Origin of the sequence: Duganella sp. (genome assembly GCF_039595735.1) — a bacterium.
Lineage (GTDB): Bacteria > Pseudomonadota > Gammaproteobacteria > Burkholderiales > Burkholderiaceae_D > Rugamonas.
On the sequence record NZ_JBCNLB010000020.1, the window covers coordinates 1 to 109,758 of the forward strand.

The following is a 109,758-nucleotide window of genomic DNA, read 5'->3' on the forward strand; positions in this document are numbered from 1 at the left end:
TCAAAGCTTGATGACCATAGTAAGTCGGTCCCACCCCTTCCCATCCCGAACAGGACCGTGAAACGACTCTACGCCGATGATAGTGCTGCAACCAGTGTGAAAGTAGGTTATCGTCAAGCTAGTTATTAGAAAAAAGCCCCGTCTGGATCGATTCCGGCGGGGTTTTTTGCTTTTGTGCATTAAAATGGGTTGATATCGGAGATGCAACCTTATGCGTGCTGTTTTCCTGCTCTTATTGGCGCTGTCCACGGCGCAAGCTGCCCCGCTGACACTGCGGTTTGAACGCTTGGGCGTCGAGCAGGGCCTCACTCAGGAATCCGTGGCCAGCATCCTGCAGGACCGGCATGGCTATATGTGGCTGGGTACGCAAGCTGGACTGAACCGTTATGACGGTTATCGCGTCACCGCCTTCAAGAACGATCCCGCCAATCCACGCAGCCTGCAGGATAACTATGTGCAGGCGCTGTATCAGGACGCTGCCGGCCAGCTGTGGGTTGGCAACAAGGGCGGCCTGGACCGCTACGATCCGGTTGCCCAAGCCTTTACCCATGTGCTGTCCAAACTGGCCGTGACCAGCATCATTGGCGACGGCCGGCAGGGCTTGTGGCTGGCCACCAGCGAAGGTTTGCAGCATTTCGACCCCGCCAGCGGCAAGGTCCGCACCCTGCGCCACGCCGATGCCGACCGCAATACGATCAATGACGACCATGTTGGCGCGCTGGTGCTCGATAAGCATGGCAATTTATGGGTGGGCACGGCGCGCGGCCTGGAGTTGCTGCCTGCCGGCAGTACACAATTCCGCCATTTCGGCACACAGGAAAAAACGCTGGCGAACGACATCATGTCCTTGTCGCTTGGCCCGGACGGCGTGCTGTGGGCAGGCACCATGCGCGGCGTGCAGGCGTGGCGTCTGGAAGGCTTCGCGGCGGAACGGCTGGCAATCGATGTGCCGGATGACCTGGCCGAGGTGCGCGTGCCCAAGCTGCTGCACGATCGCGACGGCACGCTGTGGTTCGGCACCTTTACCGACGGCTTGAAACGGCGCGATCCCAAAAGCGGGCGCTACTACAATTACGAGCGCGACAACCTGGACCGGCACGGCATCAGCGATAACCAGATCAGTTCCTTGTACCAGGACCGCACCGGCACGCTATGGGTGGGCAACTGGTACACCGGCGTCGATCGCGTGGATTTGAACAGCGGCGGTTTTGAACGCTACACCGAACATGCCGGTGTGTTGCCGAGCATCGGCAGCAGCAAGGTGCGGGCGATCACCGCCGCTTCCGGCGGCAAGGTATGGCTGGGGACCGCCACCGGCCTGGCCTTGCTGGATCCGGCGCAAGGCAAGGTCAGCTTCAGCTCCAATGAAGAGGAAGGCCCGAGTTCGCCGCCCGCCGACCAGTTGATGGCACTGGCGACCGACCAGCAAGGGCGCCTGTGGGTGGGCACCATTACTGGCTTGTCGTGGCGTGATCCGGTCAGCGGCCGCTATACGCCGGTGTCGCTGGGCGACGAGGCGCCTGCGCGTTCGGTGCAGCGGCTGCTGGTGGATCGCGCTGGCGCCATCTGGGTCGGCACGCGCATGGCGCTGCATCGCATTGATCCGCACACGCTGGAGATGCAGGTGTATCGCGTCGACGCATCCTCAGCCGGCGGTTTGTCCGGCCGCGTGTATTCGCTGCTGGAGGACAAGCGCGGCAATCTGTGGGCCGGCACTGAAAACGGTTTAGATCGTTTTGACCGCACCACCGGCAAATTCCAGCATCACCGCCACGACCCCGCCAACCGCGACAGCCTTAGCCACAACCGCGTGCACTACCTGTACCAGGATGAACAGGAGCGCATCTGGATCGGCACGGCCGCCGGCCTGTGCATGGCGCGTACCGGCGAGGATGGCAAGCTGCATTTCCGCTTTTATGCGCCCGGCGGTGGACGTTCGCCGGACCCGGTCGGCGCCATCCTAGGTGACGCGCAAGGGCGTTTATGGATCAGCACCACGGCCGGCATTTCGCTGTTTAACCCGCAGACCGGCCTGTTCAAGGATTACACCTCCAAGGATGGCTTGATCGACGGCTCCTACTTCATCGGCTCCGGCTACCGTGCGCCGGACGGCACGCTGTACTTCGGCGGACTGGAGGGCGTGACCGTGTTCCAGCCTGCGCACATTCATGACAATCCTGATGCGCCGGCGGTGTCCATCACCGATATTTCGATCTTCAATCAATCAATTCAGAGCGAGGCCGGACGTGGCAAGGTGCTGGACCAGGGGCCGCTGTATCAGGCGCGGCGGCTGGCGTTGTCGTATCGGGATGCGGTATTTTCGTTCGAGTTCGCCGGACTGCATTACGCCGATCCGCAGCGCAATCGCTATGCGTATCAGCTGGAGGGCTTCGATCCGGACTGGGTGACGACGGACGCCGGCAAACGCTTTGCCACCTATACCAATCTCGACCCCGGCCACTATGTGTTCCGCGTGCAGGCGGCCAACAAGGATGGCGTATGGAGCAGCGAGCCGGTATCGTTGGAGGTGAATATTGCGCCGCCGCTGTGGAAGACCTGGTGGTTCCGCCTGCTGCTGGCAGGTATGGCAGCGGGCGGCGCCTATCTGTTGTTCCGCATCCGCATCCGCCTGCTGCTGTTGCAGAAGCAGGAGCTTGAGCAGGAAGTCGGCAGCCGCACGCGCGAGCTGGTGCGGCAGAAGGAATCGATTCAGCGCGAGAAGGAAAACGTCGAGGCGGCGCACCGCAATATTTCGCTGCTGTCCGATATCGGCCGGCGCATCACGGCCAATCTGGATAGCGAAGCCATCATGTCGCTGTTGTACCAGCAGGTGCATGCGCTGATGGACGCCAGTGTGTTTGGCATCGGCATTTACCGGCCGGAGCGCGAGCTGATCGAGTACCCGTTTGCGATGGAGCGCGGCAAGCGCTACACGCCGTACACGCGCAGCATGCGTGAGCCGAACCAGTTGGCCGTGTGGTGCATCAATCATGCGCAGGAAGTGTTCATCAACGATCTGGAGCAGGAATATCACCACTACATCGGCAGCCTGGATCTGGTGTCCGGCGCCGAGAACATGGGCACGCTGGAAGATGGTACGCTGCCGACCGAGCCGCGTTCGCTGATCTATGTGCCGATTTCGGTGAGCGGGCATGTGCGCGGCGTGATCACGGTGCACAGCTACCGCAAGCATGCGTACCAGCGCATCGATCTGGACATGCTGACCACCCTGGCTTCCTACGTGGCGGTGGCGTTCGCCAACGCCGACTCGTATCGTCAGCTGCAGGATACGCAGCAGCAGCTGGTGGAACGCGAGAAACTGGCGGCGCTGGGATCGCTGGTGGCTGGCGTGGCGCACGAGTTGAACACGCCGATCGGCAACAGCCTGGTGATCGCCAGCACGCTGGAAGACAAGACCACGGAAATCGAGGTGCTCAACAACGCCAGCACCATGCGCCGCTCCGACTTGCGCAACTTCCTCGATGCGGCGCGCGAGGCGTCGACCTTGCTGATGCGCAGCCTGCGCAATGCGGCCGAGCTGGTGAACAGCTTCAAGCAGGTGGCGGTGGACCAGGCCAGCGCCAAGCGGCGCCAGTTCAATCTGCACCAGGCCAGCAATGAGATCGTGATGACGATGAAAAACCAGGTGCGCAAGGCCGGCCACCAGGTCGTGGTGGAGATGCCGGAAGATATCGTGATGGACAGCTTCCCCGGCCCGTATGGCCAGGTCATCATCAACCTGATCAACAACGCGCTGCTGCACGCGTTTGATGCGCGCGAGGATGGCGTGATCCGCATGTGGGCCATGCAGCTGGGCGCCGAGCGCGTGCGCATCGTGTTCGAGGACAATGGCAAAGGCATCCCGGTGGAACACCAGGCGCGGATTTTCGATCCTTTCTTTACCACCAAGCTGGGGCAGGGCGGCAATGGCCTTGGCCTGAGCATCACCTACAACATCGTGACGTCGCTGCTGGATGGTTCGATACGCGTGGACAGCGCGCTCGGCGTCGGGACGCGCTTCACCATGGATTTACCACTGAAGGCATCCCTGCGCGGCGACTAGATGCCCCAGATGATGTGCTCGTTTTCCGCCTTGGCGGTGCGCAGCATTTCCAGCAGCGGGAAGGCGCGGGCCGAGAAGCCGACGCGCTGTGCCTGCGCATGTTCCCTGGTTTCGCCTTCTTCCTGTTCGTGCGCGTGAATGTCGTGTTCGACGTCGGTTTCCGGATGCAGCTTGCTTTCTGCCACTTCATGCTCCAGGATGGACAGCGCTTGCGCCGCCTCGGCCGCGGTGATGACGCCGCGGGTGGGATTCTTGTGCAGCAGGTCCAGGATGCGCTGCGCATGCTCCTGGTACATCAGGACTTCCGGGCTGGATTTGGATTTGAATGCGATTAACATAAGCGTTCTTTCTTAGTTCCGTTGGATAAACTTTATGCCCATGGCCGCCACTTTACAAGCCACAGAAGGGCTTGTCTGAGCGCTGACGCACATCAATTAAGCATGTTTTAAGCCAGCACGCCCGTTTTAATTCTGTTTAAAGGAAGTCAGGAAGGTCTCCACGCTGTCGGCCTCGATGTTTTGCGCCGGGCCAATCACCACCACCTGGTAGATTCTTTTTTCTTTGGCAATAAAACGCCCGATCAGGCGCATGCTTCGCCCTTTTTCAGTGCCGCTGGCGTCCACTTCCAGTGCGCCGTTGGCCAGCGTCTTGCTGCTGGTGATGCTGGCGTTGATGTTGTTCACCATGGCGGTTTTCATCGCCTCGACCGCGGCCGGCGCTTGGGCCGCGTCGGCCAGCTGGGCGCTGCCGACCGCAAAGATCACGCCATCGATGTCGGCCGCGCTCATGGTCATGCTCACGTCCAGCTGGTCGAGCTTGATGCTGCGGGTTTGGGTCGCCGGCTTGCTGGGGAACAGCACGGCATACGGCGCATCGTTGCTGCGGTAATCGCGCCAGTCGTACTTGGGGCTGCAGGCGGACAGCAGCAGGGCCAGGAGCAGGGGCATGGTGTGTTTCATTTCTTGTCTTTCTTTTTCTTGTCTTCGATGGCTTTCCATTCATCGATGTGGTTTTGCTGGCGCAGCACGCGCGACATCGGATCGATGGTGACCAGCGCATTGGGCGGCAGCGTGAGTTCGCCTTGGCCGTCGCTCATCGCCAGCTTTTCAATACGGTCGTTGACGCGTACTTCCAGCGGCATCGGGAAGGTGCCGCCGTCTTTCAATTTCCAGGTGAGCTTGAGCTTGTCGGCGCTGCGTTCCTCCAGCAGTTCCGGCAGGGCGGCGTGGTAGAGGTAGGCATCGAAGAACCAGTCCAGGTTCTTGCCGCTGGCTTCGCTGGCGAACTGGATGAATTCCTTGCTGCTGCTCCAGCGCGGCTGGAAGTTGCCGGGTGCTGGCGTGTTGGTGCCGTACACCATGCGGCGCGTGGCGGTGAAGAAGGGTTCGTCGCCGATCAGGTTGCGCAGCGTGTGCAGGATCAGCGCGCCTTTGACGTAGATGTCGAGACCGGGGCCGCCGCGTTCTTCCTTGTAGATGTCTTCAATGCGCTGGGACTTGCCGCTGACCACCGGCGCCTTGTTGCTGACTTGCTTGCGAAAATCAAACAGCACGTTTTGGAATTCCATTTCGCCGCGCAGCGATTCCATGTACAGCGGCTGCATGTAGGAGCCGAAGCCTTCGTGCAGCCACATGTCGTCCCAGTCGGCGTTGGTCATCTGATTGCCGAACCATTCGTGCGACAGCTCGTGGTGCAGCAGCCAGTCATAGCCAAGCGGCGACTTGAGGTAGCCGTTGCCGTAGGCATTGATGGTCTGATGCTCCATGCCGAGATGCGGAGTCTCGACCACGCCCATTTTCTCGTCGCCGAACGGATACGGACCGATGCGGTTTTCAAAGAAATCCAGCATGGGCTTGAACTCGCTGAACAAGCCTTTTGCTTCCTGTTCGTGGCCTTTCACATACCACATGCGCAGCGGAATGGTGTTGCCGTACTTGCTGGCGTAGTCGGCCGACAGGGTTTCGTAAGGACCGATGTTGAGGGCGACGCCATAAGTGCTGGGATGCTTTGCGCGCCAGTTGTAGGTGCGCCAGCCGTCTTTTTCTTCCATGCCGGTGGCGACGCCATTCCCGGCCACCACCAGCGGCGCGGGCACGCTGATGTGCAGATCGATCAGCCTGGGCTTGCCGGTTGGATGATCGATGCAGGGCCAGAACAAATCGCAGCCTTCGCCTTCCACGGTGGTGGTGATCCATGGCTGGCCGTCCTTGGACTGGCTCCAGGTAAAGCCGCCATCCCATGGGGCTTTCCTGGCCACGATGGGCACACCGTGGTACTGGATGCGTACGGTGGTGCGGGCGCCGGCGGGCAAAGGCGTTGGCAAGGTCAGGTAGAGGCGGCCGTCCGGATTGCTGATCGCGGACGGGGCGAGTGCGACGCCGTCCACGCTGGCGCTGTCGATCGGCAGGTTGCGGTCCAGTTCAACCGCGATGCGGGTCAGCGGTTCTTTCAGCAGGAAGGTCAGGGCGGCGTCGCCGCGGATGCTTTTCGATGCCGGATCAACGCGCAAGGCCAGGTCGACCTTTTCAAACGTCACCGCCAACTGCTCCGGGGCGCGCGGGCTGCCGGAATTGATGGTGAAATCAGTCGGCGCCTTGGGCGTGGCGCAGCCAGCCAGCACTGCGCTGGCGGCAAGATACAGAGGCAAGCGGGTCATGATGGTCCTGGCGAATTAAGCTGCGAGCAATATAGCAGCTCGCCGGCAGAATAGGATTTGTTTATTCGCTCAGCGCACGGCGGTATTGGATGGCTTCCTTGATGTGCTTGAGCTGAATGTTGGCGGCGCGGTCGAGGTCGGCAATGGTGCGGGCCACGCGCAGGATGCGGTGGTAGGCGCGGCCGGACCATTTGAATTGCTCCATGCTTTCGCGCAGCTGCGCTTTGCCTGGCCGGTCCAGCCTGCAGTAGTGGTCGATCTCGCGCGGGTTGAGCAATTGGTTGCGCTTGCCCTGGCGCTCAAGCTGCAGGTTGACCGCCGCCTGCACGCGGGCGGCGATGACGGCAGACGGCTCGCCATCGGCGGCGGCAGCGAGGATGTCGGCGTGCACGGAGCCGACTTCGAACTGAATGTCGATGCGGTCCAGCAGCGGGCCGGAAACGCGGTTCTGGTAGCGCAGCCGCACATCCGGCGAGCAGCGGCAGGCCACGCTGGCATGCCCATGGTAGCCGCATGGGCAGGGGTTCATGGCGGCGATCAGCTGGAACTGCGCGGGGAAGTCGGCTTGCCGCGCCGCGCGCGAGATGGTGATGCGGCCGGATTCCATCGGCTCGCGCAGCACGTCCAGCACGCGGCGGTCGAACTCGGGCAGCTCGTCCAGGAATAGCACGCCGTGGTGGGCCAGCGATATCTCGCCCGGACGCGGCACACTGCCGCCGCCCACCAGCGCGGCGCCGGACGCGGTGTGGTGCGGCGCGCGGAACGGCCGCTGTTTCCACTGTTCGATGCGGAAGGCGCCGGTCAGCGATTGCACGGCGGCGGCCTCCAGCGCTTCTTCGTCGCTCATGGCCGGCAGCAGGCCGGGAAAGCGTGACGCCAGCATGGTCTTGCCCGAGCCCGGCGGGCCGACCAGCAACACCGAATGGTTGCCGGCGGCCGCCACCTCCAGCGCGCGCTTGGCCAGGCGCTGCCCTTTGACGTCGGCAAAGTCCGGATATTCGGGCGCGGCCGCCAGCGGCGCCGCGTCGTGGCGCGACAGCATGTTGTCCACCGACTTGCCGGCGAAGTGGCCGCATACCTGCAGCAGCGAGGTGGCCGGGTAGATGGCGGCGGCGGCGACCAGCGCCGCTTCGTCGGCGTTGGCCATCGGCAGGATGAAGGCGAGGCTGCCGCCATCGCGGCGGGTGGCCAGTGACATCGCCAGGGCGCCGCGGATCGGCCGCAATTCGCCCGACAGCGACAGCTCGCCGGCAAACTCATACTGGTGCAGGCGGCGCGCCGGGATCTGTTTGGAGGCGGCCAGGATGCCCAGCGCGATCGGCAGGTCGAAGCGCCCGGATTCCTTGGGCAGGTCGGCCGGCGCCAGGTTGACGGTGATGCGTTGGGCGGGAAATTCAAAGCCGCCATTCTGGATGGCGGCGCGGACGCGGTCTTTCGCTTCCTTGACCTCGGTATCGGCCAGGCCGACGATGGTAAAGGCCGGCAGGCCGTTGGCCAGATGCACTTCGACGCTGACTTCCTGCGCCTCCATGCCGGCCAGGGCGCGGCTTTTGAGTACGGCAAGTGACATGGCTGGACGGGCTGGCAAAAGGGACCAGCCGCCAGCGTAGCTCGCGCCCGCCGCGTCACTTTGCGCTAGCCCAAACGGACCAGCACAAATCAGCGCTTATTGATTGATCTTGCTTTCCAGCTCGGCCAGGCGGGTTTCCAGCGCTTCCAGCTTGGCGCGGGTCTTGGCCAGCACCTGGGTCTGGATGTCGAACTCTTCCCGGGTGACCAGGTCCAGTTTGGCGAATCCCTGCGTCATCATGGACTTGACGTTTTTTTCAATGTCCTTTGCTGGTGAATTTTCGATGGCCTGGCTGATCTTGTTTTGCAAGTCGTTAAAAAAATTGTTCTTATCCATAAGATTCCTTGATCTGGTTAGTCCATCATTGCACCATCGTGGTGCGTAGCGGCGTTAACGTGGTGCGAAACCGCCGAATTCCCTCTTTTAGCGCGTGACAATTCTCACTTTGGGGCGCCCGGGCCGTTGTCAATGTTAGCTGGCACACATTCTGCTAAGAAGGCAATGAATGCTTTTCATTGCTTCGCTTGACAAGATTTTAAACCGCAACTGCTAATGACGTTCAACTCACTAGGAAAAACAACTATGAAAATGACCAAGAACCTGACTTTGATCGCTGCGTTGACCTTAGCATTCGCATCCATGGCGCACGCGCAAGAGGCGGCACCCGCCCCTGAAGCGAAACCAGACAACGAAGTCACCTATAACGCTGCCGTTGTCAGCGACTACCGTTACCGCGGTATTTCGCAAACCCGCCTCAAGCCAGCCGTGCAGGTTGGCGCGGATTACGTGAACAACCCGACCGGCTTCTACGTCGGCACCTGGGCCACCAACATCAAATGGGTCAAAGATGGCGGCGGCGACGGCTCGGTCGAATGGGATATCTACGGCGGCAAACGCGGCGCCATCAATGATACCTTCAGCTATGACGTCGGCGGCCTGTACTATGCCTACCCATCGAACAAGCTGAGCCCGAGCGCCAATACCTTCGAATTGTACGGCCAGATCAGCGCCGGCCCGTTCTCGGTCAAGTATTCGCATTCGACCACCAACCTGTTCGGCTTTGCCGACAGCAAGAACTCGGGCTACCTGGACGCCCAGTTCAACAACGAAGTGTATGACGGCTATGTGTTGAACCTGCACGTCGGCCACCAGAACGTGAAGAACAACGGCGCCGCCAGCTACACCGATTACAAGGTCGGCGTCACCAAAGATTTCGGCGTAGTGAGTGTGGCACTGGCGGCGGTCTATGCCGACACCGATGCCTACGTCGGAAAAGGGAAGAACCTGGGTAAAACCGGTGCAGTCCTGACCATTTCCAAAACCTTCTAAGCGAGGCCCGTATGAAACTGATTACCGCCATTATCAAGCCGTTCAAGCTTGACGAGGTGCGTGAAGCCCTGTCGGCCATTAACGTGCAGGGTATTACCGTGACTGAAGTAAAAGGCTTCGGCCGCCAGAAAGGCCACACCGAGCTGTACCGTGGCGCCGAGTACGTGGTGGACTTCCTGCCGAAGACCAAGATCGAAGCGGCGGTGGACGATGCCGTGGTCGAGCAGGCCATCGAGGCGATCGAAGGCGCTGCCCGCACCGGCAAGATCGGCGATGGCAAAATCTTCGTGTACAACCTGGAACAAGTGATCCGTATTCGTACCGGCGAGACCGGCAACGAAGCTCTCTAAGAGGATGATGAGAATGAAAAAAACCATAACGAGCTTGCTGGCTGGGGTATCCATCCTGTTTGCGCTGGCAGCCCCAGTCCACGCCCAGGACGCCAAGCCGGCCGAGGCCCCGGTCGCTGCCGCCTCGGCCCCGGCCGCCGCCGCGCCTGAAGCGGCCCCAGCCGCCGCGCCTGCTGCTGCGGCCCCAGCCGCTGCCGCCCCGGCCGAAGCGGCCGCGCCAGCGGCGCCGACCCCGCAAAAAGGCGACACCGCCTGGATGATGGTGTCGACCCTGCTGGTGATCCTGATGACCATTCCTGGCCTGGCCCTGTTCTACGGCGGCCTGGTGCGTTCCAAGAATATGCTGTCGATCCTGATGCAGGTGTTCATGGTGTTTGCCCTGATCGTGGTGCTGTGGTGCATCTACGGTTACTCGCTGGCGTTCACCGAGGGTAACGCCTTCTTCGGCAAGTTCGACCGTGCCTTCCTGAGCGGCATCTGGGACCCGGCCAAGGGCGCCTTCTCCTACGCTGCCACCTTCAGCAAGGGCGTGGTGATTCCTGAGTTCGTGTACGTTGCGTTCCAGGCCACTTTTGCCGCCATTACCTGCGGCCTGATCGTCGGCGCCTTCGCTGAGCGCGCCAAGTTCACCGCCGTGCTGGCCTTCGTGGTGATCTGGTTCACTTTCGCCTACCTGCCGATCGCCCACATGGTCTGGTTCTGGACCGGTCCGGACGCGATCAAGGACGCCGCCACCCTGGCATCGGAAACCGCCAAAGCCGGCTTCCTGTTCCAGAAAGGTGCGCTGGACTTCGCCGGCGGCACCGTGGTGCACATCAATGCCGCAGTGGCCGGCCTGGTCGGCGCCTACATGATCGGCAAGCGCGTCGGCTACGGCCGCGAATCGATGGCGCCGCACTCGGTCACCATGACCATGATTGGTGCATCGCTGCTGTGGGTGGGCTGGTTCGGTTTCAACGCCGGTTCGGCACTGGAAGCGGCCGACATCGCCGGCCTGGCCTTCATCAACACTCTGCTGGCCACCGCTGCCGCGACCGTGTCGTGGGTCTTCGCCGAGTGGATCTTCAAGGGCAAGCCATCCATGCTGGGCGGCGCCTCGGGCGCAGTGGCTGGTCTGGTGGCCATCACCCCGGCCTGCGGTTTCGTCGGGCCGATGGGCGCACTGGTGATCGGCCTGTCGGCTGGCGTGGTCTGCCTGTGGGGCGTGAACGGCCTGAAACGCCTGCTGGGCGCGGATGACTCGCTGGACGTGTTCGGCGTGCACGGCGTCGGCGGTATCCTGGGCGCGCTGCTGACCGGTGTGTTCGCCGCACCATCGCTGGGCGGCCAGGGCGTGTTTGACTATGTTGCCAACAAGGCATCGGCTGACTACTCGATCATCGGTCAGGTCACCACCCAGGCCACCGGCGTGGGCGTGACCATCATCTGGTCGGCGGTGGTGTCCGTGATCGCCTACAAGCTGGTGGACATCGTCATTGGCCTGCGCGTGCCGGAAGAAGAAGAGCGCGAAGGCTTGGATATCACCACCCACGGTGAATCCGCCTACCATGCTTAATTAGCAACGTTGCATCCCAAAAGCGCCCTGCGGGGCGCTTTTTTTATTGCCTGCCTTTAAAATAGGATTTTTGCCCTCATTTGGCATAGTCCGCACGGTAAGAAGGATGTAAACATGGTTCCCCACCTCGTCACGGCCCTGAGCGGACCCCTGCTCGACCTGGAAGAAAAAATCCTGGCCGCCACCCCCGCAATCGAACGCTGGTTCCGCCTCGAATGGCAGGAGCATACGCCGCCGTTTTATTGCTCGGTTGACATGCGTAATGCCGGCTACAAGCTGGCGCCGGTGGATACCAACCTGTTCCCGGGTGGCTTCAATATGCTGGCCACCGAGATGCTGCCGCTGTCGGTGCAGGCCGCCATGGCCGCGATCGACAAGTATTGCCCGGACGCGCGCAACCTGCTGCTGATTCCGGAAATCACCCAGCGCCACCCGACGTACTGGCAAAACGTGGCCCGGCTGATGCAGATTTTCCGCCAGACCGGCCTGCACGTGCGGCTCGGTTCGCTGTCGCCGGAAGTCACCCAGCCGACCCCGCTGCCTCTGCCGGACGGCAATATGCTGGTGGTGGAGCCGCTGGTGCGCTCGCCGAATGGCCGCCGCGTCGGCCTCAAGGATTTCGATCCGTGCACCATTTTGCTGAACAACGACCTGTCGGCCGGCATTCCGGACATCCTGCAAAACATCCACGAGCAAAGCCTGCTGCCGCCGCTGCACGCCGGCTGGGCGCTGCGCCGCAAGAGCAACCACATGAACGCCTACGACGAGGTGGTCAAGAAGTTCGGCAAGCTGATCGGCGTTGATCCGTGGATGCTGAACCCGTTCCACGCCAGGTGCGATGCGGTCAATTTCCGCACCGGCGAGGGCTATGAATGCCTGGCTGCCAATGTCGATGCGCTGCTGGCCAAGATCAAGAAGAAGTACAAGGAATACGGCATCAAGGACCAGAAGCCGTTCGTGATCGTCAAGCCGGACGCCGGCACCTATGGCACCAGCATTCTGACCATCAAGGATTCGGCCGAGATCAAGGACCTGACCCAGGCCCAGCGCGACAAGATGACCGTCATCAAGGATGGCAAGGAAGTGACCGACTTCATCATCCAGGAAGGCGTGCCGACCTTTGAGAGCATCGAAAGCGCGGTGGCCGAGCCGGTGGTGTACATGATCGACCGCTACGTGGTGGGCGGCTTCTACCGCATCCACGCCGAGAAAGGCATCGACCAGAACCTGAACGCGCCCGGTTCGCAATATGTGCCGCTGGCGTTTGCCCAGCAGCACGCGGTGCCGGATCTCAAGGCCAAGCCGGGCACGGCCGCGCCGAACCGCTTCTACGTGTATGGCGTGGTGGCGCGCCTGGCGCTGCTGGCGGCGTCGCTGGAAATGGAGCGCACGGATCCGAATCCGGAAGTGTACTAAAATCAGTTATTACCTCAACTGGACGTTTCATGAAAATCGCCTTCCTCGCTGACCCGCTGTCGACCTTCAAGACCTACAAGGATTCCACTTACGCCATGATGGTGGAAGCCGGCAAGCGCGGCCACACCGTGTATGCCTTCGAGCAAAAGGACATGGCGGTGGAGCAGGGCGTAGTCAGCGCCAGGGTGGCGCAGATCACCCTGACCGGCGACAGCCAGGACTGGTATCGCGCGGCCGATCCGGTGGAAACCAATCTGGGCGAGTTTGACGCCATCATCCAGCGCAAGGACCCGCCGTTCGACATGGAGTACGTGTACGGCACCTACCTGCTGGAGCTGGCCGAAAAGCAGGGCGCGATGGTGTTCAACAAGCCGTCCGCCATCCGCGACCACAATGAAAAGCTGGCCATCGCCCAGTTCAGCCAGTTCACCTCGCCAACGCTGGTGACCGCGGACGAGGCGCGCATCCGTGCTTTCCAGAAGCAGCATGGCGACATCATCCTCAAGCCGCTGGACGGCATGGGCGGCGCCGGCATCTTCCGCGTGACCGCCGACGGCATGAACCTCGGCTCCATCATCGAGACCCTGACCCACCACGGCCAGCAAACCATCATGGCCCAGCGCTACATCCCGGACATCGTCAAGGGCGACAAGCGCATCCTGGTCATCGGCGGCAAGCCGGTGCCGTACTCGCTGGCGCGCATCCCGCAAAACGGCGAAGTGCGCGGCAACCTGGCGGCCGGCGGCATCGGCGTGGCGCAGCCGCTGACCGAGCGCGACTTTGAAATCGCCAACGCCCTCGGGCCGATATTGGCCGCCCGCGGCCTGTTGCTGGTAGGATTAGATGTGATCGGCGACTTCCTGACCGAAGTCAACGTCACCAGCCCGACCTGTTTCCAGGAGATCACCCAGCAAGCCGGCTTCCCGGTGGCGGCGACTTTCATCGATGCGGTCGAGGCGGCGGTGGCGCTGGGCCGATGAAATCTTCAATACTCACTGGCGGTTTAACAATATGGTAGGCATACTGCTTATGACGCACGCACCACTGGGACAGGCCTTTCTTGCTGCCTGCGCCCACGTGTTTCGTGGTCCGACCGAGCACCTGGAAGCGATCGACGTGATTGCCGACCAGGATCTGGGCGAAGTCCAGAACCTGGCGTCGGCGGCGATCAAGCGTCTCGACGATGGCGACGGCGTGCTGGTCATCACCGACGTCAAAGGCGGCACGCCCGCCAACTGCTGCAACCGGCTGGCCGATGCGGGCCGGGTGGAGGTGATCGCGGGCATCAGTTTGCCGATGCTGCTGCGCGCCATCACCTACCGCCGCGACACGCTGGATGTGGTGGTCGAGATGGCCCTGGCCGGCGCGCAAAGTGGAGCAGTGCGCGTCGACAACCGGACACGCGTCGGCTGATGCCGGCGTTTTTTTAGCAATGCGCACTCTGATTGAGACAAAAGAAAAATGATTCAGCAAGAACTCGAAATTATCAACAAGCTTGGTTTGCATGCGCGCGCTTCCGCCAAATTTACCCAACTGGCAGCAAAGTACAAAAGCGATGTCTGGCTGACGCGTAACGCGCGCCGCATCAACGCCAAATCCATCATGGGCGTGATGATGCTGGCGGCCGGCAAGGGCGCCAAAGTCCTGCTGGAAGCCGATGGCGATGATGAAGGCGATTGCGTCGCCGCCCTGACCGCCCTGGTCAACGACAAGTTCGGCGAAGGCGAGTAATGGCGGCGGAACGCAGCCGTCCCCGCTTTCCCGCAGGCCCGCCGATGGCCTCGTTCACCCTGCACGGCATTCCGGTTTCGCGCGGCATTGCGATCGGCCGCGCCCACCTGCTGGCGCCGGCGGCGCTGGACGTCAAGCACTACCTGGTGGCGGAAGAGCAGGTCGAGGCCGAGGTCACGCGCCTGCAGCAGGCGCTGGCCGCCGTGCACAAGGAACTGCAGACGCTGTGGAACGAGCTGCCCAAGGATGCGCCGACCGAGCTGGGCGCGTTCATTGACGTGCATGCGCTGATCCTGTCCGATCCGATGATTTCGGAAGCGCCGCTCGACATCATCCGCACCCGCCACTACAACGCCGAATGGGCGCTGCTGACCCAGATCGATGAGCTGTCGGCGCAGTTTGACGAAATCGAAGACCCTTACCTGCGCGAGCGCAAGGCCGATATCCAGCAAGTGGCCGAACGCGTGCTCAAGGTCCTGATGGGCACCGAGCAGATGCTGCCCAAGGCCGAAGGCGGCGAGGACGAGGCGCAGCCGCAGATGATCATCGTCGCGCACGATATCTCGCCAGCCGACATGCTGCAGTTCCGCGACCGCTCCTTCATCGGCTTTGTGACCGATGTCGGCGGCCAGAACTCGCACACCGCCATCGTCGCGCGTTCGCTGGATATTCCGGCGGTGGTCGGCATGTCCGGCGCCTCCACCCTGATCGAGCAGGACGACTGGCTGATCATCGACGGCGACGCCGGCGTGGTGATCGCCAACCCGAGCGCGCTGGTGCTGGAGCAGTACCGCGAACGCCAGGGCGCCGCCGCACGCGCGCGCAAAAAACTGCAGAAGCTGAAGAAAACGCCGGCCATCACCAAGGACGGCACCGAGATCACCCTGCTGGCCAATATCGAGCTGCCGGACGACTGCCCGGCCGCGCTGGAGGCGGGCGCCAATGGCGTCGGGCTGTTCCGTTCCGAGTTCCTGTTCATGGGCCGCAACAGCAAGATCCCGTCCGAGGACGAGCAGTTCGAGCAGTACAAGAAAGCCGTGGTGGCCATGAAGGGCCGCCCGGTCACCATCCGCACCCTGGACATCGGCGCCGACAAGCCGCTCGATCAGAGCGAGCAGACCGCGCTCAATCCGGCGCTGGGCCTGCGCGCCATCCGTTACTGCCTGGCGGAGCCGCAGATCTTCCTGACGCAGCTGCGCGCCATCCTGCGCGCCTCCGCCTTTGGCAAGGTGCGCATCCTGATTCCGATGCTGGCGCATGCCTTCGAAATCGACCAGTCGCTGGCCATGGTGGCGCAGGCCAAGGCTGAACTGCGTGAGCAGAATGTCAAGTTTGACGAACATGTCGATGTCGGTGCCATGATCGAGATTCCGGCGGCGGCGCTGGCGCTGCCGATGTTCGTCAAGCGCATGGACTTCCTGTCGATCGGCACCAATGACCTGATCCAGTACACGCTGGCCATCGACCGGGTTGATTATGAGGTCGCACACCTTTACAATCCGCTGCATCCGGCTGTGCTGCAATTGATCTCGATGACGATTGCGGCCGGGCATAAAGCCGGGATCGACGTCGCCGTGTGCGGCGAAATGGCGGGAGATGTCAAACTGACACGCCTCCTGCTGGGCATGGGATTGCGGGAATTCTCGATGCATCCGGCCCAACTGCTCTCGGTCAAGCAGGAAATCCTGAACAGCGACCTTGCGCGCATCATGCCGCAAACCCGCAAGATCATGCGCTCGATGGAACCCAACGTGATTGCAGACGCGGTCGAACAATTACAGTTGATGTGAGTCGGCGGGACCCTTCATACGCGGTCCCGCCTTGATTGATGGCCCGTGGGGCCGCCCCTCGAATAACAACTAGAGCCAATGTCATCCCTGGGATACGTTAAGCCGCAAACCATGCATTTTGCCGAGCCCCTGCTCCTGCAAAGCGGCGCGTCGCTGCGCGACTATATGCTGATGTACGAAACCTACGGCACCCTCAACGCCGACAAGTCCAACGCGGTGCTGGTCTGTCACGCACTGAACGCCTCGCACCACGTGGCCGGCGAATACGAGGGCAAGCCGAAAAGCACCGGCTGGTGGGACAATATGGTCGGTCCGGGCAAGCCGCTGGACACCGACAAATTCTTTGTCATCGGGATTAACAACCTCGGTTCCTGCTTCGGCTCCACCGGTCCGATGCATACCAACCCGGCCACCGGCAAGCCCTATGGCGCCGCCTTCCCGGTGGTGACGGTGGAAGACTGGGTGGCTGCGCAGGCGCGCCTGGCCGACGCGCTGGGCATCCAGCAGTTCGCCGCCGTCATGGGCGGTTCGCTGGGCGGCATGCAGGCGCTGTCGTGGTCCATCATGTACCCGGACCGCCTGCGCCACTGCGTGGTGATCGCTTCCACGCCCAGGCTGTCGGCGCAGAACATCGCCTTCAACGACGTGGCGCGCCAGGCCATCCTGTCCGATCCCGATTACCACGGCGGCGATTTCTACGAACACGGCGTGGTGCCGAAGAACGGCCTGCGCGTGGCGCGCATGGTCGGCCACATCACCTACCTGTCGGACGACGACATGGCGGAGAAGTTCGGCCGCAAGCTGCGCGACTTTGCCGAGAGCGGCGACTACAAGTTCGACTTCGGCGTCGACTTTGAAATCGAATCCTACCTGCGCTACCAGGGCGACAAGTTCAGCGAGTACTTTGACGCCAACACCTACCTGCTGATCACCAAGGCGCTGGACTACTTTGATCCGGCGCGTCTGCATGGCGGCGACCTGGCCAAAACCCTGGCCGGCACCAAGGCGAAGTTCTTCCTGGCGTCCTTCACCACCGACTGGCGTTTCTCGCCGGAGCGCAGCCGCGAAATCGTGCAGGCCCTGGTCAGCAACCGCCGCCAGGTGACTTACGCGGAAATCGATGCGCCGCACGGCCATGATGCCTTCCTGCTGGAGGACCAGCGCTATATGAACATGGTGCGCGCCTATTACGGCCAGGTGTGGAACGAGATCGAGGGCAAGGTATGAACTTCAACGAATTGAGCGCGGCACGGCCGGATCTGGCCTTCATCGCCCACTGGATCGGCGACAGATCGCATGTGCTGGACCTGGGCTGCGGCGACGGCGTGATGATGGACTATCTGCAGAGCGACAAGCAATGCAGCGGCTACGGCATCGAACTGGCCGACGACAAGGTACTGGCCAGCACCCAGCGCGGCGTGCGCGTGATCCAGCAGGACATGGAAAAGGGCTTGGCCCTGTTTGGCAACAACAGCTTCGACACGGTGCTGTGCCTGTCCTCGCTGCAGATGATGAAGCACGTGGAAGCGCTGTTGCGCGACATCGTCCGCGTCGGCAAGGAGGCCATCGTGTCCTTCCCCAATTTTGCCTACTGGCCGCACCGCGTGGCCCTGCTGAAGGGCCGCATGCCGGTGTCGGAATCGCTGCCGTACGAATGGTACGACACGCCCAACCTGCGCTGCGCCACCATCAACGACTTCCGCGACCTGGCGGCGGAGTGCGGGCTGGAAGTGATCGAATGTGTAGCGCTGGCCGAGGGGAAGCGTGTATCCTTCCTGCCTAACCTGCGCGGCGATCTGGCCGTGTTCCGACTACGAAAAAAATAATGACCCAAACCCGGCCCTGGCATAGCTACCTCAACGGACGCACTGTTTCCATCCTGTTCCTGGGATTCAGTTCAGGGCTGCCGCTCTATACCCTGATCTACCTGATGCAGGCGTGGCTGGCCAAGTCCGGGCTGGACGTCAAGGCGCTGGGCCTGTTCGGCCTGGCCATGTTCCCCTACACCTTCAAGTTTCTGTGGGCGCCGTTCATGGACCGCTACACCGTGCTGCCGCTGGGCCGCCGGCGCGGCTGGATGGCGCTGACCCAGCTGGCGCTGTTCGCCTTCATCGGCGGCCTCGGCATGCTGGACCCGAAGCTGGAGCTGTCGCTGATCGCCGGCATGGTGTTCCTGATCGCCTTCCTGTCGGCCAGCCAGGACGTGGTGATCGACGCTTACCGGCGCGAGATTCTGGCGGAGGAAGAGCAGGGCCTGGGCGCGGCCATCATCGTCAACGCCTACAAGGCGGCCAGCCTGATTCCCAGCGCGCTGGGCCTGGTGATGGCGGACAGCCAGCCGTGGCAAGTCGTGTTCTGGACCGTGGCGGCCTTCATGCTGCCGGGCTTTGTGTGCACGCTGCTGAGCAAGGAGCCGACGCTGTACGGCGAGCCGCCGAAGAACCTGCAGGAAGCGGTGGTGCTGCCGTTCCTGGAATTCGTGCGGCGCGATGGCTGGAAACAGGCGTTGTTCATCATCGCCTTCGTCCTGCTGTACAAGATCGGCGACACCATGTCGACCGCGCTGTCGACCAAATTCTTCCTCGATATCGGCTTCTCCACCAAGGACATCGGCCTGGCGGCCAACGCCACCGGCTGGTGGGCCAGCCTGGCCGGCGGCGCCGTGGGCGGCATCTGGATGATCAAGCTGGGCATCAATCGCGCGCTGTGGGTGTTTGGCGTGCTGCAGGCGATTGCCATCCTCGGCTTTGCCTGGCTGGCGCAGGTCGGCCCGGACAAGCTGCTGCTGAGCGCCGTGTTTGGCTTTGAGGCATTCGCCAGCCTGGGGCTTGGCTCGGCGGCGCTGGTGGCCTTCATGTCGCGCGCGACCGATCCGCGCTACACGGCCACGCAATATGCGCTGTTTTCCAGCCTGGCTGCGGTCCCGCGCACATTCATCAATTCTTCGGTAGGGTATATTGTTGCCGAAACCGGATGGTTCTGGTTCTTTATCGTCTGCTTTATCCTTGCATTCCCTGCAATGATGATGCTGCCCAAAATCGCTCCGTGGAATAGTGGACATGAAAAAGTTTAAATTGAAGAGCGCCGTGCTGGCGCTGCTGCTCTGTACCAGCGCGATGTCGCTGTACGCGCAGGATGACGGTATTCCGGTTTCCAAGCTGTCGCGCATGCGTGGCCTGGCCGGCGCCGACGCCGCGCAGTTCGATCAACAGTCGAAACTGCAGTACAACCAGATGCTGTCCGAGGCGCACAAGAAGGATGCGGTGGCCACCGACACCAATCCGCAGCTGATCCGCCTGCGCGCCATCGCCAAGCGCATCATTCCGTTCACCACGCGCTGGAACCCGGATGCGGCCAAGTGGGACTGGCAGGTCAACCTGCTGCGTTCCGACACCGTTAACGCCTTCTGCATGCCGGGCGGCCGCATCGCCTTCTATAACGGCATCCTGACCAAGCTGAATCTGACCGACGATGAAGTGGCGATGGTGATGGGCCACGAGATCGCCCACGCGCTGCGCGAGCACGCGCGCGAGCAGGCTGGCAAGAACAACGTCACCTCGCTGCTGGGCCGCGTGGCCGGCGCCGCCGGCGCGGCGTACTTTGGCCTTGACCCGCGCCTGGGCGACGCGGTCGGCAGCGGCGCCGCCAAGGTGGCTTCGCTGAGCTTCTCGCGCAGCGACGAGACCGAGGCCGATCTGGTCGGCATGGACCTGGCCGCGCGCGCCGGTTTCGATCCGCGCGCCGGCATCGCGCTGTGGGAGAAGATGGGCGCGATCAACAAGAACCAGCCGATCAGCTTCCTGTCGACCCACCCGGCCGGCAAGGACCGCATCCGCGAGATGAACGCCAATATGCATCTGGTGCTGCCGGTGTACGCGCGCGCCAAGGGCCTGGACCCGAACAAGCTGCAGCCATACCGCTCGCTGGCGCTGCCCAAGTCCTGACATGTCGCGCCACCCGCTGCCCATGCGCGACGGTGTCGCGCCCAGCTATCTGTATCTGCCGCAGGGCGACTGGCCGGACATGATCAGCTTTCTGGTGGCGCGTTTTCCGGACGTGAGCGAGGCGGCGTGGCGCGAGCGCATGGCGCGCGGCGATGTGGTCGATGGCGACGGCAAGCCGCTGACGCCATCCAGCCGCTTCAGGCGCGGTCTGCGCATGTTTTACTACCGCGAGCTGGAACACGCCGAAACGCCGATCCCGTTCCGGGAAGAGATCCTGCACCTGGATGAACATTTGGTGGTGGTGGACAAGCCGCACTTCCTGCCGGTGATACCGTCCGGCCGTTTCCTGCACGAGACGCTGCTGGTACGGCTGCGCAAAACCCTGGGCGAAGAAGACCTGGTGCCGATCCACCGGCTGGACCGCGAGACGGCCGGCGTGGTGATCTTCTCCCGCAGTGCCGCCAGCCGCGGCGTGTATCAGTCGATGTTCCAGAAGCGCGTGATCGACAAGGAGTACGAGGCGCTGGCGCCACGCCTGCACGATGTGCAGTTCCCGTTTACCTATCGCAGCCGCATGGTGGAGGGCGATAAATTCTTCGTGATGAAGGAAGTGGCGGGCGAACCGAATTCGGAAACGCTGATCGATGTGATCGAGCATCGCGGCGAACTGACTTTGTACCGCCTGTATCCGCATACCGGCCGCCAGCACCAGTTGCGCGTGCACCTGTCGTCGCTGGGCATCCCGATCGTCAACGACGCCTTCTATCCGGTGGCGCTGCCGTGCAAGCAGGACGACGTCTCGCAGCCCTTGCAGCTGCTGGCGCGCGCCATCAGCTTCATCGATCCGCTCAGCGGCGAATGGCGCGAGTTCCGCTCGCGCCGCACCCTGTGACGGTCAGGCCGAAATTGGCGACAGCTCGACGGTGACGCCGACGATCACCGCCACGGTGACAGTCGAACCCGTGTTGTGATAGATGTTATACCCGCCCGAGGTGCCGTCGGCTTGCCAGGTCGTGCTGTCCAGCGTGATGGTGGTGGCGCCGCCGCCGGTGTTGGTGATGTTCAGGCGGCTGTTGTCGGTGAACGCCGTCACGCTGGCGGTGCCGTAGATCGACAGATGGTTGGTGCCGTCGGACGCAAAGTTCAGCGTGTCGATGCCGGTGAAGTTGAACAGGCTGGACAACGAAGCGGTGGTGTCATTGGCCAGGTTGAGCGTATCCGCGCCGGCGCCGGCGTGAATGACCGCGCTGGCGAAGCCGTCCAGCGAAATCACATCGGCGCCGCTGCCGGTGGTGACGCTGGCCGCAAAACCGGCGACAACCACGTTGCTGCCGTTGCCGGTCTGCACGCTGGCGTTGTCGCCGACGCCAACGATGGCGTTCGCGCCCACCACAACGGTGTCGTTGTCGCCGCCAATCACCAGAGCGTGACTGCCGAGGGTAATGGTGTCGCCGCCATCGCCGCCGATCACCGAAGTGTAATTGTCCGACGCGTGGCTGAACGTCACGCCGCCGTCGGCCAGGTAGTAAGCCACGCCGGCGGCGGACTGGCCGGGGAACGGAGTGATGTTGCCGGCGCCGTCGCTCAGGCGCAGCGCATAGTTGTCGCCCAACTGGCTGGCGATGCCGTTCAGCTGCCAGGTCGACACGCCCGCGCCTTGATATGTTGTGGTGGCTTCCACCCAGGTGGCGCCGTGGTCGAAGCTGACTTCCACCAGCTCGTTCGAGGTGTCGGTGCTGCCGCTGATACCGCCATCGATGCTGCTGGCGCCGCTGGTGAACGACTGGCCCACCACCAGTGCGGTGGATGCCACCGTGTCCACTGTCAGCGCGGTGCTGAGGCTGGTAATCGAGCTGTCCACGCCGTCGACCACCTGCTTGATCTGGATGCTGTCCATCGCGTAGTTGCCGTCGGCCAGATTGAAGCCATCGCCGCTGCCCAGGTGCCAGCTGTCGGTCGAGCCGAGACGGTAGTACCACGCGCCGCCGCTGTCCACGCCGCTGATGCTGATGCGGCTGTTGCTGGTGATGCCGTCCGTGTGCAGTGCCGAGCCGGAGTCGGTGTCCCAGGCCGGTGCGGTGTCTTCGTAGCCGATGCTCAGCGCGCCGGGCACCGAGCCGCCGCTGTAGGTGCCGGCGGTGGTGAAGTGCAGCATCGGGTTGTCGCCGGTGATGCCATAGTTGCCGGCCAGGTCGCTGATGGCGGCGCCCTGCACCGTGTAATGGGTGCCGGAGGTCAGGGGGCTGGTCAGGTTGATGGTCAGGGTCTTGCCGCTGGCTGCGCTGCTCGACAAAGTGACTTCCTGCATATTGTCCGGATTCTGGTCATCCCGGATCTGGACCACCGTGCCGTTTTCCACCGCAATGTTTTCGTTGAAGGTAAAAGTCAGCTTGGTGATGCCGGTGCTGACGCCGGTGGCGTCTTCCTCCGGCGCCGAGGTCGAGATGACCGGTGCGGTCCTGTCGAGGGTGACGGCGCTGGTGCTGCTGGCGGTGCCGGTGTTGCCGGCGATGTCGACAATGCGCGCGGCCAGCGTGTGGGCGCCTTCGCTCAGCGAGCCGAGCGCGATGTTGATCGTGCTGCGCGCGGTTGGGTCGTACTGGTCAACGCTGAAGTAGTCCTGGCCGTAGTACAGGTCGGAGGCCTGGATCTCGTAGCTGGCCACTAGCGCCGAGCTGTGGCTGGTGTCGACGATTTCGATGACGTCGCCGGCGTGGAAGCCGTGCAGGCCGGCCACATTCAGCTGGATCAATTCCGCCGAGTAGGTGATGCCGTCGCTGTGCGACACGCCGCTGTCGAAATCACTGGTCAGCGTCAGCGCATGGCCGGCCAGCGACACGGCGCTGGTCAGCAAGGTGTATTCGGACGAGGCCACGCCGCTGGTGTTGCCGGCGGCGTCGGTCACGCGCGCCAGCACCTCATGGGTGCCGCTGAGCAGGGTGAGCTTGGTATTGCTGGTCCAGGTGCCGGCGCTGGCGCTGGCGTTCACCCAGCTAGTGCCGCCATCGACCGACACCTGCACCGTCTGGCCGGCCAACAGCGAACCCGCGTAGGTGCCGCTGATGGTCTGGCTCGCGGTTTTGGTGATCAGGTCCGAGGTGCTGACGCCGGTGTCGGCGGAAAACGTGAAGTTGCTGCTGACGTCGATCTCGATCGGATGGTTGTTGTAGCTGTAGGTATGGCTGGCCTGGGCGCTGCTGCCGCCGGCGATATTGCTCACGCGTGCCAGCAGATTGCCATCCAGGGCGCCGCCGCTGCCGGCGGTCAGATTGTCGAGGTCGATCTGGCCGCTGTAGCTCCAGGTCTTGGCGCTGGTGTTGACGGTGGCCTTGTGCCAACTGGCGCCGTTGTCCAGCGATACCTGGACAAACTCATTCGCGCCGAGGGTGCCGCTGTAGGTGCCGGTCACCACCTGGTCTTGCGAGGCGGTGATGTAGTCGCTGCTGTTGGTGCCAGTGTCGGTGAAGTGTATGGTGGTGCCGACCGCGGCCGATGGCGTGGCCACCGAGGCTGCCGTGCCGGTGGCGGCAAAGTTGAACAGCCGCGGCGAGCTGATGGCCGCGTTGCCGCTGCCGCCGTCGCTTTCTTCCACCGCGCCGGCGTTCATGGTGACGCTGTAAGTCAAGCCGTTCTTGAGCGCGCTGCTGAGGTGGATCGTGACATCCTTGCCGTAGCTGATCTGCGGATCGCCGGCCGATAGCGTGCGCGCGTCGGTGGCGCCGACGATACGTTCTTTCAGACCCCCGGCGCCATAGTAGGACTGGGCATAGCCATCGCTGATCACAATATTGCCATCGCCGCGGGCGACCACGCGGTCAAAGTGCAGCACGATGGTGGAGTTGTCGGTGATGGTGACGGACTGCAGGACAGGGGTAGTCATGACGCTCAAGGTTATCTTTGGGAAAGCCCTAATGATAACAATGAAACATGGATATTTCTAATTAGTAAATTTCATAAGGCTGAAATTTGTGCCGCGATACAACGAAGTTGCTGCACTCCAAGTGCGGAACGCAGCAAGTGAGCACTTACACAGCGTCGTAGATAATGGTCAGCGGCGCGTGGTCGGAGAATTTCTCATCTTTATAGATGGCCACGCTGGTGGCCTTGGCGGCAATGCCCGGGGTGGCCACGTGATAATCGATGCGCCAGCCGACGTTCTTGGCGTAAGCCTGGCCGCGGTTGCTCCACCAGGTGTATTGCTCTTCGCGCGGATCGAGGCCGCGGTGCACATCGACGTAGCCGACTTCGTCGAAGATGCGGGTCATCCATGCGCGCTCCTCCGGCAGGAAGCCGGAATTCTTCTTGTTGCCCTTCCAGTTCTTGAGGTCGATTTCCTTGTGGGCGATGTTCCAGTCGCCGCAGATCACCACTTCGCGGCCCTCGGCGTGCAGCTGCTGCAGGTGCGGCAGGAACAGGTCCATGAAGCGGAACTTGGCTTCCTGGCGCTCCGGCCCGGACGAGCCGGACGGGCAGTAGACCGAGATCACGGTCAATTGGCCGAAATCGCAGCGCACGTAGCGGCCCTCGGCGTCAAACTCAGGCGAGCCGAAGCCGATTACCACGCGGTCCGGTTCGATCTTGCTGTAGACGCCGGTACCGGAATAACCTTTTTTCTCGGCGTAGTGGAAGTGGCCGTGGTAGCCGCCGGGATTGAGGAATTCCGGCGTCATGTCCGGCGCTTGCGCCTTGAGTTCCTGCACGCAGACGAAGTCGGCGTCCTGCTTGGCCAGCCAGGTGAAAAAGCCTTTGGAGGCGGCGGAGCGGATGCCGTTCAGGTTGGCGGAAATGATTTTTGGCATAGAAGATTCAGGGCAGAAAATACGGAATGCGCTAGTGTAGCGGTAAAATACCGGCACTTTAAAGAAATGAGGCATCATGAACAATTTACGCCAAGAATTCATCCAGTTTTCGGTCAACACCGGTGTGCTGCGCTTCGGCGAATTCACCACCAAGGCTGGCCGCCAGTCGCCGTACTTCTTCAACGCCGGCCTGTTCCATGACGGCGCCACCCTGGCCCAGCTGGCGCAGTTCTACGCGCAAACCCTGCTCGATTCCGGCGTCCAGTTCGACATGCTGTTCGGCCCGGCCTACAAGGGCATCACGCTGGCCTCGGCCACGGCCGTCGCGCTGGCCGGCAAGGGCAGCAACACTTCGTTCGCCTTCAACCGCAAGGAAGCCAAGGACCATGGCGAGGGCGGCACCATCGTTGGCGCCAAGCTGCAAGGCAAGGTGGTCATCATCGACGACGTGATCTCGGCCGGCACCTCGGTGCGTGAATCGGTGGAGATGATCCGCGCCGCCGGCGCCGAGCCGTGCGCCGTGCTGATCGCGCTGGACCGCATGGAGCGCGCCGGCAAAGACGGACAACTGTCAGAATTGTCGGCAGTGCAGGAAGTGACCGAGAAGTATGGCATTCCGGTGATTTCGATCGGCAATCTGGACGATCTGTTCGGTTTCCTGAACGGCGCCGGCGCCGATCCGCAACTGGCCCGGTACAAGGACGCGGTGGCGGCTTACCGCAGCCGTTACGGCATTGCCTAATTAGCTATATTGCTAGACTTTGATATTTCTATGGTGTAACCTCCTCGCGGTAGGAGACCACTCAGAGGCAGACCAATGAATATCGCAACACTCAAGGTACACGGCGACGACGAAGGCCTGGCAGACATCCGTGATGGTCTGCCAACTGAGCCGCACGGCGACTGGCAAAAGGGCGACGTCAAGCCCGACGGCCGGGTGCGCATCGACTCCGGTTTTTATGTGGCCATCGGTACCGAGCAGAATCCGGACGAGCTGCTCAAGCAGATCCGTTTTTACCTGGGCGAGTGCCAGGCGCGCGGCATCCACTTCGAACGTTCCGACGTCGCGGCCGAGCTGCGCGTGTCTTTCCCGACCGACCAGGGCGCGTCGACGCCCAGCCTGGATTTCTCGCTGGCCGACATGACCACACTGGTTGAAATGGGCATCAATCTGAGCATCACCGCTTGATGCGGTTTTCCGAAGACAGGCTGACCACATTCGCCGCAGGGCAGGGCGTGCAGCGCCGCGTCCACCTGTGGCAACCGGATGTGCCGCGCGCGGTTATCCTCGCCATCCACGGCGGCATGGCGCATGGCGGCGACTACGTCACCCCGGCGCTGTACTTCCGCCAGCACGGCATTGCCACCGTGGCCTACGACCTGTGCGGCCACCAGGACGCGCGCCGCGTCGATATCCCCGGCTTTGATGTCTTCCTCGACGACAGCCTGCTGTTTCTGCACTGGGTCAAGCAGCAGTATCCGGGCTTGCCGATTTACGTGATGGGCCACTCGATGGGCGCGCTGATTGCGACCCACCTCGCGCTCGGCCACTTTGCCGGTGAGGCCGCGATCAAGGGCTACATCCTGTCTTCGCCGTACTACGTGAACGCGATCAAGGTGTCGCCGCTGCTGCTGGCGCTGGCCGGCGTGCTGGAAGCGCTGGCGCCGCGCATGAAAGTGCCACTGGAGTCGCTCACCCATCAGCTCACGCACGACAGCAGCATCACCGCGCGCCATTACGCTGATGAACGCGACGGCATCCGCGCCACCGAAATCACGGTCCGCTTCGGTAATGCGCTGACCAAGGCGCAGCAGGGGCTGGCCGCGCGCATGCCGTCATGGACGCAGCCATTGTTCGCGGTGGTGGCCGGCGACGACAAGCTGGCCGACGCCAATGCCGCCGAGGCGATGCTGAAGTCCGTGCCGCCGGCGCTGCTGACTTACCAGCGCTATCCGCAAAACTTCCACGAAAACTTCAACGAACTCAATCGCGAACAGATCTTCGCCGACATCCTCGACTGGATGGCGCGGTAATCCAGCGTTCGCTGCGCTTATCCGCCCCGGCCAGCGTCTGTCGCATCGTTCCCACGGCTGGTGCTCAGCAATGCACAGTAGCGCTCATGACAATCCGTCATCCACCTGGAGAAATGATGAACAACAAAATCGTAAGCATGGTCCTGCTGGCGTGCCTGAGCGCCACGGCGGGCGCAGCCCCGGTCGAAGGCTGGACACTGGCCGGCGGCAGCCCCAAGTCCTATGAAATCGGTATCGACAGCAAGGAAGCCGTCAGCGACAAGGGCGCGCGTTTCATCCGCTACGTCGAGGGCGACGATACGGCTTTCGGCACGCTGATGCAGCAGATCTCGGCCAGGAACTACCAGGGCAAGCGCGTGCGCTTCCAGGCGATGGTCAAGACGCGTGAGGTCAGTCAGTGGGCCGGTTTGTGGATGAGCGCCTTGCGGCACGGCGAACAGTATCCTGCGGCCTTTTACAACAGCCAGGATAAACCGATCAACGGCAGCGCCGACTGGCAGCTGCGCAGCGTCACGCTCGACATTCCTGCCGATGCCGCGACGCTGAACTTTGGCGTTATCGATGCCGGCCGCGGGCAGGTCTGGATAGACCGTTTGTCGCTGGAAGTGGTGGGCAAGGAGGTGCCGGTGGATGTGATGCCGCCCCGTCAAATGCCTGCGGAGACGCCTTCGCTATGAAGACCTTGCACGTCATCGCAGCAGCTGCCGCCGCCACTTCGCTGTGGGTGGTGGCGGCGGAATCGGTCGGCAAGCTGCCGCCGCCGTGGTTTATCTCGGGCGACCATGCCACCTCCTATCAGGCCGGCATCGACAACGTCGAAACCATCAGCGGCAAGGGCGCCAAGTTCCTGCGTTATGCGCAGGGCGAGGACAAAGGCTTCGGTTCGCTGGTGCAGGTGATCTCGGCGCAGCGCTATCTTGGCCAGCGTGTGCGCTTCCGCGCCATGATCAAGACGCGAGATGTCAGCAACTGGGCCGGCTTGTGGATGCAGGTGCAGGCGCAGCAGCGCCAGAACGCGGCCTTCTACAACAGCAGCGACCAGCCGATCAAGGGCACGGCGGCGTGGCAGGCGCGCAGCGTGACGCTGGATGTGCCGGAGGATGGCACTACCATTTCCTTCGGCGTGATCAACGCCGGCAGCGGCCAGGTATGGATCGATCAGCTGTCGTTCGAGGTGGTGGGCAAGATCGTGCCGGTGGATGTGATGCCGGCTGCGCGTCTGCCGGAGAAGCCGGTCCTATGACGGCGGCAACGGCATGGCGCGGCTCCGGGGTGGATGGCCCGCCGCAGGCCTTGCGGCGCGTGGCAGCGTGCTCGTTGCGCGAGTGCGCGTTGAGCACGCTGCTGGCCGGCGCCGGCACGGTGGCCGCGATCGAACTGCGCGCATACACCTGGCTGGCGTTGTTTGCCGCCTTGGTGCTGCCGCTGGGGATATCCGCCGGCTTGATGCTGCTGATGCAGCGCCGCACTGCCGGGCGCAGTTGGACGGCATTGTGGGCGGCCTTGCTGGTACTGGGTTGCGCCGACACTGCGGGCGCGGGCTGGATTTACGCGGTGGGCCTGTCCTGGATCGGCATCAATCCGCTGAACGAAGCGCAGGTGATGGCGGTGCAGGCGCTGTTGTTCATGCTGTTGTTCGTGCTGCCTTTATGGATGGCGCAGCACCGCGCGCGCACCTTGCATATCGCCCAGCTGTCGCAGGCGGCGATGGCGGCCGACCTGAAGGCCTTGCAGGCGCAAATCGAGCCGCACTTCCTGTACAACACGCTGGCCAACACGCGCTATCTGGTGCGGCACCAGCCGGAACGGGCGGTCGGCATGCTGGATCACCTGATCGCCTACCTGCGCAGCGCCTTGCCCGACCTGCGTAGCCCGATGTCCACGCTGGGCCGCGAGTGCGAGCTGGCTGGCCACTATCTGGAGCTGATGGCGATACGTTATGGCGAACGTCTCAACGTGGACGTCGACTGTGCCGACGATGTGCGCGAGCTGGCGTTGCCGCCGCTGATGCTGATGCCTCTGGTGGAAAACGCTGTGCAGCATGGCGTCGAGCCGCACGCCGGCGCGGTCACCGTCACCGTGCGCGCGCAGCGCGCGGATGGCGGCGTGCTGGTGGCGGTGCGCGACAACGGCGCTGGCCTGGGCGACGCAGTGCTGGGTAGCGGCGTTGGCCTGCGCAATGTGCGCCAACGGTTGGAAGCCCTGTATGGCAGCGCGGCCAGCCTGCGCCTGAGCATCGGCGCCGACGGCTGGACCGTCGCTGAAATGAGTCTCCCCTTATCCCGCCCGGAGCCTGCATGAACAACGCCCCTCGCATCCTGATCGCGGACGATGAGCCGCTGCTGCGTGCCGAACTGGCCGCGGCGTTGGCCGCGCTGTGGCCAGAGGCGCAACTGGTGGCCTCCGCCGGCGACGGCATCGAAGCGCTGCGGCTTGCGCGCGAGCTGGTGCCGGACATCGCCTTTCTGGATATCCGCATGCCGGGCCTGAGCGGACTGGAAGTGGCGCGCACCTTCGGCTCACGCACGCACGTCGTGTTCGTGACGGCCTATCAGGAACACGCCCTGGCAGCGTTCGACGAAGGCGCGGTGGATTACCTGCTTAAACCTTTTGATACCGCGCGGTTGGCGCGCGCTGTCGAGCGTCTGCGCAGCCGCCTCGGTACGCCGCCGCCCGATCTCACGCGGCTGGTGCAACAACTGGCGCCGAAAAAGCCGCCCGCGTGGCTGCAGGCCAGCGTGGGCAACACTATTCATTTCATCGACCTGAACGAAGTGATCTACTTCGGTTCGGAACTCAAGTACACGCGGGTGGTCACTGATCAACTGGAAGCCCACATCCGCACACCCTTGAAGGATCTGGCCGGGCAACTGGAGGAGGCGGGCTTTTGGCAAATTCACCGTGGCTACCTGGTGGCCGTCAAGCGCATCGCCGCCGTCAACCGGGATGCCGACGGCGCCGTGTGGCTGACCCTGCGCGGCCACCCTCTGCGCCTGCCAGTCAGCCAACGTTTCCAGCACCGCTTCAAGGGCATGTAATGCCCCCGGTGCAGGAATCTATACGTTTACTCCAACGTCCAGACGTACTGCATTTTCTGTTTGGTCTCGATCGGCTTGCCGGTTTTGGTGGCGGGCTTGAATTGGCACTTGCTGATGCCGATGCGCGCCGCTTCGTCGAGGTCCGGGTGGCCGCTGCTGTGGTCCACGCTGGACTCTTTGACCTTGCCGTCCTTGCCGACCTTGAATTCCAATTGAACCGTGCCGGTACGCTGGGCGGCGATGGCGCCGTCGGGCCAGACCGGTTTGGCGCAGCTGTTGAAGTCGATCAGCGCGGGCTTGAAGCCAGACGCGCTTTTGTCGGCGGCGCTGGCCTGGGCGTACACCGACAGGCAGGCCACGGCCACGCCCAGCATGGCGACTGCGGCTTTCCAGTTCAGGGCTTGCGGCGCGGGGCGCAGCAGGTGTTGGATGCGTTGCATGAGATTTCCTCCATTGGCCGCTTGGGCCAGTTGATGATGAGAGAACCGGAGCCGCTCCAGTTCAGATAAGGCAAGCGCCAGGCGCCGCGGTTCGCCAAGCTGACTTGCTGCGATATCGTCTGCGATCAATTCCCGTTCGAGGCGGATGCGGTTCGACAGCCACCACACGGCGGGGTGGTAGAACAGCAGCGTCTCAATCAGGTTTTGCAGCAGGTTGACCAGGTAATCGTGACGCTTGATGTGCGCCATTTCGTGTGCGAGCAAGGCTTGCAGCAGCTCGGGCGGCATCCCGCCGACGAGCGCTGCCGGCACCAGTACCACCGGCTGCCACCAGCCTGCGGTGACGGGACTGGCCAGCGCGTCGATCACCCGCAAGCGCACGGTGCGCGTGATACCGAGGCGGCGTGCCAGCTGCTCCAGGTCGCGCTCCCAGCGCAAGTGATCCGGGTGGCTGGCCGGCTGGCGGCTGACGCGATCGATCCACAGCAGTCCGGCCACCACGCGCAGCGCCAGCATGGCGGCGCACAGCGCCCACAGGCTGACCACATAGCGCAGCGCGTCGCGCAGGTTGAACCCTGTTATGTTGTCACTGAATGCATCGCCCATCCAGGGCAGGACAGGGGAGCTGGCGCTGGCGGCCGCGGCATCACTGGCGAGGCGCTGCCATAGTTCCAGCGCCGGCCAGCACAGGCAAGCCAGCAGGCCGGCGCAGGCGACCACGTAGCGATATTCGGCGCGGCTGTTGCGCAGCAGGGTGAGGGCGACAGCAGTGGCGCAACCAAGCAGCAGGCCTTGCCACAGGAAGTGCATCAGCGTCAGTCCGAGCGCGAAGATGAAGGCGCTCATTTGTCTTCTTCCTTGAGCAGTTTTTCGATTTCTGCGCGTTCCTTTTTGGAGATGCCGGAGCGCAGCGCGGCCAGCACCAGCGCCTTGGCCGAGCCGGCGAAGGCCTTCTGCATCAGATCTTTGAGCAGGCTCGATTGCATGCTGTCCTGCGCCTGCGCCGGCGCGTAGATGTGCGAGCGCTGGCTTTCGTCGCGCGTCAGAATGCCCTTGGTGTGCATGATCTGCATCAGGCGCAGCACGGTGCCGTAGGCCAGCTCCGGTTTATCGGCCAGCATGGCTTCGTGCACCTGCTTGGCGGTGGCTGAACCGAGCGGCCACAATGCCTGCAGCAGTTCGAGTTCGGCGGCGGTCGGTTTCGGAATACTCATGACGTCTCCCTGAAGGCGGTAGACGTAGAATATTCTGTCTAGACAAAAATGTATACTTTAATTTTGTCGTGCGATGATCCAGCCGTGCGGCGCCAGTGTGGCGTCTTCGGCGCGCCAGCCGGCGGCGTAGAGCGGTTCAATCCGCGCCAGTTCGGGGGAGAAGGTTTGCGCACTGGATGACAGGTTGGCCAGCACCGTAAGGCGGTGGCTGGCGTCGCTGCGGGTGAAGCCGATGGCGCCGGACGGCAGGCCGTCCAGGAAAGCTGTGGCGCCGGTACGCAGCGTGGCGTGGCGGCGGCGCAGAGCGATCAGCGTCTGGTAGTGGGCGTACATATCGCTGTCGAAGGCTGTCCAGTCCAGCCGCCAGCCGTCGAACAGTACCTGCCAGCCGGTCCATGCAGGTTCGTTGAATTCCTGTCCCATCAGGATGTGCGGCACGCCGTCCATGCATAGCATCACGGCGGCGGCGGGGCGATGGGCTTCAGTGCCGAGGAAGGTGGAGATGCGGCCTTGTTCCTTGTCTTCCAGCCAGCGCATGCGCAAGGCGCCGCGCGGGAAGCTGTAGGTGGATTCATTCCAGTAGCGGGCGAAGGCGCTGTTGTCGGCTTGGCGCAGCATTTCGCGCGTGCCGCCTTCGTAGGTCAGGTCGCAGGCGGCCAGGTGGTGGAATTCGTCGTAGGACTGCGAGATGAGGGCGATGTCCGGACGCAGCGCGCTGAGCTCCGCGCGGATTTCGTCGAGGAAGTCGCATGGCGTGATGTCGGAGTCGTCGAAGCGCAGCCCATCGAAGCCGAAGCGTTCGATCCAGCAGCGCATGCTGGCGATCAGGTACTGCCGCAACTCGCTGTTGGCAAAGTTAAAGCCGGCGAAGTAGTCGCGATTTGGCACGGCGTAGTAGATGCTGCCGTCGGCACGCTGCGTGTACCAGTGCGGATACTCGCGCGTGAACGGATGGTCCACGCTGCTGCGGTTGAGCGTCCAGTCCATGATGACGCGCATGCCGCGATCGTGCGCTGCCGCCACCAGCGCGCGCAGGGCCGCCGCATCGCCCAGCGCAGGATCGATGCTGTTGAAATCGCGCACAGCGTAGGGATCGCCCAGCGCGCCGCGCCGTCCTTCGATGCCGATCGGGTGGAAGGGCATGATCCACAACACATCGACACCCAATTCGTCCAGGTAGGAGAGCCTGGCGCGCACGCCATCGAAGTCGCCGCCGAAGGCCGGCACCGACAGCTGGTAGATCACGCCGTCGCGCAGCCACGCCGGGCTGGCCAGCGCGGCGCGCGCATGCAGCGGGCCGGGCGCGGCGGCACTCATGCCGTGCTGGCGCATCAGCACCGCACCGGTTTCATCGACGGTCAGGCAGGAGTTGTTCTGGCCATCCTCGGAGATCCATGGATTGGCGGGATCGGGTATCCAGTCCCGGTCGTCGATGACGAATTTGTAGAGATGGCGGCCGGCCGCTATCGGCAGCGTCACCTGCCAGCGCACGCCAGCGACGCGCTCCATCATGCAGACGTCGCCCGCCCAGCAGTTGAACGTGCCCGCCAGCGCGACGCTGCGCGCATCTGCCGGGGCATCGAAGAAGAAGCGCACACCGCCGGGAACGGCGTGGGGCAGCAGGGCCGGGGCGGCGCGGAATTGCAGGTCCATGTCTCTCCTTTGTAATTTAACTACTTATAGTGCGTAAATATATAGTAATTTGACTACATTTCCAATAAAAAAACGCCCCGCGGGCGTCAGCCGGCGGGGCGTTTTCTGCGGGACGGGGATCAGCCGGCCAGCTTGGCTTTCAGCAGTTCGGTCAGCTGCGCCGGGTTGGCTTTGCCGCGCGAGGCTTTCATGGCCTGGCCGATCAGGGCGTTGATCGCAGCTTCCTTACCGGCGCGATACTGCTCCACCGACTTGGCGTTGTTGGCAATGACTTCGTTGACGATCGCTTCCAGCGCGCCGGTGTCCGAAATCTGTTTCAGGCCTTTCGATTCGATCAGCGCATCGACCAGATTGTCGTCGTCCGACCTGGCGGCCCACATGTCGCCAAACAGTTCCTTGGCGGTCTTGTTGTTGATGGTGCCGTCAGCGATACGCTTCAGCATCAGCGCCAGTTGCGCCGGCTTGACCGGCGCGTCGGCGATGTCCACGCCTTCGCGGTTCAGGGTCGACGACACGTCGCCCATCAGCCAGTTGGCGGCGGCCTTGGCGTTTTCCTTGCCCGCCGCATCCACCACGGCCACGAAGTAAGTCGCCATGGCTTTCGAGGCGGTCAGCACCAGCGAGTCATATTCCGGCAGGGCGTATTCGCTGACGAAGCGTGCGCGCATGGCGGCCGGCAGTTCCGGCATCGAGCCTTTCACCTGATCGATCCAGGCGTTGGAGATGACCAGCGGCGGCAGGTCCGGGTCCGGGAAGTAGCGGTAGTCCTGCGCGTCTTCCTTGCTGCGCATTTCGCGGGTTTCTTTTTTGTCCGGATCGTACAGGCGGGTGGCCTGCACCACTTTGCCGCCGTCTTCAATCAGCTCGATCTGGCGGCGCACTTCCACGTGCACGGCTTCTTCGATGAAGCGGAACGAGTTCAGGTTCTTGATCTCGCAGCGGGTGCCGAATTCCTTCTGGCCTTTCGGACGCACGGAGACGTTGATATCGCAGCGGAACGAGCCTTCCTGCATATTGCCGTCGCAGACGCCCAGCCACATCACCAGCGAGTGCAGGGCTTTGCAGTATGCGACCGCTTCAGCGGCGCTGCGGATTTCCGGCTCGGAGACGATTTCCAGCAGCGGCGTGCCGGCGCGATTCAGGTCGATGCCCGACATGCCGGCATAGTCTTCGTGCAGCGATTTGCCGGCGTCTTCTTCCAGGTGGGCGCGGGTCAGATTGACGGTCTTGGTGACGAATTCGCCGTCCTTGTCGTAGCCGAAGGTGATGGCGCCGCCCTGTACCACCGGGTCTTCGAACTGGCTGATCTGGTAGCCCTTCGGCAGATCCGGGTAGAAGTAGTTTTTGCGGGCGAAGATCGAGGCCGGCGCGATCTTCGCGCCCACGGCCAGGCCGAAGCGGATCGCACGATCCACCGCCTGTTTGTTCATCACCGGCAGCACGCCCGGCAGCGCCAGGTCAACCGGGCTGGCTTGCGTGTTTGGCTCGGCGCCAAAGGTGGTCGGCGAGCCGCTGAAGATTTTAGATGCGGTAGTGAGCTGTACGTGGTTCTCAATACCGATGACGACTTCCCATTCCATATGATTCTCGCTGTATTCGTTGTTCTTAGATGCCGGCCGGAGCGCGGGTGTGCCAGTCGGTGGCTTGCTGGTAGGCGTGCGCCACGTTCAGCAGTTTGGCTTCACCAAAGTGCTTGCCGATGATCTGCAGGCCGACCGGGCGATTCTTCGCGCCGAAGCCGACCGGGATCGACATGCCAGGCAGGCCGGCCAGGCTGGTGGACAGGGTGTAGATGTCGGCCAGGTAGGCGGCCACCGGATCGTCCGACTTGTCGCCCAGGTCCCAGGCCACGGTTGGCGCCACAGGACCCATGATGACGTCGCACACGGCATGCGGACCGTTCAGCACCTTCTCGAAGTCCTGCGCGATCAGGCGGCGGATCTTTTGCGCTTTCAGGTAGTAGGCGTCGTAGTAGCCATGGCACAGCACATAGGTGCCGACCATGATGCGGCGCTTGACTTCCGGACCGAAGCCCTGGTCGCGCGTCTTGCGGTACATGTCCTGCAGATCCTTGTAGCCTTCGGCGCGGAAGCCGTAGCGCACGCCGTCAAAGCGCGACAGGTTGGACGAGGCTTCGGCTGGCGCAATCATGTAGTAGGCCGGGATCGACAGCGCGGTATTCGGCAGCGAGATATCGACCAGCGTCGCGCCCAGTTCCACGTACTTGGCCAGCGCGGCGCGCACGGCGTCTTCCACGTCTTTCGCCAGGCCTTCACCGAAGTATTCCTTCGGCACGCCGATGCGCAGGCCGGTCAGCGGCTGGCCCAGTTCGCGGGTGTAGTCTTCGTCCACGCCGCCCAGTTCCGGCGTCAGCGAGGTCGAGTCGCGTTCGTCGAAGCCGGCCATGGCGTTCAGCAGCAGGGCGCAATCCTCGGCGGTTTGCGCCATCGGGCCGCCCTGGTCCAGCGACGAGGCAAACGCGATCATGCCGAAGCGCGAGACGCGGCCGTAGGTCGGCTTGATGCCGGTGATGCCGCAGAAGGCGGCCGGCTGGCGGATCGAGCCGCCGGTGTCGGTGCCGGTGACGGCCGGCGACAGGCGCGCGGCAATCGCCGCTGCCGAGCCGCCCGACGACCCGCCCGGCACGGCGCTCTTGTCCCACGGGTTTTTCACCGCGCCGAAGGCCGAGTTCTCGTTGGCCGAGCCCATGGCGAATTCGTCGCAGTTCAGTTTGCCCAGGGTGACCATGCCGGCTTTGCGGAACTTCTCGACCACGGTGGCGTCGAATGGGCTGACGTAGTTGGCCAGCATTTTGGAGCCGGCGGTGGAGCGCCAGCCCTGGGTGACGAAGATGTCCTTGTGGGCGATCGGCACGCCAGTCAGCGGAGTGGCGGTGCCGGCGGCGATGCGCGCGTCGGCTTCGGCGGCTTGTGCCAGGGTCAGTGCGCGGTCCACGTGCAGGAAGGCGTTCAGATCGCTTTTCTCGATACGGTCGAGGAAGTGCGTGGCCAGTTCGGTGGCGGAAATCGCTTTGCTTTGCAGGAGTGCGGACAGCTCTTTAATGGTTTTGGTGTGCATGGCGTTTCAATTGAATTCGTTGCGTCGTCCGTCATTCCGGCTTCCGCCGGAATGACGGCGGTGGTCTGTTTAGTCGATCACTTTCGGCACCAGGTACAGGCCGTCCTGGGTCTTCGGCGCCACGGTTTGATAGTCGTCGCGGCGATCTGGTTCGCTGGCCACGTCTTCACGCAGGCGCAGGGCGATGTTGTTCATGTGCGCCGCCAGCGGATGGCTCAGCGGAGCAACGCCTTCGGTGTCGACCGCCTGCATCTGCCCGGCCAGCGCAAAAATGCCATTCAGCTGGTCCAGCGCCGTCGCGGCCTGCTGCTCGCTCATCTCAAGTTGGGCCAGTTTGGCAATGCGGGTTACGTCGGATAAGGTCAGGGACATGGCGCGGTTAATTGTAATATTGATAAAGATCTTGAATTTCTGCCTATTCGTCTGCAACTACCGACGAATGCCGCTTAAATCGCGGGCTCAGGCACTGCACTTTTGGGTGGATTTTCGATAAATCGCAGTCAAATTATAAGGTAGAATGGCGGGTTGATGCGTTGTCGGCGCTGAATCATTGCTGCCGCCGCATTCGGACAGAATTTTCACTCAACGGTTTACGCGCACACTGGTAGCGCCACAGGACACTTTAATGTTTGGTTTTTTACGTCGTTACATTTCCTCCGACCTGGCCATTGACTTGGGCACGGCCAATACCCTGATCTACGTTCGCGGCCAAGGCATCGTTCTGGATGAACCTTCGGTGGTGGCGATCCGCCAGGAAGGCGGCCCGAATGGCAAGAAGACCATTCAAGCGGTTGGTAAGGAAGCAAAGCAGATGCTGGGTAAAGTACCTGGCAACATCGAGGCGATCCGCCCGATGAAAGACGGCGTGATTGCCGACTTCACCGTCACCGAGCAAATGCTGAAGCAGTTCATCCGCATGGTGCACGACTCCAAATTCTTCCGCCCATCGCCGCGCATCATCATTTGCGTGCCGTGCGGCTCGACCCAGGTGGAACGCCGCGCGATCCGCGAATCGGCGCTGGGCGCCGGCGCCTCGCAGGTGTACCTGATCGAAGAGCCGATGGCAGCGGCGATCGGCGCCGGCCTGCCGGTGTCGGACGCGACCGGCTCGATGGTGGTCGACATTGGCGGCGGCACCACCGAAGTGGGCATCATCTCGCTGGGCGGCATGGTGTACAAGGGCTCCGTGCGCGTGGGCGGCGACAAGTTCGATGAAGCCATCGTCAACTACATCCGCCGCAACTACGGCATGCTGATTGGCGAGCAGACTGCGGAAGCGATCAAGAAAGCCATCGGTTCGGCCTTCCCGGGTTCCGAAGTCAAGGAGATGGAAGTCAAGGGCCGCAACCTGTCGGAAGGTATTCCGCGCTCGTTCACCATCTCGTCCAACGAGATCCTGGAAGCGCTGACCGACCCGCTGAACAACATCGTCTCGGCGGTGAAGAACGCGCTGGAACAAACCCCGCCAGAGCTGGGCGCGGACATCGCGGAAAAAGGCATGATGCTGACCGGCGGCGGCGCGCTGCTGCGCGACCTGGATCGCCTGCTGATGGAAGAAACCGGCCTGCCGGTGCTGGTGGCGGAAGACCCGCTGACCTGCGTGGTGCGCGGCTCCGGCATGGCGCTGGAGCGGATGGACCAACTGGGTTCGATCTTCTCCTACGAATGATCTGACTAAAACGGGGCCGCGAAACAGCGGCCCCGATGCTTATTGGAAGTCATGGAATACAGTCCTCCGCCACTTTTCAAGCAAGGCGCCTCGGCGCGGGTCAAGATGACGGTGTTCGCGTGCATATCGATTGCACTGCTGTTGGTCGATTCGCATATGCGAACCCTGACCACGGTGCGCCAGGTGGCCGGCACCGTGCTGTATCCGCTGCAAATGGCGGCCTTGCTGCCGCGCGACGCCATTTACGGCGTCGGCAATTATTTCTCTACCTTGTCATCGATGGAAAAGCAGGTGCGCGAGTTGCGCCGCCAGCAGATCCTCAGCTCGCAGGCGTTGCAGCAGGCGCAGTTGCAGGCTGCCGAGAACGCGCAGTTGCGCCGTTTGCTGGAGGCGCGCCAGCATCTGCCGGTGAAGTCGATGCTGGCCGATGTGCTGTACGATGCACGCGATGTCAACAGCCGCAAGATCATTCTGGACCGCGGCACGCGCCATGACGTGGCGCTGGGGTTGCCGGTGATCGACAACCAGGGCGTGGTCGGGCAGGTGACGCGGGTGTTCCCGTTTACGTCCGAAGTGACGCTGCTGTCCGATAAGGAGCAGGCGATTCCGGTGCAGCTGCTGCGCAATGGCTTGCGGTCCGTGGCCTATGGGCGCGGCAAGGCCGGTAATCTGGAGCTGCGCTTCACGGCGCCGAATGCGGATATTCAGGTCGGCGATATCGTGGTCACTTCGGGTCTGGACGGTGTGTATCCGGCCGGCCTGGCGGTGGCGCGCGTGTCACAGGTGGAGAACAGCGCCGGCGGTTCGTTCGGCGGCGTGATCTGCCAGCCGCTGGCCGGCATCATGAACAATACACAGTTGCTGATTCTGATGTCGACGCCGGACATGCCGCCGCGTCCAGCCGATGAGGAGCCGCGCGCAGTGCGCAAGCACAATAACAAGATGGCGCCGATCAAGGATGTGCCGAAAGAGGGGACGGAAGCGCAGCCTGCCGCCGCCGGCGCCACGCCAGCCGCCGCCGCAACGGCAACCAACGGCGCACCTGGCCTGATGCCGGTGATGCCGTCGCCTGCGCCGAAGCCTGCCGCCACCGATGCCGCCGGCGCCAAATCAGCCACGCCAGCCGCCGCCGGCCAGGCAACCGCCGGCGCCAAGCCCGCCGCGACGCCCGCCAACCAATCGAAGGAGCCGGCACGATGAATCGTCCGCACTATATCCTGCTGCCGGTCAGCCCGCTGTTCATCGCTTTCAGCCTGTTCTGCGCTTTCCTGCTCAATCTCCTGCCCTGGGGCCAGTTCATCGGCGTGCCCGATTTCGTGGCGCTGGTGCTGGTATTCTGGGGCGTGCATCAGCCGCGCAAGGTCGGCATCGGCACCGCCTTCTTCCTCGGCCTGCTGATGGACGTGCACGACGCCACGCTGCTGGGCGAGAACGCGCTGTCCTACACGCTGCTGTCCTACTTCGCCATCATGCTGCACCGCCGGGTGCTGTGGTTCCCGATCTGGACCCAGGCCATGCACGTGTTCCCGCTGCTGTTGATGGCGCAGTCAGTACAACTGGTGGTGCGCTTCTTCGTCTCCGGTAAATTCCCCGGCTGGTTCTACTTCATCGAAAGCGTGGTGGCATCGGCCCTGTGGCCGTTGACGACCTGGCTGCTGCTGGCGCCGCAGCGCCGCGCAGTGGACCGCGATCACACCCGCCCGATCTGAGCGCACAAACAGTATGACTGAAATTAAGGACAACCAGCGCGAACTGCAGCAGTTCCGCCTGCGCCTGACGGTGCTGGGCGGACTGGTATTCTTCTGCTTCGCCCTGCTGCTGCTGCGCTTCATCTGGCTGCAGATCGTGAAGTACAGCGACTTCGCGGTGAAAGCGGAAGAGAACCGCATTGCCATCGTGCCCATCGTGCCGAACCGCGGCCTGATTTTGGACCGCAACGGCGTGGTCCTGGCGCGTAACTACTCCGCCTTTACGCTGGAGATCACGCCGTCCAAGCTGCACACCACCCTGGACGAAGCCATCGACGAGCTGTCCAAGCTGGTGACGGTGGACGTGAAAGACCGCAAGCGCTTCAAGAAATTGCTGGATGAATCCAAGGGTTTTGAGAGCGTGCCGCTGCGCACCCGCCTGACCGACGAGGAAGTGGCGCGTTTCACCGCGCAGCGCTTCCGCTTTCCCGGCGTGGAAGTGCAGGCGCGCCTGTTCCGCCAGTACCCGCTGGGTGAAACCGCCTCGCACGTGATCGGCTACATTGGCCGCATCAACCAGAACGAAGTCAAGGCCATCGAAGCCACCGACGACGGCCCGAATTACAAGGGCACCGACCATATCGGCAAAGAGGGCCTGGAGAAGAGCTACGAGAAGCAGCTGCACGGCCAGACCGGCTACGAGGAAGTGGAAGTATCGGCCGGCGGCCGCGCCATTCGCACCTTGTCGCGCACGCCAGCCACGCCGGGCAATAACCTGATCCTGTCGATCGACATCGAACTGCAAAAGGTGGTGGAAGAAGCGTTTGGCGAATGGCGCGGCGCCTTCGTCGCCATCGAACCGGAGACCGGCGACATCCTGGCCTACGTCTCGCGTCCCGGCTATGATCCCAACCTGTTCGTCGACGGCATCGACTCGCAAAGCTGGAACGAGCTGAATACCTCGCTCGACCGGCCGATGGTCAACCGGCCGCTGTCCGGCACCTACGCGCCGGGGTCCACCTTCAAGCCCTTCATGGCGCTGGCCGCGCTGGAGCTGGGCAAGCGCAACCCGGCTACCGCGTATCCGGACCCTGGCTACTTCTACCTCGGCGGCCACAAATTCCGCGACGATAAAGTGGGCGGCCACGGCAACGTCGATCTGCGCCGCTCGGTCATCGTGTCCTGCAATACCTACTACTACCAGCTCGGTAACGACATGGGCATCGACGCCATCACCACCTTCATGAAGCCGTTCGGCTTCGGTGAAAAAACCGGCATCGACCTCGATAACGAAAAGACCGGCGTGCTGCCGTCGAAAGAATGGAAGCGCAAGCGCTTCAAGGGCAATGCCGGCAAATGGGTCGGCGGCGACACCATCTCGGTCTCCAACGGTTCGGGCTACAACTCCTACACCCCGTTGCAGATCGCGCACGCCATGGCCAACCTGGCCAACAACGGCATTGTGATGAAGCCGCACCTGGTGAAGATCCTGGAAGACGGCGGCACGCGCGCGCGCAAGCTCACCGTGCCAAGCGAAAGCTACCGCATCCCGCTCAAGCAGGAAAACATCGACATCATCAAGAGCGCCATGGTGGGCGTGAACAGTGAACCGGGCGGCACCGCCTACCGCGCCTTCGCCAACGCCGGCTACACCTCGGGCGGCAAGACCGGTACGGCGCAGGTGGTGGGCATCAAGGCCAACGAGAAGTACAACGCCGCCGCACTGGCCGAGCGCCTGCGCGACAACGCGCTGTACACCGCGTTTGCGCCAGCCGACAAGCCGAAGATCGTGGTTGCCATGGTGGTGGAAAACGCCGGCTGGGGCGCGGAGATTGCCGCGCCGATCGCGCGCAAGGCGCTCGACTTCTACCTGCTGGGCAAGCGTCCGACCGACAAGGAGACCACCAAGGTGCCGAAGGAAGACGCGGCCGAATTCGTGCCGATCGAAGATCCCGAGGCCGCCGAAGCCGCAGCAGCAGCGGCTGAAGCGCGCCGCGAACCGGCGCCGCCGCCCGCACCGCCGCCTGCGCCCGCCGCCACGCCGGCAGCGCAGCCAACGGCGCCGGTACGGAAGAAACAATAAGGATTACCGACCATGCGCATACACGAAAGACGTTCGCTGTGGCGTCGCATGCGACCCTACTTCACTGTGTTCGATGGGCCGCTGACGCTCATCATCATCATGCTGCTGACGGTCAGCATGATCACGCTGTACTCGGCCAGCATCGGCATTCCCGGCAAGATGGAAGACCAGATACGCAATATCCTGCTGGCCTTCGGCGTCATGTGGCTGGTGGCGAACATCTCGCCGCAGATGATGATGCGCATCGCAGTCCCCGCTTACGCCTTCGGGGTGTTCCTGCTGGTGTGCGTGGCGCTGTTCGGCACCATCAAGCTGGGCGCGCGGCGCTGGCTGCACATTGGGGTGGTCGATATCCAGCCGTCGGAATTCATGAAGATCGTCACGCCGCTGATGCTGGCGTGGTTCTTCCAGAGCCGCGCCGGCCACCTGACGTGGCAATCGTATGGCATTGCGGCCGTGCTGCTGGCAGTGCCGGTGGGCCTGATCGTGCGCCAGCCGGACCTGGGCACGGCGCTGCTGGTGGTGGCCGCCGGTTTCTGCGTGATCTTCCTGGCTGGCCTGGCGTGGAAAGCATTGATCGGATTATTTGCGGCCGGCGCCGCGGCGCTGCCGATTATCTGGTCGGTGCTGCACGATTACCAGCGCGAGCGCGTGATGACGCTGATCGATCCAACCACCGACCCGCTGGGCAAAGGCTTCCACATCATCCAGTCCACCATCGCGGTGGGCTCGGGCGGCATCACCGGCAAAGGCTGGACCCACGGCACCCAGGCCCACCTGGAATTCATTCCCGAGCGCACCACCGACTTTATTTTTGCCGTGTACTCGGAAGAATTTGGCCTGATCGGTAACCTGATTCTGATGTTGTTGTACCTGATGCTGATCGGCCGCGGCCTGATGATCGCCGGGAATGCGCCCAACTTCTTCACCCGCCTGCTGGCCGGCGCGGTCACCATGATTTACTTCACCTATGCTTTCGTCAACATGGGCATGGTGAGCGGCATCCTGCCGGTGGTGGGCGTGCCGTTGCCGTTCATGAGCTACGGCGGCACCGCGCTCCTGACGCTGGGTCTGGGCGCCGGCATCCTGATGAGCATCCAGCGCCATCGTAAACTGGTGCAGACCTGATGGCGATTGTGGATGGACGTACGCTGTGGCAGCGTGTGCAGCCTTACGTGCTGGTGTTCGATGTGCCGCTGGCGCTGATCATCGGCGCGCTGCTGTCGGTCGGCCTGATCACCTTGTACTCGGCCGGCATCGCCATCCCCGGCAAGGTGTGGGACCAGTTGCGCAATATCGCGGCGGCCGTGCTGGTGATGTGGCTGGTGGCGAACGTTCCGCCGCAGACCATGATGCGGATGGCGGTGCCGGTGTACGCGCTGGGCGTGGCGCTGCTGGTGGCGGTGGCGCTGTTTGGCGTGATCAAGGGCGGCTCGCGCCGCTGGCTGTATGTCGGCACGCAGATCCAGCCTTCGGAGCTGATGAAGATCGCCATGCCGCTGATGCTGGCCTGGTTCTTCCAGCGCGAGCAGGGGCACGTGCGCTGGCAGACTTACGCCATCGCCGCGCTGCTGCTGGCGATACCGGCCGGCCTGATTGCGCGCCAGCCGGACCTCGGCACCGCGCTGCTGGTGACGGCGGCCGGCGCTTACGTGATCTTCCTCGGCGGCCTGTCGTGGCGCGCGCTGGGCGTGCTGGCCGGCCTGGCCGCCGCCGCATTGCCGCTGTTGTGGGCCGTGATGCACGACTATCAGCGCGACCGCGTGCTGACGCTGATCGATCCGTATCACGATCCGCTGGGTAAAGGCTTCCACATCATCCAGTCGATGATTGCCATCGGCTCCGGCGGCGTGACCGGCAAGGGCTGGACCCACGGCACCCAGGCCCACCTTGAATTCATCCCCGAGCGCACCACCGACTTTATCTTTGCCGTGTTCTCGGAGGAGTTTGGCCTGCTTGGCAACGTGGTGCTGATGGTACTGTACATGCTGCTGATCTGGCGCGGCCTGACCATCGCCATGAATGCGCTGACCTTGTTTACGCGCCTGCTGGCCGGCGCCGTCACCATGATTTACTTCACCTACGCCTTCGTCAACATGGGCATGGTGAGCGGCATTATTCCGGTGGTGGGCGTGCCGCTGCCGTTCATGAGCTATGGCGGCACGGCCTTGATGACCCTCGGTCTCGGCGGCGGTATCCTGATGAGTGTGCAGCGTCATCGGTGATACTATCTCGGCCTATGCGCTTACAACGTCTTCATCTTATCAATCTGACCACCATGGCCACGGCGCTGGCACTGGTGGGTTGCGGCAGCGCGCCAGTGGCCACGCAGCCGGCGCCACGTCCCGTGCAGACCTCCGGCCCGGTGATCAAATCGCCGTCCGCCACCAGGCCTGAAACGGCGCTGCCGGTGCTGCCGCCCGCGAACTCGGGGCGCGGCGGCTATTATCAGGACGATGGCCCCGGCGATGCGCCGCCGCCCAACCTGGCCGACACGCCGGATGCCGACGTGCGCAACGATCCGCTGCTGCCGCGCTCCAACCGCCCCTACGTCGTGTTTGGCAAGACCTACACGCCCATCACCGACGACCAGCCATTCACCCAGATTGGCGTCGGCAGCTGGTACGGCAAGAAATTCCACGGCCAGCGCACCTCGTCCGGTGAGCTGTACGACATGTACAAGATGACGGCCGCGCATCCGACCTTGCCGATTCCGTCCTACGCGCGCCTGACCAATATGCTGAGCGGCGCCACCGTGATCGTGCGCATCAACGACCGCGGGCCGTTCCACGCCAACCGCGCCATCGACGTGTCCTACACGGCGGCGCTGAAACTGGGCCTGCTGGGCAAGGGCAGCCACGAACTGAAAATCGAGCGCATCCTGCCGGAAGAAATCGACCGCATGCTGGCCACGCGTGAAGGTGTGTCGGGCAGCAGCAAGGCGCGCCTGACGCCGCAGCCGAAAGACCGTCTGGCGCAAGCCTCCAACGTGCCGACGCCGACCGTGACCGCCACTGTGATCAATCAACCGCTGGTGCTGACGCCATCGGCGCCGGGCGCCGCGCCAAAAGATATCGAAACGCTGATGCTGGCAGACCGCGCGCCGACCGACTACGCGGCGCCAGCCGCCGCCACGGCGGGCGGCTTCTACCTGCAGCTGGGCGCCTACTCGCGCGCGGAAAACGCGGATGCGGTGCGCGCCAGACTGTCGGGCAAACTGAATGGGCTGGAAGTGGTGCAGGGCGGTTCGGTGTTCCGCCTGTTTGGCGGCCCGTTTGCCACGCGCCAGGAAGCGCAGCAGGCGGCGCAAGGGCTGCCGTCATCGCTGGGTCTCAAACCCATCGTGGTGCAGCGCTGATTATTTGCAGACGCGCAGTTCCGCGTTAGGGAAGCCGGCGCGGATTTTTTCCAGTTTGGTTCTGAGGTCGGGGTCGACGTCGCGGAACTGGAAGGCCAGCAGCTTGCTGCCGCTCATGCGCGGCGCCACGCGGGCGGTGCGCACGCCTTGCTTCATCAGCGCGGCCAGCTGATTCTGCGCGGCCCCCTCGGTCTTGAACACGCCCAGTGAAATGCCCCAGCGCAGCGGCGAATTGTCGGACATGACGAAGTAGTTGGTGATGCCCAGCGCACGCAGCTCGCCGGCTTTTTTATCCGCGCCTTCCTTGCTGCCTTGCGGCGGAATATAAACGATATAGCTCGATACTTCGGTGCCCGGCACGTTGTGACGCGACTGGCGGTCGCCCAGCTTCAGCGCCTCCAGCTGATTTTCGAAACGGCGCGCGTCGGCCAGCACAAAGCTGCCGATTTCCAGGCAGGCTTCCGGCTTGACGTCCGGTGCGGCCGGCGCTACGGCGGCGGCGCCGGCCGCGGCGGCTTTTTCGGCCGGGATGATGGCCAGCTTGTCGGCGTTCAGTTGGTTGAGCAGCCGCTCCGGCTCATGCTCGTTGCCGCTGAAGTGGCCCAGATAGCCGCGCCCATACGCGAACAGCGCGGTGTTCACAGCGAGCAGGGACCAGAAAATAAACTTCAGCACAGGTGTTCCTCTATCCGGCGCTGCAGGCGGCAGCGTGTAATCCGATCAGCACAATATTTTCAACGATACGGTACGGTACTTTCAGCATCGGCGCAATGTAGGGCGCGGCACCGCCCGAGATAATGCATTCGGCGGCTTGATGCTGGACGCAGGCATGCTCGATGGCGCCGCTCTGCGCGGCCAGGATGCCGCTCAGGATGGCGTCGTCGGTATTGTCCGCAAATCCATCCGGCAGCTTACCGTCTTGGGCGATCTGCGGCAACTGCGCGGTGTTGCGCGCCAGCGAGCTGGCCATCAGGCCCAGCCCCGGCAGGATCATCCCGCCCAGGAACACGCCGTCCGGGGTCATGGCGTCGATGGTGGTGGCGGTGCCGCAGTTGACCACGATGGCGCGCACGCCCGGCGCCAGCGCGTGGCCGGCGATGGCGGCGGCAAAACGGTCGCAGCCCAGTTGCGCCGGATTGCGGTAGCCATTGGTGACGCCGGCCAGCGCCGGCAGCGAGGCAAACCATGTGACGGGCGTATCGGGCATGCAGCGTTGCAGCACGTATTCCAGCTGCACGCGCAGGGCGTTGCCGGCGACATTGGCGATCAGCACGCGGCTGATGCCGTGGGTGGCGGCGGCTTCGCACCAGACCAGCTCCAGTTGCGGCATGTCGGCGTGGCTGGCGGCACCCGCCGTAGTCCACTGGCCCAGCTGCGCATCCGGCGCGGCCAGCGCCCATTTGACGCGGGTGTTGCCGGCGTCGATCAGTAACATCATGTTGGTGCTCCCGAGAGTCGCAGCGAGACGTCGCCGGACAGGATTTCTACGCGGCCGGCATCGGTGTCCAGCAGCAGGCGGCCTATGTCATCGACACCGGCGGCGCGGCCCTGCTGCACGATGGCGCCGTTGTCCAGCAGGACCACGTCCTTGCCCTGCCACGCGTGCAGGACGTTCCAGCGCTCAGCGAAGGGGGCGAAGCCGGTGTCGTCGAATTCGGCCAGCACCGCGGCCAGGCGGCTGAGCAGGGCGGCCATCAGCTGGTTGCGGTCCATTTGCGCCAGCCATGGCGCGCTGGCCACTTCGCGGCCGATGGCCGTTTCCAGTTCGTCCGGCATGACGAGGTTAATGCCGCAGCCGATGACGGCCCAGATGGCGTCATCGGTCTTCTGCGTTTCGACCAGAATGCCGGCCAGCTTGGCGCCGTCGCGCAGCAGGTCATTCGGCCATTTGATCTGCACCGGCACGCCCAGCGAGGCGATGGTTTCGGCCAGCGCCACGCCGACCGCCATCGGCAGGCCGGACATCTTGTGCAGCGGGCCTTTGAAGGGCCAGGCCAGCGAGAACATCAGCGCGGCGCCGGGCCTGGACAGCCACGAACGGCCGGCACGGCCGCGGCCCGCGGTCTGGTTCTCAGCGATGCGCAGCAACGGGCCGTTCAAGCTGCCAATGCGCGCCAGCAGGTCGGCGTTGGTGGAGCCGGTTTCGGCGACGACTTCAATCGCCACGTGGGTGGCGGAGGTGGCGCAGTGGGCGCTGATGGCAGGGGCGGACAGGCCCGGTGCAAAGTCCTGGTTCATGGCGGTGTTCATCGCGGCGCGGCGGAGCCGGCAGCTTTACGGGGTTTGTGCGGCGCCTTGCCGAAGGCCCAGTCGTAGACGGGATTCGGCAGCAGACGCAGCACCTTGGCGACCATCCCCATCTGCCACGGGATGACGGCGTAGCTGCGGCCGGCGGCGATCACGCGCGCGGCCTGCACGGCAAATTTGTCCGGGTCCATCAGGAACGGCATGGGGTAGGGGTTCTTCTGCGTCATCGGCGTGTCGATGTAGCCGGGGCAGATGGTGACCACGCGGATGCCGTGCGGCTTCATCTCCAGCCTCAGTGATTCGCAGTAGCTGATCACCGCCGCCTTGGAGGCGCTGTACGCTTCGGCGCCCGGCAGGCCGCGGATGCCGGCCACGCTGCCGATGCCCACCAGCCGCCCCGGCGTGCGCTGCGCGCGCATGGCGGCGATAAAGGGCGCGAAGGTGGCGGCGGTGGCCACCACATTGGTGGCGATGATCTCGGCAAAGACGGGAATGTCTTCCGCATACTCGGTCAGCGTGCCGACCGAGATGCCGGCGTTGGCGATCACCACATCAACGCCGCCGGCGTCGCCGAGGAAGGCTTGCGCCGCCTCGTCGATGGCGGCGTGGTCGCGCACATCCACCGCGTAAGCGCGGTGCTGCTGTGGATTGGGGAGCGTGGAGATCAGGGCAGCCAGCGCTTCGCCACGCCGGGCCAGCAGGCCCAGCGTGGCGCCCTGCGCCGCATACTGGCGGGCCAGCGCGGCGCCCAGGCCGCTGGAGGCGCCGGTGATGAAGACGCGCAAAGGCGTCATGCTTACTTCTTCTCTGTCTTGGCTTTGGCGACCAGCATGTCCAGCACCTGCGTCACTTCGCCGTGCAGGTCAGCCTCGGTCTTGGCGGCGTTGACGCCGGCATCGGCCATGGTCGGGGAAGTCATGTACTTGCCGTCCACCGCCAGCATCGGCCACGAGTCGACGTTGTAGGCGTCCATCATGGCGGTCGATTTGCGCACACGGCCGGCCACGCCGAAGCCGCGATAGGTGTCGATGAATTTCTGCTTGTCGATGCCCTGTTTGGCGATGAACTCGAACACCTGCTCGTCGCGGCGCAGCGGGTTGCGGTTGACATGGATTTCCTTGAAGGCCTTGCTGTGCAGTTCGGGCGTCAGCACGCCCATGGCTTCCAGCGTGAAGAACATTTTTTCCTGCGGCAGGTCGGTGCCGGCGCGCGAGATGTGCATGCGCTTGAAGACGATGTTGTCGCCCTGTTTTTTCACCCAGGCGTTGAGCGATTCGTCAAAAGCGGCGCAGTGCGGGCAGGCGTAGTCGAAGAACTCGATGATCTCGACCTTCTTGCCGGTGTCCACCGGCTGCGGCGCCGCCAGGGTTTTGTATTCCACGCCGTTCTTGGGATCGGCCGGGGAGGCGTTGGCGCTCAGCGCCGCGCTGAGGGCGGCGGCGCTCAGGATGAATTTCAGGAATCGCATCGTTACTCCTTTTATTTCTGGTTACGCACAACGGCAACGTCGATGCCGTTTTCGGACAGCTTGCTACGGACCTTGTTCATCGCTTCCACCTGGTTGTAAGGGCCGAGACGCACGCGATGCAGCACGCCGGTGTCGGTCGAACGGTCCGAGATATTCGCTTCAAAGCCCAGCAAGGCCAGCTTGGCGCGCGCGCTTTCGGCGTCGGCTACTTCGCGGAAGGCGCCGGCCTGCAGGTAGTAGATGAATTTGTCGTCGCCGGCGGCGGCATCGGCGGCTTTGGCGGCCGGTTGCGGCGCCACATTGGCGGCATTCGGCGTGGCGGCCGGTGCGGCCGGCTTGGCCGCGGCAGCTGGCGCGGTTGGCGTGCCCTGGATCTTGTCGACCATGGCCTGCAGCTGGTCGGCCGCAGGTTTGGCCGGCGCAGCCGGCGTGGCGGGTGCGGCGGCGGGCGCCGGCTGCTGGTCTTTGGCGAAGTCCCTGGCCGCCTCGCGTGCCGCATCCTTGTTGCCGTACATTGGCTTGTTAGGATCGGCAATCTGTCCCGCCGTTGGTTCCGCCGCCTTGCTCGGGTGGCCCTTGTCCGTGAACGGCGTCGAGCCCTTGGTGATCATCAGCGCCACCACGACCGCGATACTCAGGCCGATGACCAGACCGATAACGATGCCGACGAAGGTGTTGCCCTGCTGTTTCGAACGTGGGGTAAAGCTGGAGCGGAAATTCATTGTGCGGGATGTCCTTCGCAATTACATTTTGTTGGGCGCCGAAACGCCGATCAGCGCCAGACCGTTGCGCAGCACCTGGCGGGTGGCCACCATCAGGGCGATACGCGCGGCTTTCAGCGCTTCGTCGTCAACCAGCACGCGCTCGGCAAAGTAGAAGCTGTGCAGGTTGGCGGCCAGGTCGCGCAGGTAGAACGCGATCTGGTGCGGGCCCAGTTCCGCCTGGGCGCGCGCCAGCGCTTCCGGATAGGCGGCCAGGGTGGCCAGCAGCGCGGCTTCGGTTGGTGCGGTCAGCGGCGACAGATCCACATCCGCCAGCGACGCTTCGTCGCCGGTCCATTGTTCCAGCATGCGGCAGATGCGCGCGTGGGCGTACTGCACGTAGTAGACCGGATTCTCGTCCGAGGTTTTCAGCGCGACGTCGACGTCGAACACGAATTCGGTGTCGGCTTTACGCGAGATCAGGAAGAAGCGCACGGCATCGCGGCCCTTGGTGATGTCGCCGCCGCCCGACCATTCGATCAGGTCGCGCACGGTGACGTAGGAGCCGGCGCGTTTGGAAATCTTGACCTCTTCGCCGCCCTTCATCACGGTGACCATCTTGTGCAGCACGTAGTCCGGGAAGCCTTGCGGGATGCCGACGTTGACCGCCTGCAGGCCGGCGCGCACGCGGGCGATGGTGCCGTGGTGGTCGGAACCCTGGACGTTGATGGCCTGCTGGAAGCCGCGCTGGAACTTGACGATGTGGTAGGCCACGTCCGGCACGAAGTAGGTGTAGGTGCCGTCCTTCTTGCGCATCACGCGGTTCTTGTCGTCGCCGTAGTCTTCGGTGCGCAGCCACAGGGCGCCGTCTTCCTCGTAGGTCTTGCCGGATTTGTTCAGCATCTCGACCGCGGCATCGACCTTGCCGTCCGAGTACAGCGACGATTCGAGGTAGTAGTTGTCGAACTTGACGCCGAAGGCCTGCAGGTCGATGTCCTGCTCATTGCGCAGGTAGGTCACGGCGAAGGCGCGGATCGATTCGATGTCTTCGACGTCGCCGGAGGCGGTGGCTGGCGAACCGTCGGAGGCCGACACGGTCTTTTTGGCCTTGAAGTCTGCTGCGATGTCGGCGATGTAGTCGCCGTTGTAGGCCGATTCCGGCCATTCGGCGTCGCCCGGCTTGTAGCCGCGCAGGCGCGCCTGCACCGAGTTGGCCAGGGTCTGGATCTGCACGCCGGCGTCGTTGTAGTAGAACTCGCGGGTGACGTCATAGCCTTGCGAGACGAACAGCGACGACAGCGCGTCGCCCAGCGCCGCCTGGCGGCCGTGGCCGACGTGCAGCGGGCCGGTCGGGTTGGCGGAGACGAATTCGATGATCACTTTCTTGCCCTGGCCGGCGTCGCCGGAACCGTAGGCGGCGCCTTGCGCCAGCACGGTCTTGACCACCGACTGCTTGGCGGCGGCGCTGACGCGCAGGTTGATGAAGCCCGGACCGGCGATGTCGGCGCTGTCGATCAGGCCGTTGCGGGCCGGGTTGGCCAGCAAAGCGTCGACCAGTTTGGTGGCCAGTTCGCGCGGGTTCATTTTCAGCTGCCTGGCCAGCTGCATGGCGATGTTACAAGCCACATCGCCGTGTGACGGGTCGCGTGGCCGCTCCAGCACGACGTTGGCAACCACTTCGGTGCCGGCGAGGATGGGGGCGAGGGCGGCCTGGAACAGGGCGGTAATGTCTTGTTTTTGTTGGGCTAACATGCGCTTAAAAATTCATCAGATAGTGGAAACGGCAGGCGCGTCGGCGCCGGCCAAACAGCGGTAATTATACTGTGTTGACCGGGGAAAGGCGTCGGGAACGGGGTGTTATCTAATGAATAAACCTGGCCACCGAGAACGCGATGGCGGCAACCATGCCGGTGAGGGTAACCGCCGTGGCGACAAACCAGCGGATAAGCCGCACCTCCAGCTTGGCAATATCTTCCCTTGTCGCGTAGTTCGACTTAATGACTGCGACGTCGATTTCCAGCGCGCCTAACCGTTCAAGGATTTGGTCGGAGGTGGATTCGGTTTTTACCTGGGTAGCCATGTGCCGATACTACGCCTGAAACCGTGCGGTTGTTTGTGTCAAATCAAGCGTAACAGATACAAGTGTTTACATATGTCGTAATCGCCTTGTCATAGGCGCTGCTGTATACTGCGCGATCACGGCCGTCACCCACTCTGGAATTAGCATATGAACAAGCGTCCAACGCTCTCTTTGAAGTCGCCCGCCAAGCCGGCAGCGCCGAAATTGCGCGCCAGCCATGCGCGCGACCTGAAACCAGCGTTGCAGACCGGTTTCCAGACCCGCCTCAAGCCCGATTCGCTGGCGTTCAGCCTGATCGGCGCCGCCAATGCCATCGCCCAGGTGAAAAACGGCACCAACCTGCCGCAGGCGCTGGCCCAGGTCTGGGCCAGGCAGCCGGACACCACGCCGCAGGCGCGCGGCGCCATGCAGGACATCGCCTATCGCGCCATGCGCCAGCTGGGCCAGAGCGAGGCGCTGGTGGCGCTGATGGCGCCGAAAGCGCCGGAGCCCCTGGTGTCGGCCCTGCTGTCCTGCGCGCTGGCCTTGATGACCGCGCCGGACCCGACGCCGCCGTACGAGGAATTCACCGTGGTCGATCAGACCGTCAGCGCCGCCGATGCCCACCCGGACACCGCCCGCGCCAAGGGCATGGTCAACGCCGTGCTGCGCCGCTTCCTGCGCGAGCGCCAGGCGCTGCTGGACACGGCCCTGCTGCAACCGGTAGCAAAATGGAATTATCCGCAGTGGTGGATCGACGCCGTCAAGACCGCCTGGCCGCAGGACTGGCAGGGCGTGCTGGCGACCGGCAACACCGCGCCGCCGCTGACCCTGCGCATCAACGCCCGCAAGACCAGCATGCAGCAATACCTGGCCACGCTGGCCGAGGCCGGCATGGCCGCGCGCCAGATCGGTCCGTACGCGGTGCGCCTGGACAAACCGGTCGGCGTGCAGCTGATTCCCGGCTTTGCCGAAGGCCTGGTCTCGGTGCAGGACGCCGGCGCCCAGCTGGCCGCGCCGCTGCTGGACGTCCAGCACGGCATGCGGGTGCTGGACGCCTGCGCCGCGCCCGGCGGCAAGACTTGCCACATCCTGGAACTGGCCGATGCCCAGGTCACCGCGCTGGACGCCGATCCCAAGCGGCTGGCGCGCGTGGGCGAAAACCTCGACCGCCTGCAGCTCCAGGCCACCCTGAAGCCGGCCGAAGCCCAGAACAGGGACTGGTGGGACGGCCAGCCGTTCGACCGCATCCTGGCCGACGTGCCGTGCACCGCCTCCGGCATCGTGCGCCGCCATCCGGATATCCGCTGGCTGCGCCGCAAGGCCGACACGCTCCAACTTGCAACACTTTCCGGAAAAATCCTGGACAACCTTTGGCAGATGCTGGCACCGGGTGGTAAATTGTTATTCGTGACATGTTCCTTGTGGCCGCAGGAATCCGAGGCGCAGGCGGCCGCGTTTGCTGTACGCAACCAGGCTGTCCGACTGGATGCGCCCGGCCAATTGCTCCCCGCCGGCGGCTCCGGGCAGGATCACGATGGTTTGTTCTACGCGCTGTTTGAGAAAAATGCGTAACCTCTTGAGTACCGGCCCACACGTGACACAACGATTTTTTCGACTTCTGATCGGATCCCTGCTGATGCTGCTGGCATTGCTGCCGCTGGCATCGCGCGCATCCGAGGGCGTGGAAATCCGTCGTTCGCTGGTGGAGGCCACCGAGGATGGCTACCGCCTGTCCGCCACCTACGGCTTCGAACTCAGCCGTGAGATGGAAGATGCCCTGCAATACGGCAAGACCCTGTACTTCTACACCGAGATCGAATTCACCCGCCCGCGCTGGTACTGGTTTGATGAAAAAGCCATCACCGCGCGCCAGACCATCAGCCTGTCGTACAACGTCCTGACCCGCCAGTACAACGTGGCCATCAGTGGCAATGTGCACCAGAGCTTCTCGTCGCTGGACGACGCCCTGTTCCTGATCCGCCGCCCCAACCGCTGGCTGGTGGCGCCGCGCGGCGCGCTCAAGGTGGGCGAAGTGTATAACGTCAAGCTGAGCATGGGGCTGGACCCCAACTACGTGCCCAAGCCGCTCAAGGTCAATGCCCTGAACAACAATGAGTGGCGCCTGGCGTCCGACAAGAAATCCTTCCAGTACAGGGCCGAGTAAGTGAATACGGCCCTGCGGTATTTTTCGGTCGTGGGCGGCGGCATCGTCAGTATACTGCTGTTCCTGCTGGCCTCGGCCTCCGACAATTCCGGCTTTTTCGACCGCTACTATGGCTGGCTGCTGGGCCTGAACGCGGCGGTGGCGGTGGCCTTGCTGCTGCTGGTGGCGGTTTCCCTGTTCCGCCTGTACGCGCGCTACAAGGCCGGCAAGTTCGGTTCCAAGCTGATGACCCGGCTGGTGCTGCTGTTTGCCGGCATCGGCGTGTTGCCGGGACTGGTGATCTTCATGGTGTCGGTGCTGTTCGTTTCCCATTCGATCGATTCCTGGTTCAACGTGCCGGTGGAAGAGGCGTTGGAATCGGGCATCAACCTGTCGCGCGCCGGCCTGGACCGCGCGGTCGGCGAGCTGACCCAGACCGCCAACCGCACCGTGCAGGAGCTGGCCGACCGCCCGTTCGGCACCGAGCGCGCCACCCTGGCGGCGGTGGTCAAGAACGAACCCGGCATGCAGAACGCCATCATTGTCGACGCCGAGGGCGGGCTGGTGGTCAGCGCCCGCGCCAGCCGCAGCGGCAACCTCAGCGCCGACCTGCCGAGCCGCGACATGATGGCCAGGGTGAAAAAGGATGCGGTGTACGGCGCCCCCGAGGGCGGCAACGAGCTGCACAGCGACCTGGTCAACGCGCCGCAGCCGGCCGAGGCGGTCAACCAGCTGCGCCTGCGCGTGCTGGTCGCCATCCCCGACCATGTCCAGCCCAACGGCACCCACCTGGCGCCGCGCTACCTGCAACTGCTGCAGCTGGCGCCCGCCCAGCTGGCGGCCGACGGCGAAACCATCCGCCGCGCCTACGCCGACTACAAGGAACGTTTCGACGCCCGCGTCGGCCTGCGCAAGATGTATATCGTGACGCTGACGCTGACCCTGCTGCTGGCGGTGTTCGGCGCCATCGCCAGCGCCTTCCTGATTGCCAGCGACCTGGCCCAGCCGCTGCTGCTGCTGGCCGAGGGCACGCGCGCGGTGGCCGAGGGCGACCTGTCGCCGCGGCCGATCGTGGCCACCTCCGATGAGCTGGGCACCCTGACGCAATCGTTCAACACCATGACGCGCCAGCTGTCGGACGCCCGCACCGCCGTCGAGCGCAACCGCGCCGCGCTGCAGAATGCCAAGGCCCACCTGGAATCGGTGCTGGCCAATATGTCGGCCGGGGTGATGGTGCTGGACCATGAATTCCACCTGATCAGCTGCAACGACTCGGTCGAGCGCATCCTGCAGCAGGCCGGCGTCACCATGATTGGCCAGAAGCTGGACCAGATTGAAGGCCTGCAGGAATTCGGCGGCGCCATCGTGGCCGCGTTTGCCGCGCAGAATGCGCAATCGGCGGCCGGCCGCAACATCGCGCGCCTGCACTGGCAGCGCCAGATCGAGGTGCCGCGCCCGTCGGCCGGGGTCGAGGGCAACGACCTGACCCTGCTGACGCGCGGCTCGCGCCTGCCGGTCGAAGGCGGCAGCGGCTACCTGGTGGTGTTTGACGATATTTCCGACGTGATTTCGGCCCAGCGCTCAATCGCCTGGGGCGAGGTGGCGCGCCGCCTGGCGCATGAAATCAAGAATCCGCTGACGCCGATCCAGCTGTCGGCCGAACGCATGCAGATGAAGCTGGAAGACAAGCTGATGCCGTCCGACGCCGAGCTGCTCAACAAGGGCACCGCCACCATCGTCAACCAGGTGGCGGCCATGAAGCGCATGGTGGACGACTTCCGCGACTACGCCAAGACGCCGCCGGCGGTGCTGGAGCCGCTCGACCTGAACGCGCTGGTGGACGAGATCCTGCACCTGTACATCAGCGGCGAGGGCAACGACATCATTCACCCGGCGCTGGCGCCCGGCCTGCCGCTGGTGATGGGCGATCCGACCCAGTTGCGGCAGGTGATCCACAACCTGCTGCAGAACGCCCAGGACGCCATGGCCGAGTTGCCGGACGGCGCACCGCAGGCACGCATTGACGTGATCACCGAAGCCATTCATTATCAGGGCGCGGATGGCAGCACGCGCACGGCGGTGCGGCTGGCGATCTCGGACAACGGCCCCGGTTTCGCGCCGAAAATCCTGGCGCGGGCGTTTGAACCGTACGTGACATCGAAGGCGCGCGGCACCGGCCTCGGCCTGGCGATGGTGAAAAAAATTATCGAGGAACATGGCGGACGGATCGATATCCAGAACCATGTCGATAGAAGTGGCGCGTCAGTGTTGATTTTGCTGTTAAAGTTAGCACCGGCGTCGCAAAATAGCTGAAGTGCTATGAACTACAAAAATCATTGCCGTCCATAGACGGCGAAATGAGGACAAGGGAAGATGGCAAACATTCTGGTTGTTGACGATGAAATGGGTATCCGCGAGTTGCTCTCGGAAATCTTGAGCGACGAAGGACATGCAATACAACTGGCGGAAAACGCCCAGCAGGCACGCGAAGCGCGCGCCCAGGGTGCGCCGGACCTGGTGCTGCTCGATATCTGGATGCCGGATACCGACGGCGTCACGCTGCTCAAGGAATGGCAGCGCGACGGCTTGCTGACCATGCCGGTGATCATGATGTCGGGCCACGCGACCATCGATACAGCGGTCGAAGCCACCCGCATCGGCGCCCTGAACTTCCTGGAAAAACCGATTGCCCTGCAAAAGCTGCTGAAAGCGGTGCAGGCCGGCCTGACCCGCGCCCAGGAAACTGTGCGCGCGCCGGCGCTGGCGGCCCGTCCGGTGGCGGCGGCGCAGCCGGAAGAAGCGGCCTCGACCGGTTTCGTGCAGCCGACCGCCTCGGCCGCCATTGCCGTGCGTGGCGGCGCCACCGTGGCCGGCGCCGACAACCACATGTTCAACCTGTCCTTCGACCTGCCGCTGCGCGAAGCGCGCGACGCCTTCGAGCGCATGTACTTCGAGCACCACCTGGGCCGGGAAGGCGGCAGCATGACGCGCGTGGCCGAGAAGACCGGCCTGGAGCGCACCCACCTGTACCGCAAGCTCAAGCAGCTGGGCGTGGAGCCGGGCAAACTGGCCAAGAAGGGCGCCTGAGTTAGTGCCCGGCAGCGTGACCAGTCCCGCCGGCGCCGCGGCCGCCCATCACCGGCCGCCGGTGCCGACCTGGCTGGTCACCGGCCCCCGCGCCGGCGCGCGCGAGGCGGCGATTGCGGCCCATCTCCCCAAAGAGGGGGCCAGCGTCATCATTCTGGAGGGTTTGTCGGACGGTGGTTCGGCCTTATCCTTTGATCCTGCGGATGGCCCTTTCCCTTACGAAATAGTGCCGCAAGTGTTGCGTATCGCACCAGGCTGCCTGCATTGCAGCGGTAATCTGATTTTGCGAGTAACATTAAACCGTGTGCTGCGCCGTCCCCCCGCGCAGCTCTACCTCAGCCTGGCCTCCGCCGAGCACCTGGAACAGCTGCGTTCCTGGTTGTCCGAGGCGCCCTACGGGGCCTTGCTGGATTTGCAAGACGACATCGCGGCCTAGCCCCAGCCCGCTGATCTGGCCTTGAAATGGCCCGTTTTCGGCCCCAACTGGGTTCCGAAGGCGGAAACGCAGGTGTTTCGCCCCTTGTGAAAGGATGCAAAATGAACCTCATCTACAACAGCGAGCAATACAGTGTTGTCGAATTCGGCGCGGACCGGAACCTGGAGGCCTTGCGCTTCGGAGGTTATGAAATCGTCGATAAGGGCGGCAAACGCGAGATCTTCATTGCCGGCGTGCTGGCACAGAATTTCCGCCGCGACGTCAATGAGCTGATCGCCAATGAACCCACCATGGCGGAGATCGATGAATTTTTGGGCAGCTACGACGCGCTGATGAGCCAGCCAGTCCTGCTGCATTAAAAGGGGCCCGCACGCGCATGGCGTGGTTATAATCACGCCATGTGCCAACTACTAGGAATGAACTGCAATGTCCCGACCGACATTGTGTTCAGCTTTACCGGCTTTGCCATGCGTGGCGGCCAGACCGACACCCACCACGACGGCTGGGGCATTGCCTTTTTTGAGGGCGCCGGCGTGCGCCATTTCGTCGATCACCAGGCGGCCATCGCTTCGCCGATTGCCGAGCTGATCAAGCGTTACCCGATCAAATCCACCAACGTCATTGCCCACATCCGCAAGGCCACGCAGGGCCAGGTGGCGCTGGAGAATTGCCACCCCTTCGTGCGCGAGCTGTGGGGGCAGTACTGGGTGTTTGCCCACAATGGCGACCTGAAGGAATTCAATCCGGTGCTGAACGGCGCCTTCCGCCCGGTCGGCACCACCGACAGCGAGCGGGCTTTCTGCTACATCCTGCAGCAGCTGCGGGCCCGCTTTGGCGAGCAGCGGCCGCCGCTGGCGCAGCTGCGCTCTGTGCTGAGCTCGCTGGTGCATGAAATTGCCACCCACGGCACCTTCAACATGATGCTGTCCTCGGGCGGCGAGCTGTTTGCCCATTGCTCGACCCATCTGTTCTATCTGGTGCGGCAGCACCCGTTCGACACCGCCAAGCTGTCCGACGAGGATGTCAGCGTCGATTTTTCCCAGGTGACCACGCCCAACGACCGGGTCGCCATCATCGTCACCCAGCCGCTGACCACCAACGAGCAGTGGACCGCCTTCCTGCCTGGCGAGCTGAAACTCTTTATCGACGGGGTCCCGCAAGCGGTAGATTGAGCTAAATTTGCAAGACACGGCAGCGCATTGCTGTCAAAATAGGCAAATGATCGATCTGACTCTACATGACTCCGGCCCCCGCAGCTTGCGCGTGCGCGAGTTCTATCTGGGCCGCCAGCCCATCCTGGACCGCAACCAGGCCTTGTTCGGCTATGAGTTGCTGTTTCGCAACGCGCCGGTCGGGCCGGCCCATGTCACCAATGATCTGACCGCCACCGCCGCCGTGATTGCGCACGCCTCGCAGCTGGGGATGGAGAAAACCATCGGCGACGCGCTGGGCTTCGTCAACGTCGATGCCAGTGTCATCATGAGCGACATTTTCCCCTTCCTGCCGCGTGAGAAGGTGGTGCTGGAGATCATCAACACCATGCCGGCCACGCCCGAGGTGCTGACCCGCATCCGCGAACTGGCGGGCCATGGCTTCAGCTTTGCGCTGGACGATGTCACCGGCGAGAATCCGGACGTGCTGGCGCTGCTGCCGCTGGTCGACTATGTCAAGATGGACATGCGCAATATTCCGCTGTCGTCGCTGATGAAACTGGCGCCGCGCTTCCGTCAGGACAAGAAAAAGCTGGTGGCGGAAAAAGTCGAAACGCGCGAAGAATTCAAGAATTGCCTGGATCTCGGCTTTGATTATTTCCAGGGCTATTACTTCTCCAAGCCGGTCATCATGAGCGGCAAGAAGCTGTCGCCGTCGCAGCTGGCGGTGATGGAGCTGATGACGCTGGTCACCTCGGATGCCGACAACCAGGAAATCGAGCGCGCCATCAAGCGCGACGTGTCGCTGGCCTTGAACCTGCTGCGGCTGGTGAACACGCCGGCGGTGGGCGCGCGCCAGCGCATCGATTCACTGAGCCAGGCCGTGACCATCCTGGGGCGCCGCCAGTTGCAGCGCTGGCTGCAAATCATGCTGTACGCCGAGCCGAGCAAGCGCGGCCACAGCATGACGCCGCTGCTGATGCTGGCCACCACCCGCGGCCGCCTGCTGGAGCTGTTGGCCGGCAAGCTGCGGCCGAGCCAGCGCGAGTCGGCCGACATCGCGTTCACGGTCGGCATCATGTCGCTGATGGACACCCTGTTCGGCATTTCCATGGCCGAGATCCTGGAGCAGATCCCGGTCAGCGACGAGGTGCGCGGCGCCTTGCTGCACCGCGCCGGCTTCTTTGGCGACCTGCTCAAGCTGGTCGAATGCATCGAGCGCATTGAAGAAATGGACAGCCACATCGTGCCGACCCTGCGCGACCTCGCCATGTCCACCGATGAACTGGTGGAGCTGGAAATGGCCGCGTTTGAATGGAGCGATAACGTGGTGCGCTACGCGCTGTAAGGCACCACGGCCGGGTCAGGTCGCATGGCCGGCGCCCGGCCAGTGCTTGACCAGTTCGGGATCGGTCCGCATCTCCCACAGCGCCAGCACGGCCACGCCCAGGCCGACGATCAGCGAGTTCCACATCAACTCGGTGTTATCCTCGATGCGCAGCACCCACGGCGACACCGCCACCCAGATCCCCACCAGCAGATTGAGCACCACGGCCCAGAAGTAGGTCTTGTACAGATCGAACGCCGCCAGCAGCACCATCACCGCGCCCGAGATGAATGCGGTCCACGCCTGGATCGATGGAATCGGATAGCCGAATACCCACGGCGTAATGAAGAACCACAGGCCCAGCAGCAGGATCAGCTGATCCTGCCAGCGTTTGACAGATGGATTGTTTGCCATATTGCCTCCCAAGTAGATGCCGCCGGCTGGCGGCGTTCTACTTAGGCAGGCAAGGCATGCAAAAAGTTCAACCTCAGGAGAGGTTCGGCGCCAGCCAGCGTTCCAGCTCGGCCTTGTCGACGCCACGGCGCGCCGCCATGTCGCTGACCTGGTCATCCCCGATTTTGCCGACCACGAAGTACTTCGACTCCGGATGGGCGAAGTAGAAGCCGGACACCGCCGCGCCCGGATACATGGCGTAGGAATCGGTCAGCTGCATGCCGATCTCCTCGGCCTGCATGGTGTGGAACATCTCGCGCTTGACGGTGTGCTCCGGGCAGGCCGGATAGCCGGGCGCCGGACGGATGCCGATGTATTTCTCGGCGATCAGGTCTTCATTGCTGAGCGACTCGTTCGGCTGGTAACCCCACAGGTCGGTGCGCACGCGCTCGTGCAGGTATTCGGCAAACGCTTCGGCCAGGCGGTCGGCCAGCGATTTCAGCATGATCGACGAGTAGTCGTCGTGCGCGTCTTCAAAGCGCTTCTCGTGCTTCTCGATGCCGAGGCCGGCGGTCACGGCGAACATGCCGATGTAATCCTTGATGCCGCTGTCCTTCGGCGCGATGAAGTCGGCCAGGCACTGGTTCGGACGCTGCACGCCATCCACCAGCGGCTTCACCCCTTGCTGGCGCAGGCCGTAGTAGGTGAAGTCCACGGTGCTGCGCGTGTCGTCGGTGTAGACCTCGATATCGTCATCGTTGACCGAGTTGGCCGGCAGCAGCGAAATGACGCCGTTGGCGGTCAGCCAGCGGCCGTCGATCAGCTTCTTCAGCATGGCCTGGCCTTCTTCAAATACCTTGGTGGCGGCTTCGCCCACCACCTCATCGGTCAGGATGGCCGGGAAGGGGCCGGCCAGATCCCAGGTCTGGAAGAACGGACCCCAGTCGATGTATCTGGCGATGGTGGCCAGGTCGACGTTCTTGAACTCGCGGCGGCCAATGAACTTCGGTTTCACCGGCGCGAACGCCAGCTTCATCTTGTTGGCGCGCGCCTCGGCCAGCGGCAGCATCGGCAGCGCTTTCTTGTTGGCGTGCTGTTCGCGGATGCGCTCGTAATCCTGTTCCAGTTCGGCGATGTACTGCTCGCGCGATTCCGGCGTCAACAGCGACTGCGCCACCGACACCGAACGCGAGGCATCCGGCACGTACACTACCGGACCATCGTAATTGTGGGCGATCTTCACCGCCGTGTGGGCGCGGCTGGTGGTGGCGCCGCCGATCAGCAGCGGAATCTTCAGCATGCGGAAGTGCTCGTCGCGCTGCATTTCCTTGGCCACGTGGGCCATCTCTTCCAGCGACGGCGTGATCAGGCCGGACAGGCCGATGATGTCGGCGTTCTCCAGCTTGGCCTTGGCCAGGATTTCCGAGGCCGGCACCATCACGCCCATGTTCACCACTTCGAAGTTATTGCATTGCAGGACCACCGAGACGATGTTCTTGCCGATGTCGTGCACGTCGCCCTTCACGGTGGCGATGACGATCTTGCCCTTCGGTTTGGCGACGATGCCGGTGCGTTTTTCTTCCGCCAGCTTTTCTTCCTCAATGAACGGGATCAGATGCGCCACGGCCTGTTTCATCACGCGCGCCGACTTCACCACCTGCGGCAGGAACATCTTGCCCTGGCCGAACAGGTCGCCGACGATGTTCATGCCATCCATCAGCGGGCCTTCGATCACGTGGATCGGCCGGCCGCCCCTGGCCGCCACGGCGGCGCGCATTTCTTCCGTGTCGTCGGTGATGAACTGGGTGATGCCGTGCACCAGCGCGTGCGCCAGGCGCTTCTCGACCGGGCCGTTGCGCCATTCCAGCGTGGCCGCTTCCTGCTTGCCGGCGCCGGCTTTCAGCGTGCCGGCGAATTCGATCATGCGTTCGGTGGCGTCTTCGCGGCGGTTCAGCACCACGTCTTCCACGCGCTCGCGCAGTTCCGGTTCCAGATCGTCGTACACGCCGACCATGCCGGCGTTGACGATGCCCATGGTCATACCGGCCTTGATGGCGTGGTACAGGAATACGGTGTGGATGGCTTCCCGCGCCGGGTCGTTGCCGCGGAACGAGAACGAGACGTTGGACACGCCGCCCGAGATTTTCGCGTGCGGCAGGTTGTCCTTGATCCAGCGGGTGGCGTTGATGAAGTCGACCGCGTAGTTGTTGTGCTCCTCGATGCCGGTGGCGACCGCGAAGATGTTCGGGTCGAAGATGATGTCTTCCGGCGGGAAGCCGACTTTCTCGGTCAGCACCTGGTAGGCGCGGCCGCAGATTTCGATCTTGCGTTCGAAGGTGTCGGCCTGGCCTTTTTCGTCGAAGGCCATGACGATGACGGCGGCGCCGTAAGCGCGGCACAGCTTGGCCTGGCGGATGAATTCTTCCTCGCCTTCCTTCATCGAGATGGAGTTGACGATGGACTTGCCCTGCACGCATTTCAGGCCGGCTTCGATCACCGACCATTTCGACGAGTCGATCATGATCGGCACGCGCGAGATGTCCGGTTCGGAGGCGATCAGGTTGAGGAAGCGGGTCATCGCGGCTTGCGAGTCCAGCATGGCCTCGTCCATGTTGATGTCGATGACCTGGGCGCCGTTTTCCACCTGCTGACGGGCCACGCTCAGGGCTTCGTCGTACTGCTCGTTCAGGATCATGCGGGCGAAGGCCTTGGAGCCGGTGACGTTGGTGCGCTCGCCCACGTTGACGAACAGCGAGTTGTCATCGATGGTGAACGGCTCCAGGCCGGACAGGCGCTGCGCGATCGGCACTTGCGGCACGGCGCGCGGCGGGACAGTGGCCAGGATGTCGCCGATGGCCTTGATGTGGTCCGGCGTGGTGCCGCAGCAGCCGCCGGCGACGTTGATGAAGCCCGCTTCGGCAAATTCCTTCAGCAGGGCCGAGGTATCGGCCGGCAGCTCGTCGAAGCCGGTGTCGCTCATCGGGTTGGGCAGGCCGGCGTTCGGGTAGATGCAGACGTAGGTGTCGGCGATCTGCGACAGCTCTTCGGCGTAGGGACGCATCAGCGCCGCGCCGAGCGCGCAGTTGAGGCCGATGGTCAGCGGCTTGGCGTGGCGCACCGAGTTCCAGAAGGCCGGCACGGTCTGGCCGGACAGGATGCGGCCGGAGGCGTCGGTCACGGTGCCGGAGATCATCAGCGGCAGGCGTTCCTGCGCCGGGTGGTCTTCGTAGTATTTGTCGATGGCGAACAGCGCGGCCTTGCAGTTCAGCGTATCGAAGATGGTTTCCACCAGCAGCAGGTCGACGCCGCCGTCGATCAGGCCCTTGGTCTGTTCGTAGTAGGCGTCCACCAGCTGGTCGAAAGTGATGTTGCGGGCGCCGGGGTCGTTGACGTCCGGCGAGATCGAGGCGGTTTTGGGCGTCGGGCCGAGCGCGCCGGCGACGAAGCGCGGCTTGTCGGCGCTGCTGTACTTGGCGGTGGCGGCGCGTGCCAGCTTGGCCGCCTGCACATTCATTTCGTAGGCCAGGTGGCCCATGTAGTAATCGTCCTGGGCGATCCAGGTGGCGCCGAAGGTGTTGGTTTCAATGATGTCGGCGCCGCCGGCCAGGTAGCGCTCGTGGATTTCCTGAATCACATGCGGCTGGGTCAGCGTCAGCAGCTCGTTGTTGCCCTTGACGAAGAGTTCGCGCGCGCCGCTGTCTGCGGGGGCGGCGAAGTCAATGAACTGGCCGTTCGGGCCGCCGCGATAGGCGGTCTCATCCAGCTTGTACTGCTGGATGATGGTGCCCATGGCGCCGTCGAGGATCATGATGCGGCGGGCGAGGATCTCGCGCAGCTGCGCATCGGTCTTGGACATGACGGGATGGGACACGGTGTTATTCATTTGATATCTCTAAGGTCATAGGGAGGCGCGCCCAAGGCAGAGGGCGGTCTGAGATTATACGGCATCCCTGAATAAGCTTCAGCCGGCAGAGGCATTGCCGCAACAATCTGCTGTTTCAGCGTGCGGCAAGGGCCAGGGCGTCGCTGAGGCGGTCGTTGCCCCAGTACATTTCAGGGCCGACGAAGAAGGTGGGGGCGCCGAAGATGTGACGTGATCTGGCTTCCTCGCCGCGGGCGCGCAGGCGGGCTTTGTTGTCGTCGGATTGGGCCGCGCTGAGCAGGGCTGGCGCGTCCAGGCCGATGCTCGTCAGGATGGCGGCGATGACGGTGTTGCTGCCGATGTCTTCGTCGTGCTCAAAGTTGGCCAGCATGACGCGGGCGCAGAATTCGGCCATCCAGGGCTGGTGTTCGCCCAGTAGCGCCACGCGCGCCGCCAGCAGCGAGCGGCGCGGGAATTCGGACGGCCGGCGCCAGGGCAGGCCGTATTTCGCGCATTCGCGCGGCATGTCCTGCCAGACGTAGTCGCCTTTGTCCTTCTGCAGTACGAACGGCGAGTTGTCCCAGCCCTGTTCCTTGAAGATGGGGCCGAGCAGGAAGGGCTTCCATTGCACCACCACTTCTTGTTGCCGCGCCAGGCGCAGCACGCTCAGGTAGCTGTAGTTGCTGGCGAAGTCGAACCAGCAGGCAATTTCTTTCATGGCGTTCTCCTAGGCGTAAATCAGCAGGCAGCGGATTTCGATGCTTTCGCGCGGCGGTGCGTCCGGCGATGCGGACGGATGTTCGAAGGCGGCGTGTGGGGTGTAGCAGGCCGCTGCCGCTGAATCGAACTGTTTGAAGATCAGCACTTCGTCGCGCGTCATGGCCGGGAAGTAGGACCATGCGTGTTCGGGATTATGCAGCAATTGGTAGATTTCGCCAGTGCGGTCGGGGTAGTGGATGTCGCTGGCGATCAGGTCGCCGGCGGCCACGCTGCGGGCGTCGCACATGGCCAGCGGGGCGTCGAGGACGGGGTGGCGGATCGAGCGCCATAGGTTGAGGATGGCGTAACGCTGCAATTGCGCAGCACGTTCGCCAAGTTCGATCCTGAGCCGGCGCTGTGCCGAGGCGGCGGTGAAGTCGCAGTGCACGCGGCCGGCCGCGCCGGGACGCTGTCCGGCGATGCGGCCGAAGGCCTGCGGTGTGCCGGGCTGGCGCTTGCGGACCAGGTGGTCGAAGACCAAGGCTTCGCTGGCGCCGGAGACGGCCAGCGCCAGTTGCGCCATCTCCGGGTAGTAGCGCTGCACGATATTCTCCTTGTGGTGGAAGTCGTCCAGCGCGGTGGCCGCGCGGCGCAGGGTGTAGCCTTCGTGCGCCAGCGAGGTAGCGGTGCCGCGCGCGTCGTGGATGGTGACGGCTTTGCGGGTGTAGTCGGCGTTTTCGATGGGCTGGCCGTCTGGCGGCGCATACATCCAGGTGTGCGGACGGTGTGGTGTCGGGCAGAGGTATTCGAGGGTGGTGGCGATGGCGGGTGTCATGGCGTGCTCCGTTGGGTTGATGTGGCCATTGGATCGCATCGCGCTGTCGCGCTCAAACGGTATTTTGGCTGCTTTCGCATTCCTTGCAGGCATGTGATACATTGACTTATGCCCAATCGCCTCCTTGATCTGCCGCCGCTGGATTTGCTGCGTAGTTTCGTCGCAGTCGGGCGGCGCATGAGTATTACGCTGGCGGCACAGGATCTTTGCCTGACGCAGTCGGCGTTGAGCAGGCAGGTGCAGGCGCTGGAGGCGGTGCTCGGCTATCCACTGCTGGTGCGCGGTTATCGTTCGATTGAATTCACTGGCGAAGGCCGGCGCTTGTTCCGCAGTGCGGATGCGATGCTGGAGCAGCTAGGGGAGGTGATTGAGTCGCTGCGGCCTGGCGAGCAGCGGCAAGTCGTGACGATCAGTGCCAGCATTGGCGTGACGGCCCTGTGGCTGCTGCCGCGCCTGAACGCTTTCCAGCGGGCCGCACCAGGCGTGGATGTGCGGGTGGCGGCCAGCAATCGCTTTGTGGATCTGGAGCGTGAGCAGATCGATATGGCGATTCGTTATTGCCCCGAGCGGGATGCCCCGGCCGGCGCGCTGCGCTTGTTCGATGAGGCGCTGGTGGCGGTGGCGCATCCGTCGTTGGGGGTGCAGGCGATTGAACAGCAACTGCGTGAGCAGACCTTGCTGGAGTTTGATGATGCCTCGCGGCCGTGGTTGCAATGGCCGGCATGGCTGCGCGTGGCCGGCGCCGGTCGGGGCAAGCCGCGCAGTGTGCTGCGGTTCAATCAGTACGATCAGGTGGTACAGGCGGCGCTGGCAGGACAGGGCGTGGCGCTGGGCCGGCTGCCGCTGGTGCGCGATCTGCTGGCGCAAGGCCGGCTGACGCTGGCGAGCCCGCAGCCCGCCGTCACATCCGACTACGCCTACTGGCTCCACACCCGCGCCGCATCCAGCGCGGAAGCGCAACTGGTGCGCGACTGGATCATCGCGCAGGCAAGCCGCCGGCGATCCTAGCGCCCACCGCTCGCGTACCATAGCCGCACCCGCACCCGCACGCCTGCTCGCTCACCTTCCGCGTCTCGGTTGAGGCTAGCGGGACTGGCTCAGTTGCAGGGCCGGCTTGCCCATCGAAGCAACCAGCGCTTGCGCCTGCTCTTGCAGGCTGGCTGACGCTGCGGCCGTCGGCTCGACCAACGCCGCATTCTGCTGTGTCATATCGTCCATCTGCGTAACCGCCTGGTTGACCTGCTCGATGCCCGCGCCTTGCTCGGCCGACGCGGTCGCGATATCGCTCATGATGTGCGTGATGCGCTCCACGCTGGCCACCACTTCGCCAATCGCTTTGCCGGCCTGCTCGGCCAGCGCATTGCCTGCGTCCACCTTCTCCACGCTGGCGCCGATCAAGTCCTTGATCTCCTTGGCCGCCGCCGCAGAGCGCTGCGCCAGGTTGCGCACCTCGCTGGCCACCACCGCGAACCCGCGCCCCTGCTCACCCGCCCGCGCCGCCTCCACCGCCACATTCAGGGCCAGGATATTGGTCTGGAACGCGATGCCGTCGATCACCGAAATGATGTCCACGATCCGGTGCGAACTGGCATTGATCTCGCCCATGGTCTGCACCACCTGCGCCACCACTTGGCCGCCCTTGCTTGCCACGCTGGACGCGCTGCCCACCAGCAGATTGGCCTGCCGCGCATTTTCCGCATTCTGCTTGACGGTCGACGTCAGCTGCTCCATTGACGATGCCGTCTCCTCCAGATTGGATGCCTGCGATTCCAGCCGCCCCGACACATCCGCATTGCCGCTGGCGATATCGCGCGTGGCCGCGCCGATGTTGTCGATGCTGGTCCGCACATCGCGCACGATGGTGCGCAAGCTGTCGTTCATTTCGCGCAGGGCGCGCAGCATCTGTCCCACCTCGTCCGGCGCACCGACATCAAAGTCCGACACCAGATCGCCGCGCGCCACGCTCTGCGCCACCGTAATGGCGTTTTGCAGCGGCACTGTCACCGAGCGCGAAATGATGCGCGCCGCCAGCGCGGCCGCCGCAATCAGCCCTAGCATGCAGCCCAGCATCAGCCAGCGGGTACGGTGGAAGTTGGCAATCTTGGCGCTCAACATGCTCTCCAGCTCCCCGTTGGCGGCGCTGTTGAGCTTGAACTGCAGATCAATGGTTTGCGTTGCCATCGTGACGTAATCCGGCGCCGGATAGTCCGGTGTTTCCTTGCCGAGGATTTGTTCGCTGGCCAGCCGTGTCAGTGCGGCAGCGGCGGCATTGGCTTCCTCCATCAGCGGTCCCAGCTTTTGGGCGATCTCGGCGTTATAGCCGACCGCCTTGTCGAACGCGGTGCGGGTCTGGTCCAGCCGGTCGTTCACGCGGCCGATGATCGACGACAATGCGATCCGCTCCTCCGGCGTGGCCGCCTTGCGCGCCAGCAGGCCGGCGCCCATCGCGCGCGTGCGGCCCAATTCTTCCGTCAGGTAGGGTAGCTGATAGTACATGGATTGGATCAACTGGTAACTGTCGCGATCCGGATCAAGGCTGAGGCCGAAGTGGTCGCCCACCCGGTCATTCAGCTTGAGCAATTGCGGCACCAGCGCGCTATGCGCGGCAAAACTTTGCGGCACCGTCAGCGTTTTGCCGCTGACGCCGGCACGCAGGGTTTCGCAGTCGCGGCGCGCCTTGTCCCAGATTTTATCGACTTCCGGATTGTGCATCGCTTTCACCAGCGCATCGACCGCGAGGTAAGCCTGGTCAGCCTCGGTCTGCTTGGCCTGGCGCTTGTCCTCGTTGCCCGGCACGCCGCCCAACACCAGCGCCGCGATGCCGCGATGCTGCTGAGTCAGCTGGATGGTTTTCAGGACCTGGGCACCTGCGGCAGGCCTTGCTGCTCACTCTCATATGCGTTCAAGCCCTTGGCTGCCTCGCGCACGTAGAAGAAGGTGGGGATGCTGGCAAGCAGCAAGGCTATCACGCTGAGGAACACAAACTTGTGGGCCAAACGGATGTGGCCCAGGAAGGAATAGGCTGGCATGGCACATCTCCCAAAAGCAGCAGTTTGTATTCATCATATGCCTGATTTGGTTACATTCGGAGAGATTTCTTTCTGTGCGCCACCTTTTTGTGGCGTAAAATTCCTCATTTGCCGAGCTGAGGAAGTGTTGATGAAAATCTCTTTACGTTTGATTACCGTTGCTGCCGCGCTTGGTCTGTCGCTCAACGCGCAGGCGGATAGCGTGGCGTCGTCGGCCTCCAGTGCCAGCTCGGCATCCAGCGGCAGCGTGTCCGATTCGCTGTCCAGCTCCAGCAACAGTTCAAACAACGGCCGCCGCGTGGCCGATGGCGATTACCGCATCATCCAGATCGCCGCCACGCCGGAGCGTGCCGGCCGCACCCGCGTCACCATGCAGGCCGACAATCCCGAGCAACGCATCGTGCTCGATCTGCCGCAATCGACCTTCGACCGGCAGCAGCTGGCCGTCGGTGATGCCATGTATGCCCACAACCGCGTTTACGGCATCGAGTTCGGCCGCGCTGATAATCGCCAGCCGTTCTACCTGGTACTGGCCGATGAGTGGTATAGCGAACTGGCCTCGCGTCCGCTGAGCCTTTGAAACGATTCTGTGCACTGCTGCTGTGCCTGCTTTTCTGCGCGGGCGCGGCGCAGGCTTCTTCCGCGCGTTTCTGCGACCGCGCGCATGAGTTGAGCGCCGCCGAGCAAGACCGGTTGCTGCGCTTTGCCGCCGTGCTGCGCGATGAGCTGGCCGCCACTGCCGAGAGTGTGGCGCTGGTCAGCCGCTCCGGTCTCGACCTGTCGCGCTTCCACATCCGCTATTCGCATGCTGCCATGGCGTGGCGTTCGGAGCAGGGCATCTGGGCTGCACGCCAGCTGTACTACGCCTGCGACGAGGGGCGACCGCGCATTTACGATCAGGGTCTGGCCGGCTTTGCCATGGGCACCGATGATGCCAATCTGGGCTATCTGAGCATCGTGCGCCTGCCGCCGCAAGCCGTGCTGGCGCTGCGGCCCGCGCTGCTCGACACCCGGCGCGCGCTGCACCTGCTGGCCGCGCAATACAGCGCCAATGCCTACGCCTACAGCCTGCGCTACCAGAACTGCAATCAGTGGCTGATCGAAATGCTGGCCGCGGGGTGGGGCGGTCTGCAAGATGGGGAGGATTTGCGGGGGCGCGCGCAAGCGTGGCTGCGCGATGCAGGCTACACGCCGCAACCGGTGGCGATTGGTTCGCGCTGGTGGATGTTGGCCTCGTACTTTGTGCCGCTGCTGCATCTGGATGATCATCCGGACGCGGATCGCGATGCGCTGCAATTGCACATCAGCCTGCCAACCACGATAGAGGATTTTGTACGCGCCCGTTTTCCGCACAGCGAGCGCGTGGAGCTATGCCACGATGACCAGCAGATTGTGATTCATCGCGGCTGGACGCCGATCGCCGACGGCTGCAAACCCGCCGAAGGCGACCGCGTCATTTCGCTGCAAGATTAGTTCAGCTCGGTGATGAACTTCTCGCGTGGACGGCGCACCTTCTTGAGGTTGACCAGCCAGTCGGTATCCGGCTTGCGGTAGCCCAGCGGCAGGATCACCACGCTGCGCAGCTTGCGCTCTTTCAGCCCCAGGATCTGATCGACGGCGGCCGGATCGAAGCCTTCCATCGGCGTGCTGTCCACGCCTTCGGCAGCGGCTGCCACCAGCGCCACGCCCAGACCGATGTAAGCCTGGCGCGCCGCAGCGTCAAAGTTGGCGACGTCGCCGCGTGCGGCCACGATGCCGTGCAGCTGTTTGCGATAAGCTTCCCAGCCTTCGTTGATGAAGCCGCGCACTTCATTGGTGTAGTCGAACATTGAATCGATGCGCTCGGGCGTGATGTTGTCCCAGGCGGCAAACACCAGCAGGTGCGAAGCGTCGGTCACTTGCGACTGATTCCACGCCACTTCGCGGATCTTGGCGCGCAGGCCTTCGTTCTTGACGACAAACACCTCGAACGGCTGCAGGCCGCTTGACGTCGGCGTCAGGCGGATGGCTTCCAGAATGCGGTTCAGCTTCTCTTCATCCAGCTTTTTCGCAGCGTCGTAGCTCTTGGTGGCGTAGCGCCAGTTCAGGTGTTGAATCACGTCGGTCATATCGTTACTCCTATTTGTAATAACGCCTCTGCAAGCAGGCTCGGGCGGACCATCTTATAATAAGTTTCAAGTCAACTTGAGGGTCAAGCAAAAAATGAAAATCGGTGAACTCGCCCGAAAGTCAGGCATTGCTGCCTCGGCAATACGGTTTTATGAGGAGCAGGGATTGCTGGCGCCGATCTCGCGCACGCCGTCCGGCTACCGCCAGTACGCCAGCAACGCGCCGGACCGGCTGAAGCTGATTCAGGGCGCGAAGCGCCTGGGGTTTTCGCTGGAGGTGATACGCGACATGCTGGATGAGAACGGCAAGTGTTCGGTCGAAAAGACCATGCGTCAATCCGCCATTCTGCTGCGTGAGATTGAGGAACAGCAGGCGGCGCTGGAACAACGCCGCCAGTCGCTGCTGATACTGCGCGCCAACCTGGGCGGCTATCAGAGCGATGAGCCGTGCCGCGACAAGCGCGCGGTGAACTGACTCAGGTGAAGGACAGGCCTTCCAGCGGGAAGCCCTTGATGAACTCGGCCGCAGGCAGGCGCTTGCCGCCGGGTTTCTGCAGCGAGGTCAGGCGCAGCGCGCCCTGGCCGCAAGCCACCACGATGCCATGCTGCGCATCGGCCGACAGCACGTTGCCGGCCGGGCCGCTGGCCTCGACCACCTCCGCGCCCCACAGCTTGACCACCACCCCATTGACCGTGCCGTGCGCACCGGGGAAGGGATTGAAGGCGCGGATCTTGCGGCCGATTTCCAGCGCCGGTTGCGAGAAGTCCAGCGCCGCCTCTTCCTTGCTGATCTTGGCTGCGTAGGTGACGCCTTCTTCCGGCTGCACTACCGCTTCCAGCTGGTGCTGCTGGTACTTGTGCAGCGCCTCGACGATCATCGTGGCGCCCAGCGCGGCCAGCTTGTCGTGCAGGCTTCCGGTGGTGTCGCTGTCGTCGATCGCCACTTTCTCGATCAGCAGCATGGGGCCGGTGTCCAGGCCTTCTTCCATCTCCATGATGGTGATGCCGGTGTCCTTGTCGCCCGCTTCGATGGCGCGGTGAATCGGCGCGGCGCCGCGCCAGCGCGGCAGCAGCGAGCCGTGGATGTTGAGGCAGGGCTTGATGTCCAGCGTGCTGCGCGGCAGGATCAGGCCGTAAGCCGCCACCACCATCACATCGTACGGCGTCGACAGCAGGCGCTGGTGCGCTGCCTTGGCTTCTTCCGCGCGCTGCGGGTCCTTGCTGTCCATGCGCAGCGACAGCGGCTGCAGCACCTCGATGCCTTTCGACACCGCGTACTGCTTCACCGCCGAAGGCTGCAGCTGCATGCCGCGGCCGGCAGGGCGGTCGGGCTGGGTCAGCACCAGCGGGATCTCAAAACCGGCCTCGTGCAGCGACTGCAGGGCCACGGCGGCAAATTCCGGCGTGCCGGCGAAGATGACTTTCATGGCTTAGTAACGACGGCCTTGTGCGCGCAGCTGGGCTTCGCGCTGCATGCCGCGTTCTTCCTTCTGCAGCTTGGTCTTGATGCGGTTGCGCTTCAGCGGCGACAGGTATTCAACGAACACCTTGCCTTTCAGGTGATCCATCTCGTGCTGGATGCACACGGCCAGCAGGCCGTCGGCGTCCACTTCAAACGCTTGGCCCTTGACGTCGTAGGCGCGCACCTTGACCTTGGAGGGGCGCTCAACGCCGTCGTAGACGCCGGGCACCGACAGGCAGCCTTCATCGTAGACTTGCTTGTCGTCGCTGCTCCACAGGATTTCCGGATTGATGTAAGCGACCAGCCCGCTTTTATCTTCGGTGATGTCGATCACCACCACTTGCTCGTGCACGTCGACCTGCGACGCGGCCAGGCCGATGCCCGGTGCGTCGTACATGGTTTCGGCCATGTCGGCCACCAGCTTTTCCAGCCGTTCGTCAAACACGGTGACCGGCGCGGCCACCTTGTGCAGGCGTGGATCGGGGTAACGCAGAATATTTAAAATTGCCATGATGACTAAGTGAAAACTATGTGAATGCCTTGCTAATGCCCTGTATCCGCGCGGGTTTGCGGTGCGCGGTTTCGCTTGCTAGTTCAGGGTTTTATGGGCAGAATTTGATTCAATTTGGCAAGCTTTACTGCTCTGCTGCCGTGTGCTTGCGGCGCACTTACTGGATCTATTAATGAAAAATTTTAGCACAGTCAGTCCCCGCTTAGCATTGGCCGCCCTGTTTGCCGCCGCCTCGGCCGCCGCGGCCGCGCCGCTGAAGTGCGAATTCCGTCCGGACGCCCCGGACCAGCACGTGGTGGTGAAGGGCGATACCCTGTGGGACATTTCCGCTACCTTCCTGCAAAAGCCGTGGTGCTGGCCCACCGTGTGGGGCATGAACCGTGACGAAATTGCCAACCCCCACTGGATTTACCCGGGCCAGATCATCTGGTTCGACCGCGCGGCCGGCCGCCTGCGGCTGGGCCAGCAACTGGCCGATGGCCTGAATGACCCCGCCATCCAGAAACTGCAACCGCGCGTGCGCACCGAAGGCCTGGGCAAGGACGCCGTGCCCTCCATTCCGCCGGGCGTGATCGAGCCTTTCCTGACCCAGCCGCTCATCATTGAAGATGACGAGTTGAAAGGCGCGCCGCGCATCGTAGCCACCCAGGAGGGCCGTGTGTTCCTCGGCAAGGGCGACAAGGCCTATGTGCGCGGCGATTTGCAGGGCAATAGCGCGTTCCAGGTGTTCCGTCCCGGCGCCGCGCTGAAGGACCCGGTCACCAGGCAGGTCATCGGCTACGAAGCGTTTTATCTCGGCACCGTGAAATTGCAGGCCGAGGCCAGGCCCGGTGTGGACGTGCACACCTTTACCGTCGCCACCGCCAGTCAGGAGATGGGCAAGGGCGACCAACTGCGCGCCGTGCCGCCGACGCCGCTGCAAAACTATGCGCCGCATCCGCCCGAGCGGCCGGTGGACGCGCGCGTGGTGGCCATCTACGGCGGCGTGACGCACGCCGGCCAGAACCAGATTGTCAGCATTAATCGCGGAAAGCTTGACGGGCTCGATATCGGCGCCGTGCTGCAGCTGTACCATGCGGGAAGAACTGTGAGCGATTCCACGGCCAAGAGCGGCTGGTTCGGGCGCGAGCAGCAGGTCAAGCTGCCGGATGAAGAAGTGGGCAGCTTGTTTATCTTCCGCACGTTCAAGCACATTTCCTACGGCTTGATCATGCAGGTGACGGCGCCGGTGGAAGTGGGCGACGTTGCCAAGTCCCCGGAGTAACCCGCGCCGTGCAAGCCACGGATACCCCAAGCGAAGTGAGCAGGCCAGTGCTGGCGGACTGGCTGCGGCTGCAACAGACCGGCGGCGTCGGCCTGCTGACCGCGCACCGGCTGCTGGAACGCTTCCGCACCCCCACGGCCATTTTTGCCGCCAGCCGCAGCGCGTTGCTGGAACTGGTCAGCGCGCGCCAGGCCGATGCCTTGCTGTCTGCGCCGGCCGGCGCCGCGGCTGCCGACATGGAGCGCTGGCTGGACGCCATGCAGGCCTGGCAGGCGCAGTCCGGCAACCGCCTGCTGCCGTTTGGCGATCCGGACTACCCCGAATACCTGAGCCAGATCGTGGCGGCGCCGCTGCTGCTGTACGTCAAAGGCCGCGCCGGGCTGTTGTCGCGCCGCGCGGTGGCCGTAGTGGGCTCGCGCAACGCCAGCCGGCAGGGGGTACTGAACGCACAGCAGATGGCGCAAACGCTGTCGGAAGCCGAACTGACCGTGGTTTCCGGGCTGGCGCTGGGCATCGATGCTGCCGCCCACCTTGGCGGCTTGAACGGCCCCGGCAGCACGGTGGCGGTGCTGGGTACCGGCATTGACCGCATCTATCCCGCCCGCAACAGCGCATTGGCGCGCCGCATTGCCGAAGAAGGTTGTTTAATTAGTGAGTGCGCGCTGGGCACGCCGCCCGCACGTGATAATTTTCCGCGCCGCAACCGCATCATCAGCGGCTTGTCGCGCGGCGTGCTGGTGGTGGAGGCGGCGGCGCGGTCCGGTTCGCTGATCACCGCGCGGCTGGCGGCGGGGCAGGGCCGCGATGTGTACGCCGTGCCGGGGTCGATTCATGCGACACTGTCCAAAGGCTGCCATCAGCTGATCCGCGAGGGCGCGCGGCTGGTGGAATCCGGCGCCGACGTGTTGCACGACATGCAAATGCTGACCGACGCGGAAGCCGGCGCGCGTGCGGTACTGGACGACAGCTTCGTCGACCGCGTGCTGGACGCCATGGGGGCCGATCCGGTACAGGCCGAGGTGCTGGCGGTGCACCTGGACCAGCCGCCCGCCGAGCTGCAGGGGCAATTGCTGGCGCTGGAACTGGCCGGCTTGCTGGAGCGTTTGCCCGGCGGAATGTTTCAACGGCTGCGGGCATGAACAGCACTTGTCTCCGATTCGTTTTAACTGATAGAGTAGAGCCATGTTCGACGTCCTTGTTTATCTCTACGAGACTTATTACCGTCCCGATGCCTGCCCTGAACCGGCGGCATTGGCCAAGAAGCTGTCGGCTGTCGGTTTTGACGATGTCGAGATTTCCGAAGCGCTGGTCTGGCTGACCGACCTGACTGCCATGGCCGGGGTTGAACACTCGCTGACCGCCGCCTCCACCGGCACGCGCTTCTATGTGGAAGAGGAAACCGACGCGCTGGGCGGCGCCGCCATCGGCTTCATCCAGTTCCTGGAGTCGGCCAAGGTGTTGTCTCCGCTGCAACGCGAAATCGTGGTCGAGCGCGCACTGGCGCTGGACGAAGCACCGGTCTCGCTGGGCAAACTCAAGGTCATCGTGCTGATGTTGCTCTGGAGCCAGGGCAAGGAACCCGACGCCCTGATGTTCGACGACTTGTTCGGTTCGGACGAAGACCAGGCGCCCCGCCTGTTGCATTAAAGCCCGACAAAATTTCCCTCCGAGCAATAAATCACGCCATAATCGGCGCGGAATTGTTGTAGGCTTGCGATGCGATCGGCAATCCGCTTATTATTTGCGCTTTGACAAGACTGTGACGGAAACGTGCAGCTTGCCCTGCGATCCATGTATGATGCGCATGCTATTCCCCCGAAGTGTTAAAAACGAGATATTAAAATATGAGCAAAACCCTCATCATCGCCGAGAAGCCTTCTGTCGCGAACGACATCGCGAAGACGCTAGGCGGCTTTACCAAGCACGATGAGTACTTTGAATCCGACGAGTACGTGTTGTCCTCCGCCGTCGGTCACCTGCTGGAAATCGCCGTCCCGGAAGAGCATGACGTCAAACGCGGCAAATGGAGCTTTGCGCACCTGCCGATGATTCCGCCGTATTTCGCGCTGAACCCGATCGCCAAGACCGAGGCGCGCCTCAAGGTGCTGAACAAGCTGATCAAGCGCAAAGATGTCGACACCCTGATCAACGCATGCGACGCGGGCCGCGAAGGAGAACTGATCTTCCGCCTGATCGCGCAGAACGCCAAGGCCAAGCAACCGGTCAAGCGCCTGTGGCTGCAGTCGATGACGCCGGCCGCCATCCGCGACGGCTTCGCCCACCTGCGCAGCGACGAGGAAATGATGCCGCTGGCCGACGCCGCGCGCTGCCGCTCGGAAGCGGACTGGCTGATCGGCATCAACGGCACCCGCGCCATGACCGCCTTCAACTCGAAAGAGGGCGGCTTCTACCTGACCACCGTCGGCCGTGTGCAAACGCCGACCCTGTCGATCGTGGTCGAGCGCGAAGAAAAGATCAAAAAATTCGTTCCGCGCGACTACTGGGAAGTGCGCGCTGAATTCGTCTGCGCCGCCGGCGTGTACGAAGGCCGCTGGCTGGATACCAAGTTCAAGAAAGACGAGAACGATCCGGAAAAGCGCGCCGAGCGCCTGTGGAGCAAGGCCGCCGCCGACTCCATCGCGCTGGCCGTGCGCGGTAAGCCGGGCAATGTCACCGAGGAAGCCAAGCCGACCACCTCGATCTCGCCGGGCCTGTTCGACCTGACCAGCCTGCAGCGCGAGGCCAACTCGCGCTTCGGCTTCTCGGCCAAGAACACGCTGGGCCTGGCACAGGCGCTGTACGAAAAGCACAAAGTGCTGACCTACCCGCGTACCGATTCGCGCCATCTGCCAGAGGACTATCTGGCCACCGTGCAGCAGACGCTGGAGGTGGTGAAAGAGAACAACAACTACCACCAGTTCGCCAAGCAGATCCTGGACAAGGGCTGGGTCAAGCCGAACAAGCGCATCTTCGACAACACCAAGATCTCGGACCACTTTGCGATCATCCCGACCACGATCGCGCCGAAGAACCTGTCCGAGCCGGAACAGAAGCTGTACGACCTGGTGACGCGCCGCTTCATGGCCGTGTTCTTCCCGGCCGCCGAATTCCAGGTCACCACCCGCTTTACCGAAGTGTCGGGCCACACCTTCAAGACCGAAGGCAAGGTCATGACCAATCCGGGCTGGCTGGCCATCTACGGCAAGGAAGCCGACGGCGACGACAAGGAAAAGGAAGGCAACAACAAGAGCCTGGTGCCGGTCGCCAAGGGCGAGAAAGTGCTGACCGACCGGGTCGATGCCAATGGCCTGGTCACCAAGCCGCCGGCCCGCTACACGGAAGCGACGCTGCTGTCCGCCATGGAAGGCGCCGGCAAGCTGGTGGAAGACGACGAACTGCGCGACGCCATGGCCGGCAAAGGCCTGGGCACGCCAGCCACGCGCGCGGCCACCATTGAAGGGCTGCTGACCGAAAAGTATCTGCTGCGCGAAGGCCGCGAACTGATGCCGACCGCCAAAGCCTTCCAGCTGATGACGCTGCTGCGCGGCCTGGGCGTGAACGAACTGACCGCGCCCGAGCTGACCGGCGAGTGGGAATACAAGCTGTCGCAGATGGAGAAGGGCAAAATCTCGCGTGACGAATTCATGCGCGAGATTGCGCAGATGACGCAGGTGATCGTCAAGCGCGCCAAGGAATACGACAACGACACGATTCCGGGCGACTATCACACCATGCAGACGCCATGCCCGAACTGCGGCGGCGTGGTGAAGGAAAACTATCGCCGCTTCGCCTGCACCAAGTGCGATTTCTCGATGAGCAAAACGCCGGGCGGCCGCCAGTTCGAAATCGAGGAAGTGGAACAACTGCTGAAGGACCGCACCATCGGCCCGCTGCAGGGCTTCCGCTCCAAGATGGGCCGCCCGTTTGCCGCCATTTTGCGCATCGTGCGCGACGAGGACATCAACAACTTCAAGCTGGAGTTCGACTTCGGCCAGAACGATGAGTCCGAGGATTCGGAACCGGTCGACTTCAGCCAGCAGACGCCGCTGGGCCCGTGCCCGAAGTGCAATGGCGGCGTGTACGAGATGGGCCTGGCGTATGTGTGCGAGCACAGCGTGGCGAAGCCGAAGACCTGCGACTTCCGCAGCGGCCGCATCATCCTGCAGCAAGAAATTCTGCCGGAACAGATGGCCAAGCTGCTCAACGACGGCAAGACTGATTTGCTGCCGGGCTTCATCTCGCAGCGCACGCGCCGTCCGTTCAAGGCCTTCCTGGTGAAGGGCAAGGACGGCAAGATCAGCTTCGAGTTTGAAGAGCGCAAAGCCAAGGCGCCGGCGAAAGGCAAAGCCGCAGCAGCCACGGAAGAGGGCACCGCCGAAGAGAAAAAAGCACCGGTTAAAAAAGCTGCGGCGGTAAAGAAGCCGGCAGCAAAGAAGCCGGCAGCCAGGAAAGCGGCCCCCAAAAAAGCCGCCGCCACGGCAGAGTAAAAAAACGGGACCTGCACGGTCCCGTTTTTGCATCGTCATTCCGGCGAAGGCCCACTGCTGTCCGGAATAAATTTGCTTGAATAAGCCTGGAGGTGTTGCAGGTATTGGTTAACGGGCGTATACCCGTAGTCGCCAAACTCAAAAACCAAACCCGCAACATGTTCAGCATATCGACTTTTCATCAAATAATGAAGGGGCTGCCGCGCAGTTCCTTCGACCAACTGGTCAAAAAGCACAAGGCAAACAAATATTGCAAGGGCTTCGGCCCCTGGCAGCATTTGCTGACGATGGTCTACGCTCAGCTGAGCGGCGCCGAAGGCTTACGGCCTTTGGCCGCCGGTTTCAACCGCCATCTGGCTCACCACTATCACCTTGATGCCCGTTGCATTCGCCGCACGACGCTGGCCGATGCCAACGAACGCCGCTCTGTGGCAGTGTTTAACGAAACGGCCAACTGGCTGATCACCAAACTCGCGGGCACCTTGGGCCGGGAGGCCAGAGATCTGACTTACCTGCTTGACTCGACCTCGATTACCTTGAAGGGGCGTGAATTTGAGCGCTGGACGGCCGATAACGCGACCCGCAACACCCAGGGACTGAAGCTGCATCTGTTATTGGATGCAAACAGTAAAATCCCTCTGTGGCAAACCATGACTGCGCCGAACATCAATGATGTCCTGCAAGCGCGCGCTGTCCCGCTTCAAGCCGGCGCTCTATATGTTTTCGATAAAGGCTATTGCGACTACAACTGGTGGCACTGCATTGATGAGGCGCAGGCCACCTTCGTCACCCGCTTCAAGAGTAATGCCAATCTGGTCACCGATAAGGAGCTGGAGATCCCGCAGCAAGCACGTGAGACGGTGTTAGCTGACGAACTGCTACGTTTCAAACACAAGACGCCCGGTGGCAAACGGCACAATGCTTATGAAAAACTGCTCAGGCGAGTCACTGTCGTACGCCCCGGGTCGTCCCCACTGGTGTTTGCCACCAACGATTTAACCAGCCCCGCGCTGGAAATCGCCCAGCGCTACAAGGAGCGCTGGGGGATCGAGCTGTTTTTCAAATGGATCAAGCAGCATCTGAGAATCAAACGTTTCTTGGGGCGCAGTGAAAATGCCGTCCGCATCCAGCTGCTCACCGCGCTCATCAGCTACTTGCTTGTTGAGTTGTATCGCCAGCAGCGGTGGCGCAAGCTGACCTGCTGGGAATGTCTGTGCATCGTCCGCGCCACTTTATTTCAGCGTCCCGATACCGACATCTCCAGTTACCGACGACGACGAGAGAACGCTAACACCATGGCGAAACTGCAGCCTTCATTATTTTGAACTTATGTCAACAAGACTATTCCGGACAGCAGTGGGCGAAGGCCGGAATCCATAGAACGCGAGCAGTACCTACTGTCTGGCGCCACGCTCCAGCGCCGCCAGATAAGCGCTGGACGCTGCTGCCCGCGCCATCTTCTCCTGCATGTGCGCGACTTCGTATGCGTGAATATCGTTAATGATCTGCTGCGCCGCCTCATAGCGATCGATCACCGCATCGTCATGAAACAGCAGCTGACCGTCTTCCACGCTGATGACATCGCGATTCTCCTCGACGATGGAGAACATCTCGCGCACCGCGCTGATCCAGCGATCGCGGTTGGCATAAAACTCCGCCTGCTCCGCCAGCGTCCGATTTAACGATGGAACCAGGCCCTGCTGATACTCATGTACCTTCTCCGCTGGCAATGCAGCGATGGCAGCCGTGAGCTGCTCCAGCACCGCCGGAACAAACTTCGCAAACATCTGTTGATGCGCCTGATGCAGCTCCGCGAGCCGCGCCACCGTATCCAGCGCCTGCCGTGTCCCGTCTTCGGTGGCGACACTTTCAAGCATAAACAGCCGCTCCAACTGCAACCCCGCCTGCGCCTGCTGATAAGCCCCCGCCGCCTGCTGCGCCATCCCGCCCACCTGCCGCGCCAGTTGAATCAATTGAAGTTCCGTAGGATGCATACGCCGGTCAGGATGAGATGAAAAATTGTAATTTTATCACTCTATTGACATTCAGGAGCATCGAAGCCAGACATGCCAGTGGCAAAACATTTGCCGATCGGATCAGTATCCAGAACCCGCGACGCGCTTTTCTGCAAACTTAGTACGATTTCCCTAGAATAAAAAAAATACATGACTAGGAGGTCTGCATGAATGTTTTAGACGCAGGGCCGTTTTACCATGGCACGAAAGCTGATTTGCAGGTTGGCGATCTTTTGACGGCAGGTTTCCGATCCAACTACGACCACAGCGTGGTGATGAACCACATCTATTTCACAGCCCTGCCCAAGGGCGCGGGCTTGGCTGCGGAAATGGCCAAGGGGAATGGCAAGCCGCGCGTGTATATCGTTGAGCCAACGGGAGAGTTTGAGAATGACCCAAACGTGACGGATAAGAAATTCCCAGGCAATCCAACGCGATCGTACCGATCCAGGGCCCCGTTGAAAATTCTCGGTGAGCTGGAAAGCTGGGAGCTGTTCGACGATGAATTTATCCAGAACCTCAGAAAACGCGTTGCCGAGGGCATGGGCGAAATCATCAATTAGTGAGGTGACACATGGCGATACGCATAGTGCGGCTGGGAACCGAGCGTGTCGAAGATGAGGGCGTGCGCATCGGCACTGTGCGCCGCCGGACGCGCGGCGTGTCGAAGGCCAAATTCGCTTCGGACCATTGGTATGACGGGTGGTATCCGAATCTCTCACCCAGCGCCGAGACGATGCAGCCAGGCCTGCATGCAGCAACCCTGGCCGGGGGAATTGTTCAAGCTTGCGCGTCGCAGGCAGCGCCTGGCAGCGCGGACTAGCCGCGTCACTTGCAGGATACAACTCGTAACTTTTCTTACGGAATTCCGGTCGTCCTGTCCTGATCCGGCCGCGTTGAATGTGCAAGAACGCTGATGAACAGCGATCTGCCAACCCAATAAAAGGAACACAGTCATGAAAACCAAAACCCTGATGATGACCGGTCTGCTTTCGATGATCAGTGCTGCTGCATTTGCGCAGTCGCCAGCGGCTCAGGTCCACCAAGACAATGTGCAGATTCGCCAGGACAACCAACTGATTCATCAAGATAACCGCGAAATTCAGCACGACAACGCGGTGATCGGGGTCAAGAAGGGCGAGGTGGTCGCAGGCAAGCAGGAACTGCGCGCCGAGAAGCAGGAGCGGAATGCGCTGGCCCATGCGGAGCATGTCGAGCTGAAGAAAGGCGATCTGGCGGGCGCCCGTCAGCTGGACCAGGCCCGTCGCAGCGAGCAGCACGCGATCAACGAGCAAAAGCACGAAATCCGCCATGACGAGAAAGTCATCGCCCGTCATCAGGTCGACAAGCATGAAGCCAAAGTAGCGCGCCATGAAGAAAAAGTGGAACGCCATGAAGACAAGATCAAGCGGGCCCACGACGCTGGCAAGATCTGATTGTCGCTTCAGCAAGAAAAACCGGACGCCTTCCAACCGTCCGGTTTAGTGCTATATTGAAGAGATCATGACCGTCACGCTCAACACAGTTACCTCCAATGCGGCTTACCAGCCGTATGTGCCGACCGTCGCTCCGGCGACGGCTGCGGCGGCATTGTCGTCGGAGGCGGTCAGCCTGTCGGCACAGTCGGCGGTGGTGGCTTCGCTCGGCGGCTCCACCGGCGCTGCGGTGTACACGCCCAGTGGCTTGCTGACGGCGCTGCAGCAGGCGGGCACGGTGGAAGAGCCGGTCAGCGTGCCCGAAGAGGGCAGCAATGTTGATACTTCCACCACGGCGCAGCATGCGCTGAACCTGGGCATTGTCTCCAGCCTGGCGAGCAGTCCCTCCGAATCCGGCATCTATAATGGCACGGGCGTCGTCACCAGCGCCTGGTCTGAACAGGCAGCCGCCAACTGGGCGGAACTGCTGAAAATCAATCCCAATCTGGCCAGCACGGTCGTTTCCAGCTCCTATGATATGGGACTGGTCAATTCACTTTCCGTCACCGCGTAAGCACTGAATTATTTGCTGTGGTAAACTATTGATTCTATTGGGTAATCAATCTTCTTCTACCCGAACCGCGGTTTCAACAGTGGTCACGCTTCTTTAATTCCATAGCCCTCGCGGGCGCACTCAACATGAAAAATTTAAAAATTGGCACGCGCCTGGCGGCGGGCTTTGGCTTGGTATTGGCGTTGATGATTTTGATGACGGTAATTGGCATTCGTCACATGCACACGGTGGCCACTGCCACGCGCGAGATGATGCAGCAGCCGCTGGCCAAGGAGCGCATGATTGCGGACTGGTATCGCCTGATTCACACCAGCGTACGCCGCACCTCGGCCATTTCCAAGAGTTCGGACCCATCGCTGGGACCGTTCTTTGCCGAGGAAACCGCGTCCTCCACGGCCGAGGTCAACGGCTTGCAAAAGAAGGTGGAGCCGCTGCTGGAAAGCGCAGAGGAAAAAGCCCTGTTCGCCGCTATGATGGATAACCGCAAGCGGTACCTGGCCTCGCGCGACGCCATCGTCGCGCTGAAGAAGGAGGGCAAGTTTGACGAGGCGGCCGAGGTGCTGGACAAGCGCTTCACGCCGGATGGCAAGGCGTATCTGGCGTCGCTGAGCGGCCTGCTGGACTTGCAGCGCAAGAGCATCGATGCCAATGCGGAGCGGATTGAAACGCTGTACGAGAGCAACCGCACCTTCATGGTGGCGTTCGGTCTGGTGGTGCTGGTGCTGGGCGTGGTGTGCGCATGGCGTCTGACGCGCGGCATTACCGTGCCGCTGTGCCAGGCGGTGGATATCGCCGTGGCGGTGGCGCATAAGGATCTGACCACGCATATCGCAGTCACCAGCACGGATGAAACCGGCCGCCTGCTGGACGCTTTGCAGAAGATGAACGATGGCCTGATTGCCATCGTGACCGAAGTGCGCAACGGCACCGAGAATATTTCGACGGCGTCGAGCCAGATCGCGGCCGGCAATCTGGACCTGTCCGGGCGTACGGAAGAACAGGCCTCCAGCCTGGAAGAAACCGCGTCGTCGATGGAAGAGCTGACCGCGACTGTCAAGCAGAACGCGGACAATGCGCGCCAGGCCAATCAGCTGGCGGTGAAGGCCTCGGAAGTGGCGCAGCGTGGCGGCGGCGTGGTGTCGGAAGTGGTGGACACCATGGAAGCGATCACCGGTTCGTCGCGCAAGATTGCCGACATCATCAGCGTGATTGACGGGATTGCGTTCCAGACCAATATCCTGGCCTTGAACGCGGCGGTGGAAGCGGCGCGCGCCGGGGAGCAGGGCCGTGGGTTCGCGGTGGTGGCGTCGGAAGTGCGTAACCTGGCGCAGCGCAGCGCGGCGGCCGCCAAGGAAATCAAGACGCTGATCGATGATTCGCTGGAGAAGGTGAATGCCGGCAGCGCGCTGGTGACGCAGGCAGGCACGACCATGACGGAAGTGGTGGACAGCATTCAGCGCGTGACCGACATCATGGGCGAGATCACGTCGGCCACGCTGGAACAGAGCAGCGGCATCGAGCAGGTGAATCAGGCCATCGGCCAGATGGATCAGGTAACGCAGCAAAACGCGGCGCTGGTGGAAGAGGCGGCCGCGGCGGCCTCGTCGCTGCACGATCAGGCCGATGCGCTGAACGCCGTGGTGGCAGTGTTCAAGCTGCAAGAGGGCGCCGCCACCCGCCTGCAACTCCGCTGAAAAATCCGGGGTCAGGTCCGTTTTTTCAACATGAGCTCGTGTTGAAATGTCGGACCTGACCCCGGAGTTTATTGCGCTTGTAGTTCGACGTTGATCAGGTTGTCGTCCGGCTTGCGGTCGATCAGCTTGTTGTCCGGATCGATGCCCGCTTTGGCCGGGCGGCCATTCACAATCACCGTGTAGCGGTTTTCTTTCTGTGTGATCAGCATGCGCTCGCGCAGCAGGCTGTTGCCTTCCTTGTCGTCGACGCCGACGTCGATCCAGTCGCGCAGCGGCACGTCTTTTTCCTCGCCTTGCTCGCCGGCGCGCACCTTGGAGGCGCTGACCGTGAAGCTGACCTCGTAACGGCCATCGCCCAGCTTGCGCGCGGTGGCCAAGGTGGCGTGGTTTTCATACAGCACGATGTGGTTGAACAAGTCGTCGATCAGGTAGGCCTGCTCTGCCGGCGTCACCTTGCGCAAGGCGTCCACCAGCACCGTCACGCTTGGATAGGGTCCGGACTTGCGGCCGTACCGGTTCAGGATGTCTTTCAGCGCGGCGTTGATGGTGGCTTCGCCCACGATGTCCTGTAGCTGGTACATCGCCAGGCTGCCCTTGCGGTACTGGATGTAGTTCTGGTTTTCGTTCTCCGCCAGCGGCAGTTCTTTCTTGCGCTCCAGCGCGCGCCCCAGCAGGTACTGGTCCAGATCATAGTGCAGGAAGCGGCGCATCTTGCTGGCGCCGAAGTTTTTCTTCATCACCATCAACGCGGAATACTCGGCCAGCGTCTCGCTCAGCACGGTACCGCCGCGGGTATCGCCGCCCACCAGCTGGTGGCCCCACCACTGGTGCGCCACTTCGTGCGCGGTGATGTAGAACGGGTAGTCCAGATCCTTGGGATTCTTGTCGTTGACCTTGGCAATAAAGCCCACCGATTCCGAATACGGAATGGTGTTCGGATACGATTGCGCAAACTGCGAGTAGCGCGGGAATTCGACGATGCGCACCAGCTTGTGCTGGTACGGCCCGAAGTTCTTGGTGTAGTAGTCCAGCGATTCCTTGATACCCTTGTCCATGCGGTCCAGGTTGTATTCATGCCCCGGATGGTAGTACAGCTCGATGCCGACGTCCTGCCACCAGTCGCGCTTGACCAGGTAGCGCGCCGACTGGAAGGCGTACATGTTCAGCATCGGCTGGTCCATCTTGTAGTGGAAGTAGCGGCGGCCTTTGCTGGTCCAGTCCTTGACCAGCATGCCCGGCGCGATCGCGGTCTGGTCGGCGCTGGTGCTGACGGTGGCGTCAAAGCTGATCCAGTCGGCGTCGTTGCCGGTGAAGTTGTTGGCCAGGCCGGCCGGATCGTCGCGCGGCAGCATGCGTTCGCGCGCCACCAGCTTGTGCTTTTTGCGGTCGCGCGCGTCGCTCAGTTCCCAGTCCTGCTGGTAGCCGATGTGCGGCATGATGCCGTTGTTGAAGAAGCTGCCGTTGCCGATCACCGGCGTGTCGCGGCCCAGCCCCAGGATGCCTTGCGGCGTGTAGCTGATGTCAAACTCCATGGCCAGCTGCGCGCCCGGCGCCAGTGGCTTGCTGAGTTTGTAGCTGTAGAAGCCCAGCTCGCTATCCTGCAGGCCATTGCGCACTTCCTGGCTGAAGCGCACCCGGTACTGCGCCGCGCTGTTGTCCTGCGAAATGATGATGTCGCTGACCGGCTGCGCGGTTTTGTTCTGCAGCAGGTAGCGGCCCTTGACCAGCAGGGTGCGCTTTTCCGGCCAGATGTCGACGTTGAGCTTGACGTCGGTGATGCGCGGCTGCGGCAGCACGGCGTATTGCTTGTACTTGCGCTCGTAGTCGGCTTTTTCGGTTTCCTTGTGGTAGGCCGACTTGAAGCAGTCGGCCACGTACTGGTTGTAGAACAGCACGCTGCCGGCGCCGGCAAAGATCAGCACGCCCACGGCTATGGTGGTCAGTACCGGCACCGTCAGCGCGTGGCGCGCCAGTTGCAGGCGCTGGCGCCAGTCGTCGTTGGTGCCGCGCGCCCAGAACAGCAGCGACAGCACGATCAGCAGCAGCGCTGCGCCGCCCCAGTACGCTTCGTACCAGCGCTCGCGCAGCAGGAAGTGGCCATAGCCGTTCATGGCGGAGTAGGTGATGCTTGGCATGTTGCCATATACCAGCATCGGGTTGTCGAGCCCGATGCCGGGCGCGGTCACGCTGATGATGTAGTAGACGATCATCGCGAAGTAGGCGATGTAGCGCTGGTTGATCAGCACCTGCAGCGCAATCGCCAGCACCGCGGTCAGCGCGTAGCCGGGCATCTGCACCAGGAACAGATGATACAGGTACAGCCCCGGCTGCAGCAGGAAGTAGCCCTGGAAGATCTGGATCGCCATCCCGGTCAGCATCACGATCACCATCAGCAGCGCTTGCAGACCGATCAGCGCGAACAGCTTGGCCAGCAGCGGCAGCCAGCTGGGCACCGGCATGGCGTCCAGCATCTGGCCCATGTGGGCTTCGCGTTCGCGCCAGATCAGTTCGCCGGCGTAGAAGGTGGTGATCACCATCATGAACAGGGCAAAGGTTTCGCTCACCACTTCCAGCACCTGGTAGGTGACCGGGTAGGTGTTGGTGCCGTACAGCGAGCCGAGGTCAAGCGAGGCGGCGCACATCATCAGCACGCCGGCCAGCACGATCACCAGGAAGTAGATGTTCTTGGTGGTTTCGCGCAGGTTGAGCCAGCTGGAGCGCAGCAGCAGCCAGCCGAGGCTGCGCGCCTGGAAGTCGGGCTTTTCCCGAGTGCTGGTGGAGGTATGCGACAGGTGCTGCGGGATCTCGCCTTCGCCGGTGCTGCTGCGCTTGCCGTGGCCGCTGTCGCTGGTGGCGATGAAGTGGAAGCGCCAGTAGCCCACCAGCAGGCCGGCCAGCGCCGCCGAGGCCCAGATCACGCGGTTCAGCAGGTACACGCCTTCCGGCAGGAACAGGCGGAAGTTGCGCTCGATGATGGGCCAGTATTCGGTCAGGCGGATCACGGCGGTGGTGCCGAACGGGTCGATCAGGGCGGCGAAGGTTTTGTAGTCGAGGTCGCGCGCCAGGCCGGGCGCCACCATGTAGCCGATCAGCATCACCACGCTGGAAATGTAGACCGGCAGCATGCGCCGCGTCAGCGCGGCCAGGATGAAGAACACGGCGCCGAAGATGAAGATGTTCGGCAGGATGACGATCAGGTAGGGAATCAGGTAGGCAATCGCGTCCGGATGCGCCAGCCGCTCGGGGTCGATGCCGGGAATGAAGCTGCCCAGCCAGGCGCCCAGCAGGATGCTGGTGAAGATCACGGCCAGTGTCAGGTAGGCGCCGAAGAAGCGGCCGAACATGTACTGGTGTTTTTTGATCGGCGCGCTGAAGAAGAAGTGCTGCATGTCGTACTCGAAGTCCTGCTGCACCGAGCGCCCCATCATGGCGGCAATCACGATCACGCCCAGCGAGCCGAGGAAGCTGGTGGTGAACATCAGCGAGCGCGGCGAGTCGATCAGCTGGCTGCCAAAGGTGACCGAGGCGCCCTTGAAGAAGCCGCCGGCGGCAGCCATCCACAACATGGTCAGGGCCAGGAAGCCGAAGAAGTACACCCACGTGGACAAGAGCTTGAGGCGCTGGCGCGCTTCAAAAAAGGCGATGGCAAACATGATACGCCCTTAATCGCAGCTGTTCGCGGCGCGGTGGCGGCCGGCGATGGTGGCGAAGTAGACGTCTTCCAGGTCGCCGATGGCTTCCTCGAAGCCGTCGCCGGGATCGGTGTCGCTGTAGACGTGGATCAGGGTGCGGCCGGACAGCAGGCGCGACGAGATCACCGGATGGCGCAGCTGGAACGAGGGCAGGTCGGCCTTATTGATGAAACGGGCCCAGATCTTGTCGCTGACTTCGTGAATCAGCTCCTGGGTCGGCCCGCACAGCAGCAGGTGGCCCTTGTTGATGATGGCCATGTTGGCGCACAGATCGGCCACGTCGGACACGATGTGGGTGGACAGGATCACGGTCTTGTCTTCGCCAATGTCGGACAGCAGATTATGGAAGCGCACGCGTTCCTGCGGGTCAAGGCCGGCGGTCGGCTCGTCAACGATGATCAGCTTCGGATCGCCCAGCAGCGCCTGCGCGATGCCGAAACGCTGGCGCATGCCGCCCGAGAAGCCGCCCAGACGCTGGTGGCGCACCTCAAACAGATTGGTTTGCTGCAGCAGGCCGTCCACCACTTCGCGCCGGCGGTTGCGGTTGCTCAGGCCTTTCAACACGGCAAAGTGGTCGAGCAGTTCGTAAGCGGTCACCTTCGGGTAGACGCCGAAATCCTGGGGCAGGTAGCCCAGCAGGCGGCGGATTTCATCTTTCTCGTCCAGCACGTCCAGATCGCCAAAGAAGACCGAGCCGGAATCGCATTCCTGCAGAGTGGCGAGGGTACGCATCAGCGTCGATTTGCCGGCGCCATTGGGGCCGAGCAGACCGAACATCCCGGTCGGGATGGTGAGCGAAATATTGTCCAAAGCCACGACGCCGTTGCTATAGGTTTTGGACAGATTGCTGATGCTTAATTCCATACTAACTCCTGATTCTGCGCGACAAACCACTTTTCACATGATGGCATTGTATTGAATTTGATCCACAGGAGGGGCGCCATTGCGATGGGCGGCAAAATGGTGCGCCAAAGTGCAGAATTGGCGGAACAGGCCGTTCGGCCTGAAGCGTAGTTGAATAGACAACTTATTCAATTCCTAAACAAAACCTGCTCGCGGTTGAACCACCAGCGGCACAGGGCCAGCAACAGGCCGGCAGTCAGTGTTGTTGACAGTAATATCACGGAGAACATGCGATAGTCCATGGTGCCTTTGACCAATTCCTTCATTGCCAGCGACACATTGGTCAGCGGCACCATCGCCCAGGTCCAGTTCAGCTCCACGCCGGGCAGCAGCGCCACCAGCGTCGGCAGGATGGTGACCAGCATCAGCGGCGAGATCAGGCCGGCCGCTTCCTTATAGCTTTTGGCGTAGATCGACAGCGACAGCAGGATGGCGGCAAAGATGGCGGCGGTCGGCACCAGCATCAGCGCCACCATCGCCAGGTCCAGCACGCCGATGGCGCGCACCATCTGCACCACGTCGCCGCCGATGGCGTGGCCGAAGAAGTGCAGCAGCAGACCGACGCTGACGATCATCAGCAGGGCCGAGGCCAGGCCGACGGTGAACAGCATCAGGAACTTGGCCAGCACGATGGCGCTGCGCGAGACCGGCGCCAGCAGCAGGGTTTCCAGCGTGCCGCGCTCCTTCTCGCCGGCGCCGGTGTCGATTGCCGGATACATCGCGGCCATCAGGCACACCATCAGCAGCACGTAGGGCAGCATGCCGCCGACCACCGCGCCCATCTGCTCGCGCTTGTCGGCGGTGGAGTGGTCTTCCAGCGTGATCGGATCGAGCGCGAACGCCAGCTGCTGCTGGTTGAGGTTGAAGGCGGAGAGGGCGCGCTCGCGCAGTTCGCGGTTTTCGTTGCCGATCACGGCGTGCACGCGCTTGCGGGTCAGGTCGACGGTGGCGGCGCTGTTGTAGTGCAGCTGGATGGCGCCTTGCCGCTGCGTGTGCAGGCGGTCGTTCAGGCCGGGCGGAATCACCAGCGCGAACTTGATGCGCTCGGCGGCGATGGCGGTCTTGATCTCGTCCGGACTGGCCAGCGCGATTTCATGGAAGCCTTTTTCGTTGGCGAAGCGTTGAGCCAGCTGCGGCGCGTGCTCCTTGCCGAAGATGGCGTAGGCCATGTCGGCGGTGCTGGCCTGCTTGAACATGCTGGAAGACAGGAAACCAAAGCCGGCGAAAATCAGCGGCATGGCAAACACGGGGATGAAAACGGTGAAGAAGAAGGTGCGGCGGTCGCGCGCCAGTTCCAGCAATTCCTTGAGATAGATGGTCCACATGGCTCAGCCTCCCTGATTGATGACGCCGACAAAGGCATCGTACAGATCGGCGCTGCCGCCCAGGTGGCGCAGTTCGTCGATGCTGCCGTGGAAGGCGGTCTTGCCGTGGTTGATGATGCACACGCGGTCGCACAGCTTTTCCACCTCGTGCAGGTGGTGGGTGGAGAAAATCAGCGGCACGCGCAGGGCTTTGTAGCTGGCGATAAAGTCCAGCAGGATTTTGGCCGACATCACATCCAGGCCGGTGGTAGGCTCATCGAGAATGACGATCTGCGGTTCGTGCACCACGCTGCGGGCGATGGCGCATTTCTGCTTCATGCCGGTGGATAGCTGGTCGGCGCGCTTGTTGCCGAACTCATGCATTTGCAGCAGTTCGCACAGCTCGTCGCAGCGGCGCTTGAGGTAGGCCGGGCTCATGCCGTGCAGACGGCCGAAATATTCGATGTTTTCGCGCGCGGTCAGGCGGCCATACAGGCCGGTGGAGCCGGACAGGAAGCCAATGTGCTGGCGCGCCACCAACGGATTGGCCAGCAGGTCGACGCCATTGGCGTGAATGCTGCCGGCGTCGGGCCTGAGGGCGGTGGACAGCAGGCGCAGGGTGGTGGTCTTGCCGGCGCCGTTGGGACCGAGCAGGCCCAGCACTTCGCCGGGGGCGCAGCGGAAACTGACGTCGCGTACGGCATGGAACCAGCCATCATGGTCGCGCGGATCGCGCGCAGTGCGGGTCTTGCCGCCGCGTGAGGGCAGGCGAAAGCGTTTGGCCAGGCTGCTTACCGCGATCATCGTGCTTGCCCCCAAGTTCAAAAGTTTCAAGAATAGCATGTCAAAATTCTTGCACGCAAGCTACTGGTGACACAGAACTCTTGCTATAGTCGCACCAGGGAGCGTAGCGAAATATGAATCCGCATCTGAAGGAAAAAATACTGGCGGTGATGCAGAATGGCGTCGACCGCGAAGAGTCCACCGGCTTCTTCCGTGTGGCGCTGGGGCTGTATTACCTGTCCGGGCTGATGACCAAGGAAACGCTGGATTTCAAGCAGCTGGACCGCGATTTCAACCGCTTCATCTACCACACCATCGGCAAGGGCCACAGCATCACCAGCATCCTGCAATACATGAGCGGGGAAAAAGTGGTGCGGGTGGTGGAGTCCAGGCGCTTTCTGAAGGCGTTTGGCGAGCACTGCACCGAAGTGCCGCTGGAAAACATCCCGTTCCTGCTCGGTCTGAACCTGGGCGTGGCCAAGGACATTTCCAAAATTGACGTGCGCGGCCCGGTGGCCGACTACATCGAGCGCCAGCGTCAGCTACGCGAAGAGGCGGACGCCGGTTAAAATGCGGCTTTCCATCTGAAGACACGGGTTTGCACATGGCCGCACATCATCACACTCCCCTGGACCGTTTCATTGCCGGCGCCGACAAGGCGCTGCGCGTGGTGGCTGGCGTCGCCTCGGCCTCGCGACCGACGCCGGCGGCGCATGCGGCCGATGCGGAGATGAGCGAAGCGGAGCGCCGCCACGCGGCTGGCCTGATGCGGGTGAATCATGTGGGCGAAGTGTGCGCACAGGCGCTGTACAACGCGCAAGCGCGCTTTGCCCGCACCGGGCAGATCCGTGAACAGTTCGAGCATTCCAGCCGCGAGGAAGAGGACCATCTGGCGTGGACCGCGCAGCGTCTGGAAGAACTGAACTCGCACATCAGCGTGTTGAACCCGTTCTTCTACGCTGGCGCTTACGCACTGGGCACGGTGGCCGCGGTGCTGGGCGACGCCCGCAGCCTGGGCTTTGTGGTGGAAACCGAGCGCCAGGTGGAAGCCCATCTGGAAAGCCACCTCGACAAGCTGCCGCCGCAGGACGCCAAATCGCGCGCCATCGTCGACCAGATGCGCATCGATGAAATCGAGCACGGTGCCGCCGCCCAGCACCTCGGCGCTGCTGCCGTGCCGGCGCCGGTGCAAGCTGCGATGGCGGTCATGGGCAAAGTCATGACCAGCACCGCCTACTACATCTGAACCCTCAGCTTGTGCAGGACCGGGCTTCATTCGGGGTCAGCTCTGTCATTCGGACACGCAGAGACGATATCTGAGAGAGATCAATACGGACAGACCGAATTGAGAGTAATAGCCGGTATGTCCGAGCTATAGGTTTGCAATGACCAAATACTTCGGAATCCTTTGATATTTCTCAATTGTCGTCTGCGCGTGTCCGAATGACAGAGCTGACCCCGAATTGCTTAGGCGACTTCGACGATTTCGAAGGAGTGGGTGATTTCGGCGGTCTTGCCCAGCATGATCGATGCTGAGCAGTATTTGTCGTGCGACAGGGTGATGGCGCGTTCGACTTGTTCCGGTTTCAGGCCCTTGCCGGTCACCACGAAGTGGAAGTTGATTTTGGTGAACACTTTTGGCTCGGTGTCGGCCCGTTCGGCTTTCAGCACGCATTCGCAACCGCGGATGTCGGCCCGGCCTTTTTTCAGGATCAGCACCACGTCGTAAGCCGTGCAGCCGCCAGTGCCCAGCAGGACCATTTCCATCGGACGCGGCGCCAGGTTGTGGCCGCCGCCTTCCGGCGCCCCGTCCATGCTGACCAGGTGGCCGGAACCGGTCTGGGCCAGGAAACTCATGCCCGACGGGCCATTCCAGCTAACTTTGCATTCCATTGCATTCTCCGTGTGAAAAACTTTGTCCATATTGTAATGGACCGCGCCAGCCCTGTGTTTGCCCGGCCCGGACGCTAAACCGGGCTTGACGCCACGCTACCCGGGCTGTTATGATCGTGGGCTTTCCATTCGCTCAGGAAAGTAAATAAAAAGGCCGAGTCCGCTGTTTCTGTAGCGGAACCACCATATGAGCGGTAATTTCTAATTTAGAAAGTCATCACATGAAAACTTTTTCCGCTAAAGGACATGAAGTCCAGCGCGACTGGTTCGTGATTGACGCGACGGACAAAGTCCTCGGACGTGTTGCCAGCGAAGTGGCACTCCGACTGCGCGGCAAGCACAAGCCTGAGTTCACCCCTCACGTCGATACCGGCGATTTCATCGTCATCATCAACGCAGGCAAACTGCGCGTGACCGGCACCAAAGCAACCGAGAAGACCTACTACCGTCACTCGGGCTACCCAGGTGGCATCTATGAGACCAACTTCCTGAAAATGCAACAGCGTTTCCCAGGTCGCGCTCTGGAAAAAGCCGTCAAGGGCATGCTGCCAAAAGGCCCACTGGGCTACGCAATGATCAAGAAGCTGAAAGTGTACGCCGAAGGTTCGCACCCGCACGCTGCTCAGCAACCTAAAGCACTCGAAATCTAAGGAACTGACATGATCGGTAACTACAATTACGGCACCGGCCGTCGCAAGAGTGCAGTAGCTCGTGTGTTCATCAAAGCTGGCACTGGCCAAATCATCGTCAACGGCAAACCTGCGTCGGAATACTTCTCGCGCGAAACCGGCCTGATGGTTATTCGTCAACCACTGGAACTGACCGGCAACGTTGAACGTTTCGATATCAAAGTCAACGTTCACGGCGGCGGCGAGTCCGGCCAGGCAGGTGCCGTCCGTCACGGCATCACCCGCGCTCTGATCGACTACGATTCGGGCCTGAAAGGTGACCTGGCACGCGCTGGCTTCGTAACCCGCGATGCACGTGAAGTTGAACGTAAAAAAGTTGGTCTGCGCAAAGCACGTCGCGCAAAGCAATTCTCGAAGCGTTAATTTTTACGCTCGGGTGCGCTGCTTGCGGCGCATCACCGAAAAAGCCGCCGGCCTTGTGTCAGGCGGCTTTTTTTCCATCTGGCTACCGTCATACGCCGGTAGCCATTGCCTGATAAAATGGCACCCATTTACCCACGCATCTCCTCACACTTCAAGGAAAGAACAATGATCAAAGTTGGCATCGTCGGCGGCACCGGATACACCGGGGTAGAACTGCTGCGTTTGTTGGCAGTCCACCCGAACGTGGAACTGACGGCAATCACCTCGCGCAAAGAGGACGGCTTGCCAGTCGCTGATATGTTCCCTTCGTTGCGCGGCCGCGTGAACCTGAAATTCTCGTCGCCGGAAAACGCTGACCTGACCAAGTGCGACGTGGTGTTCTTCGCCACCCCGCACGGCGTGGCCATGGCGCAGGCCCCCGAGCTGCTGAAGGCCGGCGTGAAAGTCATCGACCTGGCCGCCGACTTCCGCATCAAGGACCAGGCGGTGTTTGAAAAATGGTACAAAATTGACCACACCTGCCCGGAACTGCTGGAAGAGGCCGCCTACGGTCTGGCTGAACTGAACCGCGACAGCATCAAGAACGCCCGTCTGGTGGCCAATCCGGGCTGCTATCCGACCACCATGCAGCTGGGCTACTACCCGCTGCTGAAAGCTGGCGTGATCGACGCCAGCGCGCTGATCGCTGACTGCAAGTCGGGCGTGTCGGGCGCCGGCCGCAAGGCGGAAATCGGCACCCTGTTCTCGGAAGCGTCGGACAACTTCAAGGCCTACGGCGTGGCCGGTCACCGTCACACTCCGGAAACGTCGGCCCAGTTGCAGAAGTTCACTTCGGACAAGGTTGGCCTGATCTTCACGCCGCACCTGGTGCCGATGATCCGCGGCATGCACTCGACCCTGTACGCGCGCCTGACCAAGGACATCAGCAACGAAGACTTGCAGAAGCTGTTTGAAGACCAATATAAGGACAGCGCCTTCGTTGATGTGATGCCATTCGGTTCGCATCCGGAAACCCGCTCGACCCGTGGTTCGAATATGTTGCGCCTGGCGCTGCACCGTCCGGACAACGGCAACACCGTGATCGTGCTGGTGGTGCAGGACAACCTGGTCAAGGGCGCCTCCGGCCAGGCCGTGCAGTGCATGAATCTGATGTTTGGTCTGGAAGAAACCACCGGCCTGACCCAAATCGCCCTGTTGCCGTAAAACCCGCTGTTTTTGCGGGGTGCGGAGCATAAATCACACCAAGGGTCTATAATGGACCCCAACTGTTTTCTCGTAGGAGTTAGAAATGAACGCTGTTGCCGAAATGCCAGCACCTATCGTCTTTACCGATAGCGCCGCTGAAAAGGTCGCCCAACTGATCGAAGAGGAAGGCAATCCCGACCTGAAACTGCGCGTGTTCGTGCAGGGCGGCGGCTGCTCCGGCTTCCAGTACGGCTTCACCTTCGACGAAATCGTCAATGAAGACGACACCACCATGGTCAAGAACGGCGTCCAGCTGTTGATCGATTCGATGAGCTACCAGTATCTGGTCGGCGCGGAAATCGACTACAAGGATGACCTGGAAGGCGCCCAGTTCGTGATCAAGAACCCGCAGGCCACCTCGACCTGCGGCTGCGGTTCCTCGTTCTCGGTGTAATCCGGATTCGTCTCCGAAGACGGCGGCCTGCGGGCCGCCGTTTTTTTCATCCGTGATCCGGGCCGGACGATCGCTGTCGCGTGGCGTGCTCAGTGCGGGTACAGCGCGCCGAGAACCCGTTCGCCCTGCGCGCCGGTGACGGCCGGCAGATTGCCCGCCAGCCGTTCGCTGAAACGGTAGCCCAGCCAGGCAAATGCCAGCGCTTCCACGCGGTTGGGCGCGATGCCCAGTGCCTGCGTGGATGCGACCAGTACCTGTTTGCCCAGTTCCTGGCTCAGCGCTTCCATCAGCACGCTGTTGTAGGCGCCGCCGCCACAGACGTAGACCGCATCCGCGCCGCCGCCACAAGCCTTGATGGCGTCCGCCAGCGTGACGGCGGTGTATTGCGTCAGCGTGCGCTGCACATCTTCCGGCGCGGCTGGCGCGTGCACGGCCAGTCGCGCATCCAGCCAGTCCAGATGGAACAAATCGCGTCCGGTGCTCTTGGGTGCTGGCAGCGCCAGATACGGCTCCTTGAGCAGCTCCGCCAGCAGCTCCGGAACGACTTTGCCGCTGGCCGCCCAGGCACCATCGGCATCGTATTCCTGCTGGCGATGGCGGCCGATCCAGCCATCCATCAACACATTGCCGGGGCCGGTGTCGAAGCCGATCACGCGACCATCGCCGCTCAGTACGCTGATATTGGACATGCCGCCGATATTCGCCACCACGCGCGCCTGTCCTTGCTGGCCAAACAAGGCTTGATGGAAGGCCGGTACCAGCGGCGCACCCTGGCCACCGGCGGCGATGTCGCGGCTGCGGAAGTCCGCAATCACGTCGATGCCGCACAGCTCGGCCAGCAGGGCAGGATTATTGGTCTGGCGCGTAAAGCCGAGCTCGGGACGATGACGGATAGTCTGGCCGTGTGCGGCAACAGCGCGCACGTCCTGCGGCCGCTTGCCCGCTTCGCGCAGCAACTCCGCCACGCACTGAGCGTAATGCTGGGCCAACTGATTGGCGGCCAGGGCCTCGCGTTCGATCTCGTTCGCGCCGGTCGCCTGCAACGCCATCAACTCCGCCCGCAGCGACGGTGGAAAAGTGATGTAAGCAGCGGCAATGGTGGTCATGCGATCGCCATCAAACTGCGCCAGCGCGCCGTCCACGCCATCCAGGCTGGTGCCCGACATTAAACCGATATACAAAGCCATAGTGTCTCCCGATGATTCGCGAAATTATAGTCCAGCGCATCATGCGGGAGCGCTTGTATTTCCTCAATACGGTGGGATATCGAGAGATTGTAGACTGGACTGATGTCGAACAGCGTCCTATCTGCCCGTTACGATTTGCCTTGGAAAGCAGCGTTGTCGCATGCGTTCCGTCCATTCCTGGATTTCTTTTTTCCCGACCTCAGTTGTCAGATCAACTGGAAACATCGGCCGCGCTTCCACGACAAGGAGCTGGCCGGCGTCGGATTGGGTGCCGCTCCGGACGTCATGGTGGCAGACAAGCTGGTCGAAGTTTGTCTGCATGATGGTGGCGAGCATTGGGAGTTGATCCATATAGAAATTCAGGCACAGCGTGATGCTACGCTGGCACGCCGCGTGTTCGACTATAACTATCGCATCTGCAAGCAGTACGGCTTGCCGGTAGTCAGCCTGGTGATACTGGCTGACGACGATCCCAACTGGCGCCCAACCGGCTTTCGCGATCATGCGCGGGGCACGGTGACAGCTTTTTCCTTCCGAACAGTCAAGCTGCTTGACTATGCCGCCGATCTTGGCGCTTTGTCAGGCTCACATAATCCTATTGCCTGGGTCTTGCTGGCGCACTTGCTTACGCTGCAGGTGCGTCATGATGCAAGCAAACTCCATGCGGCCAAGCTGCATCTGACTCGATTACTGTTCAAGCATCGTTGGAGCAGGAAGCGCATAATCATTTTATTCAATGTGGTTAACTGGATGATGGCCTTGCCTGAGTTGCTGCAGAAGCGTTACCTGCAGGAAGTCCTTCAGAAAAACAAGGAGTACGACATGAAAGAACTCACGCCATTTGAAGAGTTTCAATTATGGGTTATTGAAGAACAGCGGAAGAAATTCCTTGAACAAGGTCTGGAGGAAGGTCTGGCGCAGGGGCGGCAGCAGGGGTGGGAACAAGGTCTTGAACAAGGTCTTGAACAAGGTCTTGAACAAGGTCTTGAACAAGGTCTGGAACAAGGTCTGGAACAAGGTCTGGAACAAGGTCTGGAACAAGGTCTGGAACAGGGTCTTGAACAGGGGCGAAAAGAAGGGGCGATCGCGCTTTTGGAGCGGCAACTGATCAAGCGCTTCGGTCCGCTACCTCAAGCTGTCCAGAAGAAGCTGGCCAAAGCCAGCCTGACGCAGGTAGATGCCTGGAGCGATGCCCTCCTTGAGGCAACCTCGCTAAAGCAAGTGTTTAGCTCGGTTCAATAGGCTTTTTTGCCCGGCACCGCGACGGTGATAATGGTGCCTGCACCGGGCTGGTTGGCGATGTCGAGCGTGGCGCCGATGCAGTGGGCGCGTTCGCGCATCCCTTGCAATCCCCAGTGGCCGGGACGGCAGCCAACTGCCGCGACCGACTCGTCCAGGCCGCGGCCGTTGTCACGGATGTGCATGACGAAGGTGTTCTCGCTGTAATCGATCTCCAGCGCGATGCGTGTGGCATCCGCATAACGCGAGGCATTGAACAGCGCTTCACGCGCAATCGCATAATCCCCTCGTGCACATCGGCGCACAACTGGCGCGGTGTGCCGTGCACCTTCATGGCAAACGCATGGGCACGATGCTCGGCCAGGCCTTTGCCAAACTCCTCCAAGGTGAGCGCCAGCACTTCTGGCGTGGCCGCCGCGCGCAAGTCCATGATCTGATCGCGCCCCTCCACCAGCAACTGCTCAGCCAGGTTGAGCGTCTGGTCGAGCCTGGTGCGTTCCGGCGTGCCTTCCTTTAAATGCCGGCTGTGTGCATCGAACGACAGCAGCAGCGACTGCATGCTTTGCAGCAGCGTGTCGTGCAGGGCGCGGGCGATGCGGTTGCGCTCGCTCAGGCGCGCCTGCATGCGTTCCACGGCGCTGGCCGCGATGCGGTACAAGCCCGCGGCGCCATGCAGCCACAGCTCACCATCCGGCAGGCGGACGATGCCGGATACGCCGCGAAAACGTTCATTGCGCTCGCCGTGCAGTGAAATGAAGTGCCCGCCGCGATACAGGGCGACGCCGTTCTCGCTGCCGACCCACATGGTCTGACCGTCCGCATGCAGTGCCAGCACGGTGCCGTCCTGTAGCGATAGCCGGGACGGCTTGCCGTTGGCGATCACCGTGACTTGGCTGTCCGGATGCGCCATCCAGAGATTGCCCCTGTCATCCTGCGTCATGGTGGTCACCAGCAGTTCCGGTATGTCCCGCAGGCCGCCGGATTTGAGCCAGCGCCCGTCCACCAACTGATACACGCCTTTGCCGGCCGAGAACGAGGCCCACAGCTTGCCGCTGGCATCCTGCTGCAAGGCATGCACGCGCAAGCCTTTGACCGCGTCAGGAAAATCAAACAAAGTCAACGTGCCATCGCGCGCGCGCCGCCGCACGCCGTCCACGCTGCCCAGCCAGACCACGCCATCCGGCGCGGTGTAGCTGGCGGTGATGGCGCCCGGCACTTCGCGGCGGATGCGGCCTTCCGGTCCATAGCGCCAGGTGTCGGCAACATAGTCGCCGATCCACATATCGCCCTCCGGACCGTTCACCAGCGCCGGGTATTCCAGTTGCCGCGCCACCGGCATGGTGCGCAAGCGGTTGGGGCGCAGACGGTCGATGCCGCGTGAGCTGGCGATCCAGATATTGCCTTCGCGGTCCTCGAAATTGGCGCCCAGAATGGGGCCGCTGATATGGTCGGACTTGGACAAGTGCTGTTCCGGCGGGCTGGCGGCGGGCGGTGCGAGCTTGCGTTCAAAACTGTGCGTGTGCGGCACCCACATGGTGCCTTTGCGGTCGAAGGCCACGCGGCCGCCTTCGAACTCGGAGTGCAATACCACGCCGGCCGCCGGGCCGCTCATTCGCACCCGGTAATTGCCATGTTTGAAGTCGTTGCCCCAGATCGTGCCGTCCGGCGCTCCCTGCAATGCTACCAGGGCCACGCGCGGCCAGGCATGCGTGAAACGGCGTTCTCCGCGCCTGCGAAAGAAAGCGCCGGTATTGGTGCCGATCCACGTGGTGCCGTCGCGCGCAAACATGATCTGGAACACGCCCAGTGCCGGCAGTCCGCTGTCGGGTCCAAGGTGTTGAAAGCGCTGCGCACCAGGTGCCAGCACGGCCAGGCCGTCGCGCATCGCCGCCCAGACCGCGCCATCGGGCGCCACTTCGATATGCATGACGCCGACCGGGTTCAGGCCGCCGCTTGCCGCGTAGGTGTGGGCGCCATCCTTGCGGAACACCGACACGCCGCCGACGCGGTAGCCGATCCACACCGCGCCGTCCGGTGCCACCGTCAGCGCCATGATGTTGCTGGATTGGAGCGGATATCCGTAGACCTTGTCGCTGCGTTTGAAACGCCGGCCATCGTAACGGTACAAACCGGTCGGTGTGGCAATCCACAGCCAGCCGTCACTGCCTTGGGCAAATTTGGTGGCGCCGGTGGGGGCGCCGTCCACCTCGGTCCAGGCGGTGTGGGTGTAGTCGGTGAGCAGGGGCAGCGGTGCTGCCGCGTAAAGGGGAGGGCACCAGCATGCTATCAGCAGAGGGATCAGAAGACGAATGGCGCGCAATCTCATGGGCATAAAAAAACAGGCCAGTCTGAGCTGGCCTGTGATCTTATTTTGCTGCGACGCGGGTTGGCGTACCGCCGCCGCCCACCGGACGCAACAGGGCGAAGCGGTGCATCATGTCGTTGGCGTAGACCTTGAAGCGGCTCATTTCAGCGGCCGTCAGCGGCGCCTGTGCCTGCACGTTCATCTTGCTTGGGTCTTTGGCTTCGCCGCCGACGCGGAACTCGTAGTGCAGGTGAGCGCCAGTCGACCAGCCGGTGGTGCCGACATAACCGATCACATCACCCTGGCTGACCTTGGCGCCCTTCTTGATGCCCGTGCCGAAGCGGCTCATGTGGGCGTAAGCGGTGGTGTAGTTGCTCCAGTGCTTGATGATGACGAAGTTGCCGTAGCCATTCATGGTGCCGGCGAAATCGATCACGCCATCGCCGGCCGCGCGGATCGGGGTGCCGGTCGGGGCCGGGAAGTCGATGCCCTTGTGCTGTTTCCACTGGCCCGAGATCGGGTGCACGCGCATGGCGAAGCCGGACGAGATACGCGAGAACTCCACTGGCGATTTCAGGAAGGCTTTCTTCAGCGATTTGCCGTCGAAGCTGTAGTAGCCGCCGCCTTGCTTGCTTTGCGGATCTTCAAACCACACGGACTGGTAAGTGGTGCCCTTGTTGGTGAATTCACCGGCCAGCACGCGGCCGGCACGCACGAACTCGCCGTCCTGCCAGAAGGTTTCATACACCACGTTAAAGCTGTCGCCGCGTTTCAGGTCGCCGCGGAAGTCGATGCTGGTCGAGAACATCTCGATGATCTGCTTGACGATGGTGTCCGGCAGCTTGGCGCCGTCTTCGCTGGAATCGGTGGCCGCGTACAGCGAACCCGATCGGATGGTACGGGCGTGCATCTCGACGCGGCGTTCCAGCTTGGCCGGCTCGGCGGTCGCGACAAAGCCGTCGCCCTTGCGGGTGATCTTGATGTTGGTGACAGGATCGTCCTTGCCGTCCACCACGGTGGCGCGCAGCCACTGCAGGTTGCCGTCCTCGTCGGTTTGCGCTTGCACGCGCTTGCCGGTCTTGAGCTGCATCACGCCTTTCGCAACCTTATCTTTTTTGATAAAGTTCTCGGCCGCATCGTCATCGACGCCCAGACGGGTCAACAGGGTGGCGAGCGTGTCGCCGGCGCGGATTTTTTCTTCGTGAACGAATTGCGCGGTAGAGGACTGCTGTTCGAGCGCATTGATTTGCGCGCTGAGGTCCGGGGCGACGATTGCTTCCTGGACAGTTTTCACTGGCAGATCCGACGCATCAGGCGCGAGCGGAGCTACGCCGGCGGCACCAAAAGCACATACTGCGAGAAACAATGCAGACGCGCTGATGATGCGCGCCTTGCGCGTAGAACCTAGCAGACTGAACAAGCGTGAGCTCGTGAATTTATGTATTTGGTTCATGCAATCAGTTAAAATTTGCCGCTTGAACTATTCAGGAACGTTTTATTTTTTCTAATTATGTGTTTTGTTAGTTTTCATGCGGCAAGATTGATCGATCGGGGATTATAACAAACTCCTGAAGCTGCCTACCTTTTTCTGAAAAATACGCGTAAAAAATTATGACTACCTCTTCTTCGATACCGCCGGCTCCCTCCAAAGCGTTGCCGTTATCCGACAACGTCCAGGAGGCACTCGCCATCACCAAACGCGGTGTCGACGAGTTGCTGATTGAAAGCGAGTTCGCCCAAAAGCTGGCGCGCTCGGAACAAAGCGGTGTGCCGCTGCGCATCAAGCTGGGCCTGGACCCGACCGCGCCCGATCTGCACCTCGGCCATACCGTGGTGCTGAACAAGATGCGTCAGTTGCAAGACCTCGGCCATCAGGTGATCTTCCTGATCGGCGACTTCACCTCCATGATCGGCGACCCGTCGGGCCGCAACGCCACCCGTCCGCCGCTGACCAAGGAACAGGTCGAGCAAAATGCCATGACCTACTTCAAGCAGGCCTCGCTGGTGCTGGACCCGGCCAAGACCGAAATCCGCTACAACTCCGAGTGGTGCGATCCGCTGGGCGCGCGCGGCATGATTCAACTGGCCTCGCGCTACACCGTGGCGCGCATGATGGAACGCGACGATTTCACCAAACGCTTTAAAAACGGCACGCCGATTGCCGTGCACGAATTCCTCTACCCGCTGATGCAGGGTTATGACTCGGTGGCCCTGAAATCCGATCTGGAGCTGGGTGGCACCGATCAGAAATTCAACCTGCTGGTCGGCCGCGAGCTGCAAAAAGACTACGGCCAGGAGCCACAATGTATTTTGACCATGCCGCTGCTGGAAGGTTTGGACGGCGTTGAAAAAATGTCCAAATCGAAGAACAACTATATCGGCATCACCGAGCCCGGCAACACCATGTTCGCCAAGATCATGAGCATCTCGGATGACATGATGTGGAAGTACTTCGATCTGCTGTCGTTCCGTTCGATCGCAGACGTGGCCGCGCTGAAGGCGGAAGTGGCCGGCGGCCGCAACCCGCGCGACGCCAAGGTCGCCATCGCGCAGGAAATCGTGGCGCGCTTCCACTCGCAGCAGGCGGCTGAAGATGCGCTGGCCGACTTCGTCAACCGCGCCAAGGGCGGCATCCCGGACGACATTCCGGAAGTCGCGCTGAGCGGCGCGCCGCTGGGCATTCCGCAACTGCTGAAGCAAGCCAACCTGTGCGCCTCCACCTCGGAAGCCATGCGCATGGTCGACCAGGGCGGCGTGCGGGTGGACGGCACTGTCATCAGCGACAAGGCATTGAAGCTGGACGCCGGCACCTTCGTGCTGCAAGTCGGCAAGCGCAAGTTCGCGCGCGTGACCCTGTCCGCATGATCGGCCTGCTGCAACGTGTCAGCAGCGCCAGTGTGGTGGTCGATGGCGTTACCATCGGCGCCATCGACGCCGGCCTGTTGGTGCTGGTGTGCGCCGAGCGCAACGATACGGAACAGGAGGCGGACGCGCTGCTGACCAAGCTGCTTGGTTACCGCGTGTTTGCCGACGATGCCGGCAAGATGAACCGCAGCGTGACCGACACCCAAGGCGGCCTGCTGCTGGTGCCGCAGTTCACGCTGGCGGCCGACACCAAATCCGGCACCCGTCCCTCGTTCACGCCGGCGGCCGCGCCCGCCGACGGCCTGCGCCTGTTTAATTACTTTGTCGAACAGGCACGCCGCAGGCATCCGACGGTGCAGACCGGTCAGTTCGGCGCCGACATGAAAGTGTCGCTGACCAACGACGGCCCGGTCACCTTCTGGCTGCAAACCAACGCCAAATAACATGAAACTCACCAGTGACAGTTTTCGCGAGCACGGCCAGGTCCCGGCGGCTGGCAGCCCGCAACTGAGCTGGAGCGAGGTGCCGGCCGGCACCTCATCGCTGGCGCTGGTGTGCATGGATGCCGATGCGCCGGCGGGCGGCGGCGACCTGTTTCACTGGTGCGTGGCCGATCTGCCGCCGTTGTTGTCCGCCATTGCGGCGGGCGCTGCGATGGCGGAATTGCGCCAGGGTCGCAACGACTTCGGCGGTATCGGGTATCATGCGCCCTCGCTGGCGCGGAACCAGACGCACCATTACATTTTTCGCATCTATGCATTGGATGTGGCGCGGCTGGCGCTACCGGAAGGGTTTACCGGCGCCGACCTGTTGAACGCCATTTATGGCCATATCGTGGATGAAGCGCAGCTGATCGGCGCTTATACAAGAACATGACTCACACCACTATTTTGCTGATCCGCCACGGCGAGACGGCATGGAACGCCGTGCGCCGCCTGCAGGGCCACATCGACATTCCGTTGAACGCGGAAGGCGAGCGCCAGGCCGCTGCGCTGGCACGCGCGCTGTCCGCGGAAAAGCTGGAGGCGATTGTTTCCAGCGACCTGCAGCGCGCCATGCAGACCGCGCAGGCGGTGGCCGCCCGGCACAGTGCACTGACCCTGCAAACCGACGCCCAGCTGCGTGAGCGTGCTTACGGCGTGTTCGAAGGCATGCTGTACCAGGACATCCAGCAGCAGTACCCGGACGACTTTGCCCGCTGGCAGGCGCGCGATATCGAAGCCGTGATGCCGGCCGGTGTGCGCGTGGCGGAAAGTTTTCACCAGTTCTACGACCGTGCCATCACAGGCCTGCATGCCGTGGCTGAGCGCCACCCGGGCCAGACGGTGGCCGTGGTGGCGCACGGCGGCGTGCTGGAGTGCGCCTACCGTGCCGCACGCGGCATCCAGCTCGACAGTCCGCGCGACTTCCAGGTCAAAAACGCCAGCATCAACCGCTTCACCGTGGCTGACGGAGCACTCCGGCTGGACAGCTGGGGCGAGGTCGAACACCTGGCGCTGGCGGCCATGGATGATGTCATCTGAGCAACCTGGCTCATAACGGCAAGACTGCACATTTGCCGAATTCATAAAAAATAGTGCTTATTATTTGGGCAGGCCTTCGGTTAAAATAGAAGGTTCCTTCTTACCCCATTCAGGTATTGTCAGTGCAAATCGGCCCTCATTTACTGCGTAACAACGTTTTCGTCGCTCCCATGGCGGGTGTCACGGATCGTCCTTTCCGCCAGCTGTGCAAAGAGCTGGGCGCGGGCTACGCGGTCTCTGAAATGGCAGCGTCCAACCCGCGCCTGTGGGCCACGGAAAAGAGCTCGCGCCGCACCGACCACACTGGCGAGATGGAACCGAAAGCGGTGCAAATCGCTGGCGCCGACCCGCAAGACCTGGCCGACTGCGCCCGCTTCAACGTCGAGCGCGGCGCCCAGATCATCGACATCAACATGGGCTGTCCGGTCAAGAAAGTCTGCAACGCCTGGTGCGGTTCGGCCCTGCTGCAGGACGAAGAACTGGTCAAGCGCATCGTCGATGCGGTGGTAGGTGCGGTCGATGTGCCGGTCACGCTGAAATTCCGCACCGGCTGGGACCGCGAAAACAAGAATGCGCTGACGATCGCGCGCATTGCCGAGGACGCCGGCATCGCCATGCTGACCCTGCACGGCCGCACCCGCGCCGACGGCTACAAAGGTGACGCCGAGTACGACACCATTGCCGCCGTAAAGAAATCGGTTTCAATTCCAGTGGTGGCCAACGGCGATATCACCTCGCCGGAAAAAGCCAGATACGTGCTGGACTACACCGGTGCCGACGCCGTCATGGTGGGACGCGCCGCCCAGGGCCGACCGTGGATCTTCCGCGAGATCGACCATTACCTGCGCACCGGCAAGCACTTGCCGGCCCCGTATGTGGACGAAGTGCGCGCGCTGATGGATGAACATTTGCGCGCCCACTACGCCTTTTACGGCGACTACCTCGGCGTGCGCACCGCCCGCAAGCACATCGGCTGGTACGTGCGCGACCTGCAAGGCGGCGAGGAATTCCGCCAGCGAATGAACTTGCTGGAATCCACTGAGGAACAATTGCTTGCTGTAGACCAATTCTTCGAGTCTCAGTGGCGTTACGGCGAACGGTTACAATACCGCCTCGCTGAAGCATTGCAGGCCGCCTGAGCGGCACGAGAGCGTACTAAAAAAGTCACATTATCAGAAGGGTAAACGTTTCCAGCCACAAGCGGGAGCGATTTGCCAGCTTCAATAGATTACATAGCGAACGATAAAAAAATGAGCAAAGAAAGTATCCAGGAAGTAGTCCAGAAAAGTCTCGAAGAATACTTCAACGACCTGGGCGAGCAACAGGCATCGAACATCTACGACATGGTTGTGCTGACCGTTGAAAAACCGATACTGGAAGTGGTCATGACCCGTGCCGACGGCAACCAGTCGCACGCTGCGCAGATGCTCGGCATCAACCGCAACACCTTGCGCAAGAAACTGCAAGAGCACGGCCTGCTGTAAAGCGCCTGTTCCATCCGGCATTGAGTGGCTGGGGACGGCCGCAATGGCGGACCGTACCGACCGATTACCTTAACCACCTAGTCATTCATAGCCATGATTAAACAAGCTCTCATCTCCGTATCCGACAAAACCGGTGTGCTGGACTTCGCGCGCGCGCTGTCCGCCATGGGCGTCAACATCCTGTCGACCGGCGGCACCGCCAAACTGCTGGCCGACAACGGCGTGCCCGTGACCGAAGTTGCCGACTACACCGGTTTCCCGGAGATGCTGGATGGCCGCGTCAAGACCCTGCACCCGAAAGTGCACGGCGGCATCCTGGCCCGCCGCGACTTCCCGGAGCACGTGGCCAAGCTGGAAGAGCACCACATCCCGACCATCGACATGGTGGTGGTCAACCTGTACCCGTTCCAGGCCACCGTTGCCAAGGACACCTGCACCCTGGATGACGCCATCGAGAACATCGACATCGGCGGCCCGGCCATGCTGCGTTCGGCGGCCAAGAACCACAAGGACGTGGTGGTGATCTGCGACCCGTCCGACTACGGCGTGGTGCTGGCGGAAATGAAAACCACCGACAACGCGCCGGGCTACGTCAGCTACGACACCCGTTTCACCCTGGCCACCAAGGTGTACTCGCACACCGCCCAGTACGACGGCGCCATCGCCAACTACCTGACCAGCCTGGACGCAACCCGCGCGCACGGCAGCCGCAGCGCCTACCCGGCCAAGCTGAACGTCGCCTTCGAAAAAGTGCAGGACATGCGTTACGGCGAAAATCCGCACCAGTCGGCCGCCTTCTACCGCGACGTGGTGACCACGCCGGGCGCGCTGGCCAACTACAAGCAACTGCAAGGCAAAGAACTGTCGTTCAACAACATCGCTGACGCCGACGCGGCGTGGGAATGCGTGAAGAGCATGGGCGGCTTCGACCAATCGGCGGCCTGCGTGATCGTCAAGCACGCCAATCCGTGCGGCGTGGCGCTCGGCGCCAACGCGGCCGATGCATACAAGCGCGCACTGCAGACCGATCCGACCTCGGCATTCGGCGGCATCATCGCCTTCAACGTGGAAGTGGATGCGGCGGCGGCGACCGAACTGGCCAAGCTGTTCGTCGAAGTGCTGATCGCACCATCGTTCACCGCGGAAGCCAAACAGATCCTGTCGGCCAAGCAGAACGTGCGCCTGCTGGAGATTCCATTGGGCGACGGCGTCAACGCCATGGACTTCAAGCGCGTGGGCGGCGGCCTGCTGGTGCAGTCGGCCGATGCGAAAAACGTGCTGTTGAACGACGTGCGCGTGGTCAGCAAGAAGCAGCCTACGCAGCAGGAACTGCAGGACATGATGTTCGCGTGGCGCGTGGCCAAGTACGTCAAGTCGAACGCCATCGTCTTCTGCGGCAACAATATGACCCTGGGCGTGGGCGCCGGCCAGATGAGCCGTATCGACTCGGCGCGTATTGCCTCGATCAAGGCGCAGAATGCCGGCCTGTCGCTGGCGAACTCGGTGGTGGCGTCGGACGCGTTCTTCCCGTTCCGTGACGGCCTGGACGTGGTGGTCGATGCCGGCGCGACTTGCGTGATCCACCCGGGCGGCTCGATGCGCGACCAGGAAGTGATCGACGCGGCCGACGAGCGCGGCGTGGTCATGGTCTACACCGGCACCCGCCACTTCCGCCACTAATCGGTTGCTGAAACGCGGCCGCAGCTTCGTTGCGCCGTCTCGCCGTGCATTCGCACTGTCTTCGACGGCGACGCCTCGCTGCGACCACGTTTCAGCAACCTCACTCTGCACTGAAACGCGGCCGCAGCTTCGTTGCGCCGTCTCGCCGTGCATTCGCACTGTCTTCGACGGCGACGCCTCGCTGCGACCACGTTTCAGCAACCTCACTCTGCACTGAAACGCGGCCGCAGCTTCGTTGCGCCGTCTCGCCGTGCATTCGCACTGTCTTCGACGGCGACGCCTCGTGGCGACCACGTTTCAGCAACCTCGCTCGGCACAGGAAAGCCCGCATTGCTTGCGGGCTTTTTCTTTACTGCATACAATCGCCTAATGATAATTCTCGGCATCGACCCCGGCTTGCGCACCACTGGCTTTGGCGTCATACACAAGCAGGGCAGCAAGCTGCGCTACATCGCCTCGGGCACCATCAAGAGCGGCGAGGGCGACCTGCCGACGCGGCTCAAAGTGATACTCGACGGCGTGAGCGAAGTTGCCCGCACCTACGGCCCGGATTGCGCCGCGATTGAACAAGTGTTCGTCAACGTCAATCCGCAATCGACGCTGCTGCTGGGGCAGGCGCGCGGCGCGGCGATTTGCGCGCTGGTGACGGCCGAGCTGAGCGTCGCAGAATATTCTCCTACCCAAATCAAACAAGCCGTCGTCGGCAGCGGCCGCGCCGTCAAGGCGCAGATGCAGGACATGGTGGCGCGCCTGCTGCAACTGCCGGGCTTGCCGGGCACCGACGCCGCCGATGCGCTCGGCATCGCCATCTGCCATGCGCACAGCCGCGAAACGCTGGCGCTGATTGCTGGCGGCACCAATGCCGCTGCCAACGGCCCGCTGGCCGGCTTGCGCATGCGTCGTGGCCGTCTGGTCGGCTAACTTTAAAGGTATAAAACCATGATCGGACGACTTTCCGGGATCCTGCTTGAAAAGAATCCACCGCAACTGCTGGTGGATGTTGGTGGCGTTGGCTATGAAGTCGATGTTTCGATGAGCACCTTCTACAACCTGCCGGGCGTGGGCGAGAAAGTGGTGCTGTTCACGCACCAGGCCATCCGCGAAGATGCGCACCTGCTGTATGGCTTCGGCAATGCCGAAGAGCGCGCCGTGTTCCGGCAGCTGATCAAAATTACCGGTGTGGGCGCGCGCACCGCGCTATCGATCCTGTCCGGCATGTCGATTGCCGACCTGGCGCAGGCGGTGACGCTGCAGGAAGCCGGCCGTTTGGTGAAAGTTCCCGGTATCGGCAAAAAAACCGCCGAACGTCTGCTGCTGGAACTGAAAGGCAAGCTGGGCGCGGACATCGGCGCGGCGGGCGTGCATGCCGCACCGGATTCCCAGTCCGACATCCTGAACGCCCTGCTGGCGCTGGGCTACTCCGACAAAGAAGCGCTGCTGGCGCTGAAAACCGTGCCGGCCGGCGCCAGCGTCTCCGACGGCATCAAACAAGCCCTCAAAGCCCTGTCCAAAGGCTAAATTCGCAAGGCTAAATTCGGGGTCAGCTCTGACATTCGGACACGCAGCGCCCGAGTTTGATCTTCCTCAAGATGTCGCACGATCGTTGTCGTTGCAGCTCGTCCTTTGTGTATTGAGATTCCTCAAAGGTTATGCGTGCGTGTCCGAATGTCAGAGCTCGTATATTGAACATGCCGCGTCACCCTTGGATAATCAAGGTGCAGAAGTGGTCAGGCAGGGAGATGCCGATCAGAGTCTGGGCCATTGAGCCCGTGGGTCAGATA

The 109,758-nt window shown here is 62.7% G+C and carries 104 protein-coding genes, 1 rRNA gene and 2 pseudogenes; 67 read left to right on the forward strand and 40 right to left on the reverse strand.

All coding sequences use genetic code 11. The features are described from left to right. Nucleotides 1–6: 6 nt before the first annotated feature. Together rrf and ABDW57_RS24010 are read left to right on the forward strand one after the other, a co-directional pair. Nucleotides 7–119 (forward strand): 5S ribosomal RNA (gene rrf, locus ABDW57_RS24005). Between the two features lie 92 nt (nt 120–211). Beyond that, on the forward strand, nt 212–4,063 hold the full coding sequence (locus tag ABDW57_RS24010) for a two-component regulator propeller domain-containing protein (RefSeq protein WP_343732668.1): 3,852 nt from the start codon (nt 212–214) through the stop codon (nt 4,061–4,063). Here the strand turns inward: ABDW57_RS24010 and ABDW57_RS24015 are convergent. The 5 genes from ABDW57_RS24015 to ABDW57_RS24035 all read right to left on the reverse strand — a co-directional run bounded on the left by ABDW57_RS24015 (nt 4,060) and on the right by ABDW57_RS24035 (nt 8,625). Next, nucleotides 4,060–4,401 carry a DUF1840 domain-containing protein gene (locus tag ABDW57_RS24015; protein ID WP_343732669.1) on the reverse strand — a complete coding sequence of 114 codons (342 nt, stop codon included), beginning with the start codon at nt 4,399–4,401 and terminating at the stop codon, nt 4,060–4,062. The two genes, ABDW57_RS24010 and ABDW57_RS24015, sit on opposite strands and share 4 nt — an antisense overlap. A 126-nt stretch (nt 4,402–4,527) precedes the next feature. After that, on the reverse strand, nt 4,528–5,010 hold the full coding sequence (locus ABDW57_RS24020; protein ID WP_343732670.1) for a hypothetical protein: 483 nt from the start codon (nt 5,008–5,010) through the stop codon (nt 4,528–4,530). Nucleotides 5,011–5,018: 8 nt separating this feature from the next. Next, nucleotides 5,019–6,719, reverse strand: a complete 1,701-nt coding sequence (locus ABDW57_RS24025; RefSeq protein ID WP_343732671.1) for a M1 family metallopeptidase — start codon at nt 6,717–6,719, stop codon at nt 5,019–5,021. 61 nt (nt 6,720–6,780) lie between these two features. Then, entirely contained in the window at nt 6,781–8,289 is a 1,509-nt protein-coding gene (locus ABDW57_RS24030) for a YifB family Mg chelatase-like AAA ATPase (RefSeq protein ID WP_343732672.1), read from the reverse strand. A gap of 96 nt (nt 8,290–8,385) precedes the next feature. Continuing rightward, nucleotides 8,386–8,625, reverse strand: coding sequence for an accessory factor UbiK family protein (locus tag ABDW57_RS24035; RefSeq protein WP_155468325.1), 240 nt, complete (start codon nt 8,623–8,625; stop codon nt 8,386–8,388). A gap of 246 nt (nt 8,626–8,871) precedes the next feature. On the opposite strand from ABDW57_RS24035, the gene ABDW57_RS24040 reads away from it, so the two are divergent. The 13 genes from ABDW57_RS24040 to ABDW57_RS24100 all read left to right on the forward strand — a co-directional run bounded on the left by ABDW57_RS24040 (nt 8,872) and on the right by ABDW57_RS24100 (nt 21,296). Next, a complete protein-coding gene (locus ABDW57_RS24040; RefSeq protein WP_343732673.1) occupies nt 8,872–9,618 on the forward strand; it encodes a TorF family putative porin in 747 nt (248 codons plus the stop codon). Nucleotides 9,619–9,629: 11 nt separating this feature from the next. After that, nucleotides 9,630–9,968, forward strand: coding sequence for a P-II family nitrogen regulator (locus ABDW57_RS24045; protein ID WP_092279474.1), 339 nt, complete (start codon nt 9,630–9,632; stop codon nt 9,966–9,968). 13 nt (nt 9,969–9,981) lie between these two features. Next, a complete protein-coding gene (gene amt, locus ABDW57_RS24050; protein WP_343732674.1) occupies nt 9,982–11,523 on the forward strand; it encodes an ammonium transporter in 1,542 nt (513 codons plus the stop codon). Nucleotides 11,524–11,637: 114 nt separating this feature from the next. Beyond that, nucleotides 11,638–12,939, forward strand: coding sequence for a glutamate--cysteine ligase (gshA, locus tag ABDW57_RS24055; protein ID WP_343732675.1), 1,302 nt, complete (start codon nt 11,638–11,640; stop codon nt 12,937–12,939). A gap of 29 nt (nt 12,940–12,968) precedes the next feature. Continuing rightward, nucleotides 12,969–13,919 carry a glutathione synthase gene (gshB, locus tag ABDW57_RS24060; protein WP_343732676.1) on the forward strand — a complete coding sequence of 317 codons (951 nt, stop codon included), beginning with the start codon at nt 12,969–12,971 and terminating at the stop codon, nt 13,917–13,919. Between the two features lie 31 nt (nt 13,920–13,950). Next, nucleotides 13,951–14,352 (forward strand): PTS fructose transporter subunit IIA, encoded by a 402-nt coding sequence (locus ABDW57_RS24065; RefSeq protein WP_343732677.1) that lies wholly within the window; start codon nt 13,951–13,953, stop codon nt 14,350–14,352. 48 nt (nt 14,353–14,400) lie between these two features. Then, on the forward strand, nt 14,401–14,670 hold the full coding sequence (locus ABDW57_RS24070) for an HPr family phosphocarrier protein (RefSeq protein ID WP_154360511.1): 270 nt from the start codon (nt 14,401–14,403) through the stop codon (nt 14,668–14,670). 44 nt (nt 14,671–14,714) lie between these two features. Beyond that, nucleotides 14,715–16,460 carry a phosphoenolpyruvate--protein phosphotransferase gene (gene ptsP / locus ABDW57_RS24075; protein ID WP_343732758.1) on the forward strand — a complete coding sequence of 582 codons (1,746 nt, stop codon included), beginning with the start codon at nt 14,715–14,717 and terminating at the stop codon, nt 16,458–16,460. A 78-nt stretch (nt 16,461–16,538) separates the two neighbouring features. Next, on the forward strand, nt 16,539–17,687 hold the full coding sequence (locus tag ABDW57_RS24080) for a homoserine O-acetyltransferase (protein ID WP_343732678.1): 1,149 nt from the start codon (nt 16,539–16,541) through the stop codon (nt 17,685–17,687). After that, complete coding sequence (gene metW, locus ABDW57_RS24085) at nt 17,684–18,286, forward strand: methionine biosynthesis protein MetW (RefSeq protein ID WP_343732679.1); 603 nt, start codon at nt 17,684–17,686, stop codon at nt 18,284–18,286. The genes ABDW57_RS24080 and metW overlap by 4 nt, the downstream gene beginning before the upstream one ends. Beyond that, entirely contained in the window at nt 18,286–19,533 is a 1,248-nt protein-coding gene (locus ABDW57_RS24090) for an AmpG family muropeptide MFS transporter (protein WP_343732680.1), read from the forward strand. The genes metW and ABDW57_RS24090 overlap by 1 nt, the downstream gene beginning before the upstream one ends. After that, complete coding sequence (locus ABDW57_RS24095) at nt 19,520–20,404, forward strand: M48 family metallopeptidase (protein WP_343732681.1); 885 nt, start codon at nt 19,520–19,522, stop codon at nt 20,402–20,404. Before ABDW57_RS24090 ends, ABDW57_RS24095 begins: the two co-directional genes overlap by 14 nt. Before the next feature lies 1 nt (nt 20,405). Beyond that, a complete protein-coding gene (locus tag ABDW57_RS24100) occupies nt 20,406–21,296 on the forward strand; it encodes a pseudouridine synthase (RefSeq protein ID WP_343732682.1) in 891 nt (296 codons plus the stop codon). Between the two features lie 3 nt (nt 21,297–21,299). Here the strand turns inward: ABDW57_RS24100 and ABDW57_RS24105 are convergent, their stop codons facing one another. Beyond that, the gene (locus tag ABDW57_RS24105; protein WP_343732683.1) at nt 21,300–24,284 is read right to left on the reverse strand and encodes an Ig-like domain-containing protein; all 2,985 of its coding nucleotides are present in this window, start codon (nt 24,282–24,284) and stop codon (nt 21,300–21,302) included. Nucleotides 24,285–24,429: 145 nt separating this feature from the next. Beyond that, nucleotides 24,430–25,203, reverse strand: coding sequence for an exodeoxyribonuclease III (locus ABDW57_RS24110; RefSeq protein WP_343732684.1), 774 nt, complete (start codon nt 25,201–25,203; stop codon nt 24,430–24,432). Between the two features lie 76 nt (nt 25,204–25,279). Between ABDW57_RS24110 and pyrE the strand changes: the two genes are divergently transcribed. From pyrE to ABDW57_RS24145, 7 genes are all read left to right on the forward strand, one after another. Next, a complete protein-coding gene (gene pyrE / locus ABDW57_RS24115) occupies nt 25,280–25,945 on the forward strand; it encodes an orotate phosphoribosyltransferase (protein WP_343732685.1) in 666 nt (221 codons plus the stop codon). Between the two features lie 75 nt (nt 25,946–26,020). Further along, the gene (locus ABDW57_RS24120; RefSeq protein WP_343732686.1) at nt 26,021–26,392 is read left to right on the forward strand and encodes a hypothetical protein; all 372 of its coding nucleotides are present in this window, start codon (nt 26,021–26,023) and stop codon (nt 26,390–26,392) included. Next, on the forward strand, nt 26,392–27,237 hold the full coding sequence (locus tag ABDW57_RS24125) for an alpha/beta fold hydrolase (protein WP_343732687.1): 846 nt from the start codon (nt 26,392–26,394) through the stop codon (nt 27,235–27,237). Before ABDW57_RS24120 ends, ABDW57_RS24125 begins: the two co-directional genes overlap by 1 nt. A 116-nt stretch (nt 27,238–27,353) precedes the next feature. Continuing rightward, entirely contained in the window at nt 27,354–27,914 is a 561-nt protein-coding gene (locus ABDW57_RS24130; protein WP_343732688.1) for a transcriptional regulator, read from the forward strand. Further along, nucleotides 27,911–28,480, forward strand: a complete 570-nt coding sequence (locus ABDW57_RS24135; protein WP_343732689.1) for a transcriptional regulator — start codon at nt 27,911–27,913, stop codon at nt 28,478–28,480. The genes ABDW57_RS24130 and ABDW57_RS24135 overlap by 4 nt, the downstream gene beginning before the upstream one ends. Beyond that, complete coding sequence (locus ABDW57_RS24140; protein ID WP_343732690.1) at nt 28,477–29,538, forward strand: histidine kinase; 1,062 nt, start codon at nt 28,477–28,479, stop codon at nt 29,536–29,538. Before ABDW57_RS24135 ends, ABDW57_RS24140 begins: the two co-directional genes overlap by 4 nt. Beyond that, nucleotides 29,535–30,275, forward strand: coding sequence for a LytTR family DNA-binding domain-containing protein (locus ABDW57_RS24145; protein WP_343732691.1), 741 nt, complete (start codon nt 29,535–29,537; stop codon nt 30,273–30,275). The genes ABDW57_RS24140 and ABDW57_RS24145 overlap by 4 nt, the downstream gene beginning before the upstream one ends. Before the next feature lie 26 nt (nt 30,276–30,301). Here the strand turns inward: ABDW57_RS24145 and ABDW57_RS24150 are convergent, their stop codons facing one another. The 6 genes from ABDW57_RS24150 to gatC form a co-directional block, all read right to left on the reverse strand. After that, nucleotides 30,302–31,561: a M56 family metallopeptidase gene (locus ABDW57_RS24150; protein ID WP_343732692.1), complete on the reverse strand. Its 1,260-nt coding sequence runs from the start codon at nt 31,559–31,561 to the stop codon at nt 30,302–30,304. Further along, nucleotides 31,558–31,929: a BlaI/MecI/CopY family transcriptional regulator gene (locus ABDW57_RS24155; protein WP_343732693.1), complete on the reverse strand. Its 372-nt coding sequence runs from the start codon at nt 31,927–31,929 to the stop codon at nt 31,558–31,560. The genes ABDW57_RS24150 and ABDW57_RS24155 overlap by 4 nt, the downstream gene beginning before the upstream one ends. A 57-nt stretch (nt 31,930–31,986) precedes the next feature. Then, a complete protein-coding gene (locus ABDW57_RS24160) occupies nt 31,987–33,582 on the reverse strand; it encodes an alpha-amylase family glycosyl hydrolase (protein ID WP_343732694.1) in 1,596 nt (531 codons plus the stop codon). Between the two features lie 119 nt (nt 33,583–33,701). Then, nucleotides 33,702–35,162: an Asp-tRNA(Asn)/Glu-tRNA(Gln) amidotransferase subunit GatB gene (gatB, locus tag ABDW57_RS24165; RefSeq protein ID WP_343732695.1), complete on the reverse strand. Its 1,461-nt coding sequence runs from the start codon at nt 35,160–35,162 to the stop codon at nt 33,702–33,704. 25 nt (nt 35,163–35,187) lie between these two features. Then, nucleotides 35,188–36,660: an Asp-tRNA(Asn)/Glu-tRNA(Gln) amidotransferase subunit GatA gene (gene gatA / locus ABDW57_RS24170; RefSeq protein WP_343732696.1), complete on the reverse strand. Its 1,473-nt coding sequence runs from the start codon at nt 36,658–36,660 to the stop codon at nt 35,188–35,190. A 69-nt stretch (nt 36,661–36,729) separates the two neighbouring features. Next, nucleotides 36,730–37,032, reverse strand: coding sequence for an Asp-tRNA(Asn)/Glu-tRNA(Gln) amidotransferase subunit GatC (gene gatC / locus ABDW57_RS24175; RefSeq protein ID WP_343732697.1), 303 nt, complete (start codon nt 37,030–37,032; stop codon nt 36,730–36,732). 253 nt (nt 37,033–37,285) lie between these two features. Between gatC and ABDW57_RS24180 the strand changes: the two genes are divergently transcribed. From ABDW57_RS24180 to ABDW57_RS24210, 7 genes are read left to right on the forward strand one after another with little or no spacing between them, the layout of a single operon-like run. After that, nucleotides 37,286–38,329: a rod shape-determining protein gene (locus ABDW57_RS24180; RefSeq protein ID WP_072789105.1), complete on the forward strand. Its 1,044-nt coding sequence runs from the start codon at nt 37,286–37,288 to the stop codon at nt 38,327–38,329. Between the two features lie 51 nt (nt 38,330–38,380). Beyond that, a complete protein-coding gene (mreC, locus tag ABDW57_RS24185) occupies nt 38,381–39,529 on the forward strand; it encodes a rod shape-determining protein MreC (protein WP_343732698.1) in 1,149 nt (382 codons plus the stop codon). Further along, the gene (mreD, locus tag ABDW57_RS24190) at nt 39,526–40,038 is read left to right on the forward strand and encodes a rod shape-determining protein MreD (RefSeq protein WP_176649287.1); all 513 of its coding nucleotides are present in this window, start codon (nt 39,526–39,528) and stop codon (nt 40,036–40,038) included. Before mreC ends, mreD begins: the two co-directional genes overlap by 4 nt. Nucleotides 40,039–40,051: 13 nt before the next feature. Then, entirely contained in the window at nt 40,052–42,100 is a 2,049-nt protein-coding gene (gene mrdA, locus ABDW57_RS24195) for a penicillin-binding protein 2 (RefSeq protein WP_343732699.1), read from the forward strand. Nucleotides 42,101–42,112: 12 nt separating this feature from the next. After that, nucleotides 42,113–43,228: a rod shape-determining protein RodA gene (gene rodA / locus ABDW57_RS24200; protein ID WP_343732700.1), complete on the forward strand. Its 1,116-nt coding sequence runs from the start codon at nt 42,113–42,115 to the stop codon at nt 43,226–43,228. Continuing rightward, nucleotides 43,228–44,325 (forward strand): rod shape-determining protein RodA, encoded by a 1,098-nt coding sequence (gene rodA / locus ABDW57_RS24205; protein WP_343732701.1) that lies wholly within the window; start codon nt 43,228–43,230, stop codon nt 44,323–44,325. The genes rodA (ABDW57_RS24200) and rodA (ABDW57_RS24205) overlap by 1 nt, the downstream gene beginning before the upstream one ends. Before the next feature lie 53 nt (nt 44,326–44,378). After that, a complete protein-coding gene (locus ABDW57_RS24210; RefSeq protein ID WP_343732702.1) occupies nt 44,379–45,458 on the forward strand; it encodes a septal ring lytic transglycosylase RlpA family protein in 1,080 nt (359 codons plus the stop codon). On the opposite strand, the gene ABDW57_RS24215 is transcribed toward ABDW57_RS24210, so the two are convergent. The 8 genes from ABDW57_RS24215 to ABDW57_RS24250 form a co-directional block, all read right to left on the reverse strand. Then, nucleotides 45,459–46,133: an SPOR domain-containing protein gene (locus ABDW57_RS24215; protein ID WP_343732703.1), complete on the reverse strand. Its 675-nt coding sequence runs from the start codon at nt 46,131–46,133 to the stop codon at nt 45,459–45,461. 10 nt (nt 46,134–46,143) lie between these two features. Continuing rightward, the gene (locus tag ABDW57_RS24220) at nt 46,144–46,896 is read right to left on the reverse strand and encodes a type III pantothenate kinase (protein ID WP_343732704.1); all 753 of its coding nucleotides are present in this window, start codon (nt 46,894–46,896) and stop codon (nt 46,144–46,146) included. Then, nucleotides 46,893–47,696, reverse strand: coding sequence for a biotin--[acetyl-CoA-carboxylase] ligase (locus tag ABDW57_RS24225; protein ID WP_343732705.1), 804 nt, complete (start codon nt 47,694–47,696; stop codon nt 46,893–46,895). The genes ABDW57_RS24220 and ABDW57_RS24225 overlap by 4 nt, the downstream gene beginning before the upstream one ends. 8 nt (nt 47,697–47,704) lie before the next feature. Continuing rightward, nucleotides 47,705–48,499: an SDR family oxidoreductase gene (locus ABDW57_RS24230; RefSeq protein WP_343732706.1), complete on the reverse strand. Its 795-nt coding sequence runs from the start codon at nt 48,497–48,499 to the stop codon at nt 47,705–47,707. 2 nt (nt 48,500–48,501) lie between these two features. Beyond that, on the reverse strand, nt 48,502–49,173 hold the full coding sequence (locus ABDW57_RS24235) for a thiol:disulfide interchange protein DsbA/DsbL (protein WP_343732707.1): 672 nt from the start codon (nt 49,171–49,173) through the stop codon (nt 48,502–48,504). Between the two features lie 11 nt (nt 49,174–49,184). Beyond that, nucleotides 49,185–49,895 (reverse strand): SPOR domain-containing protein, encoded by a 711-nt coding sequence (locus ABDW57_RS24240; RefSeq protein ID WP_343732708.1) that lies wholly within the window; start codon nt 49,893–49,895, stop codon nt 49,185–49,187. 21 nt (nt 49,896–49,916) lie between these two features. Continuing rightward, nucleotides 49,917–51,626 (reverse strand): arginine--tRNA ligase, encoded by a 1,710-nt coding sequence (argS, locus tag ABDW57_RS24245; RefSeq protein ID WP_343732709.1) that lies wholly within the window; start codon nt 51,624–51,626, stop codon nt 49,917–49,919. 109 nt (nt 51,627–51,735) lie between these two features. After that, on the reverse strand, nt 51,736–51,954 hold the full coding sequence (locus ABDW57_RS24250) for a hypothetical protein (protein WP_343732710.1): 219 nt from the start codon (nt 51,952–51,954) through the stop codon (nt 51,736–51,738). A gap of 147 nt (nt 51,955–52,101) precedes the next feature. On the opposite strand from ABDW57_RS24250, the gene rsmB reads away from it, so the two are divergent. The 8 genes from rsmB (at nt 52,102) to ABDW57_RS24290 (ending at nt 60,101) form a co-directional block, all read left to right on the forward strand. Then, the gene (rsmB, locus tag ABDW57_RS24255) at nt 52,102–53,508 is read left to right on the forward strand and encodes a 16S rRNA (cytosine(967)-C(5))-methyltransferase RsmB (protein WP_343732711.1); all 1,407 of its coding nucleotides are present in this window, start codon (nt 52,102–52,104) and stop codon (nt 53,506–53,508) included. A 64-nt stretch (nt 53,509–53,572) separates the two neighbouring features. Next, nucleotides 53,573–54,100, forward strand: a complete 528-nt coding sequence (locus tag ABDW57_RS24260) for a DUF4390 domain-containing protein (RefSeq protein ID WP_229224369.1) — start codon at nt 53,573–53,575, stop codon at nt 54,098–54,100. Further along, complete coding sequence (locus ABDW57_RS24265) at nt 54,101–56,392, forward strand: ATP-binding protein (protein WP_343732712.1); 2,292 nt, start codon at nt 54,101–54,103, stop codon at nt 56,390–56,392. It abuts the gene before it with no gap. 60 nt (nt 56,393–56,452) lie between these two features. Next, the gene (locus ABDW57_RS24270; RefSeq protein WP_343732713.1) at nt 56,453–57,166 is read left to right on the forward strand and encodes a response regulator; all 714 of its coding nucleotides are present in this window, start codon (nt 56,453–56,455) and stop codon (nt 57,164–57,166) included. Between the two features lie 16 nt (nt 57,167–57,182). Further along, on the forward strand, nt 57,183–57,602 hold the full coding sequence (locus ABDW57_RS24275; protein WP_343732714.1) for a GTPase: 420 nt from the start codon (nt 57,183–57,185) through the stop codon (nt 57,600–57,602). Between the two features lie 101 nt (nt 57,603–57,703). Continuing rightward, entirely contained in the window at nt 57,704–57,961 is a 258-nt protein-coding gene (locus ABDW57_RS24280) for a DUF3567 domain-containing protein (RefSeq protein WP_343732715.1), read from the forward strand. A 39-nt stretch (nt 57,962–58,000) separates the two neighbouring features. Then, nucleotides 58,001–58,774 (forward strand): class II glutamine amidotransferase, encoded by a 774-nt coding sequence (locus tag ABDW57_RS24285; protein WP_343732716.1) that lies wholly within the window; start codon nt 58,001–58,003, stop codon nt 58,772–58,774. 46 nt (nt 58,775–58,820) lie between these two features. Further along, nucleotides 58,821–60,101 carry an EAL domain-containing protein gene (locus tag ABDW57_RS24290; RefSeq protein WP_343732717.1) on the forward strand — a complete coding sequence of 427 codons (1,281 nt, stop codon included), beginning with the start codon at nt 58,821–58,823 and terminating at the stop codon, nt 60,099–60,101. 15 nt (nt 60,102–60,116) lie between these two features. On the opposite strand, the gene ABDW57_RS24295 is transcribed toward ABDW57_RS24290, so the two are convergent. From ABDW57_RS24295 to ABDW57_RS24310, 4 genes are all read right to left on the reverse strand, one after another. Next, on the reverse strand, nt 60,117–60,494 hold the full coding sequence (locus ABDW57_RS24295) for an SPW repeat protein (protein ID WP_343732718.1): 378 nt from the start codon (nt 60,492–60,494) through the stop codon (nt 60,117–60,119). A gap of 73 nt (nt 60,495–60,567) precedes the next feature. Further along, complete coding sequence (gene metH, locus ABDW57_RS24300; protein ID WP_343732719.1) at nt 60,568–64,356, reverse strand: methionine synthase; 3,789 nt, start codon at nt 64,354–64,356, stop codon at nt 60,568–60,570. A gap of 115 nt (nt 64,357–64,471) precedes the next feature. Beyond that, entirely contained in the window at nt 64,472–65,053 is a 582-nt protein-coding gene (locus ABDW57_RS24305; protein WP_343732720.1) for a 2-hydroxychromene-2-carboxylate isomerase, read from the reverse strand. Nucleotides 65,054–65,062: 9 nt separating this feature from the next. Then, on the reverse strand, nt 65,063–65,869 hold the full coding sequence (locus ABDW57_RS24310; protein WP_343732721.1) for a CmcJ/NvfI family oxidoreductase: 807 nt from the start codon (nt 65,867–65,869) through the stop codon (nt 65,063–65,065). A 108-nt stretch (nt 65,870–65,977) separates the two neighbouring features. Here ABDW57_RS24310 and ABDW57_RS24315 point away from each other — a divergent pair, with 108 nt between their 5' ends. Further along, a complete protein-coding gene (locus tag ABDW57_RS24315) occupies nt 65,978–66,877 on the forward strand; it encodes a LysR substrate-binding domain-containing protein (RefSeq protein WP_343732722.1) in 900 nt (299 codons plus the stop codon). 75 nt (nt 66,878–66,952) lie between these two features. Here ABDW57_RS24315 and ABDW57_RS24320 read toward each other — a convergent pair whose 3' ends face one another. After that, complete coding sequence (locus ABDW57_RS24320) at nt 66,953–68,677, reverse strand: methyl-accepting chemotaxis protein (RefSeq protein ID WP_343732723.1); 1,725 nt, start codon at nt 68,675–68,677, stop codon at nt 66,953–66,955. A 44-nt stretch (nt 68,678–68,721) separates the two neighbouring features. Next, nucleotides 68,722–68,898 carry a hypothetical protein gene (locus tag ABDW57_RS24325; protein WP_343732724.1) on the reverse strand — a complete coding sequence of 59 codons (177 nt, stop codon included), beginning with the start codon at nt 68,896–68,898 and terminating at the stop codon, nt 68,722–68,724. A gap of 130 nt (nt 68,899–69,028) precedes the next feature. On the opposite strand from ABDW57_RS24325, the gene ABDW57_RS24330 reads away from it, so the two are divergent. Both ABDW57_RS24330 and ABDW57_RS24335 read left to right on the forward strand, forming a co-directional pair. Next, entirely contained in the window at nt 69,029–69,478 is a 450-nt protein-coding gene (locus tag ABDW57_RS24330) for a hypothetical protein (protein WP_343732725.1), read from the forward strand. Next, nucleotides 69,475–70,371 carry a DUF2145 domain-containing protein gene (locus ABDW57_RS24335; RefSeq protein ID WP_343732726.1) on the forward strand — a complete coding sequence of 299 codons (897 nt, stop codon included), beginning with the start codon at nt 69,475–69,477 and terminating at the stop codon, nt 70,369–70,371. Before ABDW57_RS24330 ends, ABDW57_RS24335 begins: the two co-directional genes overlap by 4 nt. Here ABDW57_RS24335 and ABDW57_RS24340 read toward each other — a convergent pair. Then, entirely contained in the window at nt 70,368–71,006 is a 639-nt protein-coding gene (locus ABDW57_RS24340) for an NAD(P)H-dependent oxidoreductase (protein ID WP_343732727.1), read from the reverse strand. The two genes, ABDW57_RS24335 and ABDW57_RS24340, sit on opposite strands and share 4 nt — an antisense overlap. 94 nt (nt 71,007–71,100) lie before the next feature. Here ABDW57_RS24340 and ABDW57_RS24345 point away from each other — a divergent pair, with 94 nt between their 5' ends. Beyond that, nucleotides 71,101–71,481 (forward strand): MerR family transcriptional regulator, encoded by a 381-nt coding sequence (locus ABDW57_RS24345; RefSeq protein WP_343732728.1) that lies wholly within the window; start codon nt 71,101–71,103, stop codon nt 71,479–71,481. Nucleotide 71,482: 1 nt separating this feature from the next. On the opposite strand, the gene fmt is transcribed toward ABDW57_RS24345, so the two are convergent. Both fmt and def read right to left on the reverse strand, forming a co-directional pair. Then, entirely contained in the window at nt 71,483–72,433 is a 951-nt protein-coding gene (gene fmt / locus ABDW57_RS24350) for a methionyl-tRNA formyltransferase (RefSeq protein WP_343732729.1), read from the reverse strand. Between the two features lie 3 nt (nt 72,434–72,436). Then, a complete protein-coding gene (gene def / locus ABDW57_RS24355) occupies nt 72,437–72,979 on the reverse strand; it encodes a peptide deformylase (RefSeq protein ID WP_343732730.1) in 543 nt (180 codons plus the stop codon). 172 nt (nt 72,980–73,151) lie between these two features. On the opposite strand from def, the gene ABDW57_RS24360 reads away from it, so the two are divergent. From ABDW57_RS24360 to ABDW57_RS24380, 5 genes are all read left to right on the forward strand, one after another. Continuing rightward, nucleotides 73,152–74,243 carry a LysM domain-containing protein gene (locus tag ABDW57_RS24360; protein WP_343732731.1) on the forward strand — a complete coding sequence of 364 codons (1,092 nt, stop codon included), beginning with the start codon at nt 73,152–73,154 and terminating at the stop codon, nt 74,241–74,243. Nucleotides 74,244–74,251: 8 nt separating this feature from the next. Further along, a complete protein-coding gene (gene dprA / locus ABDW57_RS24365; RefSeq protein ID WP_343732732.1) occupies nt 74,252–75,382 on the forward strand; it encodes a DNA-processing protein DprA in 1,131 nt (376 codons plus the stop codon). A 43-nt stretch (nt 75,383–75,425) separates the two neighbouring features. Next, nucleotides 75,426–75,890 (forward strand): DUF494 domain-containing protein, encoded by a 465-nt coding sequence (locus ABDW57_RS24370; RefSeq protein WP_176649253.1) that lies wholly within the window; start codon nt 75,426–75,428, stop codon nt 75,888–75,890. 197 nt (nt 75,891–76,087) lie between these two features. Then, on the forward strand, nt 76,088–78,730 hold the full coding sequence (locus ABDW57_RS24375; RefSeq protein WP_343732733.1) for a DNA topoisomerase III: 2,643 nt from the start codon (nt 76,088–76,090) through the stop codon (nt 78,728–78,730). Between the two features lie 95 nt (nt 78,731–78,825). Next, nucleotides 78,826–80,055 carry an IS4 family transposase gene (locus ABDW57_RS24380; protein WP_343732734.1) on the forward strand — a complete coding sequence of 410 codons (1,230 nt, stop codon included), beginning with the start codon at nt 78,826–78,828 and terminating at the stop codon, nt 80,053–80,055. Nucleotides 80,056–80,124: 69 nt separating this feature from the next. Here the strand turns inward: ABDW57_RS24380 and ABDW57_RS24385 are convergent, their stop codons facing one another. Continuing rightward, nucleotides 80,125–80,703 (reverse strand): hypothetical protein, encoded by a 579-nt coding sequence (locus ABDW57_RS24385; RefSeq protein ID WP_343732735.1) that lies wholly within the window; start codon nt 80,701–80,703, stop codon nt 80,125–80,127. Between the two features lie 209 nt (nt 80,704–80,912). On the opposite strand from ABDW57_RS24385, the gene arr reads away from it, so the two are divergent. The 5 genes and pseudogenes from arr (at nt 80,913) to ABDW57_RS24410 (ending at nt 84,428) form a co-directional block, all read left to right on the forward strand. After that, on the forward strand, nt 80,913–81,308 hold the full coding sequence (gene arr / locus ABDW57_RS24390; protein ID WP_343732736.1) for an NAD(+)--rifampin ADP-ribosyltransferase: 396 nt from the start codon (nt 80,913–80,915) through the stop codon (nt 81,306–81,308). Between the two features lie 11 nt (nt 81,309–81,319). Continuing rightward, nucleotides 81,320–81,487, forward strand: a pseudogene (locus ABDW57_RS24395) (DUF488 domain-containing protein); the annotation flags it as partial. A 214-nt stretch (nt 81,488–81,701) separates the two neighbouring features. After that, entirely contained in the window at nt 81,702–82,181 is a 480-nt protein-coding gene (locus ABDW57_RS24400) for a hypothetical protein (protein WP_343732737.1), read from the forward strand. A 67-nt stretch (nt 82,182–82,248) separates the two neighbouring features. Continuing rightward, the gene (locus ABDW57_RS24405; protein WP_343732738.1) at nt 82,249–82,734 is read left to right on the forward strand and encodes a hypothetical protein; all 486 of its coding nucleotides are present in this window, start codon (nt 82,249–82,251) and stop codon (nt 82,732–82,734) included. Between the two features lie 125 nt (nt 82,735–82,859). Then, a complete protein-coding gene (locus ABDW57_RS24410) occupies nt 82,860–84,428 on the forward strand; it encodes a methyl-accepting chemotaxis protein (RefSeq protein ID WP_343732739.1) in 1,569 nt (522 codons plus the stop codon). Nucleotides 84,429–84,496: 68 nt separating this feature from the next. On the opposite strand, the gene ABDW57_RS24415 is transcribed toward ABDW57_RS24410, so the two are convergent. The 4 genes from ABDW57_RS24415 to ABDW57_RS24430 form a co-directional block, all read right to left on the reverse strand. Beyond that, nucleotides 84,497–88,081 (reverse strand): M1 family aminopeptidase, encoded by a 3,585-nt coding sequence (locus tag ABDW57_RS24415; RefSeq protein WP_343732740.1) that lies wholly within the window; start codon nt 88,079–88,081, stop codon nt 84,497–84,499. A 9-nt stretch (nt 88,082–88,090) separates the two neighbouring features. Beyond that, the gene (locus tag ABDW57_RS24420) at nt 88,091–88,984 is read right to left on the reverse strand and encodes an ABC transporter ATP-binding protein (protein ID WP_176649241.1); all 894 of its coding nucleotides are present in this window, start codon (nt 88,982–88,984) and stop codon (nt 88,091–88,093) included. 167 nt (nt 88,985–89,151) lie between these two features. Beyond that, a complete protein-coding gene (locus ABDW57_RS24425; protein ID WP_343732741.1) occupies nt 89,152–90,348 on the reverse strand; it encodes an ABC transporter permease in 1,197 nt (398 codons plus the stop codon). A 3-nt stretch (nt 90,349–90,351) separates the two neighbouring features. Further along, nucleotides 90,352–91,131, reverse strand: coding sequence for an ATP-binding cassette domain-containing protein (locus tag ABDW57_RS24430; RefSeq protein ID WP_343732742.1), 780 nt, complete (start codon nt 91,129–91,131; stop codon nt 90,352–90,354). A gap of 113 nt (nt 91,132–91,244) precedes the next feature. Here ABDW57_RS24430 and ABDW57_RS24435 point away from each other — a divergent pair, with 113 nt between their 5' ends. Together ABDW57_RS24435 and coq7 are read left to right on the forward strand one after the other, a co-directional pair. Next, nucleotides 91,245–91,679 carry a hypothetical protein gene (locus ABDW57_RS24435; RefSeq protein ID WP_343732743.1) on the forward strand — a complete coding sequence of 145 codons (435 nt, stop codon included), beginning with the start codon at nt 91,245–91,247 and terminating at the stop codon, nt 91,677–91,679. Between the two features lie 35 nt (nt 91,680–91,714). Next, nucleotides 91,715–92,356, forward strand: a complete 642-nt coding sequence (gene coq7, locus ABDW57_RS24440) for a 2-polyprenyl-3-methyl-6-methoxy-1,4-benzoquinone monooxygenase (protein ID WP_343732744.1) — start codon at nt 91,715–91,717, stop codon at nt 92,354–92,356. 221 nt (nt 92,357–92,577) lie between these two features. On the opposite strand, the gene ABDW57_RS24445 is transcribed toward coq7, so the two are convergent. Then, nucleotides 92,578–93,003: an OsmC family protein gene (locus ABDW57_RS24445; RefSeq protein WP_343732745.1), complete on the reverse strand. Its 426-nt coding sequence runs from the start codon at nt 93,001–93,003 to the stop codon at nt 92,578–92,580. Nucleotides 93,004–93,224: 221 nt separating this feature from the next. Between ABDW57_RS24445 and rplM the strand changes: the two genes are divergently transcribed. The 4 genes from rplM to erpA all read left to right on the forward strand — a co-directional run bounded on the left by rplM (nt 93,225) and on the right by erpA (nt 95,694). After that, nucleotides 93,225–93,653, forward strand: coding sequence for a 50S ribosomal protein L13 (gene rplM / locus ABDW57_RS24450; protein WP_056157909.1), 429 nt, complete (start codon nt 93,225–93,227; stop codon nt 93,651–93,653). A gap of 9 nt (nt 93,654–93,662) precedes the next feature. Next, nucleotides 93,663–94,055, forward strand: coding sequence for a 30S ribosomal protein S9 (gene rpsI, locus ABDW57_RS24455; protein ID WP_092279325.1), 393 nt, complete (start codon nt 93,663–93,665; stop codon nt 94,053–94,055). 165 nt (nt 94,056–94,220) lie between these two features. After that, the gene (gene argC, locus ABDW57_RS24460; protein ID WP_343732746.1) at nt 94,221–95,258 is read left to right on the forward strand and encodes an N-acetyl-gamma-glutamyl-phosphate reductase; all 1,038 of its coding nucleotides are present in this window, start codon (nt 94,221–94,223) and stop codon (nt 95,256–95,258) included. 85 nt (nt 95,259–95,343) lie between these two features. After that, nucleotides 95,344–95,694, forward strand: a complete 351-nt coding sequence (gene erpA / locus ABDW57_RS24465) for an iron-sulfur cluster insertion protein ErpA (RefSeq protein WP_155463732.1) — start codon at nt 95,344–95,346, stop codon at nt 95,692–95,694. Nucleotides 95,695–95,783: 89 nt separating this feature from the next. On the opposite strand, the gene ABDW57_RS24470 is transcribed toward erpA, so the two are convergent. Continuing rightward, a complete protein-coding gene (locus ABDW57_RS24470) occupies nt 95,784–96,881 on the reverse strand; it encodes an anhydro-N-acetylmuramic acid kinase (RefSeq protein WP_343732747.1) in 1,098 nt (365 codons plus the stop codon). A gap of 102 nt (nt 96,882–96,983) precedes the next feature. Here ABDW57_RS24470 and ABDW57_RS24475 point away from each other — a divergent pair, with 102 nt between their 5' ends. Then, on the forward strand, nt 96,984–98,123 hold the full coding sequence (locus tag ABDW57_RS24475; protein ID WP_343732748.1) for a DUF4351 domain-containing protein: 1,140 nt from the start codon (nt 96,984–96,986) through the stop codon (nt 98,121–98,123). Here ABDW57_RS24475 and ABDW57_RS24480 read toward each other — a convergent pair. The 3 genes and pseudogenes from ABDW57_RS24480 to ABDW57_RS24490 form a co-directional block, all read right to left on the reverse strand. After that, the gene (locus ABDW57_RS24480) at nt 98,117–98,425 is read right to left on the reverse strand and encodes an ATP-binding protein (RefSeq protein WP_343732759.1); all 309 of its coding nucleotides are present in this window, start codon (nt 98,423–98,425) and stop codon (nt 98,117–98,119) included. The two genes, ABDW57_RS24475 and ABDW57_RS24480, sit on opposite strands and share 7 nt — an antisense overlap. Before the next feature lie 167 nt (nt 98,426–98,592). Next, nucleotides 98,593–100,452, reverse strand: a pseudogene (locus tag ABDW57_RS24485) (histidine kinase); the annotation flags it as partial. 34 nt (nt 100,453–100,486) lie between these two features. Then, the gene (locus tag ABDW57_RS24490) at nt 100,487–101,878 is read right to left on the reverse strand and encodes a M23 family metallopeptidase (protein WP_343732749.1); all 1,392 of its coding nucleotides are present in this window, start codon (nt 101,876–101,878) and stop codon (nt 100,487–100,489) included. Between the two features lie 158 nt (nt 101,879–102,036). Here ABDW57_RS24490 and tyrS point away from each other — a divergent pair, with 158 nt between their 5' ends. The 9 genes from tyrS to ruvA all read left to right on the forward strand — a co-directional run bounded on the left by tyrS (nt 102,037) and on the right by ruvA (nt 109,495). Then, complete coding sequence (gene tyrS / locus ABDW57_RS24495; RefSeq protein ID WP_343732750.1) at nt 102,037–103,290, forward strand: tyrosine--tRNA ligase; 1,254 nt, start codon at nt 102,037–102,039, stop codon at nt 103,288–103,290. Further along, nucleotides 103,287–103,733 (forward strand): D-aminoacyl-tRNA deacylase, encoded by a 447-nt coding sequence (gene dtd / locus ABDW57_RS24500; protein ID WP_343732751.1) that lies wholly within the window; start codon nt 103,287–103,289, stop codon nt 103,731–103,733. Before tyrS ends, dtd begins: the two co-directional genes overlap by 4 nt. A 1-nt stretch (nt 103,734) precedes the next feature. Beyond that, entirely contained in the window at nt 103,735–104,166 is a 432-nt protein-coding gene (locus ABDW57_RS24505; RefSeq protein WP_343732752.1) for a YbhB/YbcL family Raf kinase inhibitor-like protein, read from the forward strand. Then, nucleotides 104,163–104,813, forward strand: a complete 651-nt coding sequence (locus ABDW57_RS24510) for a histidine phosphatase family protein (RefSeq protein WP_343732753.1) — start codon at nt 104,163–104,165, stop codon at nt 104,811–104,813. Before ABDW57_RS24505 ends, ABDW57_RS24510 begins: the two co-directional genes overlap by 4 nt. Nucleotides 104,814–104,935: 122 nt before the next feature. After that, entirely contained in the window at nt 104,936–105,952 is a 1,017-nt protein-coding gene (gene dusB, locus ABDW57_RS24515) for a tRNA dihydrouridine synthase DusB (protein WP_343732754.1), read from the forward strand. Nucleotides 105,953–106,063: 111 nt separating this feature from the next. Further along, nucleotides 106,064–106,297: a helix-turn-helix domain-containing protein gene (locus ABDW57_RS24520; RefSeq protein WP_017877573.1), complete on the forward strand. Its 234-nt coding sequence runs from the start codon at nt 106,064–106,066 to the stop codon at nt 106,295–106,297. A 93-nt stretch (nt 106,298–106,390) separates the two neighbouring features. After that, entirely contained in the window at nt 106,391–107,977 is a 1,587-nt protein-coding gene (purH, locus tag ABDW57_RS24525; protein ID WP_343732755.1) for a bifunctional phosphoribosylaminoimidazolecarboxamide formyltransferase/IMP cyclohydrolase, read from the forward strand. A 369-nt stretch (nt 107,978–108,346) separates the two neighbouring features. After that, nucleotides 108,347–108,898, forward strand: coding sequence for a crossover junction endodeoxyribonuclease RuvC (gene ruvC / locus ABDW57_RS24530; protein ID WP_343732756.1), 552 nt, complete (start codon nt 108,347–108,349; stop codon nt 108,896–108,898). 18 nt (nt 108,899–108,916) lie between these two features. Next, complete coding sequence (ruvA, locus tag ABDW57_RS24535; protein ID WP_343732757.1) at nt 108,917–109,495, forward strand: Holliday junction branch migration protein RuvA; 579 nt, start codon at nt 108,917–108,919, stop codon at nt 109,493–109,495. Nucleotides 109,496–109,758 lie beyond the last annotated feature (263 nt).

Excerpts from the sequence above, each read along its gene's own strand:
- rpsI (WP_092279325.1), top strand. The coding sequence starts at position 93,663 with ATGATCGGTAACTACAATTACGGCACCGGCCGTCGCAAGAGTGCAGTA.
- metH (WP_343732719.1), bottom strand. The coding sequence starts at position 64,356 with ATGAATAACACCGTGTCCCATCCCGTCATGTCCAAGACCGATGCGCAG.
- argS (WP_343732709.1), bottom strand. The coding sequence starts at position 51,626 with ATGTTAGCCCAACAAAAACAAGACATTACCGCCCTGTTCCAGGCCGCC.
- ABDW57_RS24090 (WP_343732680.1), top strand. The coding sequence starts at position 18,286 with ATGACCCAAACCCGGCCCTGGCATAGCTACCTCAACGGACGCACTGTT.
- ABDW57_RS24280 (WP_343732715.1), top strand. The coding sequence starts at position 57,704 with ATGAACCTCATCTACAACAGCGAGCAATACAGTGTTGTCGAATTCGGC.
- ruvA (WP_343732757.1), top strand. The coding sequence starts at position 108,917 with ATGATCGGACGACTTTCCGGGATCCTGCTTGAAAAGAATCCACCGCAA.
- mreD (WP_176649287.1), top strand. The coding sequence starts at position 39,526 with ATGAATCGTCCGCACTATATCCTGCTGCCGGTCAGCCCGCTGTTCATC.
- def (WP_343732730.1), bottom strand. The coding sequence starts at position 72,979 with ATGGCAATTTTAAATATTCTGCGTTACCCCGATCCACGCCTGCACAAG.
- ABDW57_RS24505 (WP_343732752.1), top strand. The coding sequence starts at position 103,735 with ATGAAACTCACCAGTGACAGTTTTCGCGAGCACGGCCAGGTCCCGGCG.
- ABDW57_RS24025 (WP_343732671.1), bottom strand. The coding sequence starts at position 6,719 with ATGACCCGCTTGCCTCTGTATCTTGCCGCCAGCGCAGTGCTGGCTGGC.
- ABDW57_RS24325 (WP_343732724.1), bottom strand. The coding sequence starts at position 68,898 with ATGCCAGCCTATTCCTTCCTGGGCCACATCCGTTTGGCCCACAAGTTT.
- amt (WP_343732674.1), top strand. The coding sequence starts at position 9,982 with ATGAAAAAAACCATAACGAGCTTGCTGGCTGGGGTATCCATCCTGTTT.
- rplM (WP_056157909.1), top strand. The coding sequence starts at position 93,225 with ATGAAAACTTTTTCCGCTAAAGGACATGAAGTCCAGCGCGACTGGTTC.
- ABDW57_RS24145 (WP_343732691.1), top strand. The coding sequence starts at position 29,535 with ATGAACAACGCCCCTCGCATCCTGATCGCGGACGATGAGCCGCTGCTG.
- ABDW57_RS24250 (WP_343732710.1), bottom strand. The coding sequence starts at position 51,954 with ATGGCTACCCAGGTAAAAACCGAATCCACCTCCGACCAAATCCTTGAA.
- ABDW57_RS24140 (WP_343732690.1), top strand. The coding sequence starts at position 28,477 with ATGACGGCGGCAACGGCATGGCGCGGCTCCGGGGTGGATGGCCCGCCG.
- ABDW57_RS24125 (WP_343732687.1), top strand. The coding sequence starts at position 26,392 with ATGCGGTTTTCCGAAGACAGGCTGACCACATTCGCCGCAGGGCAGGGC.
- arr (WP_343732736.1), top strand. The coding sequence starts at position 80,913 with ATGAATGTTTTAGACGCAGGGCCGTTTTACCATGGCACGAAAGCTGAT.
- ABDW57_RS24445 (WP_343732745.1), bottom strand. The coding sequence starts at position 93,003 with ATGGAATGCAAAGTTAGCTGGAATGGCCCGTCGGGCATGAGTTTCCTG.
- ABDW57_RS24370 (WP_176649253.1), top strand. The coding sequence starts at position 75,426 with ATGTTCGACGTCCTTGTTTATCTCTACGAGACTTATTACCGTCCCGAT.
- rsmB (WP_343732711.1), top strand. The coding sequence starts at position 52,102 with ATGAACAAGCGTCCAACGCTCTCTTTGAAGTCGCCCGCCAAGCCGGCA.
- ruvC (WP_343732756.1), top strand. The coding sequence starts at position 108,347 with ATGATAATTCTCGGCATCGACCCCGGCTTGCGCACCACTGGCTTTGGC.
- gshA (WP_343732675.1), top strand. The coding sequence starts at position 11,638 with ATGGTTCCCCACCTCGTCACGGCCCTGAGCGGACCCCTGCTCGACCTG.
- ABDW57_RS24080 (WP_343732678.1), top strand. The coding sequence starts at position 16,539 with ATGTCATCCCTGGGATACGTTAAGCCGCAAACCATGCATTTTGCCGAG.
- ABDW57_RS24105 (WP_343732683.1), bottom strand. The coding sequence starts at position 24,284 with ATGACTACCCCTGTCCTGCAGTCCGTCACCATCACCGACAACTCCACC.
- fmt (WP_343732729.1), bottom strand. The coding sequence starts at position 72,433 with ATGAAAGTCATCTTCGCCGGCACGCCGGAATTTGCCGCCGTGGCCCTG.
- ABDW57_RS24475 (WP_343732748.1), top strand. The coding sequence starts at position 96,984 with ATGTCGAACAGCGTCCTATCTGCCCGTTACGATTTGCCTTGGAAAGCA.
- ABDW57_RS24240 (WP_343732708.1), bottom strand. The coding sequence starts at position 49,895 with ATGAATTTCCGCTCCAGCTTTACCCCACGTTCGAAACAGCAGGGCAAC.
- ABDW57_RS24100 (WP_343732682.1), top strand. The coding sequence starts at position 20,406 with ATGTCGCGCCACCCGCTGCCCATGCGCGACGGTGTCGCGCCCAGCTAT.
- ABDW57_RS24035 (WP_155468325.1), bottom strand. The coding sequence starts at position 8,625 with ATGGATAAGAACAATTTTTTTAACGACTTGCAAAACAAGATCAGCCAG.
- ABDW57_RS24435 (WP_343732743.1), top strand. The coding sequence starts at position 91,245 with ATGAATCCGCATCTGAAGGAAAAAATACTGGCGGTGATGCAGAATGGC.
- ABDW57_RS24285 (WP_343732716.1), top strand. The coding sequence starts at position 58,001 with ATGTGCCAACTACTAGGAATGAACTGCAATGTCCCGACCGACATTGTG.
- ABDW57_RS24180 (WP_072789105.1), top strand. The coding sequence starts at position 37,286 with ATGTTTGGTTTTTTACGTCGTTACATTTCCTCCGACCTGGCCATTGAC.
- ABDW57_RS24070 (WP_154360511.1), top strand. The coding sequence starts at position 14,401 with ATGATTCAGCAAGAACTCGAAATTATCAACAAGCTTGGTTTGCATGCG.
- ABDW57_RS24360 (WP_343732731.1), top strand. The coding sequence starts at position 73,152 with ATGAAAAATTTTAGCACAGTCAGTCCCCGCTTAGCATTGGCCGCCCTG.
- ABDW57_RS24235 (WP_343732707.1), bottom strand. The coding sequence starts at position 49,173 with ATGCGATTCCTGAAATTCATCCTGAGCGCCGCCGCCCTCAGCGCGGCG.
- ABDW57_RS24340 (WP_343732727.1), bottom strand. The coding sequence starts at position 71,006 with ATGACCGACGTGATTCAACACCTGAACTGGCGCTACGCCACCAAGAGC.
- ABDW57_RS24510 (WP_343732753.1), top strand. The coding sequence starts at position 104,163 with ATGACTCACACCACTATTTTGCTGATCCGCCACGGCGAGACGGCATGG.
- ABDW57_RS24430 (WP_343732742.1), bottom strand. The coding sequence starts at position 91,131 with ATGATCGCGGTAAGCAGCCTGGCCAAACGCTTTCGCCTGCCCTCACGC.
- pyrE (WP_343732685.1), top strand. The coding sequence starts at position 25,280 with ATGAACAATTTACGCCAAGAATTCATCCAGTTTTCGGTCAACACCGGT.
- argC (WP_343732746.1), top strand. The coding sequence starts at position 94,221 with ATGATCAAAGTTGGCATCGTCGGCGGCACCGGATACACCGGGGTAGAA.
- ABDW57_RS24425 (WP_343732741.1), bottom strand. The coding sequence starts at position 90,348 with ATGTGGACCATCTATCTCAAGGAATTGCTGGAACTGGCGCGCGACCGC.
- ABDW57_RS24290 (WP_343732717.1), top strand. The coding sequence starts at position 58,821 with ATGATCGATCTGACTCTACATGACTCCGGCCCCCGCAGCTTGCGCGTG.
- ABDW57_RS24220 (WP_343732704.1), bottom strand. The coding sequence starts at position 46,896 with ATGATGTTACTGATCGACGCCGGCAACACCCGCGTCAAATGGGCGCTG.
- rodA (WP_343732700.1), top strand. The coding sequence starts at position 42,113 with ATGCGCATACACGAAAGACGTTCGCTGTGGCGTCGCATGCGACCCTAC.
- ABDW57_RS24040 (WP_343732673.1), top strand. The coding sequence starts at position 8,872 with ATGAAAATGACCAAGAACCTGACTTTGATCGCTGCGTTGACCTTAGCA.
- ABDW57_RS24410 (WP_343732739.1), top strand. The coding sequence starts at position 82,860 with ATGAAAAATTTAAAAATTGGCACGCGCCTGGCGGCGGGCTTTGGCTTG.
- ABDW57_RS24065 (WP_343732677.1), top strand. The coding sequence starts at position 13,951 with ATGGTAGGCATACTGCTTATGACGCACGCACCACTGGGACAGGCCTTT.
- ABDW57_RS24295 (WP_343732718.1), bottom strand. The coding sequence starts at position 60,494 with ATGGCAAACAATCCATCTGTCAAACGCTGGCAGGATCAGCTGATCCTG.
- ABDW57_RS24405 (WP_343732738.1), top strand. The coding sequence starts at position 82,249 with ATGACCGTCACGCTCAACACAGTTACCTCCAATGCGGCTTACCAGCCG.
- metW (WP_343732679.1), top strand. The coding sequence starts at position 17,684 with ATGAACTTCAACGAATTGAGCGCGGCACGGCCGGATCTGGCCTTCATC.
- ABDW57_RS24095 (WP_343732681.1), top strand. The coding sequence starts at position 19,520 with ATGAAAAAGTTTAAATTGAAGAGCGCCGTGCTGGCGCTGCTGCTCTGT.
- ABDW57_RS24470 (WP_343732747.1), bottom strand. The coding sequence starts at position 96,881 with ATGGCTTTGTATATCGGTTTAATGTCGGGCACCAGCCTGGATGGCGTG.
- ABDW57_RS24045 (WP_092279474.1), top strand. The coding sequence starts at position 9,630 with ATGAAACTGATTACCGCCATTATCAAGCCGTTCAAGCTTGACGAGGTG.
- erpA (WP_155463732.1), top strand. The coding sequence starts at position 95,344 with ATGAACGCTGTTGCCGAAATGCCAGCACCTATCGTCTTTACCGATAGC.
- gatC (WP_343732697.1), bottom strand. The coding sequence starts at position 37,032 with ATGTCCCTGACCTTATCCGACGTAACCCGCATTGCCAAACTGGCCCAA.
- ABDW57_RS24270 (WP_343732713.1), top strand. The coding sequence starts at position 56,453 with ATGGCAAACATTCTGGTTGTTGACGATGAAATGGGTATCCGCGAGTTG.
- ABDW57_RS24330 (WP_343732725.1), top strand. The coding sequence starts at position 69,029 with ATGAAAATCTCTTTACGTTTGATTACCGTTGCTGCCGCGCTTGGTCTG.
- purH (WP_343732755.1), top strand. The coding sequence starts at position 106,391 with ATGATTAAACAAGCTCTCATCTCCGTATCCGACAAAACCGGTGTGCTG.
- ABDW57_RS24135 (WP_343732689.1), top strand. The coding sequence starts at position 27,911 with ATGAAGACCTTGCACGTCATCGCAGCAGCTGCCGCCGCCACTTCGCTG.
- dtd (WP_343732751.1), top strand. The coding sequence starts at position 103,287 with ATGATCGGCCTGCTGCAACGTGTCAGCAGCGCCAGTGTGGTGGTCGAT.
- mreC (WP_343732698.1), top strand. The coding sequence starts at position 38,381 with ATGGAATACAGTCCTCCGCCACTTTTCAAGCAAGGCGCCTCGGCGCGG.
- gatB (WP_343732695.1), bottom strand. The coding sequence starts at position 35,162 with ATGGAATGGGAAGTCGTCATCGGTATTGAGAACCACGTACAGCTCACT.
- ABDW57_RS24305 (WP_343732720.1), bottom strand. The coding sequence starts at position 65,053 with ATGAAAGAAATTGCCTGCTGGTTCGACTTCGCCAGCAACTACAGCTAC.
- ABDW57_RS24210 (WP_343732702.1), top strand. The coding sequence starts at position 44,379 with ATGGCCACGGCGCTGGCACTGGTGGGTTGCGGCAGCGCGCCAGTGGCC.
- ABDW57_RS24310 (WP_343732721.1), bottom strand. The coding sequence starts at position 65,869 with ATGACACCCGCCATCGCCACCACCCTCGAATACCTCTGCCCGACACCA.
- ABDW57_RS24120 (WP_343732686.1), top strand. The coding sequence starts at position 26,021 with ATGAATATCGCAACACTCAAGGTACACGGCGACGACGAAGGCCTGGCA.
- ABDW57_RS24130 (WP_343732688.1), top strand. The coding sequence starts at position 27,354 with ATGAACAACAAAATCGTAAGCATGGTCCTGCTGGCGTGCCTGAGCGCC.
- ABDW57_RS24260 (WP_229224369.1), top strand. The coding sequence starts at position 53,573 with ATGCTGCTGGCATTGCTGCCGCTGGCATCGCGCGCATCCGAGGGCGTG.
- ABDW57_RS24155 (WP_343732693.1), bottom strand. The coding sequence starts at position 31,929 with ATGAGTATTCCGAAACCGACCGCCGCCGAACTCGAACTGCTGCAGGCA.
- ABDW57_RS24345 (WP_343732728.1), top strand. The coding sequence starts at position 71,101 with ATGAAAATCGGTGAACTCGCCCGAAAGTCAGGCATTGCTGCCTCGGCA.
- ABDW57_RS24520 (WP_017877573.1), top strand. The coding sequence starts at position 106,064 with ATGAGCAAAGAAAGTATCCAGGAAGTAGTCCAGAAAAGTCTCGAAGAA.
- ABDW57_RS24375 (WP_343732733.1), top strand. The coding sequence starts at position 76,088 with ATGAGCAAAACCCTCATCATCGCCGAGAAGCCTTCTGTCGCGAACGAC.
- ABDW57_RS24150 (WP_343732692.1), bottom strand. The coding sequence starts at position 31,561 with ATGAGCGCCTTCATCTTCGCGCTCGGACTGACGCTGATGCACTTCCTG.
- ABDW57_RS24225 (WP_343732705.1), bottom strand. The coding sequence starts at position 47,696 with ATGAACCAGGACTTTGCACCGGGCCTGTCCGCCCCTGCCATCAGCGCC.
- ABDW57_RS24020 (WP_343732670.1), bottom strand. The coding sequence starts at position 5,010 with ATGCCCCTGCTCCTGGCCCTGCTGCTGTCCGCCTGCAGCCCCAAGTAC.
- ABDW57_RS24010 (WP_343732668.1), top strand. The coding sequence starts at position 212 with ATGCGTGCTGTTTTCCTGCTCTTATTGGCGCTGTCCACGGCGCAAGCT.
- mrdA (WP_343732699.1), top strand. The coding sequence starts at position 40,052 with ATGACTGAAATTAAGGACAACCAGCGCGAACTGCAGCAGTTCCGCCTG.
- gatA (WP_343732696.1), bottom strand. The coding sequence starts at position 36,660 with ATGCACACCAAAACCATTAAAGAGCTGTCCGCACTCCTGCAAAGCAAA.
- rodA (WP_343732701.1), top strand. The coding sequence starts at position 43,228 with ATGGCGATTGTGGATGGACGTACGCTGTGGCAGCGTGTGCAGCCTTAC.
- ABDW57_RS24110 (WP_343732684.1), bottom strand. The coding sequence starts at position 25,203 with ATGCCAAAAATCATTTCCGCCAACCTGAACGGCATCCGCTCCGCCGCC.
- ABDW57_RS24030 (WP_343732672.1), bottom strand. The coding sequence starts at position 8,289 with ATGTCACTTGCCGTACTCAAAAGCCGCGCCCTGGCCGGCATGGAGGCG.
- ABDW57_RS24490 (WP_343732749.1), bottom strand. The coding sequence starts at position 101,878 with ATGAACCAAATACATAAATTCACGAGCTCACGCTTGTTCAGTCTGCTA.
- ABDW57_RS24420 (WP_176649241.1), bottom strand. The coding sequence starts at position 88,984 with ATGGAATTAAGCATCAGCAATCTGTCCAAAACCTATAGCAACGGCGTC.
- ABDW57_RS24160 (WP_343732694.1), bottom strand. The coding sequence starts at position 33,582 with ATGGACCTGCAATTCCGCGCCGCCCCGGCCCTGCTGCCCCACGCCGTT.
- ABDW57_RS24230 (WP_343732706.1), bottom strand. The coding sequence starts at position 48,499 with ATGACGCCTTTGCGCGTCTTCATCACCGGCGCCTCCAGCGGCCTGGGC.
- ptsP (WP_343732758.1), top strand. The coding sequence starts at position 14,715 with ATGGCCTCGTTCACCCTGCACGGCATTCCGGTTTCGCGCGGCATTGCG.
- ABDW57_RS24015 (WP_343732669.1), bottom strand. The coding sequence starts at position 4,401 with ATGTTAATCGCATTCAAATCCAAATCCAGCCCGGAAGTCCTGATGTAC.
- tyrS (WP_343732750.1), top strand. The coding sequence starts at position 102,037 with ATGACTACCTCTTCTTCGATACCGCCGGCTCCCTCCAAAGCGTTGCCG.
- ABDW57_RS24415 (WP_343732740.1), bottom strand. The coding sequence starts at position 88,081 with ATGTTTGCCATCGCCTTTTTTGAAGCGCGCCAGCGCCTCAAGCTCTTG.
- ABDW57_RS24315 (WP_343732722.1), top strand. The coding sequence starts at position 65,978 with ATGCCCAATCGCCTCCTTGATCTGCCGCCGCTGGATTTGCTGCGTAGT.
- ABDW57_RS24400 (WP_343732737.1), top strand. The coding sequence starts at position 81,702 with ATGAAAACCAAAACCCTGATGATGACCGGTCTGCTTTCGATGATCAGT.
- coq7 (WP_343732744.1), top strand. The coding sequence starts at position 91,715 with ATGGCCGCACATCATCACACTCCCCTGGACCGTTTCATTGCCGGCGCC.
- gshB (WP_343732676.1), top strand. The coding sequence starts at position 12,969 with ATGAAAATCGCCTTCCTCGCTGACCCGCTGTCGACCTTCAAGACCTAC.